Source organism: Variovorax sp. WS11 (assembly GCF_010499245.1).
In the GTDB taxonomy this organism is placed as follows: domain Bacteria; phylum Pseudomonadota; class Gammaproteobacteria; order Burkholderiales; family Burkholderiaceae_C; genus Variovorax.
In genome coordinates this window covers 115,343-229,225 of sequence record NZ_JAAGOW010000004.1, presented here as the reverse complement: position 1 = coordinate 229,225, position 113,883 = coordinate 115,343, and the positions used below count along the sequence as shown (strand labels likewise).

Genomic DNA, 113,883 nt, shown 5'->3' with positions numbered 1-113,883 from the left:
GAATCGCGCGCCCTTCCGCCTGGAGGCTAAGAACGCCAGTCAGGCCGATGCCGCCATCGTTCCCCGGCATTCGACAGATGAGCAGGCGCAGGGGTAGGCCTCCGGTGCATGGGTCGGGTCGATGGTCAAGGCGTAGTCGAGGCACAGTTCTTCGTCGGCTCGCACGTCGCACAAGGTGATGATGTCCAACCGCAGCGTCCCGTCGAGCGCCCATGCCTCCACGGCTTCGCAATTCGGGCTGCAGCTGTGGTTGAGATGACGCAATGCGTTGCCGCCCTGGGCACCGTCGATGACGGTGCCATCTGACAACCCGAACAGGTACGTCAGATGGCTTTCCCAGTCCGTCGCCTCGACTTCGCCGGGTGACATGCGCCGTCCGTCATACGCGCCCAGCCTGGTATTCGCCTGCAGCGGCAGCGCTGCAAAGAGCCCGACGCCATGGATCTCGCTGGTTCGAACGTGGAAGAGGGGAGTGAGGCACGACATGGAGGTCGAAGTGGAAATTGACAACAACTCCGTCCGATTATCAAGCGGTAGGGAAGAATGCCATCGGCAGCAAAGAAGGGGTTGAGGAAGGGCGATCAGCAAGTCCAGGCGTTGGGCCGCCGCAGCCCGAGAGCGGTACCGGCCTCGTCAGATGGATGGGTAGGCCCCGGCGCCCATCTCATCCAGCAGTTCAATGACAAGATCCTCGTGCGCCTGCAGCGGCCGTGAACTGCCATCGTCGACGACGTCCGACGGGCTCATCCGATCGCCGAAGAGCATGATCACCTCGCACTGGTTGTCCCGCTTGGACATCCATCGCATCCCTTGGGCGTCCGGCATGTTTTGCCAGATCCATAGCGCCCATTCCCGGGTCCTGGGGTAGTCGTCCTTCTCGCCTTCGAGGAGGTCGACCGGCTTCAGGCCGACGGCCTGAAGACCCATGGTCGTGATGTTGACCAGCCGGACCGCCGGCGCACGAATGCGGCTCAGGTGAAGGTTGGCGCGGTAGTCGCGCTCAAGGTCGTGCAGGTAACCAGCCGACAGAGTGGGGACGTCGTGCAGGACGATCTCCGCAATGGCGCCGCGCTCATTCTTTGCCGCACAGATCGTCGGAATCGGCTTTTTCGAGACGGGATTGAAAAGGGGGCTGAATCGAGCGTTGCCGAGCCCCGATGCGTTGAAGGCGGCCGGCGCGTATTTCCCCGTGATTGCGTCGTACGGATGCACGCGATACCAGACTCCAGCCTTGTGCGGCAGGGTGCGGAACGACTTTGGCGGCGGAGGCAGGAGCGGTGCTGGACTAGCCATGCACCGCACCCACCTTGTGGTCTTGCGCAGCGGCCAGGACGGCCTCCGGGGCACTCGCAATCAACGCGCGCGGACGCTTTCCGCCCAGGAACGAATTGCTGGACTCGAACCATGCCGCAACCCCGAAGGGCGAATAGTCGTCCAGGGCCGAAGGCTCGGCTCAGGGGACGCGTGCTCAGCACCCAAAGCGGCAGGGAACGGGACGCCTTTCGGGCTGGGGTTCGGTGAGTTGAATTTCGAAAGGAACCGAATCCTGGAATGCCGCTCGGTCGGCGACGCGAGCGCCCGTCGTCGGCTTGCCAGCGCTTCAAGCCCATCGTTTGAAGGCGCGCACATGCAGCGACAGCGGTGCGACTCGGGTCTCGTCCAGGACCGTCCCGGAGGTCCCGGCGCCGGCGCCCACGGTCGGCTCGCCCAGTTCCTCGACGACCAGCCCCGCCATGCCGACGATCGTGAACCATCCGCTCAGCGTCCGATGAAAGATGGGCGTGCAGAACGGCTCGACGGTCTTGCGGTCCTCGGTCTTCAGCGCCGAGAACCACCAGCGGTCCACCCGCCCGTCGGTCGAATCGAAGTACCCGCCGACCTCGATGGCGCGCGCCTCGCCGTTGCTGTTTCGAAGGACTCGCCGATGCGGTGGTGCGAAGCACGGATGAAGGATGGAAAACTGCAGGAAGCCGCCGGGCCGAAGGACCCGACTGACCTCGCGCAGCGCACGCGCCGGGTCTGGCATGTCCATCAGCGACATGAAGGCCGTGGCAAAGTCGAACGAACTGGGCCCGAAGGGGAGTGCCATGGCATCCGCGACCTGGTAGTCGAGGCCGAGCGGTTGCGTCTTCTCGACCTCCGCGGCGTGCCGGATGAAGGTGGGTGCGACGTCAATGGCGACCACCCTTGCGCCCAATCTCGCGAGTTGGCGGGTGTTGGCGCCTTCGCCGCAGCCCACATCCAAGCCGCGCAGCCCGCGCACCGGGGGCAGCATTGCGAAGAACGCCGGGCTGTTCAGTTGGTCTCGGAATACGTCGAGGCCTTGGCGTACCTGACAGGTCCAGCCTTCTGCATTGGCTTCCCAGTGCTTGGCAACCTCGCGAGCGTCCACGCGCACCTCTCTCATTCTTCTTGGCAACTCGCGCCGCCAGCCGACGCGCACCAGGTACCGGCAGTTTGGTGGCACGCGTTTGCAGAGGTCATCCCCCGTGGAGAGGAGATGCGGGTCACCCCGCCGTTGCCCTCCTTGCCAGGCTACGGACCGATGGCCAAGGCGTAGATCCCCGCCAGCCCGAGGAGCATGCTCGCGCTGAGGAACCCACATGCCGTCGAGGTTCGTGAGGCCGGCTTGAACACCAGCATCCCGACGCAGCCCAGGAAGAGGAACGGCAGCGGGACGATGACCGGAAGCGAAAACACCAGCGCGTCCGCGAAGGCATTCCATGTCGCCATGCCTTCGGGCATGGTCCAGCGAGCGCCCATCAGCGGCAGCGCGGCGATCGCCATGCACAAAAAGAGGCTCGGAAAGAGCCAGTCCCCGGGTGCCTGCCTCATGCTCTTTGTCGTCAGCGGCACGGGCCAGGCCACTTCATCCAGCTCGTGCGCCGCTTCCGCCTGGCTGGCCGCAGCGCTCTGGCGGTGCCTGCGGCCGCGCAGAAGCGGGCTTGCAAGCACGTGGAACCCGAGGACCAGGAGCGCGAACCAGGCGGGCGGGCGCCGTGCGCTGCGGTGCGGCGGGTCCGCGCGCCCGACGCGCTGGAAGGGCTTTTCCGCAATAGCTGGGGAGGGATGCGAGGTCATGCCGTGCACTGTACGAAGCGCAGGCTCGCCTGCCATCGTCAGGGCAAGGGAGTATCGAATCTCGCTACCTGCTGTCGCATGGCATGCACCCACTTGGCGCGGTGCGGCCAGAACCCCGAGGCAGGCCGTTCAATGAGCGCCACTGCCGGATACCGCGACCGGCCGACTGCGGCCCGTCCGCGTTGACAGGGCACGGGCACCGAAGCGAGACATCGCACAGGTCACGCCTGCTGACACCCCTGCGTTCGAGCGCTGCTGACCTGGAGGCCGCGCTTCGCCCGGCTTCACAACCGAAGCCGACCAAGCTGGAACAGTTCCGCACACCCATGAACGCCGGCGTAGGTCCATGCATCCCTTTGCGAGACCGCCAGCATCGCCTGGGCCCAGGCCGCATCGCCGTACGTCGTGCGCTGGCTGGCGGACGCGTTGATGGCGCGCAGCTTCGCATCCATGTTCGACTTCGACAGGAGGCTGACGACGTAGGGAATGTCGGGCCGTCCGCTGGGATACGTGGGCTTGAACATCAGAAAGTTGGACACCTTTCGCGCGGCGGCGACCGCGATCCTGTAGCTCGTCGCGTGGTCCTGGTGCGTGTCGGCATGGAAGTGGGTGGTGACGGTGTCCTCACCAGCAGCTTCTCCAACTCGCCCTGAAGATGGTTGAACCCGTCGTGAAGCGACGTGTCCTTTCCGCCCAGCGCATGGATCTGGTTGACACCCAGGTGCATCCCGGCGATTTCGCTTTCTTCATGGCGCACTGGAGAGTCGTGGCAGGCCAGGATCGCCACCGCGGCATCGCGCTCCTCGCTTCGCCATTTGTGGACGGAGCCACCGGCATTGAGCTCGACGTCGTCCGCATGGGCTCCAACCAGAAGAATCCGCTTTCCCAGCATCGCTCGATCGCGCCTTCCGATGGCTCAGCCGCCGTCGGCCAACACCGCACGAAGCGTCCTGGCCAGGATGACCCCATCCACCGCCAGGGGACCACCATCGGCGGGTCGGCCTTTGCCTCGGAAACTCCCGCGCGCTGGCCTTCGAGGCCCGGCTTGCCAGGGTCAGCCACGTGGATGGCTTGCTGCATGCCGACATCGACCTCGAGGCGCTGCGTGCCTGGCGCTTGACGCTTCTCGGCATCTCCAACAAGCTGCGCACGAAGGCGCAGCGTGCGGCTGCGATGCCACGCTTCATCGCGGAGGTCCTGCCACACGTCGCGACCGGCGGCCTCATCCGGCCGGCCGTCGACCGGATCGTGGACTTCGCGCAGCCGCACAAGGCCAAGGCCGGCATGGAAGCCGGCGCGGGTGTCGGAAAGATCGTGCTGCGCATGACCGGCGCGGCCGGAAAGCGGATGGAAGGAGATGCATTGAACACGCTCGTCGCGACCCGGCGTGCCATGCTCGCCGCCGGCGCGCTGATGCTGGGCGGCTGTGCCGCCACGCCGGCCGCCGATCGCGGCGCTGCCCGCACGGAGCTAGCACCCACCGGCAAATTGCGCGCTGCCATCAACTTCGGCAACCCCATCCTGGCGAGCCGCGGCACGGGCGGGGAGCCGCAGGGCGTGTCGGTGGACCTGGCGCGCGAGGCTGCCGCGCGCCTCGACCTTGCCGTCGAGCTGGTGCAGTTCAACTCCGCCGGCAACGTGGTCGACGCCGTCAAGGCTGGGCGGGTCGACATGGCCTTCGTCGCCATCGACCCGGTGCGCGGCGCCGACATGGACTACACCGCCCCCTACGTCATTATTGAAGGCGCCTACCTCGTGCGCAACGCCTCGACCCTGCAGCGCAACGAAGAGGTCGACCGCCCCGGCACGCGCGTGGTGGTGGGCCGCGGCAGCGCCTACGACCTGTTCCTCACGCGCGAACTGAAATCGGCCGCGCTGGTGCGCGCGCCCACATCACCCGCGGTCACCGACATGTTCCTCGCGCAAAACCTGGATGTGGCTGCCGGCGTCAAGCAGCAACTCGAGGCAGACGCCAGACGGGTGAGCGGCGTGCGCCTGCTGCCCGGGCGCTTCATGGTGATCGAGCAGGCGATAGGCGTGCCCAAGGGGCGCGTCGCCGCTCAGGCCTGGCTCAGCGGCTTCGTCGAGGCGATGAAGCACTCGGGCTTCGTGGCCGCCGCGCTGAAGCGCCATGCCATCGAAGGCGCCGCCGTCGCGCCCCTGCGTCCCGGCTGACCAGCGCGCTCCGCCATTTCTTGTCCATCCCATGACCGGAGGCTGTATGCAGCGATCGAGTCGACTGGCCGCCATCGGCGCCGCATTCCTGGCGGCGCTCGCCTTGCCGGCCCTGGCACAGAACGTCAAGGTCACGCCCCTCGGCGGCATCGAAGGCGAGTTCTGCCCGCAGGACCGGGCGCTGGTCTTTGAAGACCCGAACGGCACCCGCATCCTGTACGACCCCGGCCGTACCGTGGCAGGCGCGGGCGATCCGCGGCTGGGCAAGATCGACGTCATCCTGATCAGCCACATGCACGGCGACCACGTGGGCAACGCGCACAACAAGGCCCCCAACTCCGGCAGCTGCGAAAGCCCCGACATGTCCGTGTCGGCCCTGCCCAATTCCAACGCGGTCAACATCGCGCTGGCGAAGAAGTCGAAGATCGTCACCGGCAGCGAAATGCCGCCCTTCTTCGCCGCCAAGCTGCGCGCCAACGACGGCAACCCGGCCGATTCCATGCTCGCCCGCTTCGGCGGCAGCGTCACCGTGGGCGGCGTGCGCATCGCGACCGTGGCGGCGCTGCACAGCAACGGGTTGGACCCGGACTACATCGGCGGCGAACTCGGCAAAGCCATGAAGGACGCGGGCATTGCCGGCGACGTGGGCCTCGCGACCGGCTACGTGGTGCGCTTCAGCAACGGCTTGGTGGCCTACCTGTCGGGCGACACCGGCATCGTGGCCGACCAGGAGCGCGTCGTGCGCGACTTCTACAAGGCCACCCTCGCCGTGATGAACATCGGCGACGGCTTCACCACGGGCCCGCAGGAGGCAGCCTTCGTCATCAACGATCTGGTGAAGCCAGTGTCGGTGATTCCATCGCATGCCAATGAAGTGGGCACGGTCAACGGCAAGGTCCGACCGGGGAGCAAGACCGAGGCGTTTATCAAGGCCGTCAATGTGCCGGCGCACCTGCCGTTGTCGGGAAAGACGATGGAGTTCGATTCGAGCGGGAAATGCAGGGTGGGGTGCTGAGCGTCGGACAGATCATGTACAGACAGCGGGCATGCTGGCTTACTTCCGCGCGGCTGCGTTGGCATATGCAGCGACCTCGGCGCATGCCTGCATCAATTCGTCGAAGGGCAGGGCGCTGCCGACCATGACTTCGTCCTCGAGCATCTTGGTGTAGTCGGAGGCAAGTGCTTCCAGGGCAGCGCCTTCGGGCACGATCTGCAATGCACCTTCCACCGCGGTTGCGTAGTCGATGATCTCGCCATCGGCGCCTTTCTCACTGAAGAAGTAGGACTTGTGCTCGGCCACGGCGCGGGCGACTGCGCGATCACCGATGACAGCGTCGAAGTGCGCGCTGCGCATGATGGCGGCCAGGTCGTGCCAATGTCGCGCGTAGCGTTCGCTTCGGATTCGCCCTTGGGCGCAGTAGACATGTGTCGCGGTGGCTTTCTCCCAGAACGTCCGCGCGACGCTCATCACCTGCGGAGATGCCACGGGGAACGTCACGCCATCGACGTGACCGTCCATATCGCATGCGACAGGTAACACCTGGTGTGGTTCTCCGGTCGACCGGCCGCCGAACTCCAACGTGACAACGGGTGACACGTAGCCGGTGCCTTGCTTAATCCGAAGTTCCCCACCTCTGTAGTCACTCCAACGGCGACAAGTGCTTGTCGCTGCTGATGAATCCTCCTTCTGGGAGGATTTTTTTGGATGCTACATGTAGTCACTAAATATACTTGACAACTGATGGTGCTTGGGCTAGATTGCTGCCCATGGCAGCCCGCACAGGTACCGCTCACGTCGTCACTACGACGCGCACCTACAAGGACCAGGTCTATCGCACCCATCTGCTGCGGCGCAGCTACCGCGAGGACGGCAAAGTCAAGAACGAAACTCTGGGCAACCTGTCGCACCTGCCCGATGAACTCATCGAGATCATCCGGCGTTCGCTGCAGGGCGAGACCTTCGTGCCCGTGGCCTCGGCGTTCCAGATCACGCGCTCGCGCCCCCACGGCCATGTGCAGGCGGCAAGCGCCGCGATGGCCAGCCTGGAGATGGCCTCGCTGCTGGCCTCCAAGCCGTGCCGCGAACGCGACCTGGTGCTGGCGATGGTGGTCGCGCGCATCGTCGCCCCGCACACGAAGCTCGCCACCACCCGCTGGTGGCACACCACGACACTGGCCGAGGACTTCGGCATCGCACAGGCCGACGAGGACGACCTGTATGCGGCGATGGACTGGCTGCTCGAGCGCCAGGATCGCATCCAGAAGAAGCTCGCCTCGCGCCATCTGAGCGCTGGCGCCCTGGTGCTGTACGACCTGTCCTCCAGCTACTTCGAGGGCAGCTGCTGCCCGCTGGCCAAGCTCGGCTACAGCCGCGACGGTAAGAAGGGCATGCTGCAGGTCAACTACGGCCTGCTCACCGATGCGCGCGGCTGCCCGCTAGCCGTGTCGGTGCACGAGGGCAATGTCGCCGACAGCCTGACTTTGCTGCCCGAGGTCCAGCGGCTGCGCGAGGACTTCGGCGTCGAGCAACTGGTGATGGTGGGCGACCGCGGCATGATCTCCAGCAAGGCGATCCAGGAGCTGCGCGAGACCGAAGGCGTGGGATGGATCAGTGCATTGAAGAGCGTCTCGATTCGCGCGCTGGTCGAGCAGGGCCACCTGCAGTTGGGCTTGTTCGACGAGCGCAACCTGCTCGAGCTCAGCTCGCCGGACTATCCCGGCGAGCGCCTGGTGGCGTGCCGCAATCCGGAGCTTGCCAAGCTGCGCACGCACAAGCGTGAGGAACTGCTCGCGGCCACCGAGGCCAACCTCCAGAAGATCAAGGCCCGGGTGGATGGCGGCAAGCTCGCCGGCCAGGACGAGATCGCGCTGCGCGTGGGCAAGGTGGTCAACCAGTACAAGATGGCCAAGCACTTCGAGCTGGCCATCGGCGAGAACGCCTTCACCTTCGCGCGCAAGACAGACGCCATTGCCGCCGAGGCGGCGCTGGATGGCATCTACATCATCCGCACGTCGGTGAGCGCGGCGCAGATGGACTCGGCCGACTGCGTGCGCAACTACAAGTCGCTGGCCAACGTCGAGCGCGCGTTCCGCTCGCTCAAGACCATCGACCTGAAGGTGCGTCCGATCCACCATCGCACCGCCGATCGGGTGCGCGCGCACATCTTCCTGTGCATGCTGGCCTACTACGTCGAGTGGCACATGCGCGAGGCTTGGGCGCCGCTGATGTTCGCCGACACCGAGCAGCTCGCCAAGGCCACGCGTGACCCCGTGGCACCGGCTACGCGCTCCAAGGCGGCGCTGGCCAAGGCAGCGCGCCACACCCTGGACGACGGCACGCCCGTGCACAGCTTCTCTACCCTGATGGCCGAGCTCGCCACCATCGTGCGCAATACCTGCCGAACCCCACAGGCTGGCCCCGAGGCGCCCACCTTCGAGCTCCTCACCAACGCGCAGCCGCTGCACCTGCGCGCGCTCGCGCTCGTGCAAAACATCAAACCGTAGACAGAAAACTTCCTCGCCAACTCAAGCAAGTGCTTGAGTCACAAGGGAATCTCGTCCGCCGCTTCGGGGAACTTCGGCTTAATCGCTGGGTAGTGCAACAGGAGCTTGTCGTGCTCCACACCGCCGATCTCCAGCTTTGCTGCCAACCGCTCCCGCTCCAACGCCGTTTGGAGCAGCGGCCGCACTTCGGTGGCGATCCATTCAGGAAGACTGTTCCGAACGGCCTTGGTCCACTTGCTGGCTTGGCTGCGGCTCGCCGGCAGGAATTCTTCGCCGCCAGTGAGATCCGCGATCAGCTTGCGGATGTCGTAAGTGAGATCGATGTCTTCGGAGAACCGGTCGATGATTTTGTAGACTTTCGAGAGCGATGTGCCGCCCTTGAAAGTGAGATCGGCTGCGAGCGGCGAATCGAACAATGCGCGAAGCGTCCAAACGACCCATACGTCCTTCTCCAGCAGATGGGTGGGACGCGCAGTCTTGGCCCGGGCCTGCTCCAGAACTTCGCCTTGATCCTCTTTGCTGAGGACGAAGTAGGGTTCAGCCACGAAGCGCTTCCTCGCCGATGGCCCTGGCCATCCAGGACGGCAAGGCGGCACGCGCCGATGTCAGGGTCCGCCAATCGGAGGGCGGCAGCGTGCGGCGCAGAGCGGCCAGCGATTCGCCCACATGGGCCGGGCCCATCCAGGCCAGAGCGCGCACGGCCGCACCAGCCGGCCCAGATCCCAGCGCAAGCATCCAGCGCGGAGCGTGCTTGACCATGACCTCGGAGCGTCCGAGCTTGAGCTTGCGCGTCCGTCCCGATGTCAGGTAGACCTCGCGAATCGGCACCTGCTGGGTCAGGCCCAGCGCGTTCGCAGCATTGGCCCCGTGGGGCGTCACGACCTCGCCACGTTGGGCGGCCAGTGCCTGCACCACCTTTTCAGGTGCAGGCGGACGCGTCCCGAACCGGCTCGACACCGGCGTGACATAGGTGCCGCGGGCAACACGTAGCAGCTTGCCCTCCTTGGTGAGCCGAGACAGTGCCTGATCGACCGCGGCACGGCTTCCGAGGTGCAGGAATTCCTTGGGCGACAGCACACCTCCCTCAGACAAGGACTGTGCGTGTAGCAGGATTGATTCAGGAAGCGTGGTCATGATCGTCTCCGGATATCAGAATTGTACATCTTTTTCTGACATGCGTTGCTCCTCTGAGCGAGCGCCAGCTGAGATCGGCGTGGTCCAACTCATTGAGGGGCCAGACGGACAAGGGGAAGTTGGCGCCACCGAGCGGACGCAGCTGAGCCCAGCTGCTGCTGCGTCCAACCCAGCCAGGGACTGCACCGCTGCACGTTGCGATGTCATTCAGTTAGATAGGCTCTGTTGAAAATCAAGCAACCGGCGATTTTTCCCTTTGGTGAAAAGCTCTTCAGGTTCACTGCGTCCGCTTGGAGCATGTGCGTGAAGTCCTTCGCGGTCGATGCGGACCATCTCGAGGTGCCTTGGTCCGGGGCTTTCGGTCCTCGCGCGCTACCAGGCAATCGGTGCTGCTCCAAAGGAGAGGAGCTTCGCATTGACCGCTTCGAACGGGTTCGGCCCGTTGATGAAGCCTGGGGCCACGGGGTGCGGCAGCGCGACCTCGCCGGCACGGACTTCCCAGGTTCCCGCTTGGGTGGCAGCCCCCATCACGCCTTCGTTGACGAGCAGCTTCTGCGCAAGCGCGCCAAGGCAGAGGAAAACCACCTGCCCGCGCCGCCGCACCGCCATCGACCGCAGCACCTGTCCGACCACCGGCCGCCAGAAGGGGATGTGACCACGCGTCTGCTCCGGCGCGCCGCCCGACTGGTAGCGCGTGATGGTGAGCCCGGCGTTGAGGAAGAGCACGCCCTGCGTTTGCTGCAGCCGGTCGAAAAGAGCGCGCGGCGATTCAAGCGCGACGCCGGGCGTCGCGATGTGGCGCACGAACGTGGCCCAGCTCATCTTCAGCACCGCAGGGTCGTGGGTGCGCGCTGCAACCAGCATGCGCAGCAGCACGCGCAAGCTGTTCGCCACGGACGCCGCAGCCAGGTTCCAGGCGTCGATGTCACCCTGCTCGAAGGAGCGGCCGGTGGCGCGGCGCAGCGCCGGGTAGGGGTCCTGGCCAATCAGCACGCAACGTACCTTTGAGGGCGTGAGGCCGTCGAAGGCGCGGAACACGTGCGCATCGGCTCGCGCGCCGGGCAGCGGCTCGTCGCGCCGCGACGGGTAGATGGGCTGCAGCTCGTCGTAGGTGAGCGTGCTGTCGATGGCAAGCGGGTCGGGGCTGGCGCCGGCGAGTGCGGTGCGCCAGGCAGCCGTGAGGTCACTGCGCCAGTCGACGACGAAGTCGTTCAATGCGTCGCGCAGCAGGGCCATGATGAGGCCGCCTTCACGACCAGAGGTCGCGCAGGCCCTCCTTGATCGTGTCGGGGACGTTCTTCTGCAGGTCCAGCGCGTCGAGGTAGTCGGCATCGTCGACGACGGTCAGCGCATCGATGGCCAGCGGCATGACGGCAGCCGAGAGCTTCTTCGTTTCCGCGAACACCGGCCGCATCGCCGCCGCCCGCAGCGTGCGGCCGCCGGGCAGGCGCAGCGGCAGGTTGGCGCGCAGGTCGACCCCGGTGTCGAGGATCTCATCGAGTGCCAGGCGCCAGGTGTTGGCGCCGCCGCGCGCCATGGCCAGGGGGGAGATCGGCCGCGGCCGCTCGGCCTTGCGTGCCAGCGCGGGCAGGCCGCGCAGTGCGCGCGTCAGACGCTCGCCTGCGGCACCGAGCGTGAGCTGCTGCACCAGCGGATCTTCGGCCGGGTGCGCGAGGAACAGCATGCGGCTGCCACCGCCGACCCTGAGCGCCTCGCCGGCAAAGCCCAGCTTGCGCATCAGCGCCGCGTCGCCGAAGCGGCCGACGCCGTTGATCATCACCAGCACGAGGTCCGACTCCTTGGCGCGGATGAGCTGCTGGTAAGGGTCGCCGGACGTGCCCTCAACCACGATGAGGTCGGCGCGCTTGCCCGCCTCGAGGCTGCCGGCCACGCGTTCCCAGCCGAGTAGCCCGCCCGGTTCCCGGGTGACCATCGCGACCAGCTCGCGCGGCGTGAAGATCGCGCCGTTGGCCTCGCTGAAAAGGTGTGCGACCTTGAGCTCGTTGAGCAGGTTGCGGCTGCCCGAGGGAGCCCAGTCGCAGCCGAGCGAGATCGGCACACCGGCCGCCTTGGCGGCGCCGACGTCGGCGGTGCCGCCGTACAGCAGCATGTTGCTGAAGGGTGACCACACCATGCTGCCGCCATTCGCCGCCAGCACCTGGAAGTCCGGCGCCTGCAGCGCCGCCGCGTGGATGCCGCACAGCGAGGGCGTGATCGCCCAGCTTGCACCGCCGATCTGCAGCGCCTGGAAGGCACGGCGCGCGGTCGCGTCGGTGCCTTCGCTGAGGTGCAGCAGGTAGCAGGTCTTCTCCTTCTTCAGCCGTGCGAGGAAGGTCTGCGCGTCCTTGGCCGTCACGTCGGGCACGCGGGTCGAGGCCGCGGGCAGCGAGGCTTCGTCGTCGGTGGCCTCGACGTTGCGCACCACGCCGCGGAAGTAGCGCCGGATGCCCGACTGGTTCGCCAGCGTGATGCCCTGGCCGGTGGTGGTGCCGCCGATCAACGCCTTGGCCTCGACGTAGCGGCAGATGGACGCCAGCAACTCGGGCGTGGCCGCGAGCGTCTGCATCGGCGCAGAAATCTTGCTGTGGTACTCGGCGTGGCGGCCCCACTGGCCGCGGTTGCTGAATTTCTTGGGCACCTGCCACAGCGGCAGCACGTTGTAGGGCAGGTGGTTGTGCAGGTCGATCAGCCCCGGGAACATCGTGCCGCCGGTGTCCGTCACGGCGGTGCTGCCGAAGCCGGCGGGCGCGGGCGCCGATGCCTCCTGCACGGCGACGATCTCCCCGTTCTGCGTGTAGACGCGGCCATCCGCGATCACCTTGAAAGCGCCGTTCATCGTGACGACGCGGCCCTGGAGCACGAGTTTCGGGCTGTCTGCAGGATCGATGGGCTTCCTGGTGGCCATGGCTCACCCGTCCCTGCCGACGGGCTGGAGGTTGATGCCGCGCGAGCGGTCGAGTCGCCTCGGCCCGGCGCCGATGGTGGCCCTGGCGCGGCCCTGGGGGCTGGACGACGGACCGTCGGTCTGCGCCCAGTTGGCGATGCCGTTCTGCAGCTGCAGCGAGTAGTCGAGCGCGAGCGCGCTCGCATCGAAGGGCGTGCCTGCCTTGATGTTGCGGAAGTACAGGCGCAGCGTCGCCGCCGAGGCGTTGGCCGGTGGAATCGCAGCCCGCGTCGGGCGCGAGAGATCGGTCTGGATCTGCGCGGTCGAATGGCAGGACAGGCAGGATGAGCGCGGGTTGTCGACCGGCCCGTTGAGCCGCTTCTCGAAGCCCAGGTGCTGCGGAATCTGCAGGCCGGCGTTGATCTTGGTCTGCTGCAGCGCCTGCCCCGTACCCACCCGTGTCGGATCGTTGCCCCACATGAGCCCGACAGGCACCAGCTTGTCCCACGGGGTGGCGCCCGGTGCATTGCCGTCGTAGACGAAGGTGCCGAAGACCCAGCCGGTGGTCGAGGCCGCACGGCTGTCGCGCACCGCCACGTCGACCTGCAGCAGGCGCAGCGTGGGCCGCGGGTTGGTGCTGCGGCTGCGGTTGATGTCGGCCTGCCATTCGACCGAGCCTGCAAGGTAGGGCACCTGGTTCACTGGCGCCTCGGTGAAGATCAGCTTGACGCTGACGGCGCCCACCGGGAATTTCGCGACGCTCGGGTTCGGCGCGTCCGGGTCCTTCCACACGCGCCCGAGCGTGTAGCCGCCGCGCGGGTTGTAGACGCTGACGGCCCAGTTCTCGAAGGTGCCTGTCTGGGTCGGCGCCAGTTCGCCGGGACGCGAGCTGCGCTCGCGCGTGAGCCCGCGCACGAACTCGCGGCCGGCGGCGCCGACGTGCATCCACGGCGCGTGGTACCAGCCGCGCGTCGTGTTGTTCTGCACCACGAAGTCGACCTCCTTGTTGCCCTCCAGCGCGTAGTCCAGGACCGCCTTGATGTATTCGTTGGGCTCGGTGCGGAAGTCAAAGCTCATCCACGGACGCGACCCGACCGAGGGCAGCGTCTGCGGATAGTCCTGCTTCAGCTTGAAGACCGGGCCGGTCCAGCCGGCCGGCGGGGTGTCGCGGGCGTCGGGGAATTGCGCCGATGCGCTCGCACAGCAAAATGACGCGACCGCGAGGAGGGCGGCCCACGAGATGCGAAGAGTCATGGATGCTCCTGGTCGTTGCCTGGGTCGTGTCAGCGGCGTGCGTCCACGCGCCGCTTCTGCAGCAGTTGCTCGCCGCCGAAGCCGAACAGTTCGATCACTTGGGTGCCGGCCGGGTACGGCACGACCACCGACGTCTGCGCGCGCAGGCGCAGGCTGCTGCCCGGATGGCCGTCGAAGAGCACGTCCAGCTGGGTCAGGCCGGCATGGCGCACGGTGATCTCTCGCGCGGTCTTGCTCGCATCGACGGCCAGGCTGCTGCGGCGCTGCTGTCGCAGGAGCTCGAAGCAGTGCTCCAGCAGGTCCGGGTTGCCGGCCAGCAAATCGTCACGCGTCATTGCGTAGGGCATCCCGGCAACGCCGACGTCCTCGATCGGTAAGCCTTCCGCCGGGCCGGCGCGCGTCGCGCGACGGAAAGCGAAAGACATGCCGATCCCGTCGGGCAAGGTCGGCAGCTCGAAGTCTGTGCCCGCCATGAGTGGTCGCAGGTCCTCGTAGTCCCAGACGTTTGCACCGCCGGCACCGGTGGCCGCGCCGACGCAGACGAAAGGGCCGATGCCGTTGTCCACGAACCCTGCGCTGAAGAGATCGCCGGAAGAGTAGGTGGTCGAGTCGGCCACCAGAACGACAGGGCCACCGTACTGCTGGCCGATCGAGTTGCACTCCGCGAAACTCGTGATGGGCAGCGGCTGCGAATAGAGCTCGCCGTTGCGCACCGCCGCCTCGAGCGACTCCTTCCACGGCCCGAGCTCTGCCTCCATGCCGGGCCGTGTCGCGAGCGCGCGCGTGAAGGCGGTGCTCAAGAGCGAGAAGCGCGTCGGCTGGATCGGCTTGGGCGTAAAAAGCTGCAGCGCCGATTCCGCCGCGAGGATGTAGCCACCCGGGTTGCCGCGCACGTCGATGATGAGTCCATTGTCGGGCAGCAGGGGAATGAGCCGCTGCAGCTCGGGGACGAACTCCTCCGGCGCGACGTCGAAGCCGTAGATGCGCAGGTAGCCGATGGCGCCGCCGGGCCGGGCCAGTGACTCGGCCTTGAGCGTGCCCGTGAGTTCGGTCTCGATGACCTTGGCGGTCGGCGCCTTGCGACGGGACGGCGATCTCGGTGTCGGCTGCGCATTGGCCTGCTCGCCGGTCAGCGCGCCGGGCGCGAACAGCAGCATCTTGGCGCGGCGCGTGATCGCGGCCGCCGGATCGACGGCACGCGTGTGCCGCAAGCGCATGGCAGCCTTGCCGGTCGGGCCGCTCGACTGCATCTCGTCGATCTCGCCTGGATCGATGACACGCCAGGGTACCTTGATCTCCCGCAGCGATCCGGTCGGCGTGCCGCTGGCCGCGGTGCTGCGGTAGCCGATCACGACCCAGTATTCGTCCGGCGGGGGGCCGTACTGCAGCGAGCGCAAGGTCAGGCTCAGGACCGACCAAGCGCGCTGGCTGTCGGGCCGTCCGCCCACCTCCTCGTCGGCGTGTCGGCGCACGGCCTTGTCGATCGGCACGCCATTCCAGAACTCCAGCACCACGCCCGGCTTGAAGGCCGCGTCCAGTCCCGCACCCACGCGGGTCACGACGTAGGTCGGCGCGTCGGGAGGGCCGAACACCTCAACCAGGAAAGGCAAGGCCGCCACCTTGGTCGCCAGGCTTGTGGGGCCGGCGTAGCGCGTGTGGGCATCGCGCAGTCGCGTCACCACGTCAGCCAGCTCGATGTGGAATTCGTAGCTCGACAGCTGGTCGACCTGCGTGCGCAGGATGCGCAGCCGCTGCACCGGGTCCACGCCGTAGCGCGCGCGCTTGAGCGGCAGATGCGCGAACACGCCTTCAATGACGCGCTCGACACCGTCAATGAGCTTCAACCGTTCGGCTTTCGTCAAAGAGGACGGTGAGAGGAACGGACCGGTGAAAGCCCCAGTTTCGGCCCGTGACGGCGCTCGCCTGGTCCCTGCCGCTGCTGGTCCACCGACACGTCCCACAGGGCTCGCGACGCGCGCAGCCCGTTTCCCGCCTGCACGCACGATGGGTGCGGTCTCGATGACCTCGGCAAGCGCGATACCCCGCTGGGCAGCCGCCAGCCGGTCTCGGACCATGGTCGCTCCTCAGGTTCGCAGGTTGGCGAGCTCCCCCGAGGAACGACCACCCGACGTCAAACTCCCCGACGCGCATCGTGACGTGCTGCGGGCGGGGGCGCATCAGACAAAGGTGATATGTCAGAAGCCTAATGACTGACGACGCACCTGCACGCTGAGCGCAAGCGCGAGGGGTTGCTGCGGTTCGAGCTTCGTACAGCATCCAGTTCGCACGAGCTGATGCAATCTGGCTGCCACCCGGGCGATGCGCACGCCGTGCCCTGAAATGCACGCGCCGCTCCGACACGCGGCCGCGACGATCATTGCTGCGAGTGCATCGTCAGCGCCTATGCACTGTGGCCGATTCGACCGTCGCCCAGACACCCACCTTGGCCCTCGCCAGCCTGCGTAACCGATCGCGCACCTCCCTGGAGCGGCTTCGCATGCTTCCGAGAGAGATCCGGCCCTTGAACTCGTTCTTGGTGAGGAGATCGGCGTGACCGAGGACGCAGCCGCCAGTCTTTGGGACCTTGACCGCGATGGCGGCGTCGCGGTCAACGATCGCATCTGTGGAGGCTTGTCGCATATTCACCTCCTGTCCGTCACACGACGCGTACCCACCGTCGCATTCATTTTGGCTTTCCACCAGGACGCGCGTGCAGGCTGCATCGAAGGCGCTTCTCCGGAATGAGCAAACTTCGCCAGTTCTTGCAGTTCGTCCCGCCTTGACGGGCATCGGCGTGGCTTCCCTGGCATCGCGCGATTCGCTCATCGAGATCGAGCCGCGGGCCAGATTGACCAAACACCGGTGATGGTTTCACCAGGGGTCTCGGCACCAAGTCCCCTGAAGCGGCCGCTCGTGCCGGACTCCGAGGCGCGATCTCAGAGCACTGGGTACGGCTGGTCGTCGGGCGCGCCCATTGCCAAGTCGCGATAGAAGTTCCAGTCCCGCTCTCCGCCGTACGTGCCCGAGTCCCGTTCGGCGAGGTAGCGCACGATGTCGAAGTGGTTGAGCCTGCAGGCGAGGGGCTCCATGTCCAGTTGCGCCGTGCCGCGGATGTGCGACATGACGGATCGGGCCATGAGCATGAAGGCCCACGGCGCGGAGCCGATGCCATCCAGGCCCACGCCTGGGAAATACAGGTCGGGCGCATCCAGGCTGCGGAAGATGCACGCGCAGCGCGAGGCCAGTTCCTCGACGGTGCGGATGCGTGCAAGGCGCGGCTCTTCGAAGTACGAAAGGTCGGTTTGGTAGCCCGTGCCCCACAGGAGTACATCCACTGCGAAGCGCGAGCCGTCCGACAGCGTCACGTCGCGCCCCTCGATGGTCTCGACGCTGCCCGAATGCCGCTCCAGCTCGCCGAAGCTGGCCAGCATGCGAGTGCGGCCGGGAATGAGTTGGTCTTGCCGCACATCCAGCGGCTTTTTGGGCTGGATCGACTGGATGCCGAACTTTTCATAGCGCGCCAGCAGGTCGGTGCCGATCATCGCGTTCTGCTGCGCGACGGTCATGCCGTTCACCTGCATCTTCGCGTAGGGCCGCACGCTGCCGGCGATGATCTTCGGCTTGCCGGTTGGGGTGAACCAGCGCAAGCCCCGGTACGCCCAAACGATCCGGCGCGCCTTGTACTCGAGGCACAGGTCCAGCAAGTCGAAGGCCGAGGCGCCGCCGCCGACCACAAGCACCTCGCGCCCGGTCAGTTCGGCCGGATCGCGCAGGGCGCTGGAATGCAGTTCCCGCACCGCGCTTTCGTGACGAAGCACTTCGGGAATCGCGGGCGTGTTGTGGCCGCCGGTGGCCGCCACCAGATGACGGGCGCGCATCGTGCCCTGCGGCGTATCGATTTCCCAGCATGTGCCGGTATAACGCGCGCGAGACACCGGGGTGTCGAGCCGGATGCGATCCGCCAGGCCAAAGCGCTCGACCCAGGCCTCGATGTTGGCGAGGATGTGGGGCTGCTTCGGGCCACCGAGCGGCAGATCGCCGAGGGCCCAGTCGGCCGGGCTGATCTGGATGTCCTGCCACTGCGGAAGCTGGCGCCAAAGGCCACCGACGCCGCCCTGTTTTTCGAGCAGCAGCGCATCGAGGTCCGATTGTCGCGCGTAGTGCAGGTGGATGACGCCGGCGACACCTCCGCCAACGATGGCGAGGTCGAGCAAGTGGGGCGATTGCATGAGTGCTCCTTCTCATTGACAAAGCCTGCGGCAAGGCGATGGACTCCGCGGCCGTTTCGTCCGGGCCGCGGTGAAATGGGGTTCTTTTCCTACCTCTTGTCACCATCCGACAGGTCAGATTCACCGGTTTTGGGCAACTCTCCAAGCTCGAGAAAGGCCACACATGTTGTCAACGTTCAGTCTTGATTCATCCATGCTTGGACGCTGGGTGGCGCCTTTTATCCCGATGGGTACTCCGTGGTGATGTTCCCGGATGAGGCCAGCGCCGTCTCCGTCGCCAGGAAGCTGAGCCTGCAGAAGCCGCAGGTCCAGATCTTTCACCTGCCGCCCGCCTCGATCCTCTCCCAAATCACTCCCACTGTTGCCGACTCGGACAACCCGCTGCCATCGGCTGGCTCCGAGGGCGCCACGGTGCGGGCATATACCAAGCTGGCCCGAGCAGGCCACCATGGGCTACTGGTCGAGACTCCGGACGGGGAATCGGCCGAATGGCTGATGAGCGCCGTACGCAAGGTGCCGTATTCCATGGCGCAGCGCTATCGCAAGCTCGTGATCGAAGACCTCTGACCCGCCGTGCGCGCCTGCTCCACGATGGCTCAGACCTGGGGCCGGATGTTCTGGTTCTGGCTGAACAAGTTCGCCGGGTCATACCTTGCCTTCAATTCGGCCAACCGCGCATAGTTGGGTCCATAGGCGCCCTCCGCCACGCGCTGCATCTCGTCGTCCGACATGAAGTTCACGTAGACGCCGCCGGTGGCGTGTGGCGTCAGCGCATCGAACAGTGCACGGGCCCATTCGATGCACGCGCGGTCGTCACCGGCGTCGCGCCAGCGCGTGTGCACGTTGACGACGAACTCGGCGTCGCGGTGCGGGTAGGCCGTGTCGCCGGCCTTAACTCGATTGATCTGGCCGCCCAGCTGGCCAATGAAGGTCTCGCACTCGTCACCCGGCAGGCTGGCGGTGGCGTCGCACACGATGCGCTCGACATCGGCATTCAGCGTCTTGAAATCGTGCGACTTCCAGTAGTTGCGTGCCCCCGGCTGCAGCAGCGGATCGAAGGCGGTCTGCCAGCCGGCAAAGGGCATCGGCCCGACGTGCTCGCCGGCGGGCGTGCCCCAGCTGCGCAGCGGCTTGGCAAGTTCCTCGCCGCGGCCGAGCTCGCCGATCCAGCAAAAGGCGATCACCACGACCTCCTTGCCATGCACGTCCGGCGGCAGGAAGGGCAGCGGCGGCGCCTTGCGCAGCACCATCCAGGCCGTCATCTCGTCGCCCGCCTCGGCGGTGAACTTGCGATAGCCGTCGAACACCTGCTTCGCCTGGGCTAGCGGATAGACGATCAGCCCGGCCAGCACTTCGGGGCCGAGGGGATGCAGCCGGTACTCGAACGAGGTGACCACCCCGAAGTTGCCGCCGCCGCCGCGCACCGCCCAGAACAGGTCGGCGTTCTGGGTTGCGCTCGCCTGCACGAACTCGCCGGAAGCGAGCACGACATCGACGCCCGTCAGGTTGTCGATGGTCAGCCCGCGCTTGCGGCTTTGCCAGCCGAAGCCGCCGCCGAGCGTGAGCCCGGCCATGCCGGTGGTCGAGTTGATGCCGGTGGGCGTGGACAATCCGAAGGCCTGCGTCTCGCGGTCGAAGTCAGACAGCAGCGCTCCGGGTTCGACTCGCGCAACCCGTGCCACCGGGTCGACACGCACCGATTTCATTGCCGACAGATCGATCATCAGGCCGCCATCGCAGGCCGCCTTGCCGGCGATGTTGTGGCCACCGCCTTTGACCGCGATCAGGAGCTGGTGCTCGCGCGCAAAGTTCACGGCCTGGATCACGTCGGCGGCGCCGGCGGCGCGCACGATCGCGGCTGGCCGGCGGTCGATCATGCCGTTCCACAACGTGCGCGACACGTCGTAGCCGGCATCGGCGGGCAGAAGCAAGGTGCCGCGCAGCGCCGCGCGCAGCGTTGCGATGGGCTCGTCGGCGATGCCGATCGTGCCTCCTTGGGAGGTTCGAAAGTCAAGCATGGAACGGTTCTCCTCGAGGTGAGGCCGGGGTTCAGGGCGCGTCCATTGCACAGCGTCCGGCGGCGCTGGCGAAGCGGCAGGCATGCCGCCGATCAGACGTATCCAGGTTTGCGCCGACCGGCCGGAAGGCGGCCCATCGACGACGTGAAGCGAAGTCTGCGAGGGATTGGTATTCACCGAACGTCGCGGCGCCGCGCCTTTGTATCGGACAGGTATCCGCGGGTGACGGGCTCAGCCGTCGGGCGACATGCTGCGGCGCCCCATCCGCCATGCGCCGGCCGGGCTTCGCAGACGCCGATGATCCTGCGCTATTTTTTTGACAGCAGCAATTGCCCCATTCTCTGCAGCCTTCCCTTGAGACCGCTGGCGATCACGCCGAGGACACCGGGCAGCTCAATTTCCATCGTGACTGCAGCGTCGAGCACATGGATGACGCCGGAGACCGTCTGACCCATCGCCGCGACGCTGAAAATGAGTCGGTCGCCGTCCCAGCGCTCGCTCGAGGCCCCGCTGCTGCCTGGCAACAGGTTGATGATCTTTGCAAAACCGGTTTCGATGCGAAGGCGCGCCTCAGCGCGGCCGAGCTGATGTGGAATGCTGATGACGATGGGCGACCCCATGCACATAGGGTCCCGCGAATCGGCGCAGTGGGCAAGGGCCTGCTGAGGGGGAAAGCGGCTTCCAAGCGGCGCGTGCGCTGAACAATTCGACGGGCAACCACCGGCCCTGGAACGGTCCTTCACCAACGTGGGCTGACTGCATCCTATTTCTCGACCAGGCAGGTGAGCAGCGTGATCACAATCCTGCAGTCAGGAGGAGAGGATTTACAGTTGCGGAAGAACAGCCCGTCCGGACGCAACCATGCCACCGCAGCAACTCGACATCTTCGACCACAGCCGCGATACCGTGCTGTGCAACGACGTGGCGGCCGCCCTCGAGCGCCACGACCCGGTCAGCGCCAGATCGGCGTGGGGCACATTCGCCGATGCATTCCCGAACCACGAATCCTTGGCACCGCTTGGCGTACTTGTCGACGCACTCGAGCAACGCATGGCCGCACCGTTTCAGGATCACGACGCCATGCACGATGCGCGTCGTGCATTGAGCGAATTGATCGAACCCGCAGCCGTGCGCATTCTTGGAAAACGCTCAGCGGCCGCGTGGCTCGACCCGCTGTGGCGCGAGATGGCGCAGCGGGCCGCGCCACTTCCATTTCGCCCCGAGCGCAGCGACGACCACGCCGCCCCGCTGTGGCTGCGGGCCGGTGACTGGTCCGCAGCGAGCGACGCCATCGCCCGCATCGAATCGTGGCGCCGAATTCCAGCGCCCCTCGCATGGATGGCGGAGGCGCGCTACCGCGTGCACGATCTTGACGGCGCATGGGGCCTGCTCGCCGAGCTCGCCTGGCTGTCAGCCGAGCGCTTCGATCAGCTCACGAAGAGGCTCGCCGACCCGCTGCTGGAGAGACTTCGCAAGGCCTTCGACGCGACGTTCGAAGGGCATGGCGATGTGCGTGACCTGGCCTGGTTCCCAGCGTGGGTCCTCACGGAAAAGCCCGGTTTGTCACGCCAGTTGGGCGAAGCGCAACGCTGTCTCCACACCGAGCCCGAACAGGCCATGCGACTTCTGCTGGAACTGCTCGGCCTGGAGCGGCAGGGCCGGCACCATGACGTGGTTGCGCGACGCAAGGCACTGCGCGATGCCCATCCATCCCTGTATGCCGCCTACCTGAAGACACGGTGACCCCTGATGGACGCCGCTTGCAGCCGTGAAATCATCGGTGCCATGCCGACAAGACCGGGGCGGGGCTTTCGGCGTTTGACGGTGCGACCTTTGGCCAGCTCGAGCGCGTGATCGGCATCACGGCGATGCCCAGCACCGTCACCCAGATTTGACGTCGTCGCGAACAGGCCAGCGCATGGCAACTCGAGCGCCGCTGCAATCTTCGCGAGCGTGCGGATCGACGGCGTGACGAGGCCATGCTCGACAGGAGTCCACGTGGGTCGAGAGATGCGTGTTGGGCTGGCAAGGTCTCCACCAGAGATTTCGACAGCCACTCGAGTGCCGTCAGCCAGCCGCCAGGCGCGGCGGACATGTTATTGCGCGCAGGTAGTGGCATCTGCCCGCGTGGCCGAGCAATTGCTGGGGACGAATGGTGCTCGAGGGTATGAAGAGGCAAGGCGACGTGCTGCAGGACCACGACTTTCGCGCGAGTGACGGCGGCGCGCCACTGTCAAATCCGACAGGGTTGGCGATGCTTTGCGGACGGCCGTTGAGCGGGCAGTGGCAATGATCAGGCCGGCGTGCCCCATTCCTCGCGAGCGACCTCCTGGGGGTTGCGCGCGGCGTGGGCGGTGTAGAGCTCGAGCGCGGCATCGGCCGTCTGCTCAAGATCCGCACAGCCCTCGGCCAGGCGATACCACTCACGGATGAAGGCCGACTGCCATTCCTGGCTGTGTGAGCGCTGCTGGCCATCGGCGACGGTCGGAACGTTTGCTTGCCTCATTGCCTTCCCCCTTTCTCAGAACGGCGCCGGCCCGCGCAGGACTTCGACCGGCTCGATGCCGCGGTAGATGGTCTCCCCGGTCTTGAGGCAGGTGACTGTCCAGCGGTCGTCACCTGGGATCACTTTGTAGTCGCCAGGCATTAACGGCAGCTGAATCTCCTCCGCAACGTCGCGGCCGAGCCAGGAGGGCGCGCGGAGCAGCGTGGGAGAGACTCCGAATAGATCATGATTCATGATGGGAAACGCTGTCAGGGACGCTCCGGTTCGGTCGTTGGTCGGCACAGCCAGACTTGGCGGTGCTCCCAGATCTTGTCGCCCGCGGACTGAAGCTCTGTTCCTGCAATGAGCAGGCCGTCGCCCATCGTCGGCAGCAGCACAGGGTCGCTCATGGGCGCCAGCTTGCGCATGCGGCTGGTCTCGAAGGCCGCCCAGAGATCAACCCTCAGCAAGTTCCGTTTGCTGTTGTTGATGGCGCGGTCCATCTCGGTAATCCGCAAGGTGCCGCGCATGGGCGGCTCCAAATCGGAGCGCTTCAGGCGAAGGCCTCGTCGGCGAAGGAGTGTGACGTCGTATAGCACTGGATAAATATACAGCTTTCTACTATGCTTGGGGCATGGACGAGACGCCTGCAGACCTTTGGATTGCCGCCTGCGCGCACCGGTTGCAGCAGCAGTGGCGCACCGTGGACCCCCTGCAGCTGGAGGAAGTGGCCGCGGAGCTGTGGCGCGACGAGCGGCTGCGATCGCTGCCGCCGGATGCCGCGGCGGTGGTCTGGCTCGGGCCGGTCCGGCCGACACCCTTCTGAGTCGCTACATTCCGGCCATGTGCAAGCGGTAGGAGAGTCCGGAGATCAAGGAGATTGAGCGCTTCTGACACGTTGAGGTCAGCGACGTCGACCAGGGCTCGAAGGGACTGAGCTGTGGCTGGCAAAACAGCTCAGTCGCCTTGGGAGGAAGCGCCCGATTGATGTTCTCGGATCAGGAAGTCGTCGATCCAGGCTCGCGCCTTGGCTGCCAACAACTTCTTCGCTTTGGCCTCTTCGCAGATGCCACCCATCCCAATCCGGAACATCAGCTGCCCAGCCCGCTTCACAGCGGCAAAGAAATAGAGGCCTTCGCCCACGGGCCCGGATCCCACCTCGATCGTCCAATCTGGTGGGGCGGCTGGCGGATCGGTGTCCTCGCGCGCCGAGGAAATATTCATCGGTGGTGAAAATGGAACTCTGCGCAGCCAGTATGTGCTGCCCTTGCCCGGGCGCAATGGGACGAATGTCGGTCGCGTCCCATTCCGTGGTGTAGGTCCACAGCCCGGAGAGGGCTGAGATGCACGGTACTCAGCGAGCCACTGCTGACAGCCGAGTGGGCGCAGTGTCGCTCAGGGTCTGCAAGCCTTCAAGCTGCATGTAGCGCCGGTTGAGTGACCACTCGTCGTTCTGTTCGAGCATCATGGCGCCGACGAGGCGCGTGATCGAGGCGTCGTTGGGGAAGATACCCACGACGTTCGTGCGTCGCTTGATCTCGGCATTCAGCCGCTCCAGAGGGTTGGTCGAGTAGATCTGCGTCCAGTGCGCCCGCGGGAAGGTCATGAAGGCCAGCACGTCGTTCTCGGCGTCGTCCATCAGGATGCCGAGCTTGGGGAATTTGTCTCGGAGCTGATCGGCCACCGACCGCCATTGCGCGCGCGCTGCATCGGCCGAGTCCTGCACGAACACCGTGCCGATGGCGGCCGAGACCATGCGCCGCTGCGTCTTGCCGGCATGCGCCAGAGCGTTGCGCATGAAGTGCACCCGGCAACGCTGCCAGGTGGCCTTCAGCACCTTCGCGGCGGCCGCCTTGATGCCCTCGTGGCTGTCGCTGATCACGAGCTTCACACCGCGAAGACCTCGACGGTTCAGGCTGCGCAGGAACTCGGTCCAGAAGGGCTCAGCTTCCGAGGCCCCGACCTTCAAACCCAGCACTTCACGCTGGCCGTCGGTGTTCACGCCGACCGCCACTATCACCGCTACGCTCACGATGCGCCCGGCCTCGCGCGTCTTCACGTAAGTGGCATCGATCCACAGGTAGGGCCAGTCGCCCTCGATCTGCCGTCCAAGAAAGGCGTTGACGCGCTCGTCGAGTTCGCCGCACAGGCGGCTGACCTGGCTCTTGGAGACGCCGCTCATGCCCAGCGACTTGACCAGGTCGTCCACGGATCGGGTGGAGATGCCTTGCACGTACGCTTCCTGGATGACGGCGGTGAGCGCCTTCTCGGCGGTGCGCCGAGGCTCCAGGAACTCGGGGAAGTAGCTGCCCTGGCGCAGCTTGGGGATCTTCAGCTCGACGCTGCCCGCGCGGGTGTCCCAGGTGCGCTCGCGGTAGCCGTTGCGGCTGTTGAGGCGTTCGGGATTCTTCTCGTCGTAGGCAGCGCCGCAGCGGCCTTCGACATCGAGTTCCATCAGGCGCTGGGCCATGAACTGAACCATTTGGCGCAGGACATCGACATCGGCTCCCTTCTCGGCGAGCTCGGCTAATGCCATAGTGGCGGTGGTCATTGTGATTTCCTTTATGGACAGGGTTTGGTGGGTCGCACCTCAAACCTTATCCGGACTTCACGATGACCTCCCCCCGAAGAGAGCGGTCGCTGCGCGGCAAGCCGCTTCGGGCTACGCCCTACGCGCCTTGCCGCGCAGCGAGTGAAAGAAGACTTACACCACTTCCTGGGACATCAACCGAATGTCACGTGTTCAAGGCAGATCAGGCGTAGCCCGAGTGCGCCCCCCGGCTCCTGCGCTTCTGCGCACGCGGCGGCGCGTCGCAGGCTCCGGGCCGCCGCGCGCCTGGCCCCTGGCCCCTGCTCAGTGAACCCACGCTGTCGCCGGCTCGGAATCAGTCGAGGCCAAGAACTCCACCCCGCCTTCCAACATCGCATCCCTTCTGAACCTTGCGAAATGGCTCGCGCCAGCGGTGATTGGCGAGGCCCGGAAGTCAGTACGGCCGCAGCGCCTTCCAGCGGGGCTGGCTGGGCGGTGAAAGCTGCTGCGGCCGGCCATTCCAAGGCCAACAAGCCTGATTCCGAAAAGGCTCGAGGCCAGTGCGTCCAGTTCATCTCAGGAGGGGACTCAAAAGCCCCCGCACGAGCGGCGTGCCGGTTCGTTTCCGGCCCCCCGGGCATTCAGCACGTCTCAGTACCGATAGTCCCGGTCACCGCGGTCATCCCAGTCGCGTTGGTGATGGCGATGGCGCCAGCGCTCGCCTCGCCAGTAGCCCGGGGCTGGCTGCACGTCGTACACGGGCGCCGGACGGTAGTCGACCGGCGGCGGCGGGCGGTAGTACGCGCGCGGTGCCGGCTCGTAGTACACGGGCGCCGGCGCCGAGTAGACCGGCGCGGGTTGGTAGTACTGCACGGGGCCCGGTTCGGCAACGCCAATGGCAACGCCCGGCAAGTCGATGCCAACAGACCAGCTCGCGCCGGCATTGGCAGAGGCCGCGGCGAAGAGGGCACTGGCTGCGAAAGGAACGCATGTTCGAGCTGTATCCCAAGTTCTTCAGCTATCTGGGCGACCGCAACCGCATCATCGAGCGGCGGCTGGACAGGCCGGAGGTGCTGGATTTCTCCAGCCTGCTGCGCAAGCACCCCATCGTCGGTATCGATGATCAAGGCCGTGTGCGGTGCCTGGGTGACGGCGGCGAGAAAGCCGGCCATGCCCATCGCGATCAATGCTGGGCCGAGCCCGGGATTGGCGAGCTGGGCAAAGGCGTTGCCGATGCAGGCACCGATCGACAATGCAGGCGCTCATTTGGCGGTGAGGTAGGCGTGCGTCAATCTAAGCAGCTCCTTCTCGATATTCTTATTCCCAAGGCTCAGCGGGCCTGGGTCGTTGAGTACGACGTGCACCAGCACACCGGCCAGCGCCTGATAGGCAAAAAGAATACGAAACTGTCGCTCTGCGACGGGAATCCCGTCCATGTAAGGGGTCAACAAGAGTACCAACATCGAACGGTAACGGTCGCCAGACTCCTTGATGACCTTCCACATGCCCTCTCTGCTGTGTTGAAGCGATGCGCGCATTACGCCTAGGTTGCTGCGGAAGTTATCGACAGTCTCATGCACAATGTCTTCGCAAAGCATCTCCAGGGATGACTGGCCAGGAGGGTGGCGTGCGATGAACGCCCGAATCGACTGCTCCGTCCGCATGGTCTGGACACGTTGCATGGTGACAAAAAAATCGCCTTTACTTTCAAATCGCCTGTAGAAGGCACCGACAGTCGTTCCTGCTTCCTCACAGAGTTCGTCGATCGAAAGCTCCTCTAGCGACATCTCTCTCAGCATCTGTCGTCCTGCACCGATCAGAGCAGCAGCAGTTTTGACACTCCTGGCTTGTTTCGTAGGAAGCATCTCCGGCAGGCGTCCTTCCGCCGCCCACGTAGTGATGCTCTCTAGCACGCCGAACTCTTCAGTTTTCATAGAGAAACGATCACGACTCATTGACAAGGCAAAAAATGAGAATGAGAATACCTATTCCGGTTTCAGAAGCTGGACACCGCCATCTGCTGCAAGCACGTCTGGAGGTCATATGCTGGGACGACGAAGTTTTCTTCTCCTCGCTGCGGGAGCTGGTCCATACAGTCTCGCCAGAGCCGAGATTTGGCCATCTCGGCCGATTCGAATAGTACTCAACTTCCCGGCTGGGGGGCCAGGTGACGTTGTGTTGCGCTACCTCGCGCAGCAGATGAGTGCATCCCTGGGGCAGCAGATCGTCGTTGAGAACAGAAGCGGGGGGGCGGGTGCCGTCGGAATCCTCGCGGCCTCCAACGCTGCGCCCGACGGGTACACGTTTCTGTTCACCACGACGACCGGGCTTGTGCAGGTTCCTCTGATCACAAAGGATCCCAGCTTCGACCCGGCGCGATCTGTCGTGCCTGTGGCTGGTGTGGGGAACACCCCGATCGCACTGATCGCCCATCGCAGCCTCCCGGCAAACGATTTTCCCAGCTTTCTCGATTGGGCTCGAACGCAAGAAGCGGGGGTCTACATTGGCGGGGGCGGCCCCATCCTCGAGATTGCTACTGCAGTCTTGGCCCGCGAGGCTCGCGTCAAGCTGGTCTACGTTCCCTATCGCGGCACTGCGCCAGTTCTCCAAGCTGCCCTTGGCGGAGAAGTAAGGATCTTCTTCAGCACACCATCGGGAGCAATTAACGATTACATCAAAGCGGGCAAGCTCAAAGTCCTGGCTGTGACGTCGGCAGAGCCATCAAATTTGGTACCTGGCGCAGAGCATATCGCGAAGTACGTCCCGGGATATGTGCAAGAGATCAACTTCGCGCTGTTCGCGCCACGTGGAACACCCGCGGAGGCAACTGGCAAGGTCGGGCAAGCACTCAATGAAGCTCTGGGTGCACCAGGAACACCGGAGCGATTTCTCAACTTCGGATTGAATGTACGGCCCACGAGCGCCTCAGAGCTAGCGAACATTGTGGCGCGCGACGCGGAAGCCATTCGTAAGACATTGGAGACGACGCCGGTGAAGTTCGGAGAGTAGGCCTCCTCAACTGCGCGTGCTCGCGTGCACTTTGTTCGCGGCCACGGTCAACCGCGGACTTGCTTGCGCCGCATCACGCGGCGCGCTAGTGGATTCCATTTCTACAAACACATTGCACTCATGGGACTTGCAATTCATGGAACGTTCACCTGACATATCCGTAGGCATTGTGGGGATAGGCCTGATGGGCCGGGGAATAGCTCGCAATATTGCCAAACACGGTCATGCGCTTGTTGTCCTGGAACATTCTGGCAACCAGCCCATGGAAGACCTGTTGCAGGCGGGCGCCATTGCAGAGATTCAGGCGAGCGCGTTGGCGGCGAAGAGTGACTTGGTCATCCTCTGCGTGAGCGGCAGCCCGGAAGTGGAGGCGGTCCTCACCGGTCCAAATGGTGTTCTAGAAGGCGTTCGTCGCGGCACCATTGTTGTCGACTGCTCTACGACGATCCCATCTTCTACGGAGCGCATGGCGTCCCTGGTGCACGCCGCTGGGGGGCTGTTCCTCGATGCTCCCATGACCCGGACATCGCAGCACGCTGAGGAAGGGCGACTGAATCTACTGGTAGGCGGGGACGCCGAGGTACTTGACCGCGCGATGCCCGTGCTGCGCTGCTTCGCGGAGAACATCGTTCATGTTGGCCCCGTTGGCGCTGGTCACCGGCTCAAGCTGCTGCACAACTTCATGTCGCTGGGGAGCGCGGCCCTCCTATCAGAAGCTGCCGCCTGCGCGGCGAGCAGCGGAATCCAGCGCGAGCTATTTGTCGACGTCCTGGCAACCGGCGGCGGCGCAGGGGTCACATTGGACCGACTGAAGCCTTACATCCTTTCCGGGAGTAGTGCGGGGCTGCAGTTTTCCATGGGCAACGCCTTGAAGGACCTGAACTACTACGTGCAGATGGCCACCGATGCGGGAGCGGTGTGCCGCATCGGCGATGCAGTCGCTCAAACCTTGGGCGCCGCAGTACAAACGGGCGGCCACCGCGCCGACGTTCCAGAATTGGTCTCGCTACTGGCAGATGCTGGCCGCCAGCCGCGAAAGCATCGCCATCGTTCCGGGTGAAGGTCTAATCATGAAGAAGCACTTTATCTCGAACACGTGGGTGGCCAGTCAGGCGGCAACCATTCCAGTCATCGACCCGAGCACCGGCCTCAACATAGGCGAGATCGCTCGCGGCGAACAACAAGACGTGGATGCAGCCGTGGCAGCAGCGCGTGCGGCGATCGGAGGCACCTTCGACGGCCCGTGGGGGTGTTTGAGCGCCGTCCAACGCAGTCAGCTGCTTTATCGCTTCTTTGCTGCCATCTCCGAACGTGCCGAAGAACTCGCCGCAATAGAGGCCGTCGATACCGGGAAATCGCTGAAGACCGCACGTGCGGATGCGGTGGCACTGGCCCGGTACTTCGAATACTACGCCGGCGCCTGCGACAAGCTACAGGGACAGACCTTGCCGTACGAAGTCGGCTACCTGGTGATGACGATTCGCGAGCCGCACGGCGTCACGGCCCACGTCGTTCCATGGAACTATCCCATGCAGATCTTCGGACGCACGGTCGGTGCCTCATTGGCGGCTGGCAATGCCTGCGTGGTGAAGCCGGCGGAGGATGCGAGTCTATCCCTGCTGCGGCTGGCGGAGCTCGCAGCCGAAGTGGGATTTCCCCCGGGCGCCCTCAATGTGGTCACAGGCTACGGCCACGAGGTCGGTGCATGGCTGTGCGCCCACCCGGGGATAGATCACATCTCCCTCACAGGTTCGACTGCTACTGGACGCCTTGTGGCCGAGGCCGCGGCCAAGCATCAATGCCCCGTGACGCTGGAACTTGGCGGCAAGTCGCCGCAGATCGTGTTTGATGACGCGGACCTCGATGCCGCGCTGCCTGTCATTGTCAATTCCATCGTCCAGAATGCCGGCCAAACCTGCTCGGCGGGCAGCCGGCTGCTCGTGCAACGAGGGGTATACGAAACGCTGTTGGACGCCTTGGCGCACAGATTCCGAGCCTTGCGATCGGGCCCTCCCGCATTGGAGCTGGATATGGGGCCACTGGTGAATCGCAAACAGTATGACCAGGTCAAGTCGATTCTGCTTCGCGCCGAGACGGATGGAATGCGCGTCATGGCACGTGGCGAAGTGCACCCCGAAGCCGCCTCTGGCGGCTTCTACCAGGAAGCTGTGCTCCTGCGGGACGTGCCGCACGAGCACGGCATCGCGCAACACGAGATTTTCGGGCCGGTGCTTGCAGCCATGCCGTTCGACGACGAAGCCGACGCAATCCGCCTTGCCAACGGAACCGACTACGGTTTGGTCGCCGGAGTCTGGACCAGTGATGGTGCCCGACAGCTTCGCATCGCGCGCAAACTGCGTTGCGGGCAAGTCTTCATCAACAACTATGGCGCAGGCGGAGGCGTGGAACTACCCTTTGGTGGCGTCAAGTCCAGTGGCTACGGGCGAGAGAAGGGATTTGAAGCTCTACTGGGCTTCACTGTGCTCAAAACCATCGCGGTCAAGCACGGGTGACCTGAGCGACCTGTGATCCGCAATCGATGCAATGTGCCATTCGCGAGAAGACTAGACGTGAACCTCCACAACACATGGCCGAAACGGCCGACGGCCAAAGGCTCTCCCAACGTGCTCCTCTTTCTGACCGACGACGTCGGCTTCGGGGCATGCAGTACTTTCGGCGGTCCCATACAAACCCCGAATCTGGACGCGCTTGCGGGCAGCGGAGTTCGCTTTTCGCAGTTCCACACGACCGCTATGTGTTCGCCGACCCGTGCCGCGTTGCTGACGGGCCGCAACTCGCACCGGGTTGGGATGGGGCGAGTGACGGCGCGCCCTTCCTACTATGACGGCTATACCAGCGTGATCCCCAGAACCGCCGGAACCATAGCCGACATCCTTCGGGCGAGTGGCTATCACACCGCCATGTTCGGAAAGGGACATATCACACCTGAGTGGGAAATGAGCGCGCTCGGCCCGTTCGATCGGTGGCCGACGGGGCTGGGTTTTGATTACTTCTATGGATTTCTGGGCTTCGACACGAATATGTGGGCCCCGGATCTCGTAGAGAACACTACATACATCGATGACAAGCACGCCGGCAAGCATTTCGACGAAACGCTGGCAGATTGCGCCATTCAATGGATCTTCGATCAGAAGGCGACTGCGCCGGAAGAGCCGTTCTTCATCTACTACGCGAGCGGAACGGCGCATTCGCCGCATCATGCACCCGAGGCTTGGCTACAGAAGTACCGCGGCCGCTTCGATCTTGGGTGGGATGAACTGCGTCGAGAGACTTTCGAGCGGCAGAAGCGGCTGAAATTGCTCCCGCAAGACACCGTGCTAACTGAGCGGCCGGACAACCTCCCAGCATGGACGACATTGTCCCCGACCCAGAAGCTTCTGGCGTCACGACTGATGGAAGCGTACGCGGCAGCGCTCGACCATTGCGATCATCACGTTGGTCGAATTCTCGCGTCATTGAAGGAACTCGGTGAGCTCGACAACACCTTTGTACTGTTCATCCAGGGTGACAATGGTGGCAGTGCGGAAGGGGGATTCAACGGCTTGCTGTTCGAGCAATCCTGGGCGAATGGCTTCGACGAAGCTTTTGAGGACCAACTGAAGCAGATCCATGAGATCGGGGGGCCCAAGGCGTACAACCACTTTCCCGCAGCGTGGGGGTGGGCGATCAACGCGCCTTTCAAGTACTACAAGCAGGTTGCCTCCCATTTTGGTGGAACACGCAACGGCCTGGTCATGTCGTGGCCGGGAGTCATCGCCGATCATGGATCGGTACGAGCCCAGTTCCACCACGTTGTCGACGTTCTTCCAACCATTCTCGAAGCTGCAGGAGTGGAGGCCCCCAACAGCATCAACGGGATCCTGCAAGATTCTATCGACGGGACCAGCATGCTGTACGCTGCACGAAGCGCTGAAGCCCCGCCGGCACGCATTACACAAGTTTTCGAATCCATGCAGAACGTGGGGGTGTACCACGACGGATGGATGGCGTGCTCGACCCCTGAAAACGATCCTTGGGAAGGCTTTGCGAGTCGCAAGACGACCGAGCTTGATGACAAGTCGTGGGAGCTATATTACCTTTCGTCCGATTTCAGCCAGGCGATCGATCTTGCATCCCGGGAGCCTGAGAGGCTGGAGCAGATGAAGAGACTCTTTGGGTCTCTCGCGGCATCCAACAACATTCTGCCGATCCATTCCCCAGCGTTGGGCGCTGAAGGAAAGCCCAGCCTGGGCTCAGCGCGACGGTCGTTTAGCTTTCGGCGCAGGATCAGGCGTCTTCACAACGATGCCGCCCCGCATACCGTCGGTCGCTCTTTCACCATCAACTGCAAGGTCGTCGTGGGTCCGAACGGGGGAAACGGGGTGATCGCCTGCCATGGCAGCTCCGTTTGCGGCTACAGCTTCTATCTGAAGGACAGCATCCCAGTTTTCTACTACAACGCAATCTCTCCGTGCACGTGCCGAGTGGCGGCCACCCAAAGGCTGAACGTCGGCGAATCCACGATCACTGCACGCTTGACGATGGAGCGGAATGCTCCTGGCGCCGCTGCGAAGATCACGATTGAGGTCAATGGTGCAGTGGTCGCCGAGGGGCGAGTGGCTCGGACTCTGCGGACTTTCTTGAATCAAAACGGCTTCAACGTGGGCGGTGATAGCGTCAGCGCGACGTCGCCCGAATACAAGTTGGAAGAGAGCGAATTCGACGGCGAACTGGGTGTCCTGACGTTTGACCTCGCGTAGTCTGCACCTCGATCGGAAACCTGCATGCCCAAGTTTTCCAGAGCAGATCGTGGTGGAACTCATTTCATTGCTGGAGAAGAAGTATGACCTTTGCGATTGTCGCCCGAGACAAGGCCACCGGCCAGATTGGTGTAGCCAAGACCACCAGAACCCTTGCCGCGGGGGGGCTGGATCTCTACCGCCACGTGCCCAAGCTAGGACTGTGCCTAGGGATCAGCACAGTCGGCCGGTGTCACAAAGTAGGGGCGGTCATGATTTCCAATGGCCTTGGCGCCGAGTTTGCGATGCAGACGATGGTGCGGTCAGATGAACACATCGCATATCGTCAGCTCGCCGCCATTGACGCCGAGGGACGCGTCAGCGCCTTTACCGGTGCGAGCTGCTTTCCCTACGCCGGCCACATCACTGGCGATGGATTCGTTGTTCTCGGCAACGTATTGGTCGGCCCCGAAACCACCAAGGGAATGGAACAAGCCTATCTCAAAAGCGAAGGCCAGCCATTCGCCAGCCGCCTTCTGGCCTGTCTGGAAGGCGGCCGCGACGCCGGCGGCCAGCACGGTGGGCAGCGATCGGCCGATATTGCGGTGTTCGGAGATCGCGAAGGTGCACTGCTGGATCTGCGCATCGACATTAGTCCCGAACCGGTGGGCGCGCTCGTCGAGCTCTACGAGCAGTTCGCGCCCCTGGTCCCGTACTATGAGTTGCACCGGCTGGCACCGAACGGGCTTCCCCGTGCGGATGACTGGCTCAAACAACAAGGCCTCGCAAAAATTGACTAGCACGAGCACCATCAAGCGCAGAAGGTGATAAGACCGTGCCCCCCGTCGTTCCCCCCGGTTCGTCCAAGCCTATAGCCCCGTATTCGCTTGGAATCGGGGGCTCGCGTGGATGGATCATCAAGCAGGCCCTGGCGGCACGGTCCCTGGCCAACTCGGATTCCAGCGCCAGGCCGCTTGCCTGGCCTGGTCCACCTCGGCCAACATCCGCTTCTCCTGGCCTGCATGCCGGTCCTCGGCCTGACGCAGATCCTGATCGCGCGCGGCCATTGCCTCGGCGTGCTCTCGGCGCATCCGCTCCTGAGTTTCCCCCGCCTGGGAGAGGAGGGCGGTCAGGCGCTTGATGTCGTCATCCAGGAAAGGATCCAGAGGGGTGTGCACTGCAGCAAATCTTCAGTTGCCGGACATTCTCGTCCCAAGGGCGTCACGGGCCCGATCCGCTAGGCCTACCTTGCTGCACCCACACCCCCAGGAGATGGATGCTCGCCTAGATGCTCTCCACTTACCGCGCGACCTCTAACAACGCCATCATCGGTACTGAGCCGCGGTGATGAACTGGCCGAACGATTCACACCAGACGATGACCGTGTTGTAGGCCGTCGGATCGGCCGATGCCGGCATCGGCACGATGAAGTTCTCGAAGGTTTTCACGTCGCCCACGCGCAGCATCTTCGGCTTCAGCCGCAGGAAGTCGGCCTCGGTCTGGACGAACTCCGGCGCGAGGTAGAGCTTGTAGTCGGGCCCAGGCGCAACACTGCCTTGCAGTGACACCGCGCTGCGGCTCACAGCCACCGTGCCTTCACCCCAGTGAAGGGCATCGCTGCCTGTCAAGTCGCGCCTGAATCGGCCGGTGAACTGCGCTTGTGCGGCCAGTGCAGTGACCTCGGCCTGGGCGGGTGCGCGCGGCGCCGTGAGGATGGGCAAGGCATAGATGCCCGCGCCGAAGCCCAGGGCCGCCACGACCGCGTGCGAGACGATAAGAAGGATAAACTTCTTCACGCGTCGATTGCGCTACTGCAAGGTGCCGGTGGCACCCACCAGCACAGGCTCGGCGCGATAGCGGTCGGGGAACACGCGTTTCAGGTTGCCGACTTTGGGCAAGTCGTTGATCACGATGTAGGGCTGCCGCGGGTTGCGCGTCATGTAGTCCTGGTGATACGCCTCCGCCGGGTAGAAAGCCTTCGTCGGCTCGACGGTGGTGGCGATCGACCTGCCGAACACCTTGGCCTTGTCAAGCTGCGCAATGTAGGTCTTAGCCACCCTTGCCTGGTCGGCATTCACCGGAAAAATCGCCGAGCGGTACTGGGTGCCGCTGTCCGGCCCCTGGCGGTTCAGCTCAGTCGGGTTGTGCGCCACGGAAAAGTAGATCTGTAGCAGTAGTCCATAGCTGATCTGCCGCGGATCGTAGGTGATGCGAACGGCCTCCGCGTGGCCGGTCCGTCCCGAGCCGATCGCGCCGTACTTCGCCGTGGCTGCATCGCCGCCGGCATAGCCCGACACGGCGCTGGTCACGCCCTTCACGTGCTGGAAGACACCCTGCACGCCCCAGAAGCAGCCGCCGGCGATCACGGCCGTCTCCGATGCCGCGCCTGGCGCGGCGGCCAGATCCTCCGCCGGCGCCGGAATGACCACGGCCGCCTCCGCTGCGAGCGAGGGCATGGCATGCCACACCGCCGCGCCGCCGAGGAGCGCGAGCGCGGCAATTGCGAGACGTCGCGGCGAACCGGGGTTCGATGGATTCTTCATATCGGCCTTGCTTCCTTGCGTGCTTCTTCCAGGAGTTGCTGGATCACCTGCTCCGATTCTTCGTACTCGCCTTCGCCCAAGTGATGAAAGCGGATGCGGCCCTTGGCGTCGACGAAGTAGTGCGCCGGCCAGCAGTTGTTGCCAAAGGCGCGCCAGATGGTGTAGTTGTTGTCGATCGCCACCGGAAAAGCGACCTCGAGCCTGTGCACTGCGCGCTTCACATTGTTGATGCTTTTCTCGAAGGCGAACTCGGGTGAATGCACGCCGACCACGACCAGGTGCTGGTCTTTGTACTTGCGGTGCCAGTCGCGCACGTGAGGCAGCGCATTCAGGCAGTTGATGCACGAGTAGGTCCAGAAGTCGACCAGCACCACCTTGCCGCGCAGCGCCTCGGCCGTAAGCGGGGGCGAACTGAGCCATTCGACGGCGCCGGTGAGCGGAGGCATCGCCCCCTCGATCGGAAGCGTTGGGAGCCGAGCGCCGGCGGCATTGGCCTGGACGGTCATGAAGCCGCTTCGCACGGGCGCCGCCGCGCGCAGCGGAGCAGCCGGCGCGTTCTCCATGGGAGGGGGGCGAGGTCGCTGGAACAGGCTCTTCTCGACCGACGCGCCGCCGCTCCCCGACGACAGCCGCGCGAGCAGGACGGTGTCGACTCCGAGCGCGACCGCCGTGACGCCGGTCAGGAGGGTGAACAGGATCACGATTGATCTCCGCCGGCGCGCGTGGCCGCTACTTCTTCATCTCGTCCTTCTTCATGGCGTCCTTGGCCATCGAATCCTTCGTCATGCCGTCCTTGGCCATCCCGTCCTTCTTCATGCCGCCTTTCGCCATGCTGTCTTTCTTCATACCGTCCTTGGCCATCGAGTCCTTGGCCTTACCATCCTTCTTCATCTCGCCTGCGGCGAGACGGAGCCGACGGCCATCCAGGTGGCCAACAGGGTTGCGGTGAGCTTGTTCATTTCTGTGTCCTCTAGGGTCAGGTTTCAAATGGCATGGTTCAAGCGAACGCGGCCGCGCGTTTCAACAACGCCGAGTCCGCCATGGGGACTCAGCTACCGCCAAACCAGTTGTAGCCCTGGTCTTCCCAGCAGCCGCCAGGGTCCTTTATCTGTATGCGGACCCAGGTGCTCACTGCCGCATCCGCAGACAGTGGATCTGGATGGTTTTCTCACAGGGAAAGTGTTGTCCCGAACAGGTGCGCCAACGGTGAGCAGCAGGCGCCGGACAGGACGCCGGGGCCGCAATACGTAGGGGCTTGATGCGAGTGGAGAGCCCCCTTCATTCGGTCATCTTGAAAAGCCCAATGCACGACAACCACTTATCGATGTGAACCATGCCGCACCAGTGGCAGCGGTCGCCACGTCGATCGCTGAGCCTTGACGCTCATGCTACCAGTTGCTCGACCAGGGCCGTCAATGCCTCGCCCACCGGCTGCGCGACCTTCAAAGCCAACAGATCGTCGGCACGCGTGCGTCCGAGGTTGACCGCCGCCACCGGCTTGCCCGCAGCCACGGCCGCCTGCACGAACCGGAAGCCCGAATACACCATCAGCGACGAGCCGGCGACCAACACGGCATCGGCTTCACTCAGCGCCGCATAGGCGGCTTGCACGCGCTCGCGCGGCACGCTCTCGCCGAAGAACACCACGTCGGGCTTGAGCATGCCGCCGCAGATCGGACAGGCCGGCACGTCGAAGCTGGCGAAATCCCGGTCTTCGACGTCAGCATCGCCGTCCGGCGCGGCGCGGGCTTCCAGTGCGGCCCAGGCGGGGTTGCGCGCACGCAGCGACTGCTGCATTACGGCACGCGGCGTGCGCGTCTCGCAGCCGAGGCAGCGCACGGTGTCGATGCGGCCGTGCAGGTCGATGGTCTGGCGGCTGCCGGCGGCGTCGTGCAGCCCGTCGACGTTCTGCGTGAGCAGCAGTCCCACGCGGCCCGAGGCCTCGAGGCGGGCCAGCGCGCGGTGCGAGGCACCAGGCTGGGCTGTCGCCATGGTCGGCCAGCCGACGAGGCTGCGTGCCCAGTAGCGGCGGCGCGTGAGCTCGTCGCCGGTGAAAGCTTGGAGGGTGACCGGCGACGGCCGCTTCCAGTCGCCGTTGACGTCGCGGTAGTCGGGGATGCCCGAGTCGGTGCTGCAGCCGGCGCCGGTCAGCACGAAGAGGCGGGGATGGCGCGCGGCGAAGTCGGCGAGCGAGGTGGAGGCGTCCATGGCAAGCGAGCATACGGCGGCCGGCGTCGCCGCGCAGGCGGCGGGGCTCTCCGCGATGTTCAGCGGAACTGCTTGCGCAGCAAGGGCTTGTGCCTGGCGATGTGCGCGAGCTGAGCCTCGGCAAGGAGGCCGCCCAGATCCACGCCGTCGCCGTTCAGCACCTCGTTGGCGTGCACCAGCGCACGGGCCACCACCTCGTCCTCGCTCACGCCGAGCTGCGCAGCGAGGTCGAGCGCCACGCGCTTCATCGCGCGCTGCGACAGCATCCACATGGCGCCGAAGGCGTCCCACGCAGCGGCCGATTCCTTGAAGCGTTCGCGGTCCGCCAGAATCTCGTTGAGCGGCTTGGCCAGCAACTCGTTGACCGCGTCGAGTTGCTCGGCCAGCACCGCGTGCTGCGCCTTCGCGTCGCGCAGCGCGTCGGCCGCGCTATCCGCCGGCGGCGGCACCGGCGCGGCAAAGCTGCCGTCCGCGTTCGCCGTGGGGATCTGGAGCGTGTCGGTCAGGGACATGGCGTTGCCTTTCGTCGGCGGCGTGTTGGGGTTCAAGCGCCAGTGGCGCGCGGCAGGCGTTGCGTGCTTTGACGACACCGAAGAGTGTAGTGACCGCGCCGCACGGAACCGCGCCGCACTCGTCGTTGTGCCTCACTTCGGCAACAGCACCTTGTCGACCACGTGGAGAATGCCGTCCGACTGGGGTCACGTCGGCAACGGTCACGGTGGCTGTGCCACCCCTCGTTTGTGATCGCCGGCCTTGGGCAAGCGTCCAGCCGTCCCATCTTGACTCAAGGTCAGGGCGCTAAGGGATGAGCCCCGGCGAAGGCGAGGCACTCCATTGGCGAGCACAAGAAGATGGATGTGCGAAGGCAGGCGGTGCCGGCGATCACTTCTTTTCCGTTTCAGCTTGCGCTCTATGCTCCGTGTTCATGAACGACCATCCCCGACGCTTCGTATTTCAGCGATTTTGGAGGTAGCTGACACTACGCGGGCGACACGCGCTACATCGAAGCAATAGGGTCGATCGAGGACGAGCAATCGCGGCCCGTGCCGGTCTGGATGGCGATCGCCATGAGGTGACGCGAATGCTCGCCTCGGCCGAACAATCCTCGGGCTTGATCCATTGACTCAAGCCGGTTGCGCTCCCAAACTTGAGGGCGCCCCACTCAGATTGGTATTGGAAATGACCGGATCAACCGCGCTGAGCGCGCTTGGCCTGTTGCCCGGCGCTGCCAGCCGGGGTTTTGCCTTGCGGATTGGCTCGAGGCTGATCGGCTGGGTTTTGTCCGCAGCTGACCTTCGCCATTTGCTGGGTGCCGTTTCGATGGGCGTGGGCGTGGCGTGCACCGTTGGCTGCACTGTCGGGCAGGGCCTGTTTGCCCTCTCGACCGCGAGCGCCATCGATTTGCGGCAAAAAGTCAATGCTTCCCAGCAGCGAGCGGCGGATGACCTGAGAGGAACGCGTGACGATAGTGCCCAGCTTCGTCGCAGCGTGCTCGACCTTTCCAATCAGGTCGAGGTGCTGCGCGACGAACTGGCGACCGTGAGCGGACAAAACAAGAGGCTGACACATGATATGGCCAACATGCAGCGCAGCCAGAACGACATGGCGCCGGGCACTGGCGAGCGCCTGCGCACGGGGGGGTCGGATGGCAAGCGGCTTGCAGCCAAGCCAGGCGAGAAGCAGGAATTCGAAGACGTGCTTGCCACCGTTCGCGACGGTGAACTGTCGGAGGCGGAAGCCGGTTTGGTCTCGTTCATGAAGCGCTACCCGGAAAGCGGCTACAGGCCTACTGCGCTGTTCTGGCTGGGCACTGCCCAGTACGCCTTGCACAACTACCGCGATGCGGGGGGCAATTTCGGGGCGATGGTGACGGCCGAGCCCGACCATCCGCACGCGCCGGAAGCGCTGTTGTCCCTCGCCGATTGCCAGGTAGAACTCATGGATGTGAAATCGGCCCGCAAGACGTTAGAAGACATCCTGGAGGCATATCCAGAATCCGAGGCGGCCGCTGTGGCCGAGGAGCGCCTTGCCAAACTCAGGTGAATGAGTTTGTGCGTCCGCAAGGATAGACCCAGCCGTCAGCCTCCCGACTCGAAACCCGGTAGGGGCAATCGTACTCATCTTGCAGATCGGTGATCGGTGCGCTTAGATCGGGGCAGTCGTCCTTTCCGTGCATGTATGGAAAGGACGATTACCCCTACGCGAGCGGGCGCTCCGAAGCGGACGTCTCTTCGCTGAGCTTTGGCTGGGGCGCCGTCGCAACCGGCGCCGGCGAGCCTATCGCGACCCCCACCATGTGCTCGGCCAGTGATTCATAGAGCGGCCGGCTGATCATGCGGGACACAACGCTGGCCAACATGGCCGAAGCCATCAGGCTCAGCACCATCGAATGCCCGTCGACCATCTCCATCACGATGATGAAGGCCGTGAGCGGTGCCTGTGTCACGGCGGCGAGAAAGCCGGCCATGCCCATCGCGATCAACGCGGGGCCGAGCCCGGGATTGGCGAACTGGGCAAAGCCATTGCCGATGCCGGCACCGATCGACAATGCAGGCGCGAAGATGCCGCCCGGCACGCCGCACCAGGCGGCGATGAATTTGAGCAGCGTGTAGAGCGGCGAGAGCTCGTCGTGGCCGGCGAGCATCCGCTTCACGGCTTCGGACCCCCGCGCCGAAGGTCACGCCACCCGTCACCAGGCCGATCCCTGCCACCGCGAGTCCGCCGACCGCAGCAAAACCGCACCGGCCAACGCGCGCGGAGGCGGTTCAGCCGCCCGGGCGCGCCGGTGAGCGAGGCGATCAGGAGCCGCGCAAACAAGCCGCCTGCGACGCCCGTCGCCAGCGCCACCAGCAGGCCCGGGCCCAGTGCGTCCCAGCCGATGTGGGGCACCTTGATGACGCCGAAGTAGCTCAGGTTCCCGAATGCCGAGACGGCCACCAGGCCGGCCAACACGATGGCCGTGATGATCAGGCCGCTGGAGCGCGCCTCGAGTCGGCCCGACAGCTCCTCGATGGCAAACACCACCCCTGCCAACGGTGCGTTGAAGGCTGCCGCGATGCCGGCTGCGCCCCCAGCCACCAGCAGCGCGCGCCCGTCAATGTTGGTGTTAGGCGACAGCCAGCGCCGCGCATGCTGCATCACGCCGGCCGCGACCTGCACGGAGGGGCCCTCGCGCCCGATCGACAGGCCGGCTGCGAATCCCGCCGCACCCAGCCCGATCTTGGCGACCGTGAGCCGCAGCGACGCGAACATGAAGCGCCGCTCCTCGGGCAGGGCCGGATGCAGCGCCGCCTTGATCTGCGGAATGCCCGAGCCGCTGGCGCCAGGGAAGAAGCGCTGCGTGGACCATACGATGCCGGCGGTGAGCAGCGGCGTGGTCAGGAGCACGGCCCAGGGCCAAGCCCGATAGAAACGGTGGAATTCACCGAAGACCCAATCGCTGACGAGCGTGAAGCCCACCACGAACAGCCCGGCCGCGATCGCATAGCCCAGCACGATGGCCCGGTCGAGCCAGACGCGGCCGCCGGACAGTTCGGCGCGCAAATGCTCAAGAAAATCTGGTTCGCGGTTCATTGGCCCCGCTAGTCTACGCACTGCCTGCCCGACGCCCGGCTTCAGGATCCACCGGCCCGGCGTGCCTCACAGGTTGATCCGCCAGCCGTTGCCGCAGGCCCGGCACCGCACGCGCAGCACCTCCTCGGCGGACTCATCCTGGCCGTCCTCGACGTCCCAGCGCGCATAGGCGTCGCAGGCGCGGCAGACGGCCTGGTTTGCCAGGTACTGGGCATAGCCGAGCTTGGAGAGGTAGCGCCTCAGCGCGTTCGGGTACCGAGAAGATGCGCGGTAAGTAGAGCGCTTGCGCTCGGGCAGCGACAGGTTGTCGCCCATGCCAATCTCGACGCCGTAGCGCAGCACCGACGTTCGGGACAGGGTCAACAACAAGCTTTAAGCCAACTCGAGCTGGCGCCGATCGCTGCCGAGCATCGGTGCGAAGCGGTGGCGGATGCCTCGGTCGTTTTGTGGCCGAGCATTTGCTGAGGCTGCGCATGTGGGACTTACTTTTCTCTACGGCTTGCCGCGCCGTTTTCGCGAACCTGGTGGGAGCTTCTCCAACGCTGTCTCCAGCCGCTCGGCTGCCGCTTCCTCGCCCTTGGCTCCGCCGCTGCTGCTCCCTGGCCGACTCGGATTCGAGCGCCTTGGCCGTTTGCCTGGCCCGATCCACCTCGGCCAGCATCAACCTCTCCTGTACAGCGTGCCGCTCCTCGGCCTACCGCAGGTCCTGATCGCGCGATGCCATCGTCGCGGCGTGCTCCCGACGCATCCGTTCCTTGGTTTCGAAACCCATGCCCAATAATTGGGTCATGCGCACGTGGCTCTTCGTGATTGCAACCCTGGCCAAGGAAGTCCGCGGGCGTTTGCTGCGCGCCACGCCTTTGCAGGTACTCTGATGAGGCGCAGAGCATCCCGTAGTTTCCGGGGTTGTCGCAAGGACGCTGGCGGTTCACGCAATAGAAGTGCTGGCCCACAGTGCCATGGCGCTTTGGGCCCCAAGCACCGAATATGATTCATTTGGAGGCGAGGGCTGTGCGTGCATGACTACTACTCTGCGGCGATTCGTATTGGTCCTTGTGCTCGCGCTTGCACAGCACAAGTACATCGGCGCTCAAGATGACACCAAGCTTCCTGTTCCGGACCCTGGAGCCGAACGATGTATCAATGCGGCACGGGAGACCTGCGCGAAGGTTACGACCGGCATGATCGATTCCATCGAACAGACCTGTGGGCAGCTCCACCTAGGATGGGCTTGTCGACTGGCGCGAACCTATTGGAACGCGCCGCGAAGTAAAGACGCCGAATGGGTGAACGGAAACTGTCAACGAGAGGCCGAAAGGCAGTGCACTGCTACTCTGCCGAGAAAGCCATGACGAGAGTAATAGTCCGCTCGAGGCCGTCGTTGACTCTCGAGAGGCTCAGGGCGTTACGTCAACGATGTGCTGGAGCAGAGCGAACGCCACTCGCCAGGCGCGGCCGTCGCAGTGAGTCGTCGCTGTGCGCTGGTTGATGCGCACGACCTCTCCGCCGTGTCGCTCAGATTCTGGGCCGTATCGCGCTTGCGGGTGGCGGGCGGCTTCGACAAGCTGCCCTCCACGCCCATGGGCGCGGTTCCTTTCGGGCTGCCGGTCGACTGCGCGATGGCCGGACCGATCGCGACCGCGAGGGTCCAAAGGCCCCAGTGGGTTTGGCGCCACCGCCAAAACAAGAGCTCAAGGACTTATTCATGGGGACTCCCGATGGCCGAGCCCAGTGAGTCTCGTCGTCTCAATGTTCGACATCCGCACGGACCGCGTGCCGCGGACCGGGCATCGGTCCCCTTTGCCTGTAGTCTCAAACTACATCGCATCGCGCAGCCGGTACTAAAGCATGCCCAGCACCGGCGCTGGCGTTCGCAACAGCGCCCCTCCAGGGAACGCGCGATGCCGCAGGCGCGCGAACAGATCGAAGCGTTCCACCTGCCCCGCAATCGCCTCGGCGGCCAGCTTGCCCGCCATGCCGGCCATCGCGACGCCATGGCCGGAGAAGCCCTGCAGGTAGTAGTAGATGTTGGGGTGCAGCCGGCCGAAGTCGGGCGCCTTGTTCATCGTGATGTCCACGAAGCCGCCCCACGCATGTTCGATCCTCAGGTCGGCGAGCTGCGGGAACACGCCGAGCATGCTGCCGCGAATCTTGTCGATCAGATTGCGCGGTGTCTTCGCGCTGTAGCTGTCGCCCGAGCCGAACAACAGTCGGTCGTCGGTACTCAGGCGGATATAGTCGAGCACGAAGTTGGTGTCCGAAGCAGCGGCCCGGCTCTGGATGAGCGCATCGGCGCGGTCGCGGCCCATCGGTTCGGTCGCGATCATGTAGGTGCCCACCGGCATGATGCGCGACGACACCTCCGGCGCGACGTCGTCGCCGTACTCCGCGAGGTACACGTTGCCGGCCAGCAGCACGAAGTCGCAGTGCACCTCGCCCTGCATGGTGCGCACCACCGGCCGGCTGCCGCGCTCGACCATCTGAACGGCCGAGTTCTCGTGGACCCGCACGCCCGCGGCGCGTGCGGCGGCGGCGAGGCCCAGGCAGTACTTCAGGGGATGAAGGTGGCCGGAGCCGGCGTCGAACGCGCCCGAGTCGAAGCGCCCGCTGGCCAGCCAGCAGCCGATGTCGCTGCCTTCGATCCATTGCAGCGGGTAGCCGTAGACCTGCATGACGTGGTCCATCCATGCACGCAAGGCGCGCGACTTCGCCGGCTTGACCGACAGGCTGAGATAGCCGTCCTGCCAGTCGCAGTCGATCGCGTGGCCGACGATGCGCTCGCGCAGCAGGCGCAGGCCCTCGACCGAGACCTCCCACGCGCGCCGCGCATCCTCGCGCGAGAACTGCTTCTCGATGGCGGCCTCACCGTCCGAGCCGAAGCCGACGATCACCTGCCCGCCGTTGCGGCCGGAAGCGCCCCATCCGATGCGCTGCGCTTCCAGCAGCGTCACGGCGTAGCCGCGCGCGGCCGGTTCCAGCGCGGCCGACACGCCCGTATAGCCGCCGCCGACTACGCAGACGTGCGTGCACCGGGCTCGAACGTGACCATGGCCCCGCCCACCCGGGCCGGTGCCTCCGCGCTTGCGCCAGCAGGAACGTTCACGGACAAGCACCTGAGAACGGTGCAGCGTGCTCTCTCAGCATGGCGTGCAGACGCAAGCCGTCAGTGGATCGATCAATGCCGTCTTGAAATCGAAGTGAGCGGGCCGTCGCGGGTTGAGACTGCTGCACTCTGAAGGGGGCCAGGCGCTGCGCGCCCGGCAACAGATCAATAAAAACTACTCCGCACGAACAGCCGTGGACAACGCTTCGCGTTGACCACCGCCTGCGCCTGCGCCGAACACATGATCGCTGAAGGAAGGAACAACACCGCGCTTCACGCGCTCGGTAACATTGCGCCGTGAGGCAACGTGGGGGGTCAGTTCCTGATGTCGCTTGACAGCGTTGTCAGCGCATTAGGTCAGCGTAGCCGCACGACGCCTGTGTCGTCGCGGCGAGACTTCAAATCGTCAAACGACTCGAAATCGTTGTCTGCCGGAAGACTGTCCGTACGGGCTGCAGTGGTCTCGACGACGGCCGAAGTCTCGGCAAAACGGGGCAGGTCGGCCCAACGCATGGCGCGGCCCTGAAGACGCCTACGCTCGACGAGCGTCAGCAAGTTCTCGAGTAAACGTACCTGGGCTCTTCGCTCGGCAGGCTGCGGAGAAAGTTGGAGTTGGGGGAACTCGGGGTGGACCCGGGGAAAACGCATCATTTCAGTCGTTGTCAGAAAACTATATAGCAATACATGATCAACGCAGGCCCGCCGCGCGGCAGCAGAGAGTTACAGGCAACGAACCAGACGAACGTGCCCGTCTCCCTGGGCTCGCCAGAGCGGACCAGCATGGCCAGACCACTGGACAGCCGGACCGTTCGGAGACGAGGCAACGGTCTGGAAGGCCGCGGTCTGTCGCCGTCAACATCGCTCAGCAGGTACAAGGCCGTCCGGTACCGCGCTCAGCTCCAGGCGCGATCCAAGCGCGCTCTGGCGCAACGAAATCCTCCTTTGACGGAGGGCCTGGAAAGCGAACAGCAATTGCAACACAATCAAGGGCTTGCAGGCGGACGCCCGCGCCAGCACTGGCTCTGCGCACCGTCAGTCCGTGCACCGAAAACGAGTCGAGCCCCGGTCGGCAGGAACACGAACTGCACGGCTACGCCAAGTCGCCGGTCCACCCTGAAGCGCTCCCTGATCTCCTTTGCTTCGTCGGGCAGCAGGCTGAAGAACCGGGCGACATCGAACTCGGACAGGGTCCGAGGAAGCCGGTCAGCGCCGACGAAACGCAGGTGGTAGCTTGACACGGGAGTCTCTTGCGGTTCTGGCTCCGGGCCAGGGTAGCCAGCGCCGAAGCACCGAAGCACCGAAGCACCGAAGCACCGAAATTCTGCGCTTCCCGGCAGGGCTGCGGAACCGGTGCGCCACAAAGTGCATGAAAACCGAGATCACCCCTTTTAGGCCGAGCTCGCCGAGCTGAGGGCGCGGGCGCTCCCCGCCGACCACGCCCTGTTCGACGCTGCGCAACCTCCTTGTCCCGGCGCCAGCTACCGCAGCAAGCCCCGAGGCGAATTCGCCGGAGCAGGCGCGCCTCCAGTGGACTTTCTCATCACCATCGCGATCAGGCGGCCGGAGCGAGATCTGCCCGGTCTGGCCTGGCCAGCCCAACACCGCCACCTGGGGCCTGCCCGATCCGGCCGCGGTCGAAGGCAGCGAGGAGGACAAGCGGCGCGCCTTCATCGACACCGTCGTGACCCTCAAGCGCCGCATCGAGCGCTGACCGACATTGGTCTGGCCGGGATCTCTCGGGGGCAGGGCAGTGCACCCCGGTCACTGGATAGGCAGGGTACTCTCTGCTGCTTCGCCTTATTGGCGCGCGCCTTTCCAGAGCAATCCCACGAGCGCAATCACGCAGAAGAACGCGCCCGCACAAAAAGTGACCGGTGCTCCGAGCCGATCCCACAACAGTCCTGCAAGGGTACTGGCGACCAGCATCGCGATGCCGGTCGCCAGGTTGAAAAGCCCGTAGGCGGTGCCGCGCAAATCCGCTGGAGCGGCATCCGCCACCATCGCCGCGAGCAGGCCTTGGGTCATCCCCATGTGAATCCCCCATAGAGCCGCGCCTCCGAGCACGACAAGCCAGTGGCTGCTCAACGCCAGCGTAAGATCCGCAGCGATCAAGACCACCAGTCCGAGCGCCAGGAGCTTGGTTCGGCTCATGCGGTCGGAGAGCGTTCCGAACGGGTACGCCGACAGCGCGTAGAACAGGCTCATGGCTACCAATACCAGCGGAGCGAAGGCAATGGGAGTGCCGCCTTCCAGTGCTCGCAACACCAGGAACGCCTCGCTGAACCGGGCCAGGGTGAACACCGCACCGACACCCACCACCCATCCATAGGACTTGCCCAGGCGTCTGAGGCTCTCTCGCCGAATTGGGGTGACTCTTACTTCGGGCGCGAAGCGACCTCGAGGTTCTCGAAGGCCAACGACCAGCAGCGCGACCGCCATCAAACCGGGTACGACGGCCACCCAGAAGACGGCCCGGAAGTCGTTGGCCCACAGCAGCATCAACGCGATCGCGAGAAGCGGGCCAAGAAAGGCCCCGACGGTATCCAGAGACTGGCGAAGTCCGAAGCCGGCGCCGCGCAGGTGTGCCGGCGTGATGTCGGCGACCAAGGCGTCGCGTGGTGCAGCACGAATCCCCTTGCCGATCCGGTCCAGCACCCGGGCCGTCAGGATCATGCCGATGCCGGGCGCCGTCGCGAACAGCGGCTTGGACAGCGCCCCCATGGCATAGCCCAGCACTGCAAGCCGCTTGCGTTCACCGAGGTAGTCGCTCAAGGCTCCCGAGAACACCCTGACGATCAGTGCCGTGGCTTCGGCCACGCCTTCGATCAGCCCAACCGCCAAGGCACTGGCGCCAAGGGACGAGACCATGAAGATCGGCAGCAAGCTGTGAATCATTTCCGAGGAGATGTCCATCAGCATGCTGACGAGACCGAGTACCCAGACGCCCGCCGGGAGCTGGCGCCATGTCGCGCTGGGGATGCCTACCCCCATGAACGCGCGATCTGCGTGGCCGTCGTCCTCGCGCTGCATGGCGATCCCAGGCCGTGGCAGGAAGGCAAGCATGACAGGAGGGAAGCTACTCCCGCGCCGCCCATTCCGCGATGAACTTCAGTATGCGTTCCTCGGCCATCCGTTGCGCCCGCTGGCGGCTGTGCCCCAGATTGGCCATCACGATCCTGCATTTCTGTGGTCCCTCGTGGAAGACCTGTGCTTGCACGCCGAAGCTGCCGTCGGCGCTCGTGAAAAACTCCTGCTCCAGCGTCCAGCCTGTCGGCAGCCGAGGAGGTGGTTGAGAGGTTTCGGCGTTCACCATGCTGGACGCGTCGTGTTGGATCTGGGGAAGGGGTGGAATCTCTCAAGCAAGAGGGGCCCAGCGTCAGGTGGACGGCAAACCGGCGCATGCGTCTGAATTCGCCTGGATGATTCAAGAGCTCTTCTCGGTCGCAGCGGTGTGTGCGCGCAGATCAAGCAATAGCGGCGGCACGGCGATCGCCATCAGCAGCGCTGCAACGGGGACGGTCGATGAGAAGCCGATCGCCTTGAAGGCCTTGGCACCGACCAAACTCCTCCGAAGAAGAGCCCGAGGATCGTGGCATGGATGGCCAGCTTGTCCCGATCCGCGCGAACGAAATGCTCCAGCTTGTCATCGTGCGTCCGGTTCCAGTAGATCAGGCGTCCCATCTCGATGCCCAGGTCGGTCACGACGCCGGTCATATGCGTCGTGCGGATCTCGGCCTTGGATATCTTGGTGACGATGGCGTTCTGCAGGCCCATGATGAAACACAACAACAGCACCGTCGACGGCACGAAGACATCGACGAAGAGTTCCAGGTTGGCGCCGAGCAGGCCGAAGGAGCAGCAGCAGGGCCTCCGCCATCAAGCTCAAGGCGAATTCGCTGTGCAGCTCGCGCCGGCGTGCCCAGTGCACTAGCACCGCCGTCGTCGCCGCGCCAAAGAGAAACGCCAGCAGCGAGGAGATGCCCGCCATAGCAAGGGCGGCCTGGCCCAGAACAACATCATCGGCAACGGCCGAGATGACACCGGTCATGTGCGAGGTGTAGCGCTGCACCGCCAAAAAGCCGCCTGCATTGATCGCCCCAGCCACGAAGGCGAGCAATCCGCCGAGCTGCCGATTGGCACGCCGTGTACGGACCCTGTGAGCAAGGCTGTGGACGATCGCCGGCAACATGGAACGTCGAGGGTACGCAGGTCCGATCGTGCCCGCATCAGCAGCAGACAAGCGATCCTCAGCGAAGAGAGCGAAAAATGGGGTTCAATGTAGTGTAATTCTGATGGAGTTGCTATTGTAATTTGATTACCATAGATGGTCGCGGGCGCGTTGTCCCCTAGCAAAGCGCGCATGCTCTTCAAATCCTTCGCCGGCACGAATGCGGCGACGTTGGGTTCGACGCGGTCCGCGTGCTCGATCGCCATGTCTCATCGGAGCAGTTCATCAAGAATGCTGCGGTGATGCACGTTCCCGCGGGTGGCTTGCCGGGCCAATGCCTCGAAGGAAGGCCCTTGGCAGAAATGGGCCGGATGTGGAACGCCAGATCGTCGGCGACCAGTTGAAGCCAGAGGGTCAGCGTCCTGGCCGCTGCGTGCTGCTTGGGCAGGCTGACGCCGGCCAGCGACTCCATCCGTCGCTATTTCAGGCTCGGCAGCTTGTCTGCCGAAATGACCGTCAACCTGCTCCGCTCCGGCACGCCAGATGCCAGATCCCGACCAGCTGCCTCCGAGATCTCATCGACATGCATCTCGAACGCCTTCAAGCACTGGTTCGCGATCAGATTGTGCTCACCGATCAGCTTAGCCAGAGTCGCGGGGCCAATGATGAATTCCGCCCTCCCATCCGGTGATTCCGCATCGAACACTACGCCGGTACCGCGCAGACTGCATTCCCAACAAGCTCTCGTGACGTTCGTTGCCATGTTGACCTCCAACTTCGAGCTTTGAGTATGAACCCGGACCGGCCGAGCGTCGCTCCCGGGCAATCGTAGTTATCGGCAGTTTTCTTGAGAAATCTCAACTCCGCCAACATCCTGGAAGACCGCCAATTTCTGTCCAGCGACTCTCGTGCAGTACGGACCTGCCTTGTTTCCACCACTCGACGAACGCACAGGCCTGCGGAACAGGCGCGCTGAGCGGCCAAGGATGCGACGCCGGGAAAGCCATTCGCGCGGGTCGAGACCCTTGCAATAGCCGTCGTTCAGCCATGGGCTCCAGCCGAATGAGGCCGGTTGCCCGACAATCACACCAAAAGCGTCGCCAACTCAAGCCCCAGACGATCTGCCGCGGCCAGCAAGGATAGGCTGGGGGGAGGGATCTTGGTACCGAGCATTTCCACAACACCAAAGACCTCCGCGTCAGTTTGCACCGGGATCCAGATGCCACCTTGCATGCCGGCGGCTCGAGCGTCGAGGGAACGCGGCAAGCACATGTCCCTTACCAGGTCCGTTGTCCAGATCGAGTGTCGACTTCGCCACACGTGACCTGCTGTGCCTTCGCTCAGCGAGAGTCTGCGAGCAACCGTGTTCGACTGCAGCGACGCCGTCTGCAAACCGGGCTTGGACCAGACGACAGCTGCGCGTAGCGTCATGGCTACCGGGTCGACCTTCCAGTACGTTGCCCAGTCGCAATCCAAGGCTGCGGCAAGGCGTTGAAGTGCGCCCGACGGAATCTCCCGCAAGACCATCCGCGCATGCTGCAAACGTGCCTCATCCAAGGCAACTTTGCTCAGAACAGAAAATAGCTCCGCATCCATTTCGATCCTTCGTTTTCGAACGTTGCTGTCCGTGCTCTCCGCCTGGGTAAGCCGGCTCGGCCTCAACTTTGCGACTTGAGCAATCTCTCCTCCAGCTGACGGTGCAAGCCAACAGGACCTTGCGCTGCATTCGCAGAAATCCCCTCGCCATGCCACTTGCCGAACTGCTCGATCCGGGAAAAGCTGGGCGCCAGTTGTTGCCATGCCTCGGGCGTCAGCGCCGCTGCGCAACGCCGCAGATTTGCAAGTAGCGGCGCCGTAGGCACGTGCTTGAAAGCAAAGACAATGGTATTGCTGAGATCAAGGTCATTCACGATGACAACACGTCCGGCGAAGCTCCTTTTGATTCGCTCGAGGTAGGTTGGGAAGCACTCATGATGGCGGTGGAGGTTCACGACCAAAACACCGGCTCGCTCCAGCACATCAAGGCAGTTGTCGTAGAAGGCGCGCGAGCCAAGATCCACCGGCACCCCGCTTGCATCAAATCCGTCGGCCATGATGACGTCGTAACGTGACTGTGTAGTACGAACATACTTGGCGGCGTCCTCCTTGCGCACATGAAATCGATGATCGTCTCGAGGTATCTCGAAGTCGTCGCGAAGGGCGATAACATGGGGGTTGATCTCGACGACCTGAATGCGCGAATCTGGAATATGCTGATAACAGAACTTCGCCAGCGATCCACCCCCGAGCCCCACGATGGCAATGCCTCGTGGTGCGGGCACGAACAGCAGGAATCCCATCATGAGGCGCGTGTATCCCAGAACAAGATCATGGGGCCGTCCGAGCTGGATTCGGCTTTGAACGTCGCAACTTGAGAAGCGCATGGTCTTCCAGTTCAGTGACTTGTCGACAAACGGGCGCGGGTGCCCATGGCATTCGAGGTGGTCTGACATCGATAGACGGCAAGGAAGATCGGGCTCGCAAGCTTGAGATTTGTGACGCGCGCTCCGCGAAGCTGCAGTTTCCTGGGCGTGCACCGAATCCAGTCCATGAGGAGCGGGAATCTACGGCTGGGCGTAACACCGTCCCCTCTGGGCGGAGATCAATCGGCATCTTCATGGTGAACGCCTGCGACGATCGACTTGCTGTCGCTCCTGAACAGCGCCAAGGATCCCGCGTAGGATGTCGATCGGCGGCGGGGGACAACCGGGTACCGCCACATCAACCGGAATCACGTTTGCCACCTTGCCACAGCTGGCGTAGCTCTCACCGAAGATGCCGCCGGTGCAGCCGCAATCGCCGACGGCGACCACCAGCTTCGGCTCTGGCGTGGCCTCGTAAGTCCGCCGCAAGGCCTCTTCCATGTTGCGCGACACCGGCCCGGTCACCAGCAGCATGTCCGCGTGGCGCGGGCTGGCGACGAACCTGATGCCGAGTCCCTCGATGTTGTAGTAAGGGTTGTTGAGTGCGTGGATTTCGAGTTCACAGCCGTTGCATGAGCCGGCATCGACCTGCCGGATCGTCAGCGCCTGGCCCAAGATGGCGAGGATGTCGCGCTGGATGCGGTCGACGGCGGCGTGGTCGGCATCATCAACCCGGGGTGCCGGCTCGGTGACGATGCCGGTGCGGACGATCTGTTTGAGGATGTGCCACATCAGAGATCGTGGCCCGAGTAGCTCAGGTTGAAGGACTTGTTGATCAGCGGAAAGTCCGGAACGATGTTGCCGATGATGGCGTGCTCGAGCACCGGCCAGTTCTGCCAGGATGGATCATGGCAATGACATCGCACGATGCGACCATCTCCGCCAATCTCCAGCGCGACGAGAACCTCGCCCCGCCAGCTTTCGACCCGACCTGCACCCAGCGATGTAGAGGCCCGAGGCAGAAGCTCGGCACGAGCGGCGCCGTCCGGCAAGCCCGAGCAGATGGCGCGGATGAGCCGCAATGACTCGAATGCTTCTTCGAACCGCACCGCCACGCGTGCGGCGACATCGCCATCACTGTGCACCGCCATCGCGGCCTTCAGCTGATCGTAGGGCGGCCAGGGGAAGTCGCAGCGCAGATCGGCCATCTGCGCGCTGGCGCGTCCTGCCAGGCCCGTCAGGCCGAGTTGTGCAGCCAGCTGGGGCGTTACCCGTCCCGTGCCGACAAACCGGTCCTGCAAGCCCGCGTGCTCGTCGTAGATACGACGCAGCGCGCGCACCTCGCGCTCGATCACGTCGCACTGGGTGCTCAGGCGAGTCCGCATCGTGGGTGTCAGATCGATCGCAGCGCCGCCGGGCACGATGGCATCCATCATCAGGCGGTGGCCAAAAATCTCCTTGGACAGGCGCAACCAGTCCTCGCGCAGGCGCGAGAACTGCGCCAGGCCGAAGGCCAGGGCTGCATCGTTCCCCAGAGCGCCGAGATCGCCCAGATGATTGGCCACCCGCTCGCGCTCCAGCATCAGCGCACGCAGCCAGGCGGCGCGCTCCGGGATCTCGCCGCCCCAGGCCGATTCGAGCGCCATGCTGTAGGCCCAGGCATAAGCGACCGTTGTGTCGCCGGAGACCCGCCCTGCGAGACGAGGGGCTTCCAGCGGCATCAGTTCCGTGAACCGACGCTCGATGCCCTTGTGCGTGTACCCAAGGTGCTGTTCCAGCCTGAGCACCTTCTCGCCCACGACGGAGAAGCGAAAGTGGCCGGGCTCGATGATGCCGGCATGCACGGGCCCGACGGCGATCTCGTGCACCCCGTCGCCGTCGACGCGCACGAAGGGGTAGTTGGCAGGTAGCGCGCCGGCGGCAGCGGCTGCTTCGGGCAGGGGCGTGTGTTGCAGCGGCAATGATCCGGGTGGCCACACCCCGTGGTCGAGCCAAGGGCGATCATCGCGGCTGCCCTCGGCCCGGATGCCTGACAGGTCGGCCACGGCGCGTTGCATGCGCTCCGCGCACGGGAATGCAACGGCCAGATCGGGAAACCCTTGCGCTGCGTCGTCGAGCTTCAGTTCGAGCCAGACCAGCCCGTCGGAAACGGCATAGGCTGCACACGCCGCCATTCCGTCGCCGGACGTGCTGCGATCGACGCCCAGACCGAAACGAGCCGTCCACCCGCGTCCGCGATACTGCGCGCCGTGGCGCCCAGGCGTCCCGACTCACCCGCCCGTGCCAGGCGGGCAACGGCGCCGGCAGGCGTCGCAGATCGAATCGAGTTCGGCTGCGCCATCTGATCAGTTCCCCAGCATCGCCGCTGCCTGGACGTACCAGGCGTTGAGATAGGGTGGGATGTAGACACCGAGCATCAGGCCTAGCGTCAGATGCATGAACACCGGAATCAGGGCGGGCGGGTGCGCCAAGGGCCTCACGTTGGTCTCGCCGAACACCATCGGCTGCACCCGGCTGAAGACGGATGCAAACGCCAGGCCCAAGGCGATCAGCAGGAACGGGGTCGCCCAGGGCTGCTCGCGCATCGCAGTCGTAACGATCAGGAACTCGCTCGCGAAGACTCCAAACGGGGGCATGCCAAGGATGGCGAGCGATCCGAGCATCAGCCCCCAGGCGACCGTCGGGCTGACCTTGATGAGCCCGCGGATGTCTTCCATCAGCTGGGTGCCCGCCTTCTGCGTGGCATGACCGACGGCAAAGAAGATTGCGGACTTGATCAGCGAATGCACCGTCATGTGCAGCAGCCCGGCGTAGTTGGCGATCGGGCCGCCCATGCCGAAAGCGAAGGTCATCATTCCCATGTGCTCGATCGACGAGTAGGCAAACATGCGCTTCACGTCCTTTTGCCGGATCATGAAGAAGACCGCCGCCACGATGGACAGCAGGCCGAAGCCCATCATCAACCGCCCGGCCAGCGGATAGTGCAGCGCGCCGTCGGTCAGCACCTTGCAGCGCAGGATTGCGTAGAGTGCGACGTTCAGCAGCAGGCCCGACAGCACGGCCGATACCGGCGTTGGCCCCTCGGCGTGGGCGTCCGGCAGCCAGTTGTGAACCGGCACCAGGCCGACCTTGGTACCGTAGCCGATGAACAGGAACGCGAACGCCAGCGTGATGATGTTCGGGTCAAGCTGGTCCTTCACCGCATCGAGGTTGGTCCACAGCAAGGCGCCGCCTTCGGGGCCGATCACCTTCTCGGCCGCCATGTAGAGCAGCACCGTTCCGAACAGCGCCTGGGCAATGCCCACGCCGCACAGGATGAAGTATTTCCATGCGGCCTCCAGGCTGGCGGCGGTGCGATAGACGCTGACCAGCAGCACGGTGGTCAGGGTGGCCGCCTCCATCGCGACCCAGACGATGCCCATGTTGTTGGTCGTCAGTGCCAGCAGCATCGTGAAGCTGAACAGCTGGTACATGCTGTGGTACAGGCGCAGGCGCGGCGGGGTCATCTTGCCGTGGTCGCGCTCCACGCGCATGTAGGGGCGCGAAAAGATGGATGTGGTCAGGCCCACGAACGCGGTCAGCGTGACGAGAAAGACATTCAGCGGGTCGATGTAGAACTCGCGCTCCCACACCAGCATCGGCCCGCTCTCAACGATCTGCGCGGTGAGCACGCAGGCGGCGACGAAGGTGCCCAGGCTGAAGGCGACGTTGACGTCGCGTGCGTTGTCGCGCTGGCCGACCAGCGCCAGCACCAGCCCACCGGCCAGGGGCGTTGCGAGAAGGAAGGCCAATGCGAGCAACTCAGTCTTCCTTCAGTTTTTCGAGGTGGCGGATGTCCAGGCTGTCGAACTGTTCGCGAATCTGGAACATGAAGACGCCCAGGATCAGCACGCCGATTAGCACGTCCAGGGCGATGCCCAACTCGACCACCATTGGCATGCCGTAGGTGGCCGACGTGGCGGCAAAGAACAGGCCGTTCTCCATCGCCAGGAAGCCGATGACCTGCGGAACCGCCTTCGCGCGCGCGATCATCATCAGGAACGACAGCAGCACGCAGGCCAGCGCGATGCCCAGCGTGCCGCTGACCAGCGCTGACGACAACTGGGAAATGGGTATCGCCAGATTGAACGCGAAGATCACGACCCCGATGCCGATCAGCATCGTCGTCGGGATGTTGATCAGCGTCTCGACGTCCCAGCGGATGTCGAGACGGTCGATGACCCGGTGCAGCAGGTACGGGATCAACAGCACCTTGAGCACCGCGGTCAGCCCGGCCGACAGGTACAGGTGGTGCTGGCCGGTTACATAGCCGACAACGGCGGTCGCGAGCGCCAGCGTCGCACCCTGCATCGTGAACAAGTGGATCAGAGTGAGGATGCGCCGCTGCGAGATCATCGCGAAGGCGAGCATCAGCAGCACCGCGCCGAGCAGGTTGACGAGTTGGGTCAGGATGCTGCTGCTCATGTCACTGGTTGAGGAGCAGGTGTACCAGCATGCCGATCACCGCGAGCAGGAAGGCGGTGGCCAGGAACTCGGGCACGCGAAAGATGCGCATCTTGGCGCTTGCCGTCTCCAGCGCGGCCAGCAGAAAGCCGCCCACGGCGAGCTTGGCCGCCAGCACGGGAAGGGCCAGCAGCATCTGCAGCGGGGCCTGCGCCTGCGCAACGCCCCAGGGGAAGGACAGGGCCAGGCCGATGCACGAGTAAGCGAACAGCTTCAGGCTGGCCGCCCATTCGATCAGCGCCAGGTGGCGGCCCGAGTACTCGAGGATGAGCGCCTCGTGAATCATCGTCAGCTCGAGGTGCGTGGCCGGGTTGTCGACTGGTACGCGCGCGTTCTCGGCCAGCGACACCATCGTGAATGCAACCCCGGCAAAGGCCATGCCGGGATAGATCGCCAGTTCACGCTGAGTCAGCGTCTCGACAATGGTGGTGAGCGACGTCGACTGGGAAATCAGCGAAGCCGAAAAGAGGACCATCAACAGCGCGGGCTCGGCCAGAAAACCGATCAGCATCTCGCGCCGTGCCCCCATGGTGCCGAACGCGGTGCCGACGTCCATGGCAGCCAACGAAATGAACACCCGCGCCAGGGCAAACAGCCCGACCAGTGCGATCGCATCGGCCGCCGGCGCCAACGGCAGATCGGTCGACAGCGTGGGGATGATGGCGCAGGCCAGGACCATGCAGCCGAACATCACATAGGGCGTGACGCGAAAGAGTCGCGATGCGTGATCGGCGACCATCGACTCCTTGTTGAACAGCTTGTGCAGCATCCGGTAGGGTTGCCAGAGGCTGGGCGCTGTCCTGTTCTGGAGCCACGCGCGCCACAGGTTGACCCAGCCGGTCAGCAGGGGTGCCAGCCCGATCGCGATGACGATCTCCAGCAGCTGCGACATGAAGGCGGCGAAGCTCATGGCGACCTCATCGCATCACCACCAGCAGCGTGGCCACCAGCGTCAGGAAGCTGTACAGCAGGTACACCGAGATCCGGCCTTGCTGCATCAGGCCGATCAGCCGCGCGAGGTACGCCGCCAGCTCGGCCAGGGGCAGATAGAGCCAGCGCCAGAAGTGATCCTCGACCGTGACGCGATAGCGCGGTTTCGCATCGAAGGGCGTGGGCAGATCACGTCGCATCAGGAAGAACGGTTCGAAGATCTGGCGGATCGGCTGGCCAAATCCTTCGGCGGTGTCCTGCATGCGGGCGGTGCCCCACGGGAAGCCGCAGGCCCAGGGCAGGCCACGGCGTACGCGGCCGTGGTAGAGCCTGCGCACCAGCAGGAAGGCGAGCGCAAAGCTACCCAGGATTCCGAGCAGAAAGATCACGGGACCGTAACTGGCCTGCGCGAGACTGTTCGGCGCCAACAGCCAGCCGCTGGCTGCCGCCTTGGCGCCGAGACCCGATTCGACCAGTTGCTGCGTCACCGGATCGATCAATTGAATGAACTGTGTCGGCAGCAGTCCCAGCGCGATGCAGCCAAGCGCCAGCCACACCATCCCCGTGCGTTCCCAGCGGCCCGCATCGTGGGCGTGGACCAGCTTCTCTTCGCGCGGTTGCCCGAGGAAGATCACGCCGAAGAATTTGACCATGGTGTAGCCGGCCAGCGCGGCCACCAGGGCGATGAGCGCAGCCACGACCGGAATCAGCATGGTCAGCAAGGGCACGGGCAGCCCTGGCGTGAAGAGGAAACTCTGCAGCAGCAGCCATTCCGACACGAACCCCCCCAGCGGCGGCAGGCCCGCGCTGGTCAGCACGCCCAACAGGGTGAGCCAGGCGACCCAGGGCATCATCCGGATCAGCCCCCCCAGCTTGCCGAGGCTTCTCTCGGACGTGGCATGAAGCACGCAGCCGGTCCCGAGGAAGAGCAGGCTCTTGAAAAAGGCGTGGCCGGCGACGTGATAGAGGGCCGCCGTCAATGCGAGTGCTGCCATCGGCTTCATGTCGTAGGCCGAAAAAATCAAGGTCAGGCCCATGCCGACGAACAACAGGCCCATGTTCTCGATCGACGAATAGGCCAGCAGCCGCTTCATATCGGTCTGCACCGCCGCGAAGATCACGCCGAACAGGGCCGTCGCCAGGCCGGCCGTCAGCAGCAGGCCGCCCCACCACCACTGGTGTGTATGCAGCAGGTCGAAAGACACGCGCAACAACCCGTAGATGGCCGTGTTCAGCATGACCCCGCTCATCATGGCCGAGACGGGGGACGGCGCAGCGGGGTGGGCCTCTGGCAGCCACACATGCAACGGCACGATGCCGGCCTTGGCGCCGAAGCCGAACAAGGCAAGCAGGAAGCCAGCGGAGGCCCAAAACGGCGACAAGACCTGGGCGCGCATGTTGGCGAAGGTGTAGTCGCCCGTGTTGGCCTGCAGCACGCCGAAGCACAACAGGACGGCGATCGCGCCGATCCTCGCCATCGTGATGTAGAGATAGCCCGCGCTGCGCACCTCGGCCATGCGGTGGTTCGCGGTCACCAGGAAGTAGGACGACAGCGCCATCGTCTCCCACATCACCATGAATGCATAGGCGTCGTCGGCGAGGATCACCCCCACCATGCTGACCAGAAAGACGTGATACTCCAGGCACAGCAGGCCGGGGGGCGTGCCTTCGCCCTTGCGGAAGTAGCCGGCCGCAAACATGGAGATGCCGGCTGAGGCTCCACCGATCACCATCAGGAAATAAGCCGACAGGCTGTCCAGGCGGAGATGGAAGGGCAGTGCCGGCAACCCGATCGGCAACACGGCGACGGCGACCTCGGGGCGACCGAGCAGCGCGTCCAGCGCCAGGCCGAAGAGCGCCAACCCGAGCAGGCCCCCCATGGGGAAGAGCACCTGGGACACCAGGCCGAAGCGATGCAGGGCGAAGATCCCGGCGGCCCCCACGATCAGCCAGGCCATCGCCACAATGAGCATCCAGTCGAGATGGAGCCATTGCGTGACGGGGGGCAGGCCACTCATGACTCAGGCACCGTGCTGCGCAAGGTCACCGGGCAGCCGACGCACCCTCTGCGATGCCTTCCGATCCTGCACCGCCCACGGCCGCTCGAAGGCTTCCCTCCCATGAGGGGCGACGAGCGGGGGCAGGCGCGCAGGTTGAAGCTCCATGGATCCTCAGCATGGCAATGCAATAGGTACCCGATGCACATAGTATATGAATGCCATGCGATTCAAGAACTAAGAACGCTAGCCTCGCTGGTCCTTCAGCACTGACGCGATCAACGCGAACCCGGCGAGCAGCTGGCTGGCTGCGCCCGGGTCGAGGTCCGGCGGCCTGCGAATCGCTCCCAGGCGGTACGTTCCCAGGGCATTGCCTTTGCAGGCAAACACAACGCTGTGGCTCTCCTCGCCGTCATCGACCACCAGGACCGAGCCGTTGAAACTGCGACGGATGCGAGGCAGGTGCTCGTTGCTTCCGGGGGCACCGTGCTGCAGATTGACCACCATGGTCCCGTCGGGCTGGAGGGCCTCATGACAGTCGTCGTAGAAGCTTTGAGAAGACAACTGCGCGGGCAGCCCCTCAAGGTCATAGCCGTCGACCATCAACACATCGAAACGACCGGGGCTGCGGCGTACAAAGTCCGCTCCGTCGCTTTGGAGAACGATGAACCGCGCGTCATCGCGCGGTATGTGGAACTCCTCGCGCAGGGCGATCACTCTCGGATTGATCTCGGCGACCTGGATTCGGGCACGACTCAAATAGCGATAGCAGAACTTGGCCAGCGACCCACCACCCAAGCCGATCATTCCAATGCTCCGCGGCTGCGGCTTGAAAAGCAGGAATCCCATCATCGTGCGCGTGTACTCGAGAGCGAGCGCGTACGGGTCGTTGAGCCGCATGCGGCTTTGAATGTCGCGGATGCAGAAATGGAGGGCCTTGGAGTTGGGGGTCTCGTAGATGAAGGGCTTGGTGTGCTGCGCGGACGCGGGACTGTCGGACATGGGCGAGTTCGTCATCCTGGGGTTCTTGATCTCTGATCGCGGCTTCGGATTCAGCGCTTGGCCAGGTGCAGCAGTGATGCGCGAATGTGCTCGGTGTCCATGTTGGCGATCACTACGCGTGGGGTGAGGAATGTGGGTTGGCTGATCTGAAGGTTGGGAAATACGAGCAGGCATTGAGCGTGAGCACTGCTCGGGTCCGTCACCCGGTGGTGTGCCAATACCCCTTGCCAAACGACGTCCGTCGAAGCGATGTTCGTGAGCAAGGTGATGACCACCGCGCGATCCAGCCCCAGGTCCAGCGTCGCGACATCATTCCCCTCTTGCGGAGTCGATTCGATCTGGACTGCCGCCAGCTCGGGGACGCTCTTCAGTATCTGCTTGACGATCTCCAGCAGGCAGTCGCGCATGATCAATCTTGGGAATGAGCCGGTGGTCCCGGCCGCTCGAATGAGGCTTGCGAGCCCCGACAAGCTCGAATCGCTTGCGTCGTACCGCACGCATTGCAGCCTCCACTCAGGGTACAACTGGCAGGCAGTGTCGACGTCGTGCGGATCGACGGCAGCGTAGCAAGCCGCATCCAGACAGGTCATGGCTTCCTCGAAGGCATCGATCGACGCCAAGGCGTCAGGGAACTGCTGCGCAAAGGCTCTCAGGTCCTTGACACCATGGCGCGTGCGCATGAGCGGCGACGCGAGATGTACGAAGTCCCCCTCGCGCCAAAGTGCCGCGCAAACTTGAGGGTTCCCGCCAGGTGGCCGAAACTGGACCAGCATCAAGTTGTGATGGAGATTTGATCGCTGAGTGGTCAATGGCGTGGTGGGTGCTGAAGTCGGTAGCAGGTCGTCTACTGAAAAATCTCAGCTCTTGATGCCGAGCAGATCAAGCACCCCGCAGACAAAGGTCAACGGATGGGGCGGACACCCAAGCACGTAAAGCGTCGGCCTGAATCGGTCGAGGAAACTTCGCTCCAAGGCTGACGAGTCCCCGAAGGGGCTGCCCGATATCGCGCAGGCCCCCACCCCGACCATCAGCTTGGAATCGGGCCCGCCATCCCAGCACAGTTGCAGTGCCGGCCATGCTGCGTGTGATCGGCCCCGTCAACACCAGACCGTCCGCATGGCGCCGGGATGCGATGTCGATGCCGTAGCGCCCGATGTCGAAGTTGACGTTGGTGGGCACCTCGATGCCGTCATGGTCGTGGTCACCGACGCGCATCAGCGACCCAGGCGGCCATCCCGCCTGCCGTGCGCAGGAATCATTGAGGCAATGCAAATCAAGGGCTCCAGTCCCGACCAAGCAGGATCAGATCTGACCTGCTTGGTGTGCAATCCAAGTTGCACATGATGATACTATTATTATCATGCAACTGACATAGTAGGAGTAGGAATGCCAGTCACCCAGCACCCCCTCCGCAGATCCGTACGTGCGGAGCTACCGCATACGGCTCCTGCCTTGGGTCGTGACGATCAGACGCTGGTTCGGGTAAGGGTGGCAGATGGTCGGAACAGGCAGCCAGTGCGCCATCAAGCGATACATGCGTCGCCAAGGCAGGTCGTGGCTCTGGCTGCGGCGGCACAACGTGCGGTGCCACAACCCGACGACCTGGAAGCGGAATGCCCTCAGCCGCGCGCCGTTGCACGGCACGCCGAAGTAGCGCGCATGCCCAGTCACCACCGCCCGCAGGTACTGGCCCTGCTCCGGGATGGGTTGGTGCATGCGCCTTCTGAGTTCGAGCTTGACCACCTGCAGTTTGGCTCGCAGGCGTTTGGCACTGGTGAGTCGCAGGACCATGAAGTGGCCCTTCCTCGTCGTCCCGCAGCAATGCGTGAACCCCAGGAAGTCGAAGGTCTGCGGCTTGCCTTGTCCCTTGCGGCGTCGGTTCTCGCGGGCGAAGCGCCCGAACTCGATCAGCCGCGTCTTCTCGGGGTGCAGCTTCAGCCCGAACTGGCCCAGCCGCTCGGCCACCGCGCGCTGGAAGCGCTCGGCATCGTCGCGGAACTGGAACCCGGCAACCCAATCGTCGGCGTAGCGCACGACGATCACGTCGCCTCGGGCATGGCGCCCCCTCCACTGCTTGACCCACAGGTCGAACGCATAGTGCAGGTAGATGTTGGCCAGCAGCGGGCTGATGCTCCCACCCTGAACCGTACCCAACTCACTTTGCGTCAGCCTGCCGTCTTCCAGCACGCCCGCGTGCAGCCATTTCTTGATCAGCCGCACCACGCGCGCGTCAGCCACGCGGTGTTCGATGAACTTCACCAGCCAGTCCCTTTCGATCGTGTCGAAGAACTTGGCTATGTCCGCATCGAGTATCCAGTTCACTCGTCTGCTGCTCACACCTACCGCCACGGCATCCAGCGCGTTGTGCGCGCTCTTGCCGGGCCTGAAGCCGTAGCTGAACCCGAGGAAGTCCTGCTCGTAGATGGCGTTCAACACTTCGACCGTGGCGCGCTGCACGAGCTTGTCCTCCAGCGCCGGCACGCCCAGCGGGCGCTTGCTGCCGTCGGCCTTGTCGATGTACACCCTCTTGACAGGCTGGGGCCGGTAGCCCCCTCGGGCCAGCCGCTCGGACAGTTCCAGGAGGTTGCCCTCCAGGTCCTGCCCGTACGTCTGCCAGGTCTGGCCGTCCACCCCGGCGGCCGCATCGCGCTTGAGCGCAAGGTAGGCCGCCCGCAGGCGCTCGACCGCGTAGATGTGATGCAGCAGTCCAGTGAACCTCGCACCACGACGGCCCTTTGCCGTCTGTCGTATGCCATCGAGCGCGGTTCCCATGTCATAGACCCGCACCGATCTGCGGGACATGCGCGCCGCGATGGCATTGCCCTTGGCCTGCCGCCTTCCCTCCACCGCCTCCGCCGCCGCAGGGGCTTCCCCCGCGGCCTTGTTCGGCAGCTTCTTCGGTACTACGCAGCAGTCCGACTTCCCGCGCCCGTGGCTCATCGTCGTACGCCCTTGGGCTTCACGATGCGCTCTGCAGCCAGCGCTTCCCAGCGCTGCGCAGAAGGACGCGGGATCTCCCGGTTCCCGTGCGAGGTGTTTCCGCGCGTGCGCGGGGTCTCTGACCGCGCGGGGTCCGATGCCGCCTCGCCAAAGCGGCAGCATCGGTGTGGCCTTCGGCTTTCTCCGACAACCTCGGCACCCCGGACCACCCGCAACTCTCGCCGCGGGGCATGTATTACGCGGCTCGATACCCGGCCCGCGCGTACCCCTGTCAACGCTTCGCCCACACCCTCACGAATGTGTACGCATGACTCGGGGCCGCCGTAGCTGGCTAAGCCTTCAACGTATGACTCTTTCATTCACAACACCTCGCCGGTTTTGACCGGCGCACCGGAGATCCGATGGAACTCAAGACAGCGCGCCTGACGGTGCTGGTCGATCCAGCGAAGAAGAAGGCCTTTGAGGCGCTGTGTGCCCGCCAAGACGCGACCCCTTCGCAGGTCGTGCGACGTTTGATTCGCGACTACCTGACCCACCACGGCATCGCCTTCGTCCCGAGCGGACTGGAGGTCGTTGAAGACATGGCCTCAAGACCTTGATCGGCGATGACGAGCCGAACAGATGCACTCCAGACCTCAAGAACTTGACGACGAGCAACTCGCCGAGTTGGCCCGGGAGTGGGGTACGCGCGCGGCAGGTGGCGAACAGCTTGCTTCTGGTGTCGCGCAGGCGTTTGAGGCGGAGCAGCGCCGTCGCCAACGTACTCAGGAGAGCCAAGTGCAGCCGCTCGCATCTCCCGAACAACCGAAACAGACCAAGCCGCGGCCTTGGTGGAAGTTTTGGGGAAGCTGAGCGCTCCGCAGGCGAAGGCCGGGTCGGGATTCTTCCGGCGCGAATGCCCGTCCGGCACCAGCGATGATCGCTGACGAAGCGGCCGCACGCGGCGCAATCGCCCGCGTGGGCGAGCGAACGGGGCTCCATGCCCTGGACGCTTTCCTGGCCTGTCGCTAACTGTTTACCATAGCCGGCGCAGGACATCGTCCTCAAGAGCAGCCCACGCTTGACGAACCCTGCCGAAAGCCACTCCGATCCAAATTGACTTGTATGTGTGTTTGATTAACATACAATTGCCATATTTGGAGTCGTCATGGAGCTCAAGACTGCTCGCCTTACGGTCCTCATTGATCCGGCCAAGAAACAGGCCTTCGAGACACTTTGCGCGCAACAGGACGTGACGCCTTCTCAAGTGGTGAGGCGCCTGATTCGCGATTACTTGGCCCATCATGGCGTGAGCTACGTGCCGAGCGGTGTTGGGACAGATGACACGAAGGCCCGCGAGCGCTGACCTGACCCGAATCAGACGAGGCAGGGCGGCCAGGCTTTGAAGGAGGGCAGCCGCTACCAGATGGTCGCCATGGGTGCGGAGATGAAGGACCCGCAGACCGGCCAAAGCCTGGGACGCGTCGAGCAGCCGTGCTGCGAGCTCGTGATTGAACGCGTGACACGAACCTGTCCTATGGCCGGCTGGAGAACGTGCGCTCGAACCTGGAGCAACTCCCGGTGGGCGGGCTGCAGCTGCGCGACGAACTCAAGAACGTCGCGGTTGCCAAGGCGCAGCCAACCGCAGCCCCTACGGCTGGAGAGCCGCAGGGCACGGCTCCCCAGGCAGCGGCAGCGGTGGTGGGCGCGGCGGCGCCCACGGGCAAGGTCGTGCAACCGCGTCCCGCGCCGGCTCCCGCGGCCGTGGCGCCCGCGAAGAACGACGACAAGTGGTGAGCATGGCGGGGCCCGCGGCCCTGCCTTTTGCAGCGGCATAGGCGACCCTCGTGGGGTGGCTGGAAGAGCCTGCGGCCGGCTGCTGCCTTGATTTCCGGACAGCCAGCGCGCATGATCTCCCGCGCCTGCTCGCAGCGCAGGCGCTGTCGTTCGGCCTGCTTCCTTCAAGGTCTGGCTCGGATGGTTTCAACCGAACCCGCTCGTCGCGCCGCCATGCTCAAGACCGCAGGATCCGCCGCAACGTATCTGCAATTCGTCCGCCTGGCTCGCGCCCTTCGCGACATCCCGTTAATGGACGCGATGGAAGAACGGATTCTCAACGGCTTGGCGGCGAAATGGGCAGCAGGCGAGAGCGTGCGAGTCCTCGAGGCCATGGACCTGGATGTCGCGTCGTCACCAACGACAGTGCACCGCCGGCTGCGCTCGCTGCGCGAGAAAGGTCTCGTCACCTTCGCCGACGATCACGGCGACAGTCGCATCAAGTACATCGTTCCGACGGCTCAGGCCCGTGCGTATTTTGCTAAGCTGAGGCAGGTGATCGACAAGGTGGCGCGAAAGAAATAGTCCACTGTTCAGGTCATCGTGCCGCGTATTCGAACCCCAACCCTCTCCGCCGGAGACCTAGCAGTGTCAAGCGACATCGGGAACTGCTGGCCCATGCGCCTCGCTACTTCGCGTACCCAACGCCAGCAAAACCAGTCCGTATCGACAATGTTGCTACGTTCGCAAGAATGAGGTAAAGTATCGACATTGACGATACAATGGAGGCCACATGCATGTAATGGTGAAGAAATGGGGCAACAGCGCATCGGTGCGCATTCCCGCGGCGGTGATGGAGGCTGCGCGGCTGCAATTGGACGAAACCGTAGACGTGCGTGAAGAGGAAGGGCGTATCGTGATCGAGCCTGTACGGCCCGGCGAATTCGAACTCACAAAATTGCTGGCCCGGATCACCCCGGAAAATTTGCACGGCGAAGTCAGCTTCGGTCCTGCTGCGGGCAAAGAGTCGTTCTAATGATTCGCCGCTATGTGCCCGAGGCCGGGGACATTGTGTGGCTGCATTTTGACCCGCAAGCCGGTCACGAGCAGGCCGGGCATCGGCCCGCGTTGGTGCTCAGCCCGTCGGCGTACAACGCAAAGACCGGCTTGATGCTTTGCTGCCCTTTGACGACGCAAGTAAAGGGCTATCCGTTTGAGGTCGAGATTGCTGGAGCCCGAACAGGCGCGGCCCTGGCCGATCAAGTGAAGAGCCTTGATTGGGTAGTCCGCAAAGCGAGCCGCAAAGGCAAGGCTTCTGCTGCGGAGCTAGCCGAGGTCAGGGCAAAGGCAATCGCCCTCACTGGCAAGCCTTAGCATTCCTCAGAGAATCGCCCATTGTTTTCTCAGGCGGCCAACTAAGGCCCTGGCTCCGCTGTTGCGCGCCGGCCGGGCATGATGAGCTTGGCGTCTGCCGTGACGCGCGCCGGCGGTGCCTCGGCGGCAAAGCCGAAGCCGCTCGAAACCTGAAGGAACCCGTAGCTCGCCAAGGTTTGGCGCCAGCTGATTGTTGTTCGCGTGCCCACGCTTGTGTGAATCAAGGCCAGACGGTCCTCCGACCACATAGCGGCTCACGAGCCGTTGGATCTGCCGTTGTCTCACTGCTCGCGGCCCAAATCGCTCCCACATGCGTCAACTGAGCAGGCCCTGCGTGTTGCCTCACGAAGGAATGTTACCCGGCTGTTGGTTGTCGTATGCCTGAATCCGTGAGCCCCAATGCTCTGCGGACCGATCCCGGGTGCTTTGTCGCACTGTGACCGAGCCATTCGACTGCCCGATGCTTGGCGGTGCCGAGATCGACGCGATGAAGTCGTCGCCATCACGACTCGGCGATCGACTTGCGTTGAGATGGGTGCGACTGGCCCACGCCGCAACCTCGCTCGGATGCGATTTTCTGGATTCGTGAGTGCGTGAATGAGGCCGGTGATAGGCCGGCTGCGCTCAGCAGCTGGTCAGCAGTTCGCCGTGCAGCCGCTGGAAGGCCTTGGCCGCGCGATCGTTGGCGCCCAGCCCGAGGATGATGCGCCGGCCATGCTCGATGAGACGGCCGGCGCGGTAGATGAGTTCCTGCATCACCGTCTTGATGCGCCTGCGTTTGGCCGCATGGCGCACGGGCGCATCGGACCCCAGCAGCCCGGCCTGGCCCATCAGGCGCAGGATATTCATGGCCAGCGCGGCGAGCTCGCACACCAGGTAGTTGGTACTGAACTTGCCCGAGGGCAGCCGCTCCAGATCGAGGTCGGTCTTGAATTCGGAGTGGAACTGCTCGTGCGTGCCGTGGTCGGCGTACAGCGCGATGATGGCCTTCCCATCGAACTGTTTGGCGCTCAGGCTCGTGGTCCAGCCATCCAACGTGAGCTTGGGCTCGATCAACAACTGGCCCTGCGCATCGATGGTGCGCTCGGTCAGGCGCAGCACGCGGCGCAGCGGCCGCTCGATGCCTTCGATCTCCAGCGCCTGTTCCCACAGCGTCACACGTTTGCCCGCGCGGGGATGCTCCCAGAGCGTGGTGGCGTCGGCCTCAAGCCGCTCGGCCAGCGCCGCCACGTTGGTCGTGCGCGGGTTCCACTTGATCAGCCAGTCCAGCTGCGGCACACCTGCACGGTTGTACGACTCGATCTCGCGCATCAGCGCCGCCGAGTCGAAGCCGGAATCCAGGCGCGCCAGGATCGGCGCCTTCGGACCCGCCGCACTCAGGCGCTGCGCCATCGGGATCACACGCTCGAAGTTGAATTGCGTCTCCGACGCCGAATGCTGCACGCCGGGGCGCAGCGCCAACTCAAGGCAGAACCCGTGCGAGCCCAGGTACGCGGCCAGCGGGCAGTAGCCATCGACCCCCGTGTAGGTACGACCTACGCCGTCCTTGGCAGTGCCGCCGTTGTTCATGGCGAAGGTGTCCACGTCCAGCGCCAGCCAGCCGCAAGGCAAGACGCCATAGTCGACTCGCGCGCCGTACAGCAGCGTCTCGATCAGCGTCGGCAGGAAGTCAAACAGTTCGTCCGCGCGGGCGTCCATGCGCTGGCGCAGCGTCGGGCTGGAGGGCAACAGCTTGATGCCCAGCGCCTGCTTGAAGAAGGCATCGCCGCGGAAGTTCTCGATCGCATCGAAGTCGCTCTTGCCCTGTACCAGCAGGCCCAGGTAGCTGCGCAGAATGTCGCTGTTGGCAACGCCATTTCGAACGGGCAAGGCGTCATCGAGCTGCTTGAATACCGGTGCGAGTCGATTCAGATGATGACCCACCAGCGCCAGACCGGCTACCGGGGTGAGGTCGTAGTCGAGTTGCTTGACGATGAAGGGGCGCATTGAAGGGAATCGGATACTGCGTTTGCAACAGCAGCATGAACGCCCTGCACCTGTCTCGCGTTTACCAAACTACCTCGAATCGCCCGCACCCGCAGGGTGAATCACTTTCGCTCGTGAGCTCACGGATCCAGGGTATGGGTTTCTTTTTCTATTCTTTAGTCGAAGGCTGTGGGCATGTGGGCGAAGGTTGCGGCGGTGGTCAACGCAGCCGCGCAGCGCTGCGTTGTCCACGGTCGCAACCGGTGCGCCGCAGGCGCATCGCCCATATGTCCATAGCCTGCCGGGCGCGAAGCGCCCGGCCCCCTGGCATTGAAGTGGTCGGCTTCCGTTCAAACTTCGGCCGGCTCTGCAGCGGTCCTGCGCAGACCGCCCAGGACCATTTCCGTGACCCGCTCGCTGCGCCAGGCTTTCACCCGGCGCTGCAGTGTTCGCAGCTGCGCCTTACCGTCGTAAATCTCTGGAACCATCGCGACCAGTCGATTCATCAGGGCCTTGGGCGCTATCGAGGGCTCCGCGATCAGCCACCCTTCAATGACTGGCCATGCGTCGGCGAATGGGTCCGTGCGGGTTCGCCACCAGTGTTTGGCCTTCGGCTGCTTGCGATGCGTCGGTCGCACTTCGCCTTCCGTCCAGGCTGACGACAAGCTCCGAAGGAACGCTGAGATATCGGCCGCACTTCTTGGCACCACTTCTTTCGGCGCCCCGTGAGCCGCGATCTCGCTTAACGTCTGCTGGGCCATTCGGATTTCCTGCAGCAGCCGCACCGGGTCGAGTCTCTTGAGTTGCGCCGTCAGCTTCTCCTTGATCGCCGGCTCCACGCCGCTGTGGGCAACAAGCCGTTCACATGGAGTCGCCGGCGCGAAGTACACCTTGTGCACACGAGCGCCGTCTCGTGTTTTGGACTTCAGCTTGAATGAGGGCTGGAAGAAGTTGATGTACAACCGCGACGACTCGTACAGCTGCGCCAGAGCTTTCGTAGCTTCGCGGCCGCTCAAGCGGCCATAGCCGACGAGCCGCCGAACGACGGCACCGTTCTTCTGCTCCACCCAGGCTTGGTCGTTCTTTTTGTAGGGGCGGGACCGCGTCTGCTCAAGGCCGCGCCCCTTGCAGTAGTCGAATACGGCTTGGCTCATGAAGGTGCTGTCGTTGTCCGAGTCAATGCCGAGCATCGCGAACGGCAGGTCGGCCGCCACCTTTTCGAAGGCTTCGATCACCAGCATCTGGTCGCGCATCCTCATTGCCACGCATTCCGTCCATCCGCTGGCGATGTCGGTCAGCGTCAGGGTGTGAACGTAGTCACCATCGGTCTTCGGGCCGCCGCAGTGCTCGACCATATCAATCTCGAGGAAGCCTGGCGCCGGATCCCACCAGTCGGCGAACGTGCGCACGGGAATGCTGCGTCTGATAGCCGCGCCCACGCCAGTGCGGCGCCTGCGCTTCCCATCGATATGCGAACGCGCGTCGGCAAGGATGCGATCGATGGTCGCTGCACTAACCTGCAGGACTTTGGTCTTGACGACTGGGTCCAGGTCGAGGTGGCCATGGCGCTCCATCGCATCGACCAACATCGGGACCAAGGCCTTCAGCCGCTTGCCGCAGACCCGATCAGCGGCCTCCCATAGCACCGTCAGCGCTTGCCGCACCGCCTCGTCGTACAGACGATCGCGTGCCCGCGTTTCTTTCGAGGGAACTTCCTCTCGCAACACCCGGATTGCGTGTTTGCGGTGGTAGCCCGTCAGGGCCACGAATTCGTCGAGGATCTTGACCTTTTCTCCCATCGCCGCTGCGCGATACCGCTCTCCCAATGCTTCAACCAATTCCTTGCGTGTCGCCATGCTGATTCGCCTTGTCACGTAGCTTTCTGCTCCCGCCGGACCATCCGACGGGTAGCAATTTACGTGAGGCAACAGGTCAGCTCGGGTAGCAAATCCGACGAGTCAATGCGCCCTGTCATGTCAAATTGACAGAAACACGACACCGAAAACAAATCGAGCCCGATTCAAGGCCCAAGGCAACGAGAGCTACTATTGCTTCACGTGCTAAAACGGTAGATCCCGAGGAGAGTTCCGTGCGTTCCATTGCTAAAATCACGAGCCACCTCTTCAGGATTCCCCTCGCTGAAGTCCTGACGGACGCCAAACACGGCGCGCACACTCATTTCGAGTTGGTCACCGCTACAGTGGCGCTTGCAGACGGCAGCCAGGGTACGGGCTACACCTACACCGGCGGCAAGGGTGGCCATGCGATCAAGGCCATGATCGACTACGACCTGGCCCCTGCGCTGATGGGATTGGATGGCGCGGATGTCGAAGACATTCACGACCTCAGCCAATAGCATGTGCACTATGTTGGACGCGGCGGCATCGCCTTGTTCGCAATCTCTGCGATCGCTATCGGGCTTTGGGATATCCGCGCCAAGGCGGCGGGGGAGCCGCTTTGGAAAATTGCCGGCGGCGCCATGAACACCTGCAAAGCCTACTGTGGCGGCATCGATCTGGCCTTCCCGCTCGAGCGGTTGCTGGACAACGTGCGCGGCTATCTCGCCAAGGGTGTTGGCGGCGTCAAGATCAAGATTGGGCGTCAGGACCTTGAGGAAGACATTGACCGTATCCGCGCAGTGCGGCAGCTGATCGGTGACGACATCACCTTGATGGTTGATGCCAACTATGCAATGAGCGTGGACCAGGCCATCGTCGCGGGCAGGCACTTCAAGCCCTTTAATGTCCTCTGGTTCGAGGAACCGACCATTCCGGACGACTATCAAGGCTATGCGCGAATTGCCGAGGCCACCGGCGTACCGCTGGCGATGGGCGAGAACCTGCACACGATTCATGAGTTCAATCAAGCGTTCGAGCAGGCGGGGCTGTCCTTCATCCAGCCGGACGCCTCGAATTGCGGCGGCATCACGGGCTGGCTGAGGGTGGTCGAGCGCTCGCGCCACTACGGGATCCCGGTGTGCTCGCATGGCATGCAGGAGTTGCATGTGAGCTTGTTGGCGGCACAACCGAACGCAGGTTGGCTGGAGATTCACAGTTTCCCCATTGACGAGTACACGATGCGCCCGTTGGTTGTGGAAAACCAGCGCGCAGTGGCGCCAAATGAGCCTGGGATCGGGGTTGATTTTGATTGGGCGAAGTTGCTGCGTATTTGGTCGAGTCGTCTCACTAGCCACGATTAAGGGCTGCGCTGCTCGGTAGTCTCCATTCAGCTTGCCCTGTGAGTAGGTCGACATATCGCGCAGTGGTCGCTTTCGGAGCTTTGCCGACCGCCGGTCTGCAAGCCCATGTGGAGCGCTGCGCCTACTCTTCAGGCCCGGATCCAAGAACGAAGTTCGTGACATCGACGGAACGCTTGAGGCAGCGACGCGAGAATTTGGTTGCGCGCTTCGAGAGCAGTCCATCGCTGGAGTGGCCGGCTCATCTCATCCCCGAACGGCATGCTGACAACGAGCCTCCGCCCCCAACTCATACGCCATCGAACCTGAGCCTTTCCTTGAGATAGGAGATGAATGCCTGCACCTTTGGGGACGGCATCCGCTCTCGTGAAGAAAGCGCATTGAGCTCCTGCGGCGGTCCGATCCACTGTGGCAGAACGCGCACCAAGCTGCGCGCCTTGACGTCCGACGCCATGCTTTGTTCCATGGCCAGCGAAATGCCTTCGCCTTGGCGCAAGGCGTCATAGAGCAGGGCCGGGTCACTCGCCACGACCACCGGGTCGATCAAGTAGCCGCGGGGCTTCCCGCTTCCCTTTCGAAGTGGCCACACATAGCCGACGTCGCGGCGTGCCTGATGCAGCGCCAGTGCCGAATGATCGCGCAGGGCTTCGGGCGTCTCGGGTGCTCCCGCGCGCCGAAGGTATGCAGGGCTTGCAAAGATGCCGGAAGGAAAGCTCGCGAGTCGCCGCGCCACGAGGCTGGAGTCAGGCAACTCGCCGAGGCGCAATGCAATGTCGATCTCAGCCTCGACGAGGTCGAGTGTCGCGTGCGAGGCCACGATCTCCAGCCTCACGTCGGGGTAGCTCGCCCGAAAACCGGGCAGCAGCGGGGCGAACCAGCTCACGCCGAATGAGTAGGGCATGGTCACGCGCAGCCACCCGCGCGGGCCGTCGCGCAGTTGGTGTACGGCACCCTCGGCGGCCTCCAGTGTGCTGGCGATGGATCGACATTGCTCGAAATAGATCGCCCCCGCTTCGGTCAGGCTCAGCTTGCGCGTGGTGCGTCGGAGCAACTGCGCGCCCATGTACTTCTCCAGTTCGTAGACGCGTCGACTGACCGTGGTTTTGGGGATCTGCAGCGCGCGCGCCGCGGCAGTGAAGCTGCCTTCCTGTACGACCCGGACGAACACGAGCGTGTCGTTCATATCTCTTGCCATGATCAACGTCCCTTCGAGGGTCCGCACATCCGGCATTGTCCCATCGATGGTCCAGCTCTTGCCGTCTCAGTGGGCTAATCAGAACGGCTCGCTTTCCCTATCTTTGGTGCTCCACCTACTGGAGAAACACCATGAACCTGAGCGAATACACGACCTACGACGCGGTTGGCCTGGGACAGCTCGTCGCCGCCGGTGAAATCCGCCCGGCGGAACTTGCTGCGCTTGCAAGGGCCGCGGCGGATGCCGTGAACCCCCGAATCAATGCCGTGGTCGAGCACTGGGCGCCTGAAGAATCGGACCTGGCTACGCAGGCAACCCCCAGCCCGCTCGCTGGCGTGCCGTTTCTGATCAAGGATCTCGCCATCCAGCTGACGGGCAGGAAGAACGAACTCGGCAGCCGGCTGGCCCGGGGAGTGGTCGCATCGGCTGATTCGAATCTCATGCGCCATTTCAGGAAGGCCGGCCTGGTCACTATCGGCCGCACGACAACGCCCGAAATGGCCTTCAGCACGGAAACAGAGTCCGCATTGCAAGGGGCGACCGGCAACCCTTGGGACACCCGCCTCAGCGCGGGTGGCTCCAGCGGTGGCTCAGGCGCAGCCGTCGCGGCGGGCGTGGTACCGATGGCGCACGCAACGGATGCAGCTGGCTCGATCCGAGTGCCCGCTGCCTACAACGGCTTGTTCGGCCTCAAGCCGACGAGGGGCCGCACGTCCAGCGGCCCGGCCCTCGATGAAGTTTTTGCGGGCCTCGGCGTGCAACTCGGCGTCAGTCGCACGGTTCGCGACAGCGCCGCCCTGATGGACGCGGTGCAGGGATATTCGGCCGGCGACCCCTACTACACCGCGCCGCCCGCGAACAGCTTCCTGTCCGAGGTGGGGCGCGACCCCGGCAAGCTGCGCATCGGGCTGATGGTCCACTCGTGGAACGGCGAGCCAACATCGGACCCCATTGCGCAGGCCACGCGCGACGCGCCACACCACCTCCAGTCGCTCGGCCATCACGTGGAAGAGAGCAGGCCCGAACTTGGCGTGTCGTGGGAGGCCTTCGTCCATGCCAACGCGCAGATCTGGTGCGCCACGCTGGTGCGCTGGATCGACGGACTTGCCGCAGCAACCGGCCGCCCCATCGATGCGACGACTCTCGAGCCTTCCACGCTCGCGAACTATCGCTTTGGCCGCAGCGCGAGCGCCGTCGACTTCGCCGCGGCGCTCGAAGTGCGCAACACTGTCGCGCGCGCCGTTGGTGAATGGTTCGCAAGGATGGACGTGTTGATGACGCCCACGCTCCCGCAGTCGCCGGGGCTGCTTGCGACCTACAGCGAGGGCGCCGATCGCATGAGTGGCCTGGAGTGGACGGCACGCGTCTTCCGGCATGCCTCCTTCACGCCGCCGGCCAACGTGGCGGGGACGCCGGCGATGTCCGTGCCGCTCGCGGTGGCGCCGGGCGACGGCTTGCCCATCGGCATCCAGTTCGCCGCCGGCTTTGCGCGTGAAGACCTGCTGCTGCGCCTGGCCGCGCAGCTCGAGCGGTCGATGCCCTGGGCTGCCCGGCGTCCGGCGGTTTGGGCAGGCCGCCCTTAGGCCGAAGGGTCTCTGGAGGTCAAGGCCAAGTCTCGCGGAAATGAACCGAGGGGGTGCTCAGTCCGCCGTGCGAACAACGACGCGGCCTCTGATCTTGCCCGCCATCAGTGCGTGGGCGGTACCGATGGCATCCGACAGCGTGATCTCGCGCGTGATGGTCTCGAGCAGCGACGCATCAAGATCCCGCGCGAGCCGTGTCCACGCTTCGTTGCGCAGTGCGAGCGGCGCCATCACGCTGTCCACGCCGAGCAGTGCGACGCCGCGCAGGATGAATGGCATCACTGTGGCGGGCAGGTCCGCCCCCTGCGCAAGGCCACAGGCCGCGACGGCACCGCCGTAGCGCGTCTGCGCGCAGGCGTTGGCCAGCGTGTGGCTGCCTACCGCATCGACGACCGCGCGCCAGCGCTCCTTCTGCAAAGGCTTGCCCGGGGCCGAGAGTTCGGCGCGGTCCATCACCACCGTCGCGCCCAGTGCCTTCAGATACGGCGCCTCTGCACTCTTGCCTGTCGTTGCAACAACTTGGTGCCCGAGCTTCGACAACAAGGCGACGGCAACTGACCCGACGCCGCCGGTCGCGCCGGTCACCAGCACCTCGCCCTCTCCGGGCTCGAGTCCGTGGCGCTCGAGTGCCATCACGCAGAGCATGGCTGTATAGCCCGCGGTCCCGATCGCCATGGCCTGCCGGGTCGTGAAGGTCTCCGGCAGGCGTACCAGCCAGTCTCCGCTGAGGCGCGCGCGCTGTGCCAGGCAGCCCTTGTGCTTCTCGCCGACGCCGAAGCCGTTGAGCACCACGCGGTCGCCGGGCCGCCAGGCCGGGTGGCTGCTTTCCCGCACGGTGCCTGCGCCGTCGACTCCGGCCACCATGGGCCACTCCCGCACCACGGGCGATCGGTTGGTGATGGCCAGAGCGTCCTTGTAGTTGAGCGTGGAGTAGTCGACGTCGATCGTGACGTCGCCGGGCGGAAGAAATCCATCGTCGACCTCGCGAATTGCCGCGGCGAACTCGGGCGACTTGTCCAGCACCAGTGCCTTGAACATGCTAGCTCCTCAGATGTGAATCAATTGGTCGAAGTCTTCGACGACGAGCACCAGCGGTGCGGCAGAGCGCGCAAGGCGAGCGCGCAGAACGGCGCCTTCCCAGGCGGCCCAGAAACTTCGCGCCAGCCGGTCCGCATCGAAATTGGCGCGCACCTCGCCTCCGGCCTGCGCCATCCGGATCGAAGCCGCCAATTGAGTCTCCCATTCCCGAATGGAAGCGTCCAGTCGCTTGCGGAAACCGTCATGGAGGGCGGCAACCTCTTGCCCCAGCGTGCCGACCAGACAGCCACGGCGCCATCGGAATCGACGCATGCCGACCGTCGATTCCGAGAGGAATGCCGCGAGCTTGTGGGTGAAGCTCGGATTGACCCCATTGGGCCGCGCGCCGAAGCATCTCTCCAGGCGCCTGAGAAAGTAGGCCTGATACGTCTCGAGCAGTGCGAAGCCGAAGTCGTCCTTGCTGCCGAAGTAGTGATAGAACGATCCTTTGGGAACACCGACGGTGGTCAGCACCTTGTCGACGCTGGTACTTGCCCATCCGTTCTCCAGCACCGACTCCAGCCCGGCCCGGATCAGGTGCTCCCGGGTGTTCGAGCGTGCACCACGTCGTTGCACATGTGAACGGGGCGCGTCAGTACTTTTCATGACGAGTGGACGAACTGGCGTTCAGCGATGACGAAACACCGGTGCGCGCTTGCTCAGGAATGCGTGCATCCCCTCCTTCTGGCCGTCCGTGGCGAACGCTGCCTGGAACAGGCGCCGCTCGTGGAGCAGGCCCTCGGCCAGAGAGACTTCGTGCGCTCGGTTCACGGCTTCCTTGGCCATGCGTACCGCGGGCGCGTTGTACCCCGCGATGGTGTGCGCGGCCTCGAGTGCAGTCTGCAGGAGTTCGGCGGCGGGCACCACACGCGCGACGAGACCCGACGCCTTCGCCTCCGCGGCGTTGATGCTCCTGCCGGTCAGGATCAGATCCATCGCCAGCGCCTTGCCGACGGAGCGCGTCAGGCGCTGCGTGCCACCGATGCCCGGAAGGATCCCCAGCTTGATCTCCGGCTGGCCGAAGTGCCCATCGTCGGCCGCAATGATGAAGTCGCACATCATCGCCAGTTCGCAGCCTCCTCCTAGAGCATAGCCGCTGACAGCGGCGATGATCGGCTTGGTGATGGCCTGCACGCCCTGCCATGCCGCGAAGACGTCGTTCGTTTGGAGCTCGGCCAAGGTCTTGTCGGCCATCTCGGCAATGTCCGCGCCGGCCGCAAAAGCACGCGGGCTTCCGGCGATCACGACGGCGCCGACGTTGGCGTCCGCATCGAATGCGCGAAGTGCCGCGACCACCTCGCGCGATAGCACTGTGTTCAGCGCGTTCAGGCTGCGCGGACGGTTGAGCGTGATCAGGCCAACGCGCTCGCGGCGTTCGACGAGGATCGTTTCGTACAGTGCCGGTACTGGTCCGTGGGAGGATGCGTTTCCTGCGGCGGGTTGGTGGTCTGTCTTGGCGGTGGGCGGCTGGGCGGTCAAAGCAGGCAAAGCCTTGGTTGCTGTGGCGGACATGTCTACTCCTTGTTCGGTGAGAGGTGGATCAGGCTGTTTCGTTCAGAGAGGCATGCCTAGCGCGTGCCGGAGCGTCTGCAGAACGCTTGGCCGGCGCGTAGTCCCCTGTCCCCGACATCAATTCGGCGAGGATGCGCTCGCGGTGTTCGTCCAGTCCTGGCGCCCGGATGGGGGTGTTCACGTCGATGTCTTCGAATCCGCTGAGCTTGATCGGATTGCCGGCCGTGTGCACGGAGCGCTCCGACGTACCCTGGACCTGGACAATCATGTTGCGTGCCAACAGTTGCGGGTGTCCGAACAGCCTGTCGATGGTGTTGATGGGCGCGCATGGAACGCCAGCCTCGTTGAGACGATCGATCCAGTGCTCGATGGCCTCCGTGCCGGTGATGGCCTCGATGGCGGCGACCATCGCCGGGCGGTTGCGGCAGCGCAGGTCGTTGCTGAGAAAGCGCGCGTCGAGCGCAAGCGCCGGGCTGCCGAGCGCGTCGGCCATGAGCATGAAGAGCTGATCGTTGCCTGCGGCGATGACGAAGCGACCGTCCTTCGCGGCGAAGGTCTCGAATGGTGCCAGGGAGGGATGGCTGTCGCCGGTCCTGGTCGGCACCTTGCCCTCGACATCGAAGCGCGCCAGTGCCGTCTCCATCAGCGCGGCCTGGCAGTCGAGCATGCCGATGTCGACCCGCATGCCTTGTGCATCCTGTGTGCGCTTGTAAAGGGATGACACGATGCCCACCGCCGCGAACAGGGCGGCGCTCAGGTCGCCGAAGCTCGTTCCTACGCGCGCCGGCGGCGCGTCGGGCCAACCGGTCAGGCTCATGACGCCGCCCATGGCCTGCACGACCATGTCGTAGCCTGGCAGGTCGCTGTAGGGGCCGGTGTGTCCGAAGCCGGAGATCGATGCGTAGACGATGTGTGGATGGGTGCGGGCGAGTCGTTCGGCGCCGTAGCCGAGACGGTCCATCACGCCCGGTCGAAAATTCTCGACGACCACGTCGGCCTGCAAGAGCATCCGCTCGAGAAGGTCCCGGTCACGCGGGCTCTTGAGGTCGAGCGCGATGCTTTCCTTGCCCCGGTTGAAGCACATGAAGTAGGCCGACTCCTTCTCCACAAAGGGGCCGAAGGCGCGGGTGTCGTCGCCGGTGCCGAGCTTCTCGATCTTGATGACCCGCGCACCGAGATCGGCCAGGATCATCGTGCAGTAGGGGCCGGCCAGGACGCGTGAGAAGTCAAGCACGGTGATGCCGTTGAGCGGCCCCTTGCGGCCGGTGTCGGTGGAAGGTCTTTCCATGTCGTCGTCTCCTGTTGAGCTCTATTGCCCAGCCGCGATCCAGCGCGAGGCCTTCTCGGCGATCATCAGCGTGGGGCTGTTGGTGTTGCCGCTGGTGATGGTCGGCATCACGCTGGCATCCACTACGCGCAGGCCCCGGAAACCGCGCACGCGCAGGTGGCTGTCGACCACCGCCATCTCGTCCGAGGCGTTGCCCATCCTTGCGGTGCCGACGGGGTGAAAAATCGTCGTGCCGATATCGCCCGCCAGCCGCGCGAGCTGTTCGTCGGTCTCGTATTGAGGCCCGGGCTTGAACTCTTGCGGCTTGTAGCGGGCCATGGCGGGTTGCGCTGCGATGCGCCGGGTGACGCGCAGCGAGTCGGCGGCAACCCGGCGGTCTTCCGCGGTGCTCAGATAGTCGGGCGCGATACGCGGCGCATCGGCGAAGTCGGCGCTTCGGATGCTGACGCTGCCTCTGCTCGTCGGATTGAGGTTGCACACGCTGGCCGTGATCGCAGGGAAGTCGTGCAAGGGCTGCCCGAAGGCATCAAGGCTCAACGGCTGCACGTGGTACTGGATGTTCGCGTGGGCGCGCGAGGCGTCGCTCTGCGTGAAGATGCCCAGTTGCGAAGGCGCCATGCTCATGGGGCCGCTGCGTTTCAAGGCGTACTCAAGCGCGATCCTTGCCTTGCCCAGGAGTTGGGTCGCCTGGGTGTTGAGGGTCGCTGCCCCGTGTACTTTGTAGACCGACCGTATCTGGAGGTGGTCCTGCAGGTTGCGCCCGACCCCCGGCACATGCGCGACCACAGGCACGCCATGCGACTGGAGCAGGGCGGCATCGCCGATCCCGGAGAGCTGCAGGATCTGCGGGGTGCCGACCGCGCCGGCGCTGAGGACGACCTCTCGGGTCGCTTTCACGGTGCGCCGCTGTCCGCCCTGCACGAGCTCGACGCCGCGGCAGACGCGAGCGCCATCGGCGTCCTGCTCGAACAGCAGACGGCAAACCTGTGCTCCGGTCCAGACCGCCAGGTTCCTGCGCTGCTTGCGAATGGGGCGAAGAAACGCCTTCGAGGCATTCCAGCGCCATCCACCACGTTGATTCACTTCGAAGTAGCTGACGCCGCGGTTGTCCCCGCCGTTGAAATCTTCGGTGGCCGGAATGCCAGCCTGCTGCGCGGCGAGCGCGAACGCATCGAGCACGTCCCAGCGCAGCCTCTGTTTCTCAATGCGCCATTCCCCGCCCGAGCCGTGAAGTGCCTTGAAGGCCTTCAAGTCTTCGGATGGGGCGACCTTCGATGCGTCGAGGCGGTAGTGGTCCTCGTGTGCACGGAAGTCGGGCAGGCAGTTGTCCCAGGTCCACGCAGTGTCGCCGGTGGCTTCTGCCCATTGCGCGTAGTCGCGGGCCTGACCGCGCATGTAGATCATTCCGTTGATGCTCGAGCATCCGCCCAGGGTCTTGCCCCGTGGATACAGCAGTGACCGACCATTGAGTCCCGGTGATGCCTCGGTGCGGAAGCGCCAGTCGGTGCGCGGGTTGTCGATGCAGTACAGATAGCCGACAGGGATGTGGATCCACGGGTAGCTGTCCGGACCGCCTGCCTCGAGCAGCAGGACGTCGCGATGGCTGTCGGCGCTCAGGCGGTTCGCCAGCAGGCAGCCCGCGGTGCCCGCCCCGATGACCACGTAGTCGAAGGTCTGCACGCTCATGGCATGTCTCCGCGATTTCTGCGCTCAAGGACTGTTGTCTTCATTTAATTAGACCGATCGTCTATTGAAAGTCAAAAAAAAGGCGGTCAGGCCCCGATGCTTTGGCGGAAAATCTTGGCGAACATCTGAAGCGGTGCAGCCTTGCGTTCGAGCTTGGCGCGGAGCACCGCACCTTCCCAACCGGTCCACAGGAATGCCGCCCATTCCGTGCAGTCCGTCGACCTGCCGATCTCTCCGTCGCGCTTGGCCTGTTCGAGCACCGTCGCGGTACGGCGCTGCCAGTCGAGAAGCACGTCGGTCAGCTGCGCGCGAAAGGCTTCGGGCAGCGTGCCCATCTCCTGGCCCAGGTTGCCGACCAGGCAGCCACGACGGAATCCGAAGCGCTTCATGCCACGTTCGGCGTCGGCGAAGAAGGCATCGATACGGTCCAGCGGAGACCTGGACTCGTCCAGAAAGAAGCGGTCGAGCTTTCGAACGAAGTATTCGTCATAGCGTGCGATGAGCGCCGCGCCGAACGCTTCCTTGCTGGCGAAGAAATGATAGAAGGAGCCCTTCGGAACACCCACGGACCTGAGGATCTCGTCGATGCCGGTCGCCGAGAAGCCCTTCTCTGTCAACACGGCCACGCCGGCATTGAGAAGCGCCTCGCGCGTCGCGCGATAGTCGCCTTCATCCTTGGCGGGGCGGCCACGTTTGCGTGGCAGGACTGTGGTGGAACTCATGGCGCGATTATTAGACCGTCTGTCTCGATAAATCAAGCGGTTTTGCGCGACGTCGACCCTGCGCGGGATGCTTCGGCATCCATTCCTCCAATGAAAGGAACGGTCAAGCACATGGACCGGCCCTCGATGGCACGCCGTTGAGCCTGCTGAATTAGACCGGTCGTCTTCGGTTTGTTATCGCAAACCCCTATTCGCGGCGGCAGGCTGCGTGCTAAATTTCTTCCCAGACGAGAACTTCGTCGCTCATCATTTCGCACCGACTGCCAGTGTTGCCAGTCAGGTGCAAGGCAACAAGGCCTGAACCGGTTAATTCCCGGGTCAGGCCTTTTTGCTTTTTCGGCTTCTGGAACGCCTTCATCGAAATGGACGCAGCTGCGCCCAGGGATGAACTCGGCCTCAAGAAATCGAGCGAGATGCCAGCGGTGGAGCCGTCAGACCCAAACACCTCAACCCTTGAAGGAGAGATCTGATGAGCCCAATGAATCGCCGCGACCTGGTCAAGACCGGCGGCACCATGTTTGTTCTTGGCGCTGCCTCGGGCACCGCGCTGTTCTCCGCCGCCGCCAATGCGCAGGAGGGCGTGAAGCTCGGCCTGCTGCATTCGCTCTCGGGCACCATCGCCATCGCCGAAGCCGCGCTGGTCGATGCGGAAAAGATGGCCATCGACGAGATCAACGCCGCTGGCGGCGTGATGGGCCGCAAGATCGAGGTGGTGGTCGAGGACGGTGCGAGCGAGAACTCGGTGTTCGCCGAGAAGGCCCGCAAGCTCCTGGAACGCGACAAGGTCGCCGCGATCGTCGGCTGCTACACATCGGCTTCGCGCAAGGCGGTGCTGCCGGCGCTCAGCCGCGCCAAGGGCTTGCTCTTCTACCCGACCTACTACGAGGGCCAGGAGCAGGACAAGCATGTGGTGTACACGTCGCAGGAGGCCACGCAGTCCGTGGTTGCCGCCGTCGAATGGCTCGCGCGCGAGAAGGGCAAGACCTTCTTCCTTGTCGGCTCCGACTACATCTATCCGCGCACCTGCAACAAGATCGCCAAGCCGACCATTGCCAAGCTGGGCGGCAAGGTGCTGGGCGAAGAGTACGCGCCGCTCGGCCACACCGAGTTCTCCTCCATCATCAACAAGATCAAGGCCGCCAAGCCTGACTGCATCTACAGCACTGTCGTCGGCGGCTCGAACGTCGCGTTCTACAAGCAGCTGCGCGCGGCAGGGCTCGACGGCACGAAGCAGACGCTTCTGTCCACCGTCGTCTCGGAGAACGAGATCGAGGGAATCGGCAAGGACAACGCCGTCGGCTACTACGCCTGCATGGGGTACTTCCAGAGCGTGAAGAACCCCGCGAACGAAAAGTTCGTCAAGGCCTTCAAGGCGAAGTACGGACAGGATCGCGTCATCGGTGATCCGATGGAGGTCGCCTACAACTCGGTCTACCTGTGGAAGCTTGCGGTCGAGAAGGCCAAGTCCTTCGATCCCGAGAAGGTGCTGGCCGCAAGCGCGGGTGTCGAGCTCGATGCGCCCGAGGGCAAGGTGCGCGTGCATGCGACGAACCAGCACGTCTGGAAGAAGGTGCGCATCGGCAAGGCACTGCCGAACGGCCAGTTCGACATCGTCTGGGAGTCGGCGAACCAGGTCGAGCCGAACCCCTTCCCCACGCTGTAGGCGGCGGCGCGGCGCACACCCCCAGATACCGGAGTCTTCCATGACTTTCGACATTGCAGTGATGCAGGTCTTCAACGGCGTGAGCCTGTTCACGATCCTGCTCCTCATGGCCATCGGCCTGGCCATCGTGTTCGGCCTGATGGGCGTGATCAACATGGCCCACGGCGAGCTGATGGCGCTCGGGTCGTACGTCACCTACCTGACGGCCATGGCGTTCTCGAAGTTCGCGCCACAGTGGATGGGGGTCTACCTGTTCGCCGCGATCGCGCTGGCATTCGCCGCCACCTTCGCGTTCGGGTACCTGCTGGAGCGCGGCTTCGTCAGGTTCTTCTACAACCGGCCGCTCGACACGCTGCTGGCCACCTGGGGCCTGAGCCTGATCCTCCAGCAGGCCTATCGCTCGATCTTCGGCGCGCAGGAGGTGAGCGTGCCGCTGCCGCAATGGCTCAGTGGCGCATGGGAGCCCGTGGCGGGGATCCAGCTGCCGATCAGCCGGATCTTCATCATCGGGCTCACCATCGCGGTCGCCGTCGGCGTCTATCTGCTCCTGAACCGGACGCGCTGGGGCCTCAAGGTCCGTGCCGTGACGCAGAACCGCGCCATGAGCGAGGCCGTGGGCATCGACACCCAACGCCTGGACGCGCTGACCTTCGCGCTCGGCGCCGGGCTGGCGGGCATCGCGGGCTGCGTGTTCACGATGATCGGCTCGACCAACCCGGGCACCGGCCAGCTCTACATCGTGGACTCGTTCATCGTCGTGGTCTTCGGCGGCGTGCAAAGCCTGATCGGCACGGTGCTGTCGGGCTTCGCGATCGCGCAGTCGCAGACCACGCTGGAGTACCTCATGAGCGGGTCGATGGCGCGCGTCACGATCCTCCTGCTCGTGATCGTGGTCCTCTACTTCCGGCCCAACGGGCTGTTCGCAACCCGGTCAAGGAGCTGAGCGATGAGATCCCTTCTACGCGCAGCCGACACCCGCGCCACGATGGTCGTCGTCGCGCTGCTGGTGGCCATGGTCGCCGTGCTCGATCCGTTCCGCCTCAATCTCATGGGCAAGTACATGTCCTTCGCGTTCGTCGCGCTCGGCATCGTGCTGCTGTGGGGCTACGGGGGCGTGCTGAGCCTCGGGCAGGGCCTGTTCTTCGGCGCCGGCGGCTACATGATGGCCATGTTCCTGAAGCTCGAAGCCTCGGCGCCGGAGCTGCCGGACTTCATGGTGTGGAGTAGCGTCGACCAGCTTCCGGTGTGGTGGCAGCCGTTCCGCAGCTTTCCGGTCACGCTGCTGCTGATCCTGAGCGTTGCACCGGTCACGGCCTACCTGTTTGCCTACGCCATCTTCAAGAAGCGCGTGGGCGGCGTGTACTTCGCGATCGTGACGCTCTCGCTGGCCCTCACCGGCACGGTGCTCATCGTGGGACAGCAGGGCGACACCGGCGGCGCCAACGGCATCACCGACTTCCGCACCCTGCTTGGCATGGACATCGTCAGCGACGGTGCCAAGCAGACCCTCTATCTCATCGAGGCGGCCGTCCTCGCCGCTGCCATGCTGTGCTGCGTCGCGCTCCTGCGCAGCCGCTTCGGCAAGGTTCTGATCGCCATCCGCGACAAGGAGGACCGCGTGCGCTTCAGCGGCTACAACACCGCCCACATGAAGGCGTTCGTGTTCGCGATCTCGGCGCTCCTGTCGTGCATCGGCGGCGCCTTCTACAGTCTCCAGGTCGGGCTGATCTCGCCGACCGCCGTGGGTGTGGTCGCCTCGATCGAGATGGTCATCCTGGCAGCCGTCGGGGGGCGCCTGTCGATTCCCGGCGCGGTCGTGGGCGCCCTGCTGGTGGGCTTCCTCAAGTCCTATCTCTCCGAGGCCTTCCCGGAGATCTGGCTCTACTTTCTGGGCGCGCTCTTCATCGTGGTCGTGGCCTTCATGCCGCTCGGCATGGCGGGCGTCGTCCAGCGCCTGGCCGCAGGCCGCGTTTCCGCAAAGGTGATGCCATGAGTGCCGTGCTGCCGCTGTCCACCTCCAACTCCGGGAATTCCACCGTGTCCTCTGTGTCCAGCGTTCCATCCGCCATGGAGCAGATCCTGCAGGTCGAGGACCTCTCGGTTTCCTTCGACGGCTTCAAGGCAGTCGATGCGCTGAGCCTGTCCATCCACCGCGACGAGCTGCGCGTGATCATCGGCCCGAACGGCGCCGGCAAGACCACGCTGCTGGACATGATCTGCGGCAAGACGCGCCCCACCTCCGGCAGCGTGCGCTTCAATGGCCGAGAACTGGTCGGCCTGCCGGAGCACGAGATCGTGCGTGCCGGCGTCGGGCGCAAGTTCCAGACGCCTTCGGTCTACGAAGACCTGACGGTGATGGAGAACTTCGAGATCTCGATCCCCGGCAAGCAGGACGTGCTGGGGTCGATCTTCTTCCGACGCAAGGCACACGTGCTGGACCGCATTCACGCGGTGGCGGAGGAGGTGTTTCTCCAGTCCATGCTGCATCAGAGGGCGGGCCGCCTGAGCCACGGCCAGAAGCAGTGGCTGGAGATCGGCATGCTCCTGATCCAGTCGCCCGAGCTGTTGCTGCTCGACGAGCCCGTGGCGGGCATGAGCCCGCGCGAACGCGAGCAGACGGGCGACCTGCTGCGCCGCATCTCGCGCGGCAAGTCCGTGATCGTCATCGAGCACGACATGGATTTCGTCAAGCGCATCGCGAGCAAGGTCACCGTGCTGCATCAGGGGCGGCTGCTCAGCGAAGGCAGCGCAGCGCAGGTGCAGTCGGACCCTCGCGTCATTGATGTCTACCTCGGCCACTGAAGGAGCGGACATGCTGGAAGTCAGCCATCTCAACGTCTTCTATGGCGAATCGCAGGCGATCCGCGATGTCTCGTTTCGCGTGGGCAACTGCGAATCGGTGGCCATCATGGGGCGCAACGGAATGGGCAAGACCACCTTGCTCAAGTCGCTGATCGGCATGCTCCCATCGCGCTCGGGCAGCATTCGCGTCCAGTCGCAGGAGCTGGCGGGCAGTCCCAGCCACGAGCGAGTCGCCAAGGGCTTGGCCTTCGTGCCTCAGGGCCGAATGATCTTTTCGCAGCTTACCGTCGAAGAAAACATTCTGGTCGGCCTCAGGAACGCCGCGCAGCGCACGGTGCCGGAGTACGTCTATCGCTTCTTCCCGGTGCTGGCCGAGATGAAGGCGCGCTGCGGCGGCAACCTGTCGGGCGGCCAGCAGCAGATGCTGGCCATTGCCCGTGCGCTCGTCACCGACCCCAAGGTGCTGATCCTCGACGAACCCACCGAGGGCATCCAGCCATCGATCATCAAGGACATCGCCCGCATCCTGAACCTGCTGCGCGTGGAGCGGCAGATCGCGATCGTGGTGTCGGAGCAGGTGCTGAGCTTCGCGCTCGACCTGGCCGACAGGTTCCTGGTCATCGACGGCGGGCGCATCGTCCACGACGAAGCGCGCGCCCAGCTCGACCAGGACAAGGTCAAGTCCTTCCTGACCATCTGACCCCTCTTTTCCCCGACCCCCTCCTTTCACCTCAACCACCAGGAGTTTTTATGCGACACGGAGATATTGGAAGCAGCAACGATTGTGTCGGCGTGGCCGTCGTCAACTACAAGATGCCCCGTCTGCACACGAAGGGCGAGGTGCTGGCCAACGCGCGCAAGATCGGCGAGATGGTCGTCGGCATGAAGCAGGGCCTGCCGGGCATGGACCTGGTGATCTTTCCCGAGTATTCGACGCACGGGATCATGTACGACCCGAAGGAGATGTACGAGACGGCGTCGACCATTCCGGGCGACGAGACCGAGATCTTCGCGGACGCCTGCCGCCGCGCAAACGTCTGGGGCGTGTTCTCGCTCACCGGCGAGCGCCATGAGGAGCACCCGAACAAGGCGCCCTACAACACGCTGATCCTGATGAACAACAAGGGCGAGATCGTCCAGAAGTACCGCAAGATCATGCCGTGGACGCCGATCGAGGGCTGGTACCCGGGCGACTGCACCTACGTGTCCGACGGTCCCAAGGGCATGAAGGTCAGCCTGATCATCTGCGACGACGGGAACTTCCCCGAGATCTGGCGCGACTGCGCGATGCGCGGCGCCGAACTCGTCGTACGCTGCCAAGGCTACATGTACCCCGCTAAGGAACAGCAGATCATGGTCGCGCGCACCATGGCTTGGATGAACAACGTCTACGTGGCCGTGGCCAACGCCACCGGCTTCGATGGCGTGTACTCGTACTTCGGGCATTCCGCCCTGGTCGGCTTCGACGGCCGCAGCCTGGGCGATTGCGGCACCGAGGAAATGGGCATCCAGTACGCCGAGATGTCGGTGAGCGCCATTCGCGACGCGCGCAAGAACCAGCAGTCGAACAACTTCCTCTACAAGCTGGTCCACCGCGGCTACACCGGCAAGATCAATTCCGGCGAGAGCGCAGCCGGCGTGGCGGCCTGCCCGTACGAGTTCTACGGCAAGTGGATCAACGATCCCGAAGGCACCCGCAAGATGGTCGAGGGGCTCACCCGGGCGACACCTGGAACGCCCGAGTGCCCGATCGAGGGCATCCCGAACGAGGCGGCGCAACACCGCTGAAGCCACCCATCCGCGGGGCGCTGGGGAGCGCCCCGCGCCCCTGCAAAGCAAAGGAGACCCGTGTCAACCTCCATCGACAGCTACCGGTTGCCTGCAAAGCCCTTCTACATGCCCGCCGGCGACGAGGTCGCGCTCTACGAGCATGCCTACACCCATCGCATGCCCATGCTCCTGAAGGGCCCGACGGGCTGCGGCAAGACGCGCTTCATCGAGTACATGGCGTGGAAACTCGACCGGCCCCTCGTCACGCTCGCGTGCAACGAGGACATGACGGCGTCCGACCTCGTCGGCCGCTACCTGCTGGATGCCGACGGCACGGCGTGGCACGACGGCCCCTTGACGATGGCGGTTCGCCATGGCGGCATCTGCTACCTCGACGAGGTGGTCGAGGCGCGGCAGGACACGACGGTCGTGATCCACCCGCTGACCGATGCGAGGCGCATGCTCGCGCTCGACAAGAAGGGCGAGGTCGTGCACGCGCATCCCGACTTCCAGCTGGTCGTGTCGTACAACCCGGGCTACCAGAGCCGCAGCAAGGACATGAAGCATTCGACGCGGCAGCGCTTCGCCGCACTCGAGTTCGACTATCCGGCCGCGGAAATCGAGAGCGCCATCGTGGCGCAGGAAGCCGCGGTTCCTCTGGAGACGGCGCGTTTGCTGGTGAGCATCGCGCACCGGTCGCGTGCGTTGAAGCACCGCGGGCTCGACGAAGGCATCTCGACGCGCATGCTGATCTATGCGGGGCGGCTGATCGGCTCGGGCGTCAGCCCGCGCCAGAGCTGCGAGATGACGATGACGCGGGCGCTGACCGACGACCCCGACATGGCGAAAGCCCTGCAAGGCTTTGTCGAAGCCCACTTCGACTGAACGGAAAGGGGGCGCGATGATCTCCACGGGCGTCCTTGACTTGACCGAGGTGGTGGATAGCGCGCTGGCGTCTTCGCCTCAGTCGCCGAGCGAGGGCCTGCGCCAGCAGCTGCTGAGTTGGCTCCAGGCCCTGCACGACGACGATCCGGCATGCGCGGCCGCGTTGGCGGGCAAGCTCGCAGTGCTGCTCGCATGGGCGTCCGTCGGGGCCCTGGGCCGGTGGATCGTCACCGGACTGCGCATGCATGTCGGCGACCGCCTGCGATTGCGTGCCTACCTCGCGCTGGCCGAGGCGCATGCGGTCGAGTCGCTGGATCGGGAGATCGCCGAAGGCGGCGCGCAGGGCGCCGCGGCCTCGCTGGCATGGCTGCTGGAGGGACTCACCGAGCGCCCGATGGCGATCCAAGCCCGCGACCGCGACCATCTTTACGCGGCGCCGCTTCGCCCCACGCTGACGCCCACCCACTTGCTGCTGCCCAACGACTACACCGCGCTCGACGGCGCGGATCGCTACCACCTCTACCGTGCAGCGGCCGCACACGCGGCGGCCCACCTGCTTCATTCGGTGCCGGGTCGCCCCGCGGGCAAGCTCAAGCCCATGAGCCTGGCGGTCATCTCGGCGATCGAGGATGCGCGCGTGGAGCGCCTATTGCTGCGCGACTATCCAGGCATGCGCCGATGGTTCGCGGATGCACTGGCCCATGCGCTGCAACCGGGTGGCTTGACCTTTTCCGCGCTCATTTCGCGAATGAACCTCGCGCTCATCGACCCGCACTACCGGGACGACAACTATTGGGTCAACAAGGCGCGGCGTCTGTTCGAGTCGCAGGCGTTGCTTCGGCTGGACGACTACGCCGCCTTCAGGCACATCGGATCGCTGCTTGCGAACGACCTGGGCCAGATGCGGGTGCCCTTCAGGGCCGAGCTGTACCAGGTGCCCGCTGCCTACCGGGATGACGACACCTTCCTGTGGGCCTTCGACAGCGAAACCGTACAGCCTCGGGAACTCGAGCTTCAGAACCCGCCACCGGCACCGCACGTACCACCGCCGACGCAGGTGAGCGATGCAGATCCGCCGCCCGACCTTTTTGGAACCCACGAGGTCGAGCTCGGCCGCTATGCATGCCCCGAGTGGGACCATCGCCCGGCCATCATGCGCAGCAACTGGTGCACGGTCATCGACAAGCTGCCATCGTGGAGGACAGCGCACGGCGGCCTCGAGAGCCCGGTCATTCCGGGCGCCGGCCAGGCATTGCGCTTGGTGCGCGCCCACCGGTTCAGCCGCGCCCATCGTCTGCGCCGGCAGTGGGAAGGCGACGATCTCGATCTCAACGCGGCCATCGAGGTGATGGTGGCGCAGCGGGCGCGCATGGCGACGGACCCGCGCCTGTTCATCCGGTCCGCCAACCAGGAGCGCAAGAGCAGCGTGCTGGTGCTGCTGGACCTCTCGGAATCCACCAACGACAGGCCCGATGCAGCAGGCCCCAGCCTTCTCGAGATCGAAAAACAGGCCGCCTTGCTGCTCGCGCGGGCGGTGGCCCACGGTCGGGACCGGATCGCGATCCACGGCTTTTCAAGCAATACGCGTGCCGAGGTCAGCAACTACCGGTTGCTCGAGTTCGGCTCGCCGCTGGACGAAGCGGCCGAGACCATGATCGCCTGCGCACCGGGTCGCCATTCGACGCGGATGGGGGCGGCACTGCGCCATGCGGTTCGCACGTTCGCCGACGAGCCGTCGGACAACCGCGTCGTGCTGCTCATGACGGATGGCGCGCCATCGGATGTCGATGTCCACGAGCCCGCCTACCTCGTCGAGGATGCACGCGCCGCGGTACACGAGGCCCGCGAAGCAGGCGTTCACGTGCATGGTCTGGCGGTCGACCCGCACGGCCATGCCTATGTGCGCAGGATCTTCGGCTGGGGCCATTTCGATATCGTCGACGATCCGCGTGCGCTTCCGGCGAGGCTGTGTCGGTTGTATGCTCGCTTGAGTGCCGCATGAATCGCTGAAAGAATCCGCAATCGAACCTGAGGACTAGTCCGTGGCTAACAAAGATCCCGTTCGCGTCGGCGTGCTCTACTCGGAGACGGGCGTGACCTCGACCATCGGAAAGTCGCAGCTGCAGGGGACCCTGCTGGCCATCGACGAGATCAACGAGGCGGGTGGTCTCGACGGCCGCGAGCTAGTGCCGGTCTTCTACGACGCGCAGTCGAGGCCAGCGGTGTATTCCAAGCTGGCCGAGCGCCTGATCCTCGAAGACAAGGTGAACGTGATTCTTGGCTGCTACATGTCGAGCAGCCGCAAGGCGGTCCTGCCGCTGGTCGAGAAGTGGAACAAGCTGCTTTTCTATCCGACCCTGTACGAAGGGTTCGAGTTCTCCAACAACATCATCTATACCGGCGCGGCGCCCAATCAGAACAGCGTTCAACTCGCAGAGTTCATGACTGCAAATTTCGGGTCGCGGGTGTACCTGATCGGGTCGGACTACATCTATCCGTACGAGTCGAACCGCATCATGAGCGAGCTGGTGCTCCAGCGCCAGAACAGCGAAAAGGTTGCAGAGCGCTACGTGGCCCTCGATGCCACCGAACAGGATTTCGACCCGATCATCGACGAGATCCGGGAGCTGCAACCGGACTTCATCTTTTCCACCGTCGTCGGAGACTCCGCGGCCTGCCTGTACCGGGCGTATGCAGATGCCGGACTCGACCCCAAGACCATGCCGATCGGAAGCCTGACGACTTCGGAGGCCGAGGTATCGCAGATGGGCGGGGCCGGGATCGGTCACTTCACGTCGGCTCCCTATTTCCAATCCATCAACTCCGAGACCAACCTGCGTTGTCTCGAGCGATTCCGGCAACGGTTCGGCGTCGATTGCGTTCCGAACCAGTGCTGGGAGGCAGCGTATTTTCAGACGCATGTCTTCGCGAATGCCTTCGTGTGCGCGGGAACCGACGATCCGACGCAGCTCGTGCCGCAGATCCTCGGCAGCGAGCTCGATGCACCGCAGGGCAGGATTCGCGTCGATCCGACGAACCACCACACCTGTCTCTATCCGCGCATCGGCGTCGTCAACTCGAAGGGCCAGTTCACCATCGTGCGCGAAGCGACACGTGCGGTGCATCCGGATCCGTACATGGTGACCCATTCGATGGGTGACTGGGCCGCAGAGCTGAGCACGCTGGAGCTCTGACGTGGACACCGAATCCGTCCGTCAGAAGGCCGGGCCGACACCGGCCCAGCTGAAAAATCTCCGGATGCTGCGGGTTGCAGTCTGTCATCCCGACGATGCAGACGGCCAGCAAATGACGCAGCAGCTTCGCCGCATCGGCTGCCATGTCCAGGCGTTCTGGCCGCCGCTGCCCGTGTTGCCGGAACTTACCGACGTGGTATTCCTGGCGGTTCGGCCGGACAGCATCGACATGAACTTCGAGTGGTTCAACGCGGACGAAGGACCGACCATCATCGCAGTGGTGAACTACGAGAACCCAACGATCGTCGAGATCGTTCTTCGCATCGGGGCCAAGGCCACGCTGCCGTCGCCGGTACGCTCCTTCGGGCTGCTGTCTGCGCTGGTAGTAGCTCGACAGGTTCATGGAGATCTCAAAGCCCAGAAGCGTCAGCTTCGAAAGCTCAGCGGCAAGGTGCTTGGCGTGCGGCGTATCGAGGAGGCCAAAAATGTCCTGATGCGCTCAAGAAGCATCAGCGAAGCCAAGGCTTACGATCTCCTCCGCGAACAGGCTATGAGCAAACGGGTCAGCATCGAGGAGATCGCCCAGACGATCTTGAACGCCAACGAAATCCTTTCGTTAGGCAAGACCTGAGGCTGCTCTCGCAGGTGACCCGCCAGTCATACGGCGAGATTCAGGGATCGCAACGAGCGCTCGAAGCTGCCGCGGCGCGCCCGCCAGGCACGTAAGACGCGCGCTTTCGATGTTGCCCCATGCTCGCTTGAGTCCTGACTGACATGGCCGTCCGGAGAAGAGCTGTTTCGCGCGTTGTTCCGTGACCATCGCCGTGAACATGCCATCATGGCGCAACGAAATCAAGGGCCAAGCGAGGAAGGACGCGACACGACGACTTGGCTCGCACGAGTTTTTTTGCTCGATCGCCTGTTATGTTTAACGCCTCGGACGACCGGAAAGCCGGCAGGGCAGGGCACGCATCGCCCCTGAAAGAGCAGTGCCTTGGAGGCCGGCTGGGTCGTCGGTCCACAGGAGGTCCTCCATGCCATTCCTCTCCCCTTCGGCGGCGCGAGTGCCGCCGCTGTCGTCCTTGCTTGCCGACTAGGTCGAGCCACCCGGGCAGATCGCTCGACACCTGGGGGTGAGCCTGCGAACCCTTCAGCGCTACGCGGCAAGCGGCAACACGCCGCGCGCCGTCTACCTGGCTTTGTGGTTCGAGGGCCGCTGGGCGCTGAACACCTTGCACGCGCAGGCGGTCAACGAGGCGCAGCACGCCCGCGCCGGGTCTCCTCGCTCGAGCGTGAATGCGGGCGCTTGCGCGGTGTCATCCGCGCGTACGAGCATGCTGAGGCACATCCGGCGGCCAAACGCGCCGGCCTATCACTCAATCTAGTCGGGCAGAGTTCAGGCGGAAAGCGCCATCTGGAAGGCATCTACGTCACCCTCCAGGCGTTCGGCCAGCGTGATGAACTCCGGTCGTTCAAAGACCAGTGCGTACTCGAGCGCGGCGGCGCGAACGCCGCCTTCCGCCGCCGCCTTCAGATGCTGCTCATAGCTTCGGTCGCGGGGCTCCAGATCGCTTCACCACTGGCACCGAGTTGGTGGTCGACGGCGGCATGACCGCGCGCTGCGACTGAATGCGTTCTCAGTCAGGAAGCCGCTGCCTGCGCCTTTCTTCCCGAAGCATGTACAGATAAAGCCCTTCCACCTTCTCCCGTGCCCAGGGAGTCTTTCGCAGAAATTTCAGGCTCGATTTGACGCTGGGGTCGTGCGAGAAGCAGCGCACCGGTATTCGCACCGCGAGATCGTCCCATCCGTAGCGGGCTTGCAGGGCGAGAACAATGGCCTCGAGTGTCACGCCGTGCAGTTGGTTCCGCGGCTGGGCGGGGTGGGGAGAGGCGTCTTCCATGGGGACATTCTGCAACCCCGAATCGCCCGCCGTGGACCCGGAGTTTCTGGAGCGAGCCATCGGTTTGCATGGTGTGTCCGAAAAAAGATCGCCATCGACAAGAGTGGCGCCAACACTGCTGCCATCCTGAGCGTCAATGAAGACTCTGGCGCGGACATCGAACTGCGCCAGAGCACATACCTAGACAACATCGTGGAGCAGGACCATCGGGCCATCAAGCGCGTGGTGCGGCCGATGCTTGGTTTCAAGTCCTTCCGTTGTGCACGCATCCTTCTAGCCGGCATCGAGATCGCGCACATGATCAAGAAGGGGCAACTCGACCGCCTTGCGGGCCATGCCTCGTCCGCAGCGTCAAAGTTCTACTCGCTCGCATTTTGAGTAGCACGCGGCGGCCTGGCTTCACCGGGCTCCGGGGTCGTTAGCGCGACAGAACCAAGGCGAGAAGCTCGTGCGCATCAGCACCACCTTGCCCCAGACGCAGCGGCCATCAGACATCGGACATCGTCAAGGAAATCGCTGCGGCGCAAGCACCTCCGCCCCTCGTTTCGCCAGGAAGAAGTTGCTTTCCTGAAAAGAGAATGCCGTTACCGCCCAGGTCGGTGGGCGGCTTCGGTGCGGCATCGCCGGCACCGCCCTGGGATCGGCCGGGCCGATCTGGCCGCTCCGACGATTTCGCCTGAGAAGCGTCCGCCTGCGGCATACTGACCGATTGCCATCAGCGCGCGGATCCTTGTTGAGAGCATTTGGGCGCCGGCTGTCCTAAAACTGGTTCCACTCACAAGGAGACTGAAATGGGCAAGCAACGCGTGGTTCTGATCACGGGCGGCATGGGTGGCCTCGGGGAAGCGATTTCCAGCAGGATGGCTGATGCCGGCTACAAGGTAGTCGTGACCTATTCGCCCGGCAATGCCAAGCATGGCGAATGGACTGCAGCGATGAAAGAGAACGGGTACGACATGTACGCCGTGGCCTGCGATGTCGCCGACTACGACTCGTGCTCGCAAGCCGTCGCCGAGGTCCATGAAAAGATCGGCGCGGTCGACGTGCTCGTCAACAACGCCGGCATCACCCGCGACACGACCTTCAAGAAGATGGACAAGGTCAACTGGGATGCCGTTCTGCGCACCAACCTCGACAGCCTGTTCAACGTGACCAAGCAGGTCGTCGACGGCATGCTCGAACGCGGCTGGGGCCGCATCATCAATGTCAGCTCCGTCAACGGCAGCAAGGGTGCATTCGGCCAGACCAACTATTCGGCGGCAAAGGCGGGGGTGCATGGCTTCACCAAGGCACTTGCGCTCGAGGTGGCACGCAAGAATGTCACCGTCAACACCATCTCGCCGGGCTATATCGGGACCAAGATGGTCACTGCGGTCCCCGAAGAAGTGCTGAACACGAAGATCCTGCCGCAGATTCCGCTCGGACGTCTGGGCAGGCCGGAGGAAGTGGCCGCGCTGGTGATCTATCTCGCTTCGGAGGAAGCGGCCTTCGTGACGGGAGCGAACATCGCGATCAACGGCGGGCAGCACATGCAGTGAGGCAGGCGCTCGTACGTTGCAACAAGGCAGTGTCCAATTGCGCCCACGCCGCCGGCGTCCGCCTTGGCACGAGCCTCAGTCGGCATAGCGCTTCAGAACGAAGGTGCCCGGCGCGTCGGCGATCGCGACGTCGGCAGGAATCGGCTTCGCGCGCACCGGCGTGCCCGACCGAGCGGCGAGCCACGTTTGCCATGCCGGCCACCAACTTCCGTCGCGCAACTCGGCCTGCTGCTGCCACCGCTCGGCGTGCAGCCAGGGTCCGCGCGCTCGCCGCAACGCGATTCGGTAGTGGCGCCGCGGATGGCCCGGCTCGGAGATGATGCCGGCGTTGTGGCCACCTGCAACGAGCACGAAGGTCACTTCGGCGTCGCAGAGCCGGTGCAGCTGATAGACCGAATGCCACGGTGACACGTGGTCGTTCTCGGTGCCGATGAGGAAGACGGGCACGCGGATGTCGGCGAGCGAGACCGCGTGGCCGTCCACGCGCCAGCGCCCCCCGGCGAGCGCGTTGTGCAGGTACAGGCCCGTCAAGTACTGGTGATGCATGAGCGCCGGCATGCGGGTCGTGTCGGCATTCCAGGCGCTCAGGTCGGAGCGCTCTTCGCGTTCGCCGAGCAGGTATTCCCGCATCCGCCGCGTCCACACCAGCTCGCGCGAATGCAAAAACTGGAAGGTGCCGGCCATCTGCTTGCCGGTCAAATAGCCCTGGCCGCGCATGATCTCGTCGAGCAGGCGGACCTGGCTTTCGTCGATGAACAGCCCGAGCTCGCCTGGCTCGGAGAAATCGGTCTGCGCCGCGATCAGCGTCAACGACCGAAGCGGCGGCAGCCCCTTGGTCGACGCGCTGCCGCCATGGCGGCCGAGCGCCGCGGCGGCGATCGCCATCAGCGTGCCGCCGAGACAGTAGCCGGTCGCGTGCACCGCCTGGTCTGCGCCGTGGAAATGGCTGATGGCGCGCAGCGCATCGAACACGCCGAGGCCGAGATAGTCGTTCATCGACAGGTCCTGGTCGCGCGCGTCCGGGTTCAGCCACGACACCATGTAGACGGTGTGGCCCTCGCCGACAAGGTAGCGCACGAGCGAGCTGTGCGGCGACAGGTCAAGCACGTAGTACTTCATGATCCACGAGGGCACGATGAACACCGGCTCGGGGCAGACGGTCTTCGTCTGCGGCGCGTAGCGGATCAGCTCGACGAGGCGGTTGCGGTAGACGACCTTGCCCGGCGTCACCGCGACGTCGCGGCCGACAACGAAGCGCGAGTCTTGCGCCAGCGCCTGCAGGTCGGGCTGGCCGGTGATGTCGCGTAGCCAGTTCATTGCGCCCTGGACCAGGTGCGTGCCGCCGGATTCAACCGCGTCGGCGAGCACGACAGGGTTCGTCGGCAGCCAGTTCGCCGGCGTCAGCATGCCGAGCCACTGCCGCGCGAAGAACTGCGTCTCGGCAGCATGCTGCGCCTTCATCCCGGGCGTGCTCGCCGCCTCATGCCAGAAGGCCTCTTGGTTGCGGAACGCGTGGCGCAGTGCGCCGAAGGGCCATTGCGTCCACGCATCGTGGCGAAAGCGCGGGTCGTCGTCGGCCGCGCCGAGATGTTCGTCGCCCGGCGTACCACCCGCGGCGACGCGCACGCTGTCCAACCCGAGCCGCGTCGCCAGCGCCGCGAGCTCCATCTGCCGGCCGGGCGACTGCATCAGGTGCCAGGCCCAGTCGGCCCAAGCCAGCGAGAGCGAGACCGGCGACAGGCTGCGCGTCAGCATTTGTGCGCCGGCCGCGTGGACCAGTCGGTCAAGCCGCTGGGTGGGCGTTTCCGGAGTCATGCGACCCATTGTCGATGCGTCGGAGGCGCTTCGCCTCAATGAAAACCCCGGCGAGGGTGGAGATCGACGCGTTCGGCTGGCCGCGCAGCCCCCGTCTCACCCGAACTGCTGCGCCGTCCGATCGGAGATGCGTGTGGCCAGTCGTGCCGCCACGCGTGCCTTCCGTTCTGCATAGTGCGGCCAGTTCTGCGCTTTTATCTGAAGTCGCCAGCTGCCGTCGTCGCCTCCCACGAATTCGAAGACGCCTGCCGAGCAGTAGCGGCTCTCGACGCCGGCGCAGCGGGCCAGGTTCACGTTCACCGACAGCGCGGCGCCCTTGAGCGTCAGGTTCGCCGGCTGCCCGCCGCCGACGACGACCGCGTGGTAATCCATCGCCTCTCGCAGTCCGAACTTCTGGAGGATGTCCTGGGGCTTCATGTTGACTCTCGGTACGTGTAATGACCGTCAGCGCCGCGCAGCGCGGATCGCCTGCACGGCTTCCGGGTTGACCAAGGTGCTCAGGTCCCCCGCATCCTCGCCGAGCCAAGCCGAACGAACGACACGCCGCATGAGCTTCATGTTGCGGGTGCGCGGCAGGTCGGCAACGAACACCACGTCGACTGGCTTGAAGGCGCCACCCAAGCCCGCCGTCACCGCGACAGACAGGACCTTGACCGCCGTATCGCGGTCGGTATCGGGCCGTGCGACGCACAGGCAGACCACGCCAGTGCCCTTGATGGGGTCGGGAACACCGATGGTGACCGCGTCCTCCAGCAGCCCCGTCCCCATCAGCAGTGCCTCGATCTCGGCGGGCCCGGTGCGTTTGCCGGCGATCTTGAGCGTGTCGTCCGAGCGCCCGTGCACGTACCACATGCCATCGGCGTCACGACTTGCGAAGTCGCCGTGCACCCACAGGTCTGGCAGGCGGGACGAGTAGCTTTCCAGGTAGCGTTCGCGGTCGTGCCACAGCCCGCGCGTGAGGCCGATGGTCGGCGTGCGCATCACCAGTTCGCCGGTGACCCCCACGCCGACGGAAGCGCCATTGCTGATGTCGACCACGTCGGCGCCGGTGCCCGGCACCGCACCCGCAAAGGCACAGGGCTTGAGCGGATGGATTACGGTGCCGGTCAGGATGCCGCCCATCTCCGTACCGCCTGAGAAGTTGAGCAGCGGCACGCGACGCTGGCCTACGCGCTCGAAGGTCCAGTGCCACGCTTCAGGCGCCCAGGGTTCGCCGGTGGAAATCATCACGCGCAGCGAGCTGAGGTCGCGCTCGGCCAGGGCGGCGTCCGGCAGCGACATCGACAGGCGCGCGACCGTGGGCGCCAGGCCCAGGTAGGTGACGCGATGGCGTTCGACCAGCCGCCAGAGGCGGTCGGGTTGCGGATAGTTGGGCGCGCCTTCGGCCAGCACGATCGTGGCGCCGACGAGCAGGCCGCCGAACACAAGCATCGGCCCGACGAGCCAGCCCATGTCCGACATCCAGAGGAAGCGATCCCCGGCCTTGAGGTCCATGCAGATCGACAGGTTCAGCGCCGTCTTGATCGGAAAGCCGCAGTGCGAATGCACGACGCCTTGGGGGCTTGCCGCTGGTGCCCGAGGTGAACATCAGCAGGAAGGGATCGTCGGCCGGCAGGGCTTCCGTCGCCACGTCGGCCACGCCCTCGGGCGCGCCTGCGGTGAGTTCGTCCCACCAGTGATCGCGCCCCGGCGTCCAGTCGTGCGGAGCCGCGAGGTGGCGCGGGACCACGACGTGACGCACGCCCGGGCAGTGCGCCAGCGCGACATCGACGACGCTCTTCGCACCGACCGGCTTACCACGACGCGCGGAGCCGTCGACGGTGATGACGGCCACCGCCCGGCCATCGTTCAAGCGTTGTGTGATCGCGTCCGCAGCGAAGCCCGAGAACATCGGCAGCACGATGGCGCCGATCTTTGCCACGGCCAGCATCGCGGCAGCAGCATGCGGCAGGTTGGGCAGGTACATGCCGACGACGTCACCGCGACCGATACCGAGGCTGCGCAGGCCCCAGGCGAGGCGGCAGGTCTCGCGATCCAGATCGGCGAAGGTCCAGGTGCTCACTGCACCGTCTTCGCCTTCCCACACCAACGCGGGCTGTCCGTAGCACTCGGTGCCGCGCCGCCGGTCGAGGCAGTTGAGCACCACGTTCGTCACGCCGCCCACGCACCAGTGCGGGAAGGGTAGTCCGTCAGTACTAGACGGCGCAATTGCGACAATTCACGGGTATTCCCGCAGCTTCAGGCACTCTTGATCCATACCGCCTTGGTGTTGAGGAATTCCTCCATGTGTTCCGTGCCGGATTCGCGCCCGTAGCCGCTCATCTTGTAGCCTCCGAACGGCACGGCCGGGTCCATCAACTGGTAGCAATTTACCCAGACCGAGCCCGCGCGCAGGCCCGCGCTGACCTGCATCACCTTCTTCACGTCGCGAGTCCACACGCCGGCGCCCAAGCCATAGGGCGTGTCGTTGCCGCGGCGGATGACCTCTTCGACGGAGTCGAACGGCAGCGCAGAGATCACCGGGCCGAAGATCTCCTCCCGCGCGATCTGCATGTGGTCCTGCACCGAGGCAAAGACCGTCGGCTCCACGTAGTAGCCGCTGTCGTAGCCCGGACCCGACTTGCGCTGCCCCCCGACAACCGCCACCGCTCCTTCCGTCTTGCCAGCATCCAGATAGCGGCAGACGCGATCGAGCTGCGCTGCAGATACGAGAGGGCCCAGATGGGTATCGGGGTCGCACGGGTCGCCCAGCCGCAGCGTGCGGGCATATGCGGACAGTCGCTCGAGGAACTCGCCATGGATGCTGCGCTCCACGAACAGCCGAGTGCCGGCGCTGCAGATCTGGCCAGAGTTGGCGAACACGGCCATCGCAGCGCCCGGCACCGCGGCGTCAAGGTCGGCGTCGGCGAAGACGATGTTGGGCGACTTGCCCCCGAGCTCGAGCGACACCCGCTTGATGTTGCCTGCAGAGGCCTGGATGATCTTGCGGCCGACCTCGGTGGACCCCGTGAACGCCACCTTGTCGACGTCGGGGTGTGCAGCCAGCGCCGCACCGGCAGCGCCGCCGCCGGCGATGACGTTCACCACGCCGGGCGGGATGCCCGCCTCCAGACAAAGTTCGCCCAGACGCAAAGGAGACAGCGGCGCCTGCTCAGCCGGCTTCAGCACCACCGTACAACCGGCGGCCAATGCCGGCGCCATCTTCCAGATGGCCATGCCGAGTGGGCCGTTCCAGGCGTTGATCGCGGCGACCACCCCGACTGGCTCCTTGAGCGTGTACGAGAAGACTTCGCCCGATAGCGAGTTGCCGATAGTCTGGCCATGCACCGCAGTGGCCAGGCCCGCGTAGTACCGCAGAAGTCCCACGGCGCGCGTGCGCCGCGACCGCGTGGCGCTGATCGGAGCTCCCATGTCGAGTGTGTCCAGCAATGAGAGCTCGTCGAAGTGGGTGTCGACCAGGTCAGCCAGCTTCAGCAGGCATTGCTGCCGATCGAAGGGCTTCATGCGGCGCCACGGACCTTCCAGTGCGCGGCGCGCGGCCGCGACGGCCCGGTCGATGTCTTCTGTCGCCGCATCGGCGACGGCAGCCAGGAGTTCGCCGGTGGCGGGATTGCGGGTCTCGAAGGTCTTTCCCGACAACGCCGGCACGCACTGGCCGTCGATCAAGAGGTGCTTGGGAGCGCCATTTAGAAATGACGGAAATTTCTCAATCGACATGAGTTGCCTCCTCGGCAGCGGTGGAAATCCGTGAGTCTTCCCGCGGCCTTGTCGGCGTCGCGTGGACCTGCACGCCTGCGGTTGAGGCGCGGATAAAATCCGCGGCCCGCTCGCCGATCATCATCGCCGGCGCGCTGGTGTTGCCCGAGACGATGTTGGGCATGATGGATGCATCGGCCACGCGCAATCCGTCGATGCCGCGCACCTGCAACCGTGCGTCAACGACGGCCATGGGATCCGTCTGCGGCCCCATCTTGCAGGTGCCGACCGGGTGGTAGATCGTCATGAGGCCGGCGCGCACGCTCTGTTCGAGCGCCGCATCCGACTGCGCGTCGGGTCCCGGGAACATCTCGGTGCCCAGGTGACGTGCGATGGGGTCCGCAGCAAAGATGCGGCGCGCCTCGCGCAGTCCTCGCACCAGCGTGCGAAGGTCGTCGCCTTGCTCCAGGAAGGCTGGCTCCATGACAGGCCGGTCGTCCGGACGTGCCGACGCAAGGCGTAGTCGGCCGCGGCTGGTCGGCCGCAGCAGCGTCACGAACGCCATGACGCCGTGCTCGCGTGGGATCACGCGCGCCGAGCCCTTCAGGCCCGGCATGAAGGTGAGCTGAATATCGGCGCGCTTCAGCCCGGGTTCGCTGCGCAGGAAGCCCCCGGATTCAGCGGCATTGGAGGCGAGGGGGCCAGACCGGTTGCAGAGGTAGCTTAGGGGGCTCAGGGCAATACCCGGTAGCGAGCGCAGCGACAAGGCGTAGGCCTGACCACTGGGGTCCGTCATCGACAGCGGCACCGATGCGTGGTCCTGCAGATTCATGCCGACGCCCGGTAGATCTTGCACGACCCGGATGCCATGCTGGCGCAAATGCTGCGCCGGCCCGACACCGGACAGCATCAGCAACTGCGGCGAGTTCACCGTGCCCCCCGAGAGGATCACCTCGCTGTCCGCCGCGAGACGGCTGCGTACGCCTGCCCTGAGCACATCCACGCCGACGGCTCGGCCGCCTTCGATCACAATCCTCTCGACCATCGTGCCCGTTAGAACGGTGAGGTTCGATCGGTGCATCACCGGGTGCAGGAACGCACGCGAGCTGCTCAGGCGCACGCCATTGCGCTGGTTGACGTCCCACACGCCGAAGCCTTCCCGGGTCGCACCGTTGAAGTCGTCGTTGCGAGCGTGCCCCAACTGCACCGCCGCTTCCACGAACGCCTGGGAGAGCCGATTCGCCGCGCGCGGCCGCTGCACGTCCAATTCGCCCCCCTCGCCGTGAAAAGCATCTTTGCCGCCCAGGCGGTTCTCATGTCGCTTGAAGGCGGACAGCACCTCCGCATACGACCAGCCCGGGTTGCCGAGGGCTGCCCAGTCGTCGTAATCGTCGCGGTCGCCGCGGATGTAGACCGAACCATTCACGGAACTGCAGCCTCCCAGCAGCCGGCCGCGCGGTACGGCGATGGTGCGATGGTTGATCGCAGCACCGCCCTTGAATTCGTACTGCCAGTTGTACTTTTGATGCGGTAAAAGGAAGATGTTGCCCACGGGCACGAGGGTCTTCAGGTTGGTCGGAAACTGGCGGTCCGACGGCCCGGCTTCGAGCAGCGCCACCCGCGCCGCGGGATCTGCCGAGAGCCGGTTCGCCAGCACGCAGCCTGCCGACCCGGCGCCGATGATGATGAAGTCAAAGGCGTCACTCATTGTTCGATCTCGGCTGCGCGACCGGCAAAGCTGGGATCAGCCTGCCCGTCAGGCGAGACTTCCACCACGACGCTTGCGATCTCCCCGGTGAACGCGAAAGGCGCCTCGTACGCAAGGCCCACCGGCAGGCCGGTGTCCCTGCCACAGGTCAGGCCCGACTGCACCGCGCGATGCGGCCATGTCCGCTCCACCGGCACGGTACCAACCACGGCACCGTCAATCATGAGCCGGCCGACACCGCCACTGCCGCCGCCGCGGCGTGCGAACTCGTATCGAAGCGCACGTCGCCCTGGCGCCAGGTCCACGTTGCTGGTCACCACGTACTTCTCGAATTCGGAGAAGACGTACTCGTGGACCACCCGGGCATCCTTCACGTACAGGGTGTAGCCGGCCAGCGCCGTGCCGAACGCGAGCAGCACGCCCTCGGCGCATCCGGCTGGAACAGTGACCTCGGCGCCGATCGCATATGAGCGTCCGCTCAGGTCGGGCGCGTTGAGGCGGTCGATACGCGCCTGGCCAGCGTGATATTCGAACACTCGGGTGCGCGCTTGCGGTGCCTCGGGCGGTAAACGCCCCCACTTGCGGTCGTCCAGCGGCAAGACCTCGAACGCGCGCGCTTCAGACCACCAGAGATCCACCATTTCCCGCAGCCGCTGCGGATGCTCTTGCGCCAGATCGTGGCATTCGGAGAAATCGTGCTCCAGATCGTAGAGCGCCCAGCGGTCGTCGTTGAAGTCCGTGCCTTGCCGATGCAGCGTCACGGCCTTCCAGCCGCGGTGCCAGATCGCGCGGTCTCCATTGAGCTCGAAGTGCTGCGTCACCTTTCGGGTCGGTGCGTCTGGCTCGCTGAAGGTGTAGCGCAGGCTCGTGCCATGCACAGGTACCTGCTCAGACCCCTGGTGCATCGCCAGGGGCGGCACGCCCAGCACGTCGAGCATCGTCGGGAACAGGTCGATCACGTGGTGGTATTGCCTGCGCACGCCCGGCGTGCGGATGCCCCGCGGCCAGTGCACCAGCAGGGGCGCGCGTACGCCGCCACCATAGGTGTTCATCTTGTACCACTTGAGCGGCGTATTGCTGACCTGTGCCCAGCCGGCCGCGTAGTGCGGAAAGGTGTACGGCCCACCCAGCTTTTCGAGCGATGCCTCGCGTTGCTCGGGGGTCTCGGGTCCGTTGTAGATGGCCTTGCGCATGTTGAGCGACATCGATCCCAACTGGCCGCCTTCCGGGCTGGCCCCGTTGTCCGAGATCAGCACGATGATGGTGTTGTCCATCCGTCCGCTGCTCTCCAGGTAGGTGAAAAGGCGGCCGATCTGCTGGTCGGTGTGATCGAGGAATGCTGCATAGACCTCCTGCGATCGCTCGAGGAAGCGCCGATCCTCCGCCGGCACGTCGGCCCAGGCCTGGACACCCGGGTTGCGCTCCGGCAGCACCGTGTTCTCCGGCACCACGCCCAACGCGCGCTGGCGCGCAACCCGCTCCTCGCGGATAGCGTCCCAGCCCTTGGCGTACCGACCCTTGTACTTGGCGATCACCTCGGCGGGCACATGGTGGGGGAAGTGGCAGGCCCCAAAGGCCAGGTACATGAAGTAGGGCCGGCTCGCGCTCGCCACGCGGTGGTCGCGAATCATGGCAATCGACTGGTCCACCAGGTCGCTCGTCAGGTGGTAGTCCGGGTTGGGCGTGAGATCCACCGGATGACTGTCTCGGAACAGCTCCGGGTTCCATTGATCGGTCAGCGCCCCCTGAAATCCGTACCAGTGGTCGAACCCGCGACCCTGGGGCCAGTTGGTGAATGGGCCGGCGGCCGTGATCTCCTTCATCGGCGTCAGGTGCCACTTGCCCACGGCCATCGTGCTGTACGCGTACTCGCGCAGGTTCTCCGGCAGGGTGGCTGCGCGCTTGCTGATGTGCCCGCGATACGATGGGTAGCCGCCGGCCCACTCGGCGATCGCGCCCATGCCGACGGCGTGCGCGTTGCGGCCGGTGAGCATGCAGGCCCGCGTCGGCGAGCACATGGAAGTCACGTGGAAATTGGTGTACTGCGCGCCGCTCTTGGCAAGACGATCGAAGTTCGGCGTCTCGATCTCCGAGCCATAGCAGCCGATGTCGGAGAACCCGACATCATCGAGCACGATGAAGATCACGTCCGGCGCATCTTTGGGCGCTTCGGCGGGTTGCGGACTCCAGGGTGTGGAGTCCTTGTAGGTGGTACCGATGGTGCCTTCGAAGTGGGTGTCGTAGTCCATGATGCGTGTCGCTGGAATGGGATGCCGCCATTACAGAACCCGCGTGCGGATCGAATTTCCACAACGGAGACAATCTAGGGGTCATTACGGAGTCGCGCTGCCGTTGCGACGCGGCGGACGCGTGGGGTGCCGTCCGGATGCACCGCGTGGGGCCCTCACGGCGGCCCTCGGGCATACCCCCGGATTGTCGCAATGGTTGCGTTCGGCAATGCACTGCGACTTTCCAATTGCGTCATGAAATCCGCTTCGGCCACGGCTCGGAAATGCCAGCCATTTAACAGTATTGAATGGATTGATCGTTGTGCAATTCATTGGCACGATCTGATCAGGCTGTCGAGCGAACCCCCTCCCCCGGACAACAGCTCTCCATGTGCGAATGAGGCGACGACTTTGAAGTTTCTGATCAGTGCGAACAACAGGGTGAAGAACGATTGCGCGATCGCCGCCCCTGACCTTCGCAGAGGGGTCCGTTCACAGCTCGCCGGGACCCGCGTGCCATGAACACCGCAACGTTGAGCGTTCGTGTTGCCCGTAGGATTCGAGAGGCAGTGGACATCGCCAGTTTCGAACTCGTCCCCACGGGGAGCGAACCGTTGCCCTCCTTCTCTGCCGGCGCGCACGTCGATGTGCACCTGCCTGGCGGGCTCGTGCGCCAGTACTCTTTGTGCAACGACCCCTCGGAACCGCACCGCTACCTCATCGCAGTCCTCCGGGACGGCAACGGCCGCGGCGGTTCCCGCGCCATGCATGAGCTCGTGAATGAAGGGGACACGCTGACCATTAGCGCGCCCAAGAACCACTTCCCGCTGAAGGGGAACGCTCGCCGTTCCCTGCTCCTTGCGGGCGGCATCGGCGTGACGCCGATCCTGTGCATGGTGGAGCGCCTTGCCGTGGCCGAGGACGAATTCGAGATGCATTACTGCGCCCGGTCAGCGGAACGCATGGCTTTTCGAGAGCGCATTGCCACTGCCGCGTTCGCGGCGAATGTCACCTTTCATCTGGACGATGGCGCACCTTCGCAAAAGCTCGATCTCGATAGGCTCCTGGCCCAGCCGCAGGATGGAGTGCAGCTGTACGTGTGCGGACCCAGGGGCTTCATGGATGGCGTCCTGCAGGCTGCCCGAGACAGGGGCTGGCCCGAAACCCAACTTCACTATGAGTTCTTCACGGGCGAAGCAGTCAAAACCGCGGCGGACTCCAGTTTCGATGTCCAGCTCGCCCGCTCGGGACGAGTCGTCCACGTCGCCGCACACGCGACTGTCGCCCAAGCACTTGTCGCAGCGGGCGTGGAGCTACCCACATCCTGTGAGCAAGGCGTGTGCGGTACCTGTCTCACGCGTGTGCTGCGCGGCTTGCCCGACCACCGGGACAGCTATCTGACCTCGGACGAAAGAGAAGCCAACGACCAGTTCCTGCCCTGCTGCTCGCGTTCCAAGACGCCGCTGCTGGTGCTCGACATCTGAACGGAGCCCCACCATGTCAATCAACGAGAGCATCACGCCCGAAGACCTCGCTGCGCGCCGGCGCTTGCAGGCCGATCTCGAGCGATATAACTGCCGGGTGCACCAGCCGGACGATCCGCCAGTGTTCACGCGCGATCCGAAGGTCGACATGCAGTCGGTCCATTGGCGCTGGAGCGATCTTGCACCGCTGCTGGATCGATTGGGCCGCGAGGTGGCGCTCGCTGCCGACGGGCCGCGAAGGACGCTGCGCCTTCACAATCCCGGACTGCCTCGAGGCACCACGCACACCTTCTGGGCCTCCATCCAGGTGATCAATCCGGGCGAGGTGGCCACCGCCCATCGGCACTCTGCCAATGCGCTGCGTTTCATCATGCACGGCGCAGGCGCGTGGACCAATGTCGGCGGGGAAAGGTATCCGATGAGCGAGGGCGACTTGGTGCTGACTCCGGCGTGGGCCTTCCACGACCACGTTCACCTGGGCGCCGAACCGATGATCTGGTTGGACGTGCTGGACCTGTCGCTGATGCACATGTTGAGGGCGACCTTCTTCGAGCCCTTCCCGCAGGCGGAGCAACCGGTCAAGTCCGTCCCCGACGATGGATTCCGCCGCTTCGGCAGCGGCTTAATGGGTCCGCCCGGTTTGCGGTCGGCTTCGGCCAATCCACTGCTTCCCTACACTGCCAACATGGCGCAGAACGCGGTGCGCCAAGCAGCCGGGCTGCCTCCCGATCCCTTCGATGACGTCATCCTCGAATACCGGAACCCGGTGGACGGTGGACCGGCACTGCGCACCCTTGCACAGACACTGCAGTTGATCCGACCTGGCTTCGTGGGACGCGCGCGCCGCCACACCGGCAGCAAGCTCTATTACGTGATGCGCGGCAACGGCTCCACCACTGTGGGCGACCAGCACTTCGAATGGCGCGCGGGCGACTTCATGGCGATCGCACCGTGGGCGTGGCACCGCCACCGCGGCGGCACCGAAGAGGCCATGCTGTTCCAGGTCAACGATCTGCCCGCGCTGCAGGCGCTCGGCTATGACCGCGAAGAAGGTGCAGACTGATCGGCCAAGGCTCTAGAAGCGGCCTTCAAGTTCATCGCAAATCGCCTTGCGCACCAGTGCCTGGCGTTCGGCATCGAGACTGGATCAAAGGAATCCACAGCCCGCTGCAGGGCGTGCGAATTCACGCGTAGACGTGTCCGTCAAAGAGGCGTCGCGCGGTACGGAAAAATGAACCGGACACGGCCCGCCAGCCATCTGCCGAGCGCACGACATCGGCGGCAACGGTCAGCACGCCCGACGGCATGGCAATGCGCAAGGCGTCGGGATCTCGCGCCGGCGCTGCGAGCGCCGCCGGGACGCTGCCATCGATCTGCATGGCGACGGCCGTACAGAGCGCCCCGGTCAGCGGCAAGGCGCGATGCCACTGTCCATTGGAAACCATGCGAACGACGAGATCGCAATCGGCCGCCAGGACGCGCCGCCCGTCCTGGGTGAACGTGTCTTGCGGCGGGCTGACGATCGCGATCAGCGGAATCATGCGAATGGCCGCCGCGGCTTCGAGGCAAGGAGCGATGCCCATCGCGACGGAGCCTGCATGACGAAGGTTCTGCATGGTCTTCTGGAGTTCTGGCGTGCCACTGAGCACATCAGCCGATTCAGCGCCACTCAGTCCCAAGCTCGCGGCGCTGATAAACACACAGGCATTCGCAGCGTCCACGAGCGATGCCGCCACACCACCAACGCGCGGAATATGGAGCACGCTCGTCGCCGCGCTGCCGTCGGGCAGCAGCCGGCCCGTAGAAGCGCCGCCCGGCTCCAGAAAATCCAGGCGAACCGGAGCGCCCGTGCCAGCGACGCCAGGGATCGCGAGATCGCCCAGTTCCACGGGTCTTGCGTTCTTGACCGTAAAAGTCGCGTGTATCACCTTGCCGGTGTTGGTGTTGTGAATGCGTACCGTCGTCGCGCCGTCGGGAGGCGGCGGGAGCACGCCTTCTTCGATCGCGAACGGCCCGATGGCCGAAGACATGTTGCCGCAGTTGCCGCTGTAGTCGACGCTCGCCTCCTGCACCTGTACCTGCGCAAAGGTGTAGTCGACATCCGCATCGGGCCGGCTCGAACGCTGCACCACGCACACCTTGGACAGCGAAGACACACCGCCCCCCATGCCATTGAGCTGGCGGCCATAGCGATCGGGGGAGCCCATGGCGCGCAAGAAGATGTCGTCCCACTCGGCCCGGGCCGCAGGCAAATCCCGGGCGTGGAACACCAGCGCCTTGCTGGTACCTCCGCGAATGAAGGCGGCTGGATAGCGTGACATGCTGTCTTCCGTCAGAACGGGCGAGGCGCACGCGCATCGCACTCGCGCACCGGGATCGTCATCGCGCCGACGGAATCGATCTCGATGCGCAGTTCGTCACCCGCCCGGAACGGTCCCACGCCCTCGGGTGTTCCGGATGCAATCACGTCGCCCGGCTGTAGCCACAGTACCGATGAAACCAGCTCGATCAGCTCGGCGACCCCAACGATCATCTCAGCGGTGTTGGCCTCTTGCCTGAGTTCGCCATTGACCCACAGCCGGTTGCGCAACTGGCCCGGATCCGGCACCTCGTCGGCCGTCACGATCCAGGGCCCCATGGGCGTAAAGCCTTCGAAGGACTTGCGCATCGAGCGCTCCTCCTCGGCGACGTCTTTCTCGATGCGCATGGTCGCATCGATGAGGCAGGTGTAGCCGAACACGTGCTCCATCGCATTCGCACGCGGGATGTTTCGTCCACCGCGCCCGATGATCACTGCCAACTCAGACTCGTGATCGAAGCGACGGCTCGAAGCTTGCGGCACCAGAATCGCCTCGCCGGCGCCAACCAAAGATCCGGGCGCCTTGAGAAAGAAGCCCTGTTCGCGCGCCGTGCGTCCCGGCTTGGTGACCGTGCGGGACCCGAGTTCACCCAAATGCTTACGGTAGTTGGCAGGCGCAGCGAAGATATGTGGAGGCGCCGGGTTCGGCGCAAGCAACCTGGTGGCGGACCACGGCGTTGCCTGCGCTGCTGCGCGGTAGCCAGCCACCCGCGCGGACATCGAATCCCAGTTGCCGAGCAGCCAGTTCATGCGCTGACGCGGCAGCAGATCGAGGGCCGCGGGCAGGAGCGGCGTGATGTCGTACACCACGTCGCCGTCCACCACACCGATACGGAAGTCATCGAAAGAGGCAAGTTTCATAGCAGCGTACATTCATTCAGGAAAAAAGATGCACCGGGGAGGCGCCCGGCGGCGTTAGAGCCTCCGAGTCCCCATGCTCGGTCCGTGTCCATTCACGATTAAGCCTCTGCGAGCACCGCGACGTTGCTCTTCTCCGGCAAGGGCTCGTTGGTGGCGCCGCGGATTCGGTCGACCAGATGGAAGCAGTCGTTGGGGAGGGCATCGCCCCGCCAGGCCACCTGTCCGTCAGGCCGCACCAGCACCAGGCAGCGCTCGTAGAGGCGAGCCGCTTCCTCGCTGGCGATATCGATGCGCTGCAGGGGCAGGCCGGCCGCGGTCGCCGCCTCCTCGAGCGGCGCAGCGTCCGGAGCGTTCGGCCCGAAGCGAAGCAGCACGAAGCCGCGGCCGAAAAGGTCGAGGATGGACTTGCCCTCTTCCAGCCACACGTGCGGTGCGCGTGACCCAGGACGCGCAGTCGGCGTGTAGCTCGACACCTGCAATGGTGGACGCGGCGTGCCGTCGGGGATCACGATCGGCGAGCCCTCGTACACGTAGCCCAGATGCACGCCGATGGAGAACCATTCCCGGCGCATCATTTCGGTGTATCGCTGGCCATATTCGCGCCGTGCGGCTTCCATGTCCGGAGCGTCGGTGTCGAACACGGCCGGGTCCGGCCGGAGGACGCGCGGCGAGAGCATCCGCCGCAGGTTCTCGCTGGACTCGCCCACGTTGCGTACCGCCACCGGAAACTGTTCGCACTCGTAGGTCGGCAGCAGGTTGGCACCACCCCAGCCCTCCACCATGGCCGCCAGTTTCCAGGAGAGGTTTACGACGTCCAGGATACCGGTATTCATTCCGAAGCCGCCGGTGGGAGAGGTCAGGTGCGCGGCATCGCCCGCGATAAAGACGCGGCCCTTGCCGTACTCCTTCGCCACCAACTGCCGCCGCACCCATGGCAACATGGAGAGCACCTCGAACGCGAAAGGACGTCCCACGGCTCGGACGATGGCGGCGCGCGCCTCTTCTTCCGTCAGTGTTCTCTTCTGCGAATCCCCGACCAGTGAAAACCGCCATTCGTCCCGTCCGTTGATGGCCACCAACGTGGCCCAGGTACCTTCGGGCCCGATGAAGATGTAGCGATAAGCGGGCTCCATCTTGTGAAGCTTTTCGAGCCCCTCGCATCGGAAGATGACATTGGTGGTGTGGGTCAGCACCGGCTCCCCCTCCATCTCGATGCCCAGGGCATGACGAACGGTGCTGGCACCGCCGTCGCAGCCGACCACGTAGTCGGCAGTGAAGGGTTCGATATCTCCCGTGCGGGTGTTGCGCAGCTGCACTTCGACCGCATCGCCCAGATCCTCGAACGCGACGAGCTCGGTGTCATAGCTCAGACTGACCGTCGGATGGCTGGAAGCGAAGCGCTTCAGGACAGGGTCGAAGAAGTTCTGCGGGCACCGTTCTCGCTTCTGCGGACTGTGCACGGGGGGCTTTTCAGCGCGCGGCGAGGGAAACACTTCGCGGCCGAACGCGTAGCCGTTCAGATCCGTCACCCACGCGCAGTCCTGGGGATAGTCGCGGTTGTAGCCGGCAGCTTCGACCCACGGGACGATGCCCCAGCGGCGGCAGAACTCCATCGACCGGATACCGACCATGTCCATTTTGGGCTGCGAGACGCGGCCATCGCCCCTCTCGATGAGCCGGCAGTCGATACCGCGCCAGCCCAGGTCGCCTGCAAGTGCCAGACCAACCGGACCGCCGCCAACTACAAGGACAGATGTTTTTGCACTCATGGAATTGCTCATTTCCTGATTTCAGTCTGCGCAAGGCTTTGAGGAAGACCTGCGGCCTCAACCGCTGTCTTGCCCGAGTGAGCAGCCACAGCAGGGATCTCCTGTCGGGCAGTTTCCGCCCGGATCAACTCGTCGAGGATCCGGTTGCAACGAACCGGACCGGCGTCGGTCTCGAGCAGCACCGGGCGCCCGGTGAACGCGGGATGGCGATGCATCATCTGCGCGACGGCGCGCACCATCGGCTCGTCTTGCTCCTCGAAGGCATGCCGGCGCGCAGCAGACAACCAGTCCTTGAATTCTTGTTGGTCTTCCTCGACATCCAGGAGGACCCCTTGCCGAGCGGCAGCGAAGTGATAAAGCGTGGTGTTTTCCGTCTCTGGGGTGAGCAGGTGCGCTCCCAGCACGCCTGCTCCGTCCTCACGTGAACCACCGGGGGGATAGGCGCCTGAATCATTGAGCAGATAGCAAGGCGGGGTCCACTTCTGCGTGGACCAGACGTCGACGCGTTCGCCGTCTTTGCGATAGATGCGATCGAGCAGGCCGGTCGGTCGGACGTTGAACTTGGGCCGATGAACGCGAACCGTCGTGCCCTCCTGCTCGACGGTGACGTCGGCCTTGATCGTTTCCGCACCGCCGATGACCCCGTCATGCAGGAACGGGGAGTGGCTCAGGTCGAGCAGGTTGTCGGCTACCCGGCGAAAGTTCGCATCGACCCTGATGAAATCGCGGCGGCAAATGTCGTACCCCGATCCACTGTCAAGAAACGAGTAGTCTGGAATCAATGACGGGTCGGCAGCCTGATCGCCCATCCACACCCAGATCATCGTATGGCGCTCCACCGCCGGGAACGCGGCCACTTTGCACGTCGGCGGGATGCGGCCAGAGCCGTGCGGGTTATGGGCGCAGGCGCCTGAGGACGCGAACTCCAGGCCGTGGTAGCCGCACTGAACGCGATCGCCTGGCAGCAGCTTTCCGAGGTGAAGCGGCGCAAACCGGTGTGGGCAGATGTCTCTCAGCACCGCGATGCCGCCGTCCTCGCGGCGGTACATCACCAACGGTTCGTTCAATATCGTGCAGGCGCTCAGTTTGCCCTGCTCAAGCCGCTCGCCCCAAAGGGCTGCATACCAGGCATTGCGCAGGAACGGTGTCGAAGGGGTCATGGGTGATCTCCTTGCATTGGGCAATTGGTTGTTGATTCAATGCTAGGCATGGTTGCAACATTACTCAATGCATTTATCATTCTTAAAATCAAGCTTCGCATCGGTTTGTTTATCACCGGAGATTCATGTGACTGAAGTGCAACCGGAAGAGTTGGAGATGATCGGTCCCAAGGGCATTGCGTCCGTCGAGATCGCAGTGAACCTGGTCAGGACGATCGAGGCGAGCCCCGAGCCGCTGCTGCTCAAGGAGATCGCCGACGCGGTCGGCTTTTCGTCCAGCAAGGCCTACCACTACCTGGTCAGCCTTGTACGCAGTGGATTGCTGGAGCGCGAGAGAGGCGGCATGCGCTATGGCCTGGGCAGCTTTTCCCTCCAGCTCGGCCTGACGGCCCTCGCCCGCACGGGCACCGCGCATCTCGTTGCCGACGCGGTTCGCGCCCTGCGCGACGAGGTCGGACATGCCACAGCCTTCTCGGTGTGGAGCACCCGTGGAGCCGTGGTGCGTCACCTCGAAGAGAGCAAGGAGGCGCTCGGCGTGAGCATGCGTCTCGGAACGGTTCTGCCGCTCCTGAACTCGCCGACGACCGACATTTTTCTTGCGTGGTTGCCGGACGAGGAGTTGAAGCCTGCTCTGGCAGCGTTGCCGCAGAAAGCGCTTCCGCTCAAAAAGCTGGTGGCGATCCGTCAGGAGACGCGTCAGCAAGGCGGCGCGCACGCGTCGGGCGTTCGCACGCCCAGCATCGCTGGGGCCGCGGCGCCCGTGTTCGGAGGCCGCGGCCGTCTGGTCGGCGCGCTTTCCACGCTCGGCTTGGTCGGTCAGTTCGACGACCGCCCGACCAGCAAGGTCAGCCGTGCGTTGCATCGGCACGCCCGCGCACTCTCCGACACTTTGGCCACGCAGATGTAGCAGCCGGTGCTCCCAACTCGGGATTACTCGATCTTCGCGCCGGAGTCTTCCACGCGGCGGGTCCAGCGAGGCCTCTCGGCGCGCATGAAGGCCTGCGTCGCTTCGAGAGATCCGCCTGCAGGCACCGAGCCGAGATCTTGCAGTTGTTTTTCTACCTCGGGCAACTGCAGGATCTGGTCAATTTCTGCGTTGAGTCGCTCCAGGACCGCCCGCGGCGTTCCGGCCGGGGCAATAAAGCTGAACCAGGTGCTCGACTCGAGCGCAGGAAGGCCCTGCTGCGCGAACGTCTTCGTATTCGGAAACGTCGAAAGCCTCTCCGCCGTGGCGGTGCCGAGCAGCTTCAATTTCCCGGCCTTGATCAGCGAGGTTGCTCCCAAGGGCGTGGTGAAGGCGACCTCCACCTGGTTGCTCATCACGGCCATCAAAGCGGGGGCGTCTCCCTGGTAAGGCACCGGGACGATGTCGATGTCCGCAGCCTTCTTGAGCATTTCCATCAGGATGTGCGAAGTGTTCCCGCTCCCACCTGGCAGGCCATAGTTGAACTTTCCTGGATTCTTCTTGGCGAGGGCGATGAACTCCTTCACGTCATTGGCCGGCAAGCCCGGTGCGGCCACCAGGATGTAAGGAACACGGGCGAGCAGCGCAACGGGAACGAAGTCCCGCTCCGGGTCGTAAGGCAGCTTCTCCTTGTAGAGGGCAGGGTTGAGGATGTGGTAGACGAGGCTGCTGAGGGCCAGGGTATGGCCATCTGCCGCGGAACGAGCCAGTTGCTGCATGACGATGAATCCGGATGCGCCCGGCCGGTTCTCCACCACCACGGATCTGCCGAGCCGCGTGGCAAGTCGCTGCGCCACGATTCGTGTGGTGACGTCACTGGGCCCTCCGGGTGGCGCTGCCACCAAGACGGTGATCGGCTTCGACGGGAAGTCAGCCTGCGCGGTCGCGTCGGAAAATGTCAGCACGGTGGCGATCAGTGCAATCAGTGTGGTTCTGGTAATGGAACGCAGCAGGCCCATGGATGTCTCCGGTTCGGTTGAAGGGCAGTCTTTGAAGTGGCCTACGGTCACAAGGTCTACATGGGTTCGGTCACCGATCTGGCCCATCAGCCGCTTGTCAAGGCGTGTCAGAACTGATGTCGTACGCCTGCCTCAATTCCCCTGGCCCCACGACTCGCGATTGGCGTCGGCGCACCGGAGACCGTGTAGGCAGCCTTGCCCCGGTTGCTCAATCGCGAGTAAGTGCCATAGAGCGCCGTGCGCTTGGACAGGTTGTGCACATAGCCGAGGGCCCACTGGCTCGCTGCATTGCTGCTGCGGGCGCTTCCATCCGCGTTCAAGAGCGAGGCGCTGCTGTGGTCCGCGAGTCTGGAATAGCTGAGCCGGAGGACGCCTGCAGGGACGATCGACACATGCGCGCCCACCGTGGATGTGTTCTTCCGAATCGTCCCACCAGTCAGATCCACGGTCACCTGGTTGAAAAGCCCGAAAAAGGTGATCAGCTGCGTCGAGTACGACGCGCCGACATTCGCATGCCGATAGCTGCCTGTGCTCGCGGTGGATGCGTACGTCGTTCGCGATGCGCCGACAGCGACATTGATGGGCCCGGATGCCACCCGATCCGCCACCCTTGAGCGTGCCGTCATCCGGATTCGGAGCGGTTGAAGCGTTCTCTCCTACCGCGTAGACCGCCATCCCGTACAGGCCGCCGAGACCAGCGGGGAGCCAGTAGCTGATCCCATTGCTGAACCCGACGGTAGTGGGCATCACGCCGCTGTCGACGGCGGTGAAGGCGAGGTTGCCGGCACGTCCGACGCCGAGGCCGCCGAACGGATCGAAGGAGACATTGTTGTAGTGGTGAGGCGAGAAATCACGGCCCAGGCGAACCTGCCCCCATGGACCACCCAGGCCCACGTAGGAACGGCGATCGAAGGTGAGGATGCCCGCTGCGGTTGCACCGGAGGTCTGGTTGTTCGCGTTACTCGCACGGCCGGTGCCGGCGTCTGGATTGATCCCACCCTCCAGCCAAGCAAATGCAGTCATTCCGCCTCCGAGATCTTCGAGGGCTCTGAAGCCATACTGACTGCTGCTCAAGCCGCTGCTGCCCAGCAGGGTGCGCCTGCTGCCGCCGTCCGCGCGCAAGTACTGTGCGTTGACGTCGACGATGCCCCAAAGCGTGACATTGGCCTGAGCGTGGGCAATCAGTTCACTGCCTAGACCAAGCGCCGCTACAAACAAATTCCTGCAAAGGGGGACGTAACTCGAAGTTCGTTTCATTTTTTTCGTTCTCTTTTGATGGTGATGGGCTGGAGCTATCAAGGCACGCGGCAACGCATGCCGCGGTCTCAAGCTCGTCATCGAGCTGTCAACTCAGCGCGGCAAG

The 113,883-nt window shown here is 64.6% G+C and carries 101 protein-coding genes and 12 pseudogenes; 37 read left to right on the top strand and 76 right to left on the bottom strand.

The features are described from left to right. Positions 1–39: 39 nt before the first annotated feature. From GXN78_RS30390 to GXN78_RS30365, 6 genes are all read right to left on the bottom strand, one after another. Positions 40–588, bottom strand: coding sequence for an SET domain-containing protein-lysine N-methyltransferase (locus GXN78_RS30390; RefSeq protein ID WP_239143025.1), 549 nt, complete (start codon positions 586–588; stop codon positions 40–42). Between the two features lie 45 nt (positions 589–633). Further along, positions 634–1,212 carry an RES family NAD+ phosphorylase gene (locus GXN78_RS30385; RefSeq protein ID WP_164255909.1) on the bottom strand — a complete coding sequence of 193 codons (579 nt, stop codon included), beginning with the start codon at positions 1,210–1,212 and terminating at the stop codon, positions 634–636. Positions 1,213–1,600: 388 nt separating this feature from the next. Then, a complete protein-coding gene (locus GXN78_RS30380; RefSeq protein ID WP_106559260.1) occupies positions 1,601–2,392 on the bottom strand; it encodes a class I SAM-dependent methyltransferase in 792 nt (263 codons plus the stop codon). 143 nt (positions 2,393–2,535) lie between these two features. Then, complete coding sequence (locus GXN78_RS30375) at positions 2,536–3,081, bottom strand: hypothetical protein (RefSeq protein WP_106559250.1); 546 nt, start codon at positions 3,079–3,081, stop codon at positions 2,536–2,538. 284 nt (positions 3,082–3,365) lie between these two features. After that, positions 3,366–3,605 carry a hypothetical protein gene (locus tag GXN78_RS30370; RefSeq protein WP_106559251.1) on the bottom strand — a complete coding sequence of 80 codons (240 nt, stop codon included), beginning with the start codon at positions 3,603–3,605 and terminating at the stop codon, positions 3,366–3,368. Beyond that, positions 3,605–3,973 carry a PIG-L family deacetylase gene (locus tag GXN78_RS30365; RefSeq protein ID WP_106559252.1) on the bottom strand — a complete coding sequence of 123 codons (369 nt, stop codon included), beginning with the start codon at positions 3,971–3,973 and terminating at the stop codon, positions 3,605–3,607. Before GXN78_RS30365 ends, GXN78_RS30370 begins: the two co-directional genes overlap by 1 nt. Before the next feature lie 521 nt (positions 3,974–4,494). Between GXN78_RS30365 and GXN78_RS30360 the strand changes: the two genes are divergently transcribed. Together GXN78_RS30360 and GXN78_RS30355 are read left to right on the top strand one after the other, a co-directional pair. Next, positions 4,495–5,256 carry an ABC transporter substrate-binding protein gene (locus tag GXN78_RS30360; RefSeq protein ID WP_106559261.1) on the top strand — a complete coding sequence of 254 codons (762 nt, stop codon included), beginning with the start codon at positions 4,495–4,497 and terminating at the stop codon, positions 5,254–5,256. 46 nt (positions 5,257–5,302) lie between these two features. After that, entirely contained in the window at positions 5,303–6,271 is a 969-nt protein-coding gene (locus tag GXN78_RS30355) for an MBL fold metallo-hydrolase (protein WP_106559253.1), read from the top strand. A gap of 39 nt (positions 6,272–6,310) precedes the next feature. On the opposite strand, the pseudogene GXN78_RS30350 reads toward GXN78_RS30355, so the two are convergent. Then, positions 6,311–6,904 (bottom strand): annotated as a pseudogene (locus GXN78_RS30350) (nucleotidyl transferase AbiEii/AbiGii toxin family protein); the annotation flags it as partial. Between the two features lie 119 nt (positions 6,905–7,023). On the opposite strand from GXN78_RS30350, the gene GXN78_RS30345 reads away from it, so the two are divergent. Beyond that, positions 7,024–8,760, top strand: a complete 1,737-nt coding sequence (locus tag GXN78_RS30345) for an IS1634 family transposase (RefSeq protein WP_164255907.1) — start codon at positions 7,024–7,026, stop codon at positions 8,758–8,760. A 38-nt stretch (positions 8,761–8,798) separates the two neighbouring features. Here GXN78_RS30345 and GXN78_RS30340 read toward each other — a convergent pair whose 3' ends face one another. The 6 genes from GXN78_RS30340 to GXN78_RS30315 form a co-directional block, all read right to left on the bottom strand. After that, the gene (locus GXN78_RS30340; RefSeq protein ID WP_106560036.1) at positions 8,799–9,305 is read right to left on the bottom strand and encodes a nucleotidyl transferase AbiEii/AbiGii toxin family protein; all 507 of its coding nucleotides are present in this window, start codon (positions 9,303–9,305) and stop codon (positions 8,799–8,801) included. Beyond that, positions 9,298–9,894 (bottom strand): DUF6088 family protein, encoded by a 597-nt coding sequence (locus tag GXN78_RS30335; RefSeq protein ID WP_106560037.1) that lies wholly within the window; start codon positions 9,892–9,894, stop codon positions 9,298–9,300. The genes GXN78_RS30340 and GXN78_RS30335 overlap by 8 nt, the downstream gene beginning before the upstream one ends. Positions 9,895–10,266: 372 nt before the next feature. Continuing rightward, positions 10,267–11,130: a hypothetical protein gene (locus tag GXN78_RS30330; RefSeq protein ID WP_106560038.1), complete on the bottom strand. Its 864-nt coding sequence runs from the start codon at positions 11,128–11,130 to the stop codon at positions 10,267–10,269. Positions 11,131–11,143: 13 nt separating this feature from the next. Next, complete coding sequence (locus GXN78_RS30325; RefSeq protein WP_106560039.1) at positions 11,144–12,799, bottom strand: amidohydrolase family protein; 1,656 nt, start codon at positions 12,797–12,799, stop codon at positions 11,144–11,146. A 3-nt stretch (positions 12,800–12,802) separates the two neighbouring features. Then, positions 12,803–14,032 carry a hypothetical protein gene (locus GXN78_RS30320; RefSeq protein WP_106560040.1) on the bottom strand — a complete coding sequence of 410 codons (1,230 nt, stop codon included), beginning with the start codon at positions 14,030–14,032 and terminating at the stop codon, positions 12,803–12,805. Between the two features lie 29 nt (positions 14,033–14,061). Beyond that, the gene (locus GXN78_RS30315) at positions 14,062–15,876 is read right to left on the bottom strand and encodes a S41 family peptidase (RefSeq protein ID WP_164255905.1); all 1,815 of its coding nucleotides are present in this window, start codon (positions 15,874–15,876) and stop codon (positions 14,062–14,064) included. Positions 15,877–16,582: 706 nt separating this feature from the next. Between GXN78_RS30315 and GXN78_RS30310 the strand changes: the two genes are divergently transcribed. After that, complete coding sequence (locus GXN78_RS30310) at positions 16,583–16,777, top strand: hypothetical protein (RefSeq protein WP_164255903.1); 195 nt, start codon at positions 16,583–16,585, stop codon at positions 16,775–16,777. Positions 16,778–16,968: 191 nt separating this feature from the next. Here the strand turns inward: GXN78_RS30310 and GXN78_RS30305 are convergent, their stop codons facing one another. Next, positions 16,969–18,261 carry an NAD(P)-binding domain-containing protein gene (locus GXN78_RS30305; protein WP_106560043.1) on the bottom strand — a complete coding sequence of 431 codons (1,293 nt, stop codon included), beginning with the start codon at positions 18,259–18,261 and terminating at the stop codon, positions 16,969–16,971. Positions 18,262–18,504: 243 nt separating this feature from the next. Between GXN78_RS30305 and GXN78_RS30300 the strand changes: the two genes are divergently transcribed. Then, complete coding sequence (locus tag GXN78_RS30300; protein WP_239143050.1) at positions 18,505–18,828, top strand: hypothetical protein; 324 nt, start codon at positions 18,505–18,507, stop codon at positions 18,826–18,828. A 29-nt stretch (positions 18,829–18,857) separates the two neighbouring features. On the opposite strand, the gene GXN78_RS30295 is transcribed toward GXN78_RS30300, so the two are convergent. Beyond that, a complete protein-coding gene (locus GXN78_RS30295) occupies positions 18,858–20,279 on the bottom strand; it encodes an FAD-binding oxidoreductase (protein ID WP_106560045.1) in 1,422 nt (473 codons plus the stop codon). Between the two features lie 308 nt (positions 20,280–20,587). Beyond that, a complete protein-coding gene (locus tag GXN78_RS30290; protein WP_106560074.1) occupies positions 20,588–20,899 on the bottom strand; it encodes a polyhydroxyalkanoic acid system family protein in 312 nt (103 codons plus the stop codon). A 241-nt stretch (positions 20,900–21,140) separates the two neighbouring features. Here GXN78_RS30290 and GXN78_RS30285 point away from each other — a divergent pair, with 241 nt between their 5' ends. After that, a complete protein-coding gene (locus GXN78_RS30285) occupies positions 21,141–22,022 on the top strand; it encodes a hypothetical protein (RefSeq protein WP_106560046.1) in 882 nt (293 codons plus the stop codon). Between the two features lie 550 nt (positions 22,023–22,572). On the opposite strand, the gene GXN78_RS30280 is transcribed toward GXN78_RS30285, so the two are convergent. From GXN78_RS30280 to GXN78_RS30270, 3 genes are read right to left on the bottom strand one after another with little or no spacing between them, the layout of a single operon-like run. Continuing rightward, positions 22,573–22,785, bottom strand: coding sequence for a hypothetical protein (locus tag GXN78_RS30280; protein WP_106560047.1), 213 nt, complete (start codon positions 22,783–22,785; stop codon positions 22,573–22,575). 15 nt (positions 22,786–22,800) lie between these two features. Next, entirely contained in the window at positions 22,801–23,019 is a 219-nt protein-coding gene (locus GXN78_RS30275) for a hypothetical protein (RefSeq protein ID WP_106560048.1), read from the bottom strand. Between the two features lie 14 nt (positions 23,020–23,033). Then, positions 23,034–23,294, bottom strand: a complete 261-nt coding sequence (locus GXN78_RS30270; protein ID WP_106560049.1) for a hypothetical protein — start codon at positions 23,292–23,294, stop codon at positions 23,034–23,036. 104 nt (positions 23,295–23,398) lie between these two features. Between GXN78_RS30270 and GXN78_RS30265 the strand changes: the two genes are divergently transcribed. Beyond that, positions 23,399–23,590 (top strand): hypothetical protein, encoded by a 192-nt coding sequence (locus GXN78_RS30265; RefSeq protein WP_106560050.1) that lies wholly within the window; start codon positions 23,399–23,401, stop codon positions 23,588–23,590. A 131-nt stretch (positions 23,591–23,721) separates the two neighbouring features. Here the strand turns inward: GXN78_RS30265 and GXN78_RS30260 are convergent, their stop codons facing one another. The 5 genes and pseudogenes from GXN78_RS30260 to GXN78_RS30240 form a co-directional block, all read right to left on the bottom strand. Then, complete coding sequence (locus tag GXN78_RS30260) at positions 23,722–23,988, bottom strand: hypothetical protein (protein WP_106560051.1); 267 nt, start codon at positions 23,986–23,988, stop codon at positions 23,722–23,724. Positions 23,989–24,118: 130 nt separating this feature from the next. Further along, a complete protein-coding gene (locus GXN78_RS30255; protein ID WP_106560052.1) occupies positions 24,119–25,315 on the bottom strand; it encodes an IS256 family transposase in 1,197 nt (398 codons plus the stop codon). A gap of 630 nt (positions 25,316–25,945) precedes the next feature. Beyond that, positions 25,946–26,272, bottom strand: a pseudogene (locus tag GXN78_RS30250) (hypothetical protein); the annotation flags it as partial. 140 nt (positions 26,273–26,412) lie between these two features. Then, positions 26,413–26,556 (bottom strand): annotated as a pseudogene (locus tag GXN78_RS30245) (chloride channel protein); the annotation flags it as partial. Then, positions 26,557–27,228: a TetR/AcrR family transcriptional regulator gene (locus tag GXN78_RS30240; RefSeq protein ID WP_164255901.1), complete on the bottom strand. Its 672-nt coding sequence runs from the start codon at positions 27,226–27,228 to the stop codon at positions 26,557–26,559. A gap of 244 nt (positions 27,229–27,472) precedes the next feature. On the opposite strand from GXN78_RS30240, the gene GXN78_RS30235 reads away from it, so the two are divergent. The 5 genes from GXN78_RS30235 (at position 27,473) to GXN78_RS30215 (ending at position 33,842) form a co-directional block, all read left to right on the top strand. Then, complete coding sequence (locus GXN78_RS30235; RefSeq protein ID WP_164255899.1) at positions 27,473–28,303, top strand: tripartite tricarboxylate transporter substrate binding protein; 831 nt, start codon at positions 27,473–27,475, stop codon at positions 28,301–28,303. Positions 28,304–28,439: 136 nt separating this feature from the next. Then, positions 28,440–29,363, top strand: a complete 924-nt coding sequence (locus GXN78_RS30230; RefSeq protein ID WP_106560055.1) for an NAD(P)-dependent oxidoreductase — start codon at positions 28,440–28,442, stop codon at positions 29,361–29,363. Positions 29,364–29,370: 7 nt separating this feature from the next. Next, positions 29,371–30,816, top strand: a complete 1,446-nt coding sequence (locus tag GXN78_RS30225) for an aldehyde dehydrogenase family protein (RefSeq protein ID WP_106560075.1) — start codon at positions 29,371–29,373, stop codon at positions 30,814–30,816. 57 nt (positions 30,817–30,873) lie between these two features. Beyond that, positions 30,874–33,063, top strand: a complete 2,190-nt coding sequence (locus GXN78_RS30220) for an arylsulfatase (RefSeq protein ID WP_164255897.1) — start codon at positions 30,874–30,876, stop codon at positions 33,061–33,063. A gap of 83 nt (positions 33,064–33,146) precedes the next feature. Beyond that, positions 33,147–33,842, top strand: coding sequence for a DUF1028 domain-containing protein (locus GXN78_RS30215; RefSeq protein ID WP_106560057.1), 696 nt, complete (start codon positions 33,147–33,149; stop codon positions 33,840–33,842). Between the two features lie 117 nt (positions 33,843–33,959). Here GXN78_RS30215 and GXN78_RS30210 read toward each other — a convergent pair whose 3' ends face one another. From GXN78_RS30210 to GXN78_RS30180, 7 genes and pseudogenes are all read right to left on the bottom strand, one after another. Further along, positions 33,960–34,220, bottom strand: a complete 261-nt coding sequence (locus GXN78_RS30210) for a hypothetical protein (RefSeq protein ID WP_106560058.1) — start codon at positions 34,218–34,220, stop codon at positions 33,960–33,962. A gap of 147 nt (positions 34,221–34,367) precedes the next feature. Beyond that, positions 34,368–34,838 (bottom strand): DM13 domain-containing protein, encoded by a 471-nt coding sequence (locus tag GXN78_RS30205; RefSeq protein WP_106560059.1) that lies wholly within the window; start codon positions 34,836–34,838, stop codon positions 34,368–34,370. A gap of 12 nt (positions 34,839–34,850) precedes the next feature. Then, positions 34,851–35,585, bottom strand: coding sequence for a peptide-methionine (S)-S-oxide reductase MsrA (gene msrA, locus GXN78_RS30200; protein ID WP_106560060.1), 735 nt, complete (start codon positions 35,583–35,585; stop codon positions 34,851–34,853). Beyond that, positions 35,582–36,271, bottom strand: a pseudogene (locus GXN78_RS30195) (redoxin domain-containing protein); the annotation flags it as partial. The gene msrA and the pseudogene GXN78_RS30195, both read right to left, overlap by 4 nt. Positions 36,272–36,314: 43 nt before the next feature. After that, positions 36,315–36,544 (bottom strand): annotated as a pseudogene (locus GXN78_RS30190) (pentapeptide MXKDX repeat protein). A 424-nt stretch (positions 36,545–36,968) separates the two neighbouring features. Beyond that, positions 36,969–37,793, bottom strand: coding sequence for an NAD-dependent protein deacetylase (locus tag GXN78_RS30185; protein ID WP_106560063.1), 825 nt, complete (start codon positions 37,791–37,793; stop codon positions 36,969–36,971). A 59-nt stretch (positions 37,794–37,852) separates the two neighbouring features. After that, positions 37,853–38,305, bottom strand: a complete 453-nt coding sequence (locus GXN78_RS30180) for a hypothetical protein (protein ID WP_106560064.1) — start codon at positions 38,303–38,305, stop codon at positions 37,853–37,855. A gap of 667 nt (positions 38,306–38,972) precedes the next feature. Between GXN78_RS30180 and ybgF the strand changes: the two genes are divergently transcribed. Further along, positions 38,973–39,836: a tol-pal system protein YbgF gene (gene ybgF, locus GXN78_RS30175; protein ID WP_239143024.1), complete on the top strand. Its 864-nt coding sequence runs from the start codon at positions 38,973–38,975 to the stop codon at positions 39,834–39,836. A gap of 154 nt (positions 39,837–39,990) precedes the next feature. Here ybgF and GXN78_RS30170 read toward each other — a convergent pair. The 21 genes and pseudogenes from GXN78_RS30170 to ltrA form a co-directional block, all read right to left on the bottom strand. Continuing rightward, positions 39,991–41,366: pseudogene (locus tag GXN78_RS30170) on the bottom strand (chloride channel protein). A 66-nt stretch (positions 41,367–41,432) separates the two neighbouring features. Continuing rightward, on the bottom strand, positions 41,433–41,729 hold the full coding sequence (locus GXN78_RS30165; protein WP_146163161.1) for a hypothetical protein: 297 nt from the start codon (positions 41,727–41,729) through the stop codon (positions 41,433–41,435). A gap of 1,478 nt (positions 41,730–43,207) precedes the next feature. Further along, complete coding sequence (locus tag GXN78_RS30160) at positions 43,208–44,479, bottom strand: FAD-binding oxidoreductase (RefSeq protein WP_258187255.1); 1,272 nt, start codon at positions 44,477–44,479, stop codon at positions 43,208–43,210. 347 nt (positions 44,480–44,826) lie between these two features. Then, positions 44,827–45,024 carry a hypothetical protein gene (locus GXN78_RS30155; RefSeq protein WP_164255894.1) on the bottom strand — a complete coding sequence of 66 codons (198 nt, stop codon included), beginning with the start codon at positions 45,022–45,024 and terminating at the stop codon, positions 44,827–44,829. Positions 45,025–45,452: 428 nt separating this feature from the next. Next, a complete protein-coding gene (locus tag GXN78_RS30150; RefSeq protein WP_106560068.1) occupies positions 45,453–45,707 on the bottom strand; it encodes a hypothetical protein in 255 nt (84 codons plus the stop codon). Positions 45,708–46,266: 559 nt separating this feature from the next. Then, positions 46,267–47,460 carry an MFS transporter gene (locus GXN78_RS30145; RefSeq protein WP_106560077.1) on the bottom strand — a complete coding sequence of 398 codons (1,194 nt, stop codon included), beginning with the start codon at positions 47,458–47,460 and terminating at the stop codon, positions 46,267–46,269. Between the two features lie 85 nt (positions 47,461–47,545). Next, complete coding sequence (locus GXN78_RS30140; RefSeq protein ID WP_106560069.1) at positions 47,546–47,782, bottom strand: hypothetical protein; 237 nt, start codon at positions 47,780–47,782, stop codon at positions 47,546–47,548. Between the two features lie 111 nt (positions 47,783–47,893). Then, positions 47,894–48,658: pseudogene (locus GXN78_RS30135) on the bottom strand (YoaK family protein). Positions 48,659–49,115: 457 nt separating this feature from the next. Further along, positions 49,116–49,400, bottom strand: coding sequence for a hypothetical protein (locus GXN78_RS30130; RefSeq protein ID WP_106560070.1), 285 nt, complete (start codon positions 49,398–49,400; stop codon positions 49,116–49,118). 320 nt (positions 49,401–49,720) lie between these two features. Continuing rightward, on the bottom strand, positions 49,721–50,233 hold the full coding sequence (locus tag GXN78_RS30125; RefSeq protein ID WP_106560071.1) for a GAF domain-containing protein: 513 nt from the start codon (positions 50,231–50,233) through the stop codon (positions 49,721–49,723). A 62-nt stretch (positions 50,234–50,295) separates the two neighbouring features. Continuing rightward, positions 50,296–51,129 carry a fused MFS/spermidine synthase gene (locus GXN78_RS30120; RefSeq protein ID WP_106560072.1) on the bottom strand — a complete coding sequence of 278 codons (834 nt, stop codon included), beginning with the start codon at positions 51,127–51,129 and terminating at the stop codon, positions 50,296–50,298. Positions 51,130–51,291: 162 nt separating this feature from the next. Further along, on the bottom strand, positions 51,292–51,831 hold the full coding sequence (locus GXN78_RS30115) for an NADH-quinone oxidoreductase subunit B family protein (RefSeq protein ID WP_106560073.1): 540 nt from the start codon (positions 51,829–51,831) through the stop codon (positions 51,292–51,294). Beyond that, positions 51,831–53,213, bottom strand: a complete 1,383-nt coding sequence (locus GXN78_RS30110; RefSeq protein WP_343231039.1) for a Ni,Fe-hydrogenase III large subunit — start codon at positions 53,211–53,213, stop codon at positions 51,831–51,833. Before GXN78_RS30110 ends, GXN78_RS30115 begins: the two co-directional genes overlap by 1 nt. 171 nt (positions 53,214–53,384) lie before the next feature. Then, on the bottom strand, positions 53,385–54,839 hold the full coding sequence (locus tag GXN78_RS30105) for a hydrogenase 4 subunit F (RefSeq protein ID WP_106561390.1): 1,455 nt from the start codon (positions 54,837–54,839) through the stop codon (positions 53,385–53,387). A 1-nt stretch (position 54,840) separates the two neighbouring features. Next, complete coding sequence (locus GXN78_RS30100) at positions 54,841–55,503, bottom strand: formate hydrogenlyase (protein WP_106561391.1); 663 nt, start codon at positions 55,501–55,503, stop codon at positions 54,841–54,843. A gap of 1 nt (position 55,504) precedes the next feature. Continuing rightward, positions 55,505–56,452, bottom strand: a complete 948-nt coding sequence (locus tag GXN78_RS30095) for an NADH-quinone oxidoreductase subunit H (protein ID WP_106561392.1) — start codon at positions 56,450–56,452, stop codon at positions 55,505–55,507. A gap of 7 nt (positions 56,453–56,459) precedes the next feature. Next, positions 56,460–58,490, bottom strand: coding sequence for a hydrogenase 4 subunit B (hyfB, locus tag GXN78_RS30090; RefSeq protein WP_106561393.1), 2,031 nt, complete (start codon positions 58,488–58,490; stop codon positions 56,460–56,462). 225 nt (positions 58,491–58,715) lie between these two features. Beyond that, entirely contained in the window at positions 58,716–59,471 is a 756-nt protein-coding gene (locus GXN78_RS30085) for a fused MFS/spermidine synthase (RefSeq protein WP_106561395.1), read from the bottom strand. Positions 59,472–59,521: 50 nt separating this feature from the next. Continuing rightward, positions 59,522–60,151, bottom strand: a complete 630-nt coding sequence (locus GXN78_RS30080) for a hypothetical protein (protein WP_106561394.1) — start codon at positions 60,149–60,151, stop codon at positions 59,522–59,524. Positions 60,152–60,328: 177 nt separating this feature from the next. Further along, on the bottom strand, positions 60,329–60,499 hold the full coding sequence (locus GXN78_RS41540) for a hypothetical protein (protein WP_239143022.1): 171 nt from the start codon (positions 60,497–60,499) through the stop codon (positions 60,329–60,331). A gap of 403 nt (positions 60,500–60,902) precedes the next feature. After that, a complete protein-coding gene (ltrA, locus tag GXN78_RS30070) occupies positions 60,903–62,411 on the bottom strand; it encodes a group II intron reverse transcriptase/maturase (RefSeq protein WP_164255457.1) in 1,509 nt (502 codons plus the stop codon). Between the two features lie 401 nt (positions 62,412–62,812). Between ltrA and GXN78_RS30065 the strand changes: the two genes are divergently transcribed. From GXN78_RS30065 to mazF, 6 genes are all read left to right on the top strand, one after another. Beyond that, positions 62,813–63,010, top strand: coding sequence for a ribbon-helix-helix protein, CopG family (locus tag GXN78_RS30065; RefSeq protein WP_106561475.1), 198 nt, complete (start codon positions 62,813–62,815; stop codon positions 63,008–63,010). 548 nt (positions 63,011–63,558) lie between these two features. Then, positions 63,559–63,756, top strand: coding sequence for a ribbon-helix-helix domain-containing protein (locus GXN78_RS30060; RefSeq protein WP_106561473.1), 198 nt, complete (start codon positions 63,559–63,561; stop codon positions 63,754–63,756). Positions 63,757–63,944: 188 nt separating this feature from the next. Continuing rightward, positions 63,945–64,187 (top strand): hypothetical protein, encoded by a 243-nt coding sequence (locus GXN78_RS30055; RefSeq protein WP_239143021.1) that lies wholly within the window; start codon positions 63,945–63,947, stop codon positions 64,185–64,187. 213 nt (positions 64,188–64,400) lie between these two features. Next, entirely contained in the window at positions 64,401–64,751 is a 351-nt protein-coding gene (locus GXN78_RS30050; RefSeq protein ID WP_106561472.1) for a hypothetical protein, read from the top strand. Between the two features lie 208 nt (positions 64,752–64,959). Then, a complete protein-coding gene (locus GXN78_RS30045; protein ID WP_106561471.1) occupies positions 64,960–65,202 on the top strand; it encodes an AbrB/MazE/SpoVT family DNA-binding domain-containing protein in 243 nt (80 codons plus the stop codon). Further along, positions 65,202–65,540: an endoribonuclease MazF gene (mazF, locus tag GXN78_RS30040; protein ID WP_106561470.1), complete on the top strand. Its 339-nt coding sequence runs from the start codon at positions 65,202–65,204 to the stop codon at positions 65,538–65,540. The genes GXN78_RS30045 and mazF overlap by 1 nt, the downstream gene beginning before the upstream one ends. A 624-nt stretch (positions 65,541–66,164) precedes the next feature. On the opposite strand, the gene GXN78_RS30035 is transcribed toward mazF, so the two are convergent. Further along, positions 66,165–67,526 (bottom strand): IS1380 family transposase, encoded by a 1,362-nt coding sequence (locus GXN78_RS30035; protein ID WP_106561504.1) that lies wholly within the window; start codon positions 67,524–67,526, stop codon positions 66,165–66,167. 329 nt (positions 67,527–67,855) lie between these two features. Continuing rightward, on the bottom strand, positions 67,856–69,361 hold the full coding sequence (locus GXN78_RS30030) for a DDE-type integrase/transposase/recombinase (protein ID WP_106561503.1): 1,506 nt from the start codon (positions 69,359–69,361) through the stop codon (positions 67,856–67,858). A 233-nt stretch (positions 69,362–69,594) separates the two neighbouring features. Here GXN78_RS30030 and GXN78_RS30025 point away from each other — a divergent pair. Next, a pseudogene (locus tag GXN78_RS30025) lies at positions 69,595–70,704 on the top strand (mandelate racemase/muconate lactonizing enzyme family protein). Positions 70,705–70,990: 286 nt separating this feature from the next. Here the strand turns inward: GXN78_RS30025 and GXN78_RS30020 are convergent. After that, on the bottom strand, positions 70,991–71,896 hold the full coding sequence (locus GXN78_RS30020) for a LysR family transcriptional regulator (RefSeq protein ID WP_106559137.1): 906 nt from the start codon (positions 71,894–71,896) through the stop codon (positions 70,991–70,993). A 131-nt stretch (positions 71,897–72,027) separates the two neighbouring features. Here GXN78_RS30020 and GXN78_RS30015 point away from each other — a divergent pair, with 131 nt between their 5' ends. Further along, positions 72,028–73,479, top strand: a complete 1,452-nt coding sequence (locus tag GXN78_RS30015; protein WP_106559095.1) for an amidase — start codon at positions 72,028–72,030, stop codon at positions 73,477–73,479. Between the two features lie 57 nt (positions 73,480–73,536). On the opposite strand, the gene GXN78_RS30010 is transcribed toward GXN78_RS30015, so the two are convergent. The 6 genes from GXN78_RS30010 to GXN78_RS29985 form a co-directional block, all read right to left on the bottom strand. Then, positions 73,537–74,517, bottom strand: coding sequence for an MDR family oxidoreductase (locus GXN78_RS30010; protein ID WP_106559096.1), 981 nt, complete (start codon positions 74,515–74,517; stop codon positions 73,537–73,539). A 9-nt stretch (positions 74,518–74,526) separates the two neighbouring features. Beyond that, positions 74,527–75,162 (bottom strand): TetR/AcrR family transcriptional regulator, encoded by a 636-nt coding sequence (locus tag GXN78_RS30005; protein ID WP_106559097.1) that lies wholly within the window; start codon positions 75,160–75,162, stop codon positions 74,527–74,529. 21 nt (positions 75,163–75,183) lie between these two features. Further along, entirely contained in the window at positions 75,184–75,954 is a 771-nt protein-coding gene (locus GXN78_RS30000) for an enoyl-CoA hydratase (RefSeq protein WP_239143049.1), read from the bottom strand. Positions 75,955–76,096: 142 nt separating this feature from the next. Next, positions 76,097–77,356: a CoA transferase gene (locus GXN78_RS29995; RefSeq protein WP_106559099.1), complete on the bottom strand. Its 1,260-nt coding sequence runs from the start codon at positions 77,354–77,356 to the stop codon at positions 76,097–76,099. Positions 77,357–77,377: 21 nt separating this feature from the next. Next, positions 77,378–79,042 (bottom strand): GMC family oxidoreductase N-terminal domain-containing protein, encoded by a 1,665-nt coding sequence (locus GXN78_RS29990; protein ID WP_106559100.1) that lies wholly within the window; start codon positions 79,040–79,042, stop codon positions 77,378–77,380. Positions 79,043–79,128: 86 nt separating this feature from the next. Beyond that, positions 79,129–79,764 (bottom strand): TetR/AcrR family transcriptional regulator, encoded by a 636-nt coding sequence (locus GXN78_RS29985; protein ID WP_106559101.1) that lies wholly within the window; start codon positions 79,762–79,764, stop codon positions 79,129–79,131. 469 nt (positions 79,765–80,233) lie between these two features. Here GXN78_RS29985 and urtA point away from each other — a divergent pair, with 469 nt between their 5' ends. The 11 genes from urtA to GXN78_RS29930 all read left to right on the top strand — a co-directional run bounded on the left by urtA (position 80,234) and on the right by GXN78_RS29930 (position 91,690). After that, positions 80,234–81,427: an urea ABC transporter substrate-binding protein gene (gene urtA / locus GXN78_RS29980; protein ID WP_106559102.1), complete on the top strand. Its 1,194-nt coding sequence runs from the start codon at positions 80,234–80,236 to the stop codon at positions 81,425–81,427. 40 nt (positions 81,428–81,467) lie between these two features. Then, a complete protein-coding gene (gene urtB, locus GXN78_RS29975) occupies positions 81,468–82,370 on the top strand; it encodes an urea ABC transporter permease subunit UrtB (RefSeq protein WP_106559103.1) in 903 nt (300 codons plus the stop codon). 3 nt (positions 82,371–82,373) lie between these two features. After that, entirely contained in the window at positions 82,374–83,420 is a 1,047-nt protein-coding gene (gene urtC / locus GXN78_RS29970; protein WP_106559104.1) for an urea ABC transporter permease subunit UrtC, read from the top strand. A 74-nt stretch (positions 83,421–83,494) separates the two neighbouring features. Beyond that, positions 83,495–84,229: an urea ABC transporter ATP-binding protein UrtD gene (gene urtD / locus GXN78_RS29965; RefSeq protein WP_106559138.1), complete on the top strand. Its 735-nt coding sequence runs from the start codon at positions 83,495–83,497 to the stop codon at positions 84,227–84,229. A gap of 10 nt (positions 84,230–84,239) precedes the next feature. Beyond that, the gene (urtE, locus tag GXN78_RS29960; protein WP_106559105.1) at positions 84,240–84,929 is read left to right on the top strand and encodes an urea ABC transporter ATP-binding subunit UrtE; all 690 of its coding nucleotides are present in this window, start codon (positions 84,240–84,242) and stop codon (positions 84,927–84,929) included. A gap of 50 nt (positions 84,930–84,979) precedes the next feature. Then, positions 84,980–86,017, top strand: a complete 1,038-nt coding sequence (locus GXN78_RS29955; RefSeq protein WP_106559106.1) for an aliphatic amidase — start codon at positions 84,980–84,982, stop codon at positions 86,015–86,017. Between the two features lie 108 nt (positions 86,018–86,125). Next, positions 86,126–86,884, top strand: coding sequence for a CbbQ/NirQ/NorQ/GpvN family protein (locus GXN78_RS29950; RefSeq protein WP_106559139.1), 759 nt, complete (start codon positions 86,126–86,128; stop codon positions 86,882–86,884). Between the two features lie 16 nt (positions 86,885–86,900). After that, a complete protein-coding gene (locus tag GXN78_RS29945; protein WP_239143020.1) occupies positions 86,901–88,886 on the top strand; it encodes a VWA domain-containing protein in 1,986 nt (661 codons plus the stop codon). A gap of 40 nt (positions 88,887–88,926) precedes the next feature. Next, a complete protein-coding gene (locus GXN78_RS29940; protein ID WP_106559107.1) occupies positions 88,927–90,078 on the top strand; it encodes a transporter substrate-binding domain-containing protein in 1,152 nt (383 codons plus the stop codon). Position 90,079: 1 nt separating this feature from the next. Next, the gene (locus tag GXN78_RS29935) at positions 90,080–90,709 is read left to right on the top strand and encodes an ANTAR domain-containing protein (protein ID WP_239143019.1); all 630 of its coding nucleotides are present in this window, start codon (positions 90,080–90,082) and stop codon (positions 90,707–90,709) included. 675 nt (positions 90,710–91,384) lie between these two features. Continuing rightward, on the top strand, positions 91,385–91,690 hold the full coding sequence (locus GXN78_RS29930; RefSeq protein ID WP_146163119.1) for a hypothetical protein: 306 nt from the start codon (positions 91,385–91,387) through the stop codon (positions 91,688–91,690). A gap of 25 nt (positions 91,691–91,715) precedes the next feature. Here GXN78_RS29930 and GXN78_RS29925 read toward each other — a convergent pair whose 3' ends face one another. Further along, positions 91,716–91,979: a VF530 family protein gene (locus GXN78_RS29925; RefSeq protein ID WP_106559141.1), complete on the bottom strand. Its 264-nt coding sequence runs from the start codon at positions 91,977–91,979 to the stop codon at positions 91,716–91,718. A gap of 87 nt (positions 91,980–92,066) precedes the next feature. Here GXN78_RS29925 and GXN78_RS29920 point away from each other — a divergent pair. Together GXN78_RS29920 and phbB are read left to right on the top strand one after the other, a co-directional pair. Further along, positions 92,067–92,357: pseudogene (locus GXN78_RS29920) on the top strand (DDE-type integrase/transposase/recombinase); the annotation flags it as partial. A gap of 413 nt (positions 92,358–92,770) precedes the next feature. Further along, positions 92,771–93,517 (top strand): acetoacetyl-CoA reductase, encoded by a 747-nt coding sequence (gene phbB, locus GXN78_RS29915; RefSeq protein ID WP_106559110.1) that lies wholly within the window; start codon positions 92,771–92,773, stop codon positions 93,515–93,517. A gap of 75 nt (positions 93,518–93,592) precedes the next feature. Here the strand turns inward: phbB and GXN78_RS29910 are convergent, their stop codons facing one another. The 7 genes and pseudogenes from GXN78_RS29910 to GXN78_RS29885 all read right to left on the bottom strand — a co-directional run bounded on the left by GXN78_RS29910 (position 93,593) and on the right by GXN78_RS29885 (position 102,985). Further along, positions 93,593–95,332 carry an alpha/beta fold hydrolase gene (locus tag GXN78_RS29910; RefSeq protein WP_239143018.1) on the bottom strand — a complete coding sequence of 580 codons (1,740 nt, stop codon included), beginning with the start codon at positions 95,330–95,332 and terminating at the stop codon, positions 93,593–93,595. 163 nt (positions 95,333–95,495) lie between these two features. Beyond that, positions 95,496–95,671 (bottom strand): annotated as a pseudogene (locus GXN78_RS41535) (4Fe-4S dicluster domain-containing protein); the annotation flags it as partial. Positions 95,672–95,776: 105 nt separating this feature from the next. After that, the gene (locus GXN78_RS42065; RefSeq protein WP_258187084.1) at positions 95,777–96,880 is read right to left on the bottom strand and encodes an AMP-binding protein; all 1,104 of its coding nucleotides are present in this window, start codon (positions 96,878–96,880) and stop codon (positions 95,777–95,779) included. 73 nt (positions 96,881–96,953) lie between these two features. Beyond that, positions 96,954–97,394: pseudogene (locus GXN78_RS42060) on the bottom strand (AMP-binding protein); the annotation flags it as partial. A gap of 176 nt (positions 97,395–97,570) precedes the next feature. Continuing rightward, a complete protein-coding gene (locus tag GXN78_RS29895; RefSeq protein WP_106559112.1) occupies positions 97,571–99,049 on the bottom strand; it encodes an aldehyde dehydrogenase family protein in 1,479 nt (492 codons plus the stop codon). Further along, positions 99,039–100,736 (bottom strand): GMC family oxidoreductase N-terminal domain-containing protein, encoded by a 1,698-nt coding sequence (locus GXN78_RS29890; RefSeq protein ID WP_106559113.1) that lies wholly within the window; start codon positions 100,734–100,736, stop codon positions 99,039–99,041. The genes GXN78_RS29895 and GXN78_RS29890 overlap by 11 nt, the downstream gene beginning before the upstream one ends. Next, complete coding sequence (locus tag GXN78_RS29885) at positions 100,733–102,985, bottom strand: arylsulfatase (protein WP_106559114.1); 2,253 nt, start codon at positions 102,983–102,985, stop codon at positions 100,733–100,735. The genes GXN78_RS29890 and GXN78_RS29885 overlap by 4 nt, the downstream gene beginning before the upstream one ends. Before the next feature lie 497 nt (positions 102,986–103,482). Between GXN78_RS29885 and GXN78_RS29880 the strand changes: the two genes are divergently transcribed. Together GXN78_RS29880 and GXN78_RS29875 are read left to right on the top strand one after the other, a co-directional pair. Beyond that, positions 103,483–104,448 (top strand): PDR/VanB family oxidoreductase, encoded by a 966-nt coding sequence (locus GXN78_RS29880; protein WP_106559115.1) that lies wholly within the window; start codon positions 103,483–103,485, stop codon positions 104,446–104,448. A gap of 64 nt (positions 104,449–104,512) precedes the next feature. Then, positions 104,513–105,511, top strand: coding sequence for a cupin domain-containing protein (locus GXN78_RS29875; protein ID WP_239143017.1), 999 nt, complete (start codon positions 104,513–104,515; stop codon positions 105,509–105,511). Between the two features lie 121 nt (positions 105,512–105,632). On the opposite strand, the gene GXN78_RS29870 is transcribed toward GXN78_RS29875, so the two are convergent. From GXN78_RS29870 to GXN78_RS29855, 4 genes are all read right to left on the bottom strand, one after another. Then, positions 105,633–106,769, bottom strand: a complete 1,137-nt coding sequence (locus tag GXN78_RS29870; protein WP_106559117.1) for a PrpF domain-containing protein — start codon at positions 106,767–106,769, stop codon at positions 105,633–105,635. 11 nt (positions 106,770–106,780) lie between these two features. Beyond that, entirely contained in the window at positions 106,781–107,668 is an 888-nt protein-coding gene (locus GXN78_RS29865) for a fumarylacetoacetate hydrolase family protein (protein ID WP_164255890.1), read from the bottom strand. A 98-nt stretch (positions 107,669–107,766) separates the two neighbouring features. Continuing rightward, complete coding sequence (locus tag GXN78_RS29860) at positions 107,767–109,449, bottom strand: FAD-dependent oxidoreductase (RefSeq protein ID WP_106559119.1); 1,683 nt, start codon at positions 109,447–109,449, stop codon at positions 107,767–107,769. Further along, positions 109,446–110,597 (bottom strand): aromatic ring-hydroxylating dioxygenase subunit alpha, encoded by a 1,152-nt coding sequence (locus tag GXN78_RS29855; protein ID WP_106559120.1) that lies wholly within the window; start codon positions 110,595–110,597, stop codon positions 109,446–109,448. Before GXN78_RS29855 ends, GXN78_RS29860 begins: the two co-directional genes overlap by 4 nt. A 157-nt stretch (positions 110,598–110,754) precedes the next feature. Between GXN78_RS29855 and GXN78_RS29850 the strand changes: the two genes are divergently transcribed. Beyond that, the gene (locus GXN78_RS29850; RefSeq protein ID WP_164255888.1) at positions 110,755–111,504 is read left to right on the top strand and encodes an IclR family transcriptional regulator; all 750 of its coding nucleotides are present in this window, start codon (positions 110,755–110,757) and stop codon (positions 111,502–111,504) included. A gap of 23 nt (positions 111,505–111,527) precedes the next feature. On the opposite strand, the gene GXN78_RS29845 is transcribed toward GXN78_RS29850, so the two are convergent. The 3 genes and pseudogenes from GXN78_RS29845 to GXN78_RS42050 all read right to left on the bottom strand — a co-directional run. Continuing rightward, positions 111,528–112,520 carry a tripartite tricarboxylate transporter substrate binding protein gene (locus tag GXN78_RS29845; RefSeq protein ID WP_164255886.1) on the bottom strand — a complete coding sequence of 331 codons (993 nt, stop codon included), beginning with the start codon at positions 112,518–112,520 and terminating at the stop codon, positions 111,528–111,530. Positions 112,521–112,627: 107 nt separating this feature from the next. Next, complete coding sequence (locus GXN78_RS42055; protein ID WP_275407625.1) at positions 112,628–113,146, bottom strand: porin; 519 nt, start codon at positions 113,144–113,146, stop codon at positions 112,628–112,630. A 64-nt stretch (positions 113,147–113,210) separates the two neighbouring features. After that, positions 113,211–113,777, bottom strand: a pseudogene (locus GXN78_RS42050) (porin); the annotation flags it as partial. Between the last annotated feature and the right edge of the window lie 106 nt (positions 113,778–113,883).

Excerpts from the sequence above, each read along its gene's own strand:
- GXN78_RS30230 (WP_106560055.1), top strand. The coding sequence starts at position 28,440 with ATGGAACGTTCACCTGACATATCCGTAGGCATTGTGGGGATAGGCCTG.
- urtD (WP_106559138.1), top strand. The coding sequence starts at position 83,495 with ATGGAGCAGATCCTGCAGGTCGAGGACCTCTCGGTTTCCTTCGACGGC.
- GXN78_RS30140 (WP_106560069.1), bottom strand. The coding sequence starts at position 47,782 with ATGGTGAACGCCGAAACCTCTCAACCACCTCCTCGGCTGCCGACAGGC.
- GXN78_RS30145 (WP_106560077.1), bottom strand. The coding sequence starts at position 47,460 with ATGGGGGTAGGCATCCCCAGCGCGACATGGCGCCAGCTCCCGGCGGGC.
- GXN78_RS30295 (WP_106560045.1), bottom strand. The coding sequence starts at position 20,279 with ATGCTTGACTTTCGAACCTCCCAAGGAGGCACGATCGGCATCGCCGAC.
- GXN78_RS30060 (WP_106561473.1), top strand. The coding sequence starts at position 63,559 with ATGGAGCTCAAGACTGCTCGCCTTACGGTCCTCATTGATCCGGCCAAG.
- GXN78_RS29950 (WP_106559139.1), top strand. The coding sequence starts at position 86,126 with ATGCCCGCCGGCGACGAGGTCGCGCTCTACGAGCATGCCTACACCCAT.
- GXN78_RS30285 (WP_106560046.1), top strand. The coding sequence starts at position 21,141 with ATGCCACCGCAGCAACTCGACATCTTCGACCACAGCCGCGATACCGTG.
- GXN78_RS30335 (WP_106560037.1), bottom strand. The coding sequence starts at position 9,894 with ATGACCACGCTTCCTGAATCAATCCTGCTACACGCACAGTCCTTGTCT.
- GXN78_RS30255 (WP_106560052.1), bottom strand. The coding sequence starts at position 25,315 with ATGACCACCGCCACTATGGCATTAGCCGAGCTCGCCGAGAAGGGAGCC.
- GXN78_RS29995 (WP_106559099.1), bottom strand. The coding sequence starts at position 77,356 with ATGGAAAGACCTTCCACCGACACCGGCCGCAAGGGGCCGCTCAACGGC.
- GXN78_RS30325 (WP_106560039.1), bottom strand. The coding sequence starts at position 12,799 with ATGGCCACCAGGAAGCCCATCGATCCTGCAGACAGCCCGAAACTCGTG.
- GXN78_RS30100 (WP_106561391.1), bottom strand. The coding sequence starts at position 55,503 with ATGAGCAGCAGCATCCTGACCCAACTCGTCAACCTGCTCGGCGCGGTG.
- GXN78_RS29880 (WP_106559115.1), top strand. The coding sequence starts at position 103,483 with ATGAACACCGCAACGTTGAGCGTTCGTGTTGCCCGTAGGATTCGAGAG.
- GXN78_RS30260 (WP_106560051.1), bottom strand. The coding sequence starts at position 23,988 with ATGAATATTTCCTCGGCGCGCGAGGACACCGATCCGCCAGCCGCCCCA.
- GXN78_RS30320 (WP_106560040.1), bottom strand. The coding sequence starts at position 14,032 with ATGACTCTTCGCATCTCGTGGGCCGCCCTCCTCGCGGTCGCGTCATTT.
- GXN78_RS30305 (WP_106560043.1), bottom strand. The coding sequence starts at position 18,261 with ATGCAATCGCCCCACTTGCTCGACCTCGCCATCGTTGGCGGAGGTGTC.
- GXN78_RS30120 (WP_106560072.1), bottom strand. The coding sequence starts at position 51,129 with ATGTCAGACCACCTCGAATGCCATGGGCACCCGCGCCCGTTTGTCGAC.
- GXN78_RS30270 (WP_106560049.1), bottom strand. The coding sequence starts at position 23,294 with ATGCGCGGCACCTTGCGGATTACCGAGATGGACCGCGCCATCAACAAC.
- GXN78_RS30085 (WP_106561395.1), bottom strand. The coding sequence starts at position 59,471 with ATGTCCGACAGTCCCGCGTCCGCGCAGCACACCAAGCCCTTCATCTAC.
- hyfB (WP_106561393.1), bottom strand. The coding sequence starts at position 58,490 with ATGAGTGGCCTGCCCCCCGTCACGCAATGGCTCCATCTCGACTGGATG.
- phbB (WP_106559110.1), top strand. The coding sequence starts at position 92,771 with ATGGGCAAGCAACGCGTGGTTCTGATCACGGGCGGCATGGGTGGCCTC.
- GXN78_RS30020 (WP_106559137.1), bottom strand. The coding sequence starts at position 71,896 with ATGGCAAGAGATATGAACGACACGCTCGTGTTCGTCCGGGTCGTACAG.
- GXN78_RS30355 (WP_106559253.1), top strand. The coding sequence starts at position 5,303 with ATGCAGCGATCGAGTCGACTGGCCGCCATCGGCGCCGCATTCCTGGCG.
- GXN78_RS30110 (WP_343231039.1), bottom strand. The coding sequence starts at position 53,213 with ATGGCGGCGTGTGCAGCCTATGCCGTTTCCGACGGGCTGGTCTGGCTC.
- GXN78_RS30185 (WP_106560063.1), bottom strand. The coding sequence starts at position 37,793 with ATGGACGCCTCCACCTCGCTCGCCGACTTCGCCGCGCGCCATCCCCGC.
- GXN78_RS30215 (WP_106560057.1), top strand. The coding sequence starts at position 33,147 with ATGACCTTTGCGATTGTCGCCCGAGACAAGGCCACCGGCCAGATTGGT.
- GXN78_RS30365 (WP_106559252.1), bottom strand. The coding sequence starts at position 3,973 with ATGCTGGGAAAGCGGATTCTTCTGGTTGGAGCCCATGCGGACGACGTC.
- GXN78_RS30125 (WP_106560071.1), bottom strand. The coding sequence starts at position 50,233 with ATGGATGCGGAGCTATTTTCTGTTCTGAGCAAAGTTGCCTTGGATGAG.
- GXN78_RS29990 (WP_106559100.1), bottom strand. The coding sequence starts at position 79,042 with ATGAGCGTGCAGACCTTCGACTACGTGGTCATCGGGGCGGGCACCGCG.
- urtB (WP_106559103.1), top strand. The coding sequence starts at position 81,468 with ATGACTTTCGACATTGCAGTGATGCAGGTCTTCAACGGCGTGAGCCTG.
- GXN78_RS29985 (WP_106559101.1), bottom strand. The coding sequence starts at position 79,764 with ATGAGTTCCACCACAGTCCTGCCACGCAAACGTGGCCGCCCCGCCAAG.
- GXN78_RS30010 (WP_106559096.1), bottom strand. The coding sequence starts at position 74,517 with ATGTTCAAGGCACTGGTGCTGGACAAGTCGCCCGAGTTCGCCGCGGCA.
- GXN78_RS29955 (WP_106559106.1), top strand. The coding sequence starts at position 84,980 with ATGCGACACGGAGATATTGGAAGCAGCAACGATTGTGTCGGCGTGGCC.
- GXN78_RS29925 (WP_106559141.1), bottom strand. The coding sequence starts at position 91,979 with ATGGAAGACGCCTCTCCCCACCCCGCCCAGCCGCGGAACCAACTGCAC.
- msrA (WP_106560060.1), bottom strand. The coding sequence starts at position 35,585 with ATGAAGAATCCATCGAACCCCGGTTCGCCGCGACGTCTCGCAATTGCC.
- GXN78_RS30360 (WP_106559261.1), top strand. The coding sequence starts at position 4,495 with ATGCTGGGCGGCTGTGCCGCCACGCCGGCCGCCGATCGCGGCGCTGCC.
- GXN78_RS30275 (WP_106560048.1), bottom strand. The coding sequence starts at position 23,019 with ATGAATCATGATCTATTCGGAGTCTCTCCCACGCTGCTCCGCGCGCCC.
- GXN78_RS29895 (WP_106559112.1), bottom strand. The coding sequence starts at position 99,049 with ATGTCGATTGAGAAATTTCCGTCATTTCTAAATGGCGCTCCCAAGCAC.
- GXN78_RS30265 (WP_106560050.1), top strand. The coding sequence starts at position 23,399 with ATGGACGAGACGCCTGCAGACCTTTGGATTGCCGCCTGCGCGCACCGG.
- GXN78_RS30290 (WP_106560074.1), bottom strand. The coding sequence starts at position 20,899 with ATGGGGTCGCCCATCGTCATCAGCATTCCACATCAGCTCGGCCGCGCT.
- GXN78_RS29860 (WP_106559119.1), bottom strand. The coding sequence starts at position 109,449 with ATGAGCAATTCCATGAGTGCAAAAACATCTGTCCTTGTAGTTGGCGGC.
- GXN78_RS30330 (WP_106560038.1), bottom strand. The coding sequence starts at position 11,130 with ATGGCCCTGCTGCGCGACGCATTGAACGACTTCGTCGTCGACTGGCGC.
- GXN78_RS30345 (WP_164255907.1), top strand. The coding sequence starts at position 7,024 with ATGGCAGCCCGCACAGGTACCGCTCACGTCGTCACTACGACGCGCACC.
- GXN78_RS29865 (WP_164255890.1), bottom strand. The coding sequence starts at position 107,668 with ATGAAACTTGCCTCTTTCGATGACTTCCGTATCGGTGTGGTGGACGGC.
- GXN78_RS30240 (WP_164255901.1), bottom strand. The coding sequence starts at position 27,228 with ATGAAAACTGAAGAGTTCGGCGTGCTAGAGAGCATCACTACGTGGGCG.
- GXN78_RS29910 (WP_239143018.1), bottom strand. The coding sequence starts at position 95,332 with ATGACTCCGGAAACGCCCACCCAGCGGCTTGACCGACTGGTCCACGCG.
- GXN78_RS29850 (WP_164255888.1), top strand. The coding sequence starts at position 110,755 with ATGATCGGTCCCAAGGGCATTGCGTCCGTCGAGATCGCAGTGAACCTG.
- GXN78_RS29845 (WP_164255886.1), bottom strand. The coding sequence starts at position 112,520 with ATGGGCCTGCTGCGTTCCATTACCAGAACCACACTGATTGCACTGATC.
- GXN78_RS30030 (WP_106561503.1), bottom strand. The coding sequence starts at position 69,361 with ATGGCGACACGCAAGGAATTGGTTGAAGCATTGGGAGAGCGGTATCGC.
- urtC (WP_106559104.1), top strand. The coding sequence starts at position 82,374 with ATGAGATCCCTTCTACGCGCAGCCGACACCCGCGCCACGATGGTCGTC.
- GXN78_RS30095 (WP_106561392.1), bottom strand. The coding sequence starts at position 56,452 with ATGAGCTTCGCCGCCTTCATGTCGCAGCTGCTGGAGATCGTCATCGCG.
- GXN78_RS30130 (WP_106560070.1), bottom strand. The coding sequence starts at position 49,400 with ATGGCAACGAACGTCACGAGAGCTTGTTGGGAATGCAGTCTGCGCGGT.
- GXN78_RS30065 (WP_106561475.1), top strand. The coding sequence starts at position 62,813 with ATGGAACTCAAGACAGCGCGCCTGACGGTGCTGGTCGATCCAGCGAAG.
- GXN78_RS30300 (WP_239143050.1), top strand. The coding sequence starts at position 18,505 with ATGTTCCCGGATGAGGCCAGCGCCGTCTCCGTCGCCAGGAAGCTGAGC.
- GXN78_RS29855 (WP_106559120.1), bottom strand. The coding sequence starts at position 110,597 with ATGACCCCTTCGACACCGTTCCTGCGCAATGCCTGGTATGCAGCCCTT.
- GXN78_RS30375 (WP_106559250.1), bottom strand. The coding sequence starts at position 3,081 with ATGACCTCGCATCCCTCCCCAGCTATTGCGGAAAAGCCCTTCCAGCGC.
- GXN78_RS30015 (WP_106559095.1), top strand. The coding sequence starts at position 72,028 with ATGAACCTGAGCGAATACACGACCTACGACGCGGTTGGCCTGGGACAG.
- GXN78_RS41540 (WP_239143022.1), bottom strand. The coding sequence starts at position 60,499 with ATGGTCGGGGTGGGGGCCTGCGCGATATCGGGCAGCCCCTTCGGGGAC.
- GXN78_RS30115 (WP_106560073.1), bottom strand. The coding sequence starts at position 51,831 with ATGTGGCACATCCTCAAACAGATCGTCCGCACCGGCATCGTCACCGAG.
- ltrA (WP_164255457.1), bottom strand. The coding sequence starts at position 62,411 with ATGAGCCACGGGCGCGGGAAGTCGGACTGCTGCGTAGTACCGAAGAAG.
- GXN78_RS29890 (WP_106559113.1), bottom strand. The coding sequence starts at position 100,736 with ATGAGTGACGCCTTTGACTTCATCATCATCGGCGCCGGGTCGGCAGGC.
- GXN78_RS29945 (WP_239143020.1), top strand. The coding sequence starts at position 86,901 with ATGATCTCCACGGGCGTCCTTGACTTGACCGAGGTGGTGGATAGCGCG.
- urtE (WP_106559105.1), top strand. The coding sequence starts at position 84,240 with ATGCTGGAAGTCAGCCATCTCAACGTCTTCTATGGCGAATCGCAGGCG.
- GXN78_RS30035 (WP_106561504.1), bottom strand. The coding sequence starts at position 67,526 with ATGCGCCCCTTCATCGTCAAGCAACTCGACTACGACCTCACCCCGGTA.
- mazF (WP_106561470.1), top strand. The coding sequence starts at position 65,202 with ATGATTCGCCGCTATGTGCCCGAGGCCGGGGACATTGTGTGGCTGCAT.
- ybgF (WP_239143024.1), top strand. The coding sequence starts at position 38,973 with ATGACCGGATCAACCGCGCTGAGCGCGCTTGGCCTGTTGCCCGGCGCT.
- GXN78_RS30370 (WP_106559251.1), bottom strand. The coding sequence starts at position 3,605 with ATGTTCAAGCCCACGTATCCCAGCGGACGGCCCGACATTCCCTACGTC.
- GXN78_RS30180 (WP_106560064.1), bottom strand. The coding sequence starts at position 38,305 with ATGTCCCTGACCGACACGCTCCAGATCCCCACGGCGAACGCGGACGGC.
- GXN78_RS29870 (WP_106559117.1), bottom strand. The coding sequence starts at position 106,769 with ATGTCACGCTATCCAGCCGCCTTCATTCGCGGAGGTACCAGCAAGGCG.
- urtA (WP_106559102.1), top strand. The coding sequence starts at position 80,234 with ATGAGCCCAATGAATCGCCGCGACCTGGTCAAGACCGGCGGCACCATG.
- GXN78_RS29885 (WP_106559114.1), bottom strand. The coding sequence starts at position 102,985 with ATGGACTACGACACCCACTTCGAAGGCACCATCGGTACCACCTACAAG.
- GXN78_RS30050 (WP_106561472.1), top strand. The coding sequence starts at position 64,401 with ATGCTCAAGACCGCAGGATCCGCCGCAACGTATCTGCAATTCGTCCGC.
- GXN78_RS30080 (WP_106561394.1), bottom strand. The coding sequence starts at position 60,151 with ATGCGCACGCGCCATGGTGTCAAGGACCTGAGAGCCTTTGCGCAGCAG.
- GXN78_RS30045 (WP_106561471.1), top strand. The coding sequence starts at position 64,960 with ATGCATGTAATGGTGAAGAAATGGGGCAACAGCGCATCGGTGCGCATT.
- GXN78_RS30005 (WP_106559097.1), bottom strand. The coding sequence starts at position 75,162 with ATGAAAAGTACTGACGCGCCCCGTTCACATGTGCAACGACGTGGTGCA.
- GXN78_RS42055 (WP_275407625.1), bottom strand. The coding sequence starts at position 113,146 with ATGACGGCACGCTCAAGGGTGGCGGATCGGGTGGCATCCGGGCCCATC.
- GXN78_RS30280 (WP_106560047.1), bottom strand. The coding sequence starts at position 22,785 with ATGAGGCAAGCAAACGTTCCGACCGTCGCCGATGGCCAGCAGCGCTCA.